General features: G+C 51.2%; 102 protein-coding genes, 2 pseudogenes and 1 riboswitch (1 of these 105 running past the window's edge). Of the genes and pseudogenes, 41 read left to right on the plus strand and 63 right to left on the minus strand.

Translation table 11 applies throughout. The annotated features are described in order from the left end of the window. The first annotated feature begins 175 nt into the window (after nt 1-175). The 4 genes from NYE70_RS23845 to NYE70_RS23860 all read left to right on the plus strand — a co-directional run bounded on the left by NYE70_RS23845 (nt 176) and on the right by NYE70_RS23860 (nt 6606). A complete protein-coding gene (locus tag NYE70_RS23845; RefSeq protein WP_445323891.1) occupies nt 176-2116 on the plus strand; it encodes an anaerobic ribonucleoside triphosphate reductase in 1941 nt (646 codons plus the stop codon). Continuing rightward, nucleotides 2113-2634 carry an anaerobic ribonucleoside-triphosphate reductase activating protein gene (gene nrdG, locus NYE70_RS23850; protein ID WP_341048602.1) on the plus strand — a complete coding sequence of 174 codons (522 nt, stop codon included), beginning with the start codon at nt 2113-2115 and terminating at the stop codon, nt 2632-2634. The genes NYE70_RS23845 and nrdG overlap by 4 nt, the downstream gene beginning before the upstream one ends. A gap of 269 nt (nt 2635-2903) precedes the next feature. Further along, nucleotides 2904-5237, plus strand: coding sequence for a ribonucleoside-diphosphate reductase subunit alpha (locus tag NYE70_RS23855; protein ID WP_341048603.1), 2334 nt, complete (start codon nt 2904-2906; stop codon nt 5235-5237). A gap of 337 nt (nt 5238-5574) precedes the next feature. After that, nucleotides 5575-6606 carry a ribonucleotide-diphosphate reductase subunit beta gene (locus tag NYE70_RS23860; protein WP_211023903.1) on the plus strand — a complete coding sequence of 344 codons (1032 nt, stop codon included), beginning with the start codon at nt 5575-5577 and terminating at the stop codon, nt 6604-6606. 297 nt (nt 6607-6903) lie between these two features. Here the strand turns inward: NYE70_RS23860 and NYE70_RS23865 are convergent, their stop codons facing one another. Both NYE70_RS23865 and NYE70_RS23870 read right to left on the minus strand, forming a co-directional pair. Further along, nucleotides 6904-7788: an AraC family transcriptional regulator gene (locus NYE70_RS23865; RefSeq protein WP_341048604.1), complete on the minus strand. Its 885-nt coding sequence runs from the start codon at nt 7786-7788 to the stop codon at nt 6904-6906. A gap of 153 nt (nt 7789-7941) precedes the next feature. After that, entirely contained in the window at nt 7942-8832 is an 891-nt protein-coding gene (locus NYE70_RS23870; RefSeq protein ID WP_341048605.1) for a LysR family transcriptional regulator, read from the minus strand. Between the two features lie 123 nt (nt 8833-8955). Between NYE70_RS23870 and NYE70_RS23875 the strand changes: the two genes are divergently transcribed. Further along, nucleotides 8956-9696, plus strand: a complete 741-nt coding sequence (locus NYE70_RS23875) for an SDR family NAD(P)-dependent oxidoreductase (protein ID WP_341048608.1) — start codon at nt 8956-8958, stop codon at nt 9694-9696. Between the two features lie 164 nt (nt 9697-9860). On the opposite strand, the gene NYE70_RS23880 is transcribed toward NYE70_RS23875, so the two are convergent. The 6 genes from NYE70_RS23880 to NYE70_RS23905 form a co-directional block, all read right to left on the minus strand. Further along, entirely contained in the window at nt 9861-11036 is a 1176-nt protein-coding gene (locus NYE70_RS23880) for a DUF4272 domain-containing protein (RefSeq protein WP_341048610.1), read from the minus strand. A 46-nt stretch (nt 11037-11082) separates the two neighbouring features. Next, entirely contained in the window at nt 11083-11838 is a 756-nt protein-coding gene (locus NYE70_RS23885) for a class I SAM-dependent methyltransferase (protein WP_341048612.1), read from the minus strand. Between the two features lie 163 nt (nt 11839-12001). Beyond that, nucleotides 12002-12445, minus strand: a complete 444-nt coding sequence (locus tag NYE70_RS23890; RefSeq protein ID WP_341048613.1) for a hypothetical protein — start codon at nt 12443-12445, stop codon at nt 12002-12004. A gap of 31 nt (nt 12446-12476) precedes the next feature. Further along, nucleotides 12477-13232: an AAA family ATPase gene (locus NYE70_RS23895; RefSeq protein WP_341048614.1), complete on the minus strand. Its 756-nt coding sequence runs from the start codon at nt 13230-13232 to the stop codon at nt 12477-12479. 5 nt (nt 13233-13237) lie between these two features. Next, the gene (locus NYE70_RS23900) at nt 13238-15109 is read right to left on the minus strand and encodes an ABC transporter ATP-binding protein (protein WP_341048615.1); all 1872 of its coding nucleotides are present in this window, start codon (nt 15107-15109) and stop codon (nt 13238-13240) included. Beyond that, the gene (locus tag NYE70_RS23905) at nt 15090-16841 is read right to left on the minus strand and encodes an ABC transporter ATP-binding protein (RefSeq protein WP_341048616.1); all 1752 of its coding nucleotides are present in this window, start codon (nt 16839-16841) and stop codon (nt 15090-15092) included. Before NYE70_RS23905 ends, NYE70_RS23900 begins: the two co-directional genes overlap by 20 nt. 274 nt (nt 16842-17115) lie before the next feature. Between NYE70_RS23905 and NYE70_RS23910 the strand changes: the two genes are divergently transcribed. From NYE70_RS23910 to NYE70_RS23920, 3 genes are all read left to right on the plus strand, one after another. Beyond that, nucleotides 17116-17337 (plus strand): heavy-metal-associated domain-containing protein, encoded by a 222-nt coding sequence (locus NYE70_RS23910; protein WP_341048617.1) that lies wholly within the window; start codon nt 17116-17118, stop codon nt 17335-17337. A gap of 14 nt (nt 17338-17351) precedes the next feature. Beyond that, nucleotides 17352-19241: a heavy metal translocating P-type ATPase gene (locus NYE70_RS23915; RefSeq protein WP_341048619.1), complete on the plus strand. Its 1890-nt coding sequence runs from the start codon at nt 17352-17354 to the stop codon at nt 19239-19241. Between the two features lie 170 nt (nt 19242-19411). After that, nucleotides 19412-20113 (plus strand): Crp/Fnr family transcriptional regulator, encoded by a 702-nt coding sequence (locus NYE70_RS23920; protein WP_341048621.1) that lies wholly within the window; start codon nt 19412-19414, stop codon nt 20111-20113. A gap of 169 nt (nt 20114-20282) precedes the next feature. On the opposite strand, the gene NYE70_RS23925 is transcribed toward NYE70_RS23920, so the two are convergent. Together NYE70_RS23925 and ssuE are read right to left on the minus strand one after the other, a co-directional pair. After that, complete coding sequence (locus NYE70_RS23925) at nt 20283-20873, minus strand: AAA family ATPase (protein WP_341048622.1); 591 nt, start codon at nt 20871-20873, stop codon at nt 20283-20285. A gap of 199 nt (nt 20874-21072) precedes the next feature. Beyond that, nucleotides 21073-21630: an NADPH-dependent FMN reductase gene (ssuE, locus tag NYE70_RS23930; RefSeq protein ID WP_211022210.1), complete on the minus strand. Its 558-nt coding sequence runs from the start codon at nt 21628-21630 to the stop codon at nt 21073-21075. Between the two features lie 212 nt (nt 21631-21842). Here ssuE and NYE70_RS23935 point away from each other — a divergent pair, with 212 nt between their 5' ends. From NYE70_RS23935 to NYE70_RS23945, 3 genes are all read left to right on the plus strand, one after another. After that, entirely contained in the window at nt 21843-22742 is a 900-nt protein-coding gene (locus NYE70_RS23935; RefSeq protein WP_341048971.1) for an SDR family oxidoreductase, read from the plus strand. A 337-nt stretch (nt 22743-23079) separates the two neighbouring features. Continuing rightward, nucleotides 23080-23418 (plus strand): helix-turn-helix domain-containing protein, encoded by a 339-nt coding sequence (locus tag NYE70_RS23940; RefSeq protein WP_213653792.1) that lies wholly within the window; start codon nt 23080-23082, stop codon nt 23416-23418. 11 nt (nt 23419-23429) lie between these two features. Next, entirely contained in the window at nt 23430-24320 is an 891-nt protein-coding gene (locus NYE70_RS23945) for an IS3 family transposase (RefSeq protein WP_341044902.1), read from the plus strand. Nucleotides 24321-24723: 403 nt separating this feature from the next. Here the strand turns inward: NYE70_RS23945 and NYE70_RS23950 are convergent. The 3 genes and pseudogenes from NYE70_RS23950 to NYE70_RS23960 form a co-directional block, all read right to left on the minus strand. Next, a pseudogene (locus tag NYE70_RS23950) lies at nt 24724-26354 on the minus strand (NAD(P)H-hydrate dehydratase). A 48-nt stretch (nt 26355-26402) separates the two neighbouring features. Next, nucleotides 26403-27041, minus strand: coding sequence for an NAD(P)-dependent oxidoreductase (locus NYE70_RS23955; RefSeq protein ID WP_290408615.1), 639 nt, complete (start codon nt 27039-27041; stop codon nt 26403-26405). A 144-nt stretch (nt 27042-27185) separates the two neighbouring features. Next, a complete protein-coding gene (locus tag NYE70_RS23960) occupies nt 27186-27890 on the minus strand; it encodes a DUF421 domain-containing protein (protein ID WP_211022214.1) in 705 nt (234 codons plus the stop codon). Between the two features lie 144 nt (nt 27891-28034). Here NYE70_RS23960 and NYE70_RS23965 point away from each other — a divergent pair, with 144 nt between their 5' ends. Continuing rightward, nucleotides 28035-28988, plus strand: a complete 954-nt coding sequence (locus NYE70_RS23965; protein ID WP_290408617.1) for a hypothetical protein — start codon at nt 28035-28037, stop codon at nt 28986-28988. Between the two features lie 64 nt (nt 28989-29052). On the opposite strand, the gene NYE70_RS23970 is transcribed toward NYE70_RS23965, so the two are convergent. The 4 genes from NYE70_RS23970 to NYE70_RS23985 form a co-directional block, all read right to left on the minus strand. Continuing rightward, entirely contained in the window at nt 29053-29277 is a 225-nt protein-coding gene (locus tag NYE70_RS23970; RefSeq protein ID WP_211022216.1) for a YezD family protein, read from the minus strand. Between the two features lie 284 nt (nt 29278-29561). Continuing rightward, nucleotides 29562-30428, minus strand: a complete 867-nt coding sequence (cysW, locus tag NYE70_RS23975; RefSeq protein WP_211022217.1) for a sulfate ABC transporter permease subunit CysW — start codon at nt 30426-30428, stop codon at nt 29562-29564. A 62-nt stretch (nt 30429-30490) separates the two neighbouring features. Then, a complete protein-coding gene (gene cysT / locus NYE70_RS23980) occupies nt 30491-31321 on the minus strand; it encodes a sulfate ABC transporter permease subunit CysT (protein WP_211022218.1) in 831 nt (276 codons plus the stop codon). A gap of 80 nt (nt 31322-31401) precedes the next feature. After that, entirely contained in the window at nt 31402-32457 is a 1056-nt protein-coding gene (locus NYE70_RS23985) for a sulfate ABC transporter substrate-binding protein (RefSeq protein WP_211022219.1), read from the minus strand. Nucleotides 32458-32913: 456 nt separating this feature from the next. On the opposite strand from NYE70_RS23985, the gene NYE70_RS23990 reads away from it, so the two are divergent. After that, nucleotides 32914-33234: a transposase gene (locus NYE70_RS23990; RefSeq protein WP_211020868.1), complete on the plus strand. Its 321-nt coding sequence runs from the start codon at nt 32914-32916 to the stop codon at nt 33232-33234. 11 nt (nt 33235-33245) lie between these two features. Next, nucleotides 33246-34163, plus strand: coding sequence for an IS3 family transposase (locus NYE70_RS23995; RefSeq protein ID WP_280520412.1), 918 nt, complete (start codon nt 33246-33248; stop codon nt 34161-34163). 262 nt (nt 34164-34425) lie between these two features. On the opposite strand, the gene NYE70_RS24000 is transcribed toward NYE70_RS23995, so the two are convergent. Together NYE70_RS24000 and NYE70_RS24005 are read right to left on the minus strand one after the other, a co-directional pair. Further along, on the minus strand, nt 34426-34566 hold the full coding sequence (locus tag NYE70_RS24000) for a hypothetical protein (RefSeq protein ID WP_341048624.1): 141 nt from the start codon (nt 34564-34566) through the stop codon (nt 34426-34428). Between the two features lie 732 nt (nt 34567-35298). Then, on the minus strand, nt 35299-36360 hold the full coding sequence (locus NYE70_RS24005; protein ID WP_213656801.1) for a lactonase family protein: 1062 nt from the start codon (nt 36358-36360) through the stop codon (nt 35299-35301). A 249-nt stretch (nt 36361-36609) separates the two neighbouring features. Here NYE70_RS24005 and NYE70_RS24010 point away from each other — a divergent pair, with 249 nt between their 5' ends. Continuing rightward, on the plus strand, nt 36610-37110 hold the full coding sequence (locus NYE70_RS24010) for a CcdC family protein (protein ID WP_211022221.1): 501 nt from the start codon (nt 36610-36612) through the stop codon (nt 37108-37110). Here the strand turns inward: NYE70_RS24010 and NYE70_RS24015 are convergent. The 4 genes from NYE70_RS24015 to NYE70_RS24030 form a co-directional block, all read right to left on the minus strand. Further along, nucleotides 37088-38566, minus strand: a complete 1479-nt coding sequence (locus tag NYE70_RS24015) for a sensor domain-containing diguanylate cyclase (RefSeq protein WP_341048627.1) — start codon at nt 38564-38566, stop codon at nt 37088-37090. The two genes, NYE70_RS24010 and NYE70_RS24015, sit on opposite strands and share 23 nt — an antisense overlap. Before the next feature lie 192 nt (nt 38567-38758). Continuing rightward, complete coding sequence (locus NYE70_RS24020) at nt 38759-39889, minus strand: ABC transporter permease (RefSeq protein ID WP_211022223.1); 1131 nt, start codon at nt 39887-39889, stop codon at nt 38759-38761. After that, nucleotides 39882-41060, minus strand: a complete 1179-nt coding sequence (locus tag NYE70_RS24025; protein ID WP_211022224.1) for an ABC transporter permease — start codon at nt 41058-41060, stop codon at nt 39882-39884. Before NYE70_RS24025 ends, NYE70_RS24020 begins: the two co-directional genes overlap by 8 nt. A 12-nt stretch (nt 41061-41072) precedes the next feature. Beyond that, entirely contained in the window at nt 41073-42008 is a 936-nt protein-coding gene (locus tag NYE70_RS24030; protein ID WP_341048972.1) for an ABC transporter ATP-binding protein, read from the minus strand. Between the two features lie 415 nt (nt 42009-42423). Here NYE70_RS24030 and NYE70_RS24035 point away from each other — a divergent pair, with 415 nt between their 5' ends. Together NYE70_RS24035 and NYE70_RS24040 are read left to right on the plus strand one after the other, a co-directional pair. Continuing rightward, nucleotides 42424-43575 (plus strand): sensor histidine kinase, encoded by a 1152-nt coding sequence (locus NYE70_RS24035; protein WP_211022226.1) that lies wholly within the window; start codon nt 42424-42426, stop codon nt 43573-43575. A gap of 32 nt (nt 43576-43607) precedes the next feature. Further along, complete coding sequence (locus tag NYE70_RS24040) at nt 43608-44270, plus strand: response regulator (RefSeq protein WP_290408619.1); 663 nt, start codon at nt 43608-43610, stop codon at nt 44268-44270. Nucleotides 44271-44376: 106 nt separating this feature from the next. Here NYE70_RS24040 and NYE70_RS24045 read toward each other — a convergent pair whose 3' ends face one another. After that, entirely contained in the window at nt 44377-44586 is a 210-nt protein-coding gene (locus NYE70_RS24045) for a cold-shock protein (RefSeq protein ID WP_211022228.1), read from the minus strand. A gap of 129 nt (nt 44587-44715) precedes the next feature. Next, nucleotides 44716-44916, minus strand: coding sequence for a cold-shock protein (locus NYE70_RS24050; RefSeq protein WP_009223993.1), 201 nt, complete (start codon nt 44914-44916; stop codon nt 44716-44718). A 230-nt stretch (nt 44917-45146) separates the two neighbouring features. Then, nucleotides 45147-45257: riboswitch (TPP riboswitch) on the plus strand. A 181-nt stretch (nt 45258-45438) separates the two neighbouring features. Between NYE70_RS24050 and NYE70_RS24055 the strand changes: the two genes are divergently transcribed. The 4 genes from NYE70_RS24055 to NYE70_RS24070 all read left to right on the plus strand — a co-directional run bounded on the left by NYE70_RS24055 (nt 45439) and on the right by NYE70_RS24070 (nt 48413). After that, the gene (locus tag NYE70_RS24055; RefSeq protein WP_211022523.1) at nt 45439-46449 is read left to right on the plus strand and encodes an ABC transporter substrate-binding protein; all 1011 of its coding nucleotides are present in this window, start codon (nt 45439-45441) and stop codon (nt 46447-46449) included. Between the two features lie 70 nt (nt 46450-46519). After that, complete coding sequence (locus tag NYE70_RS24060) at nt 46520-46813, plus strand: thiamine-binding protein (RefSeq protein ID WP_211022229.1); 294 nt, start codon at nt 46520-46522, stop codon at nt 46811-46813. Then, complete coding sequence (locus tag NYE70_RS24065) at nt 46810-47580, plus strand: ABC transporter permease (RefSeq protein ID WP_213656807.1); 771 nt, start codon at nt 46810-46812, stop codon at nt 47578-47580. The genes NYE70_RS24060 and NYE70_RS24065 overlap by 4 nt, the downstream gene beginning before the upstream one ends. Nucleotides 47581-47597: 17 nt before the next feature. Then, on the plus strand, nt 47598-48413 hold the full coding sequence (locus NYE70_RS24070) for an ABC transporter ATP-binding protein (protein WP_290408620.1): 816 nt from the start codon (nt 47598-47600) through the stop codon (nt 48411-48413). A 54-nt stretch (nt 48414-48467) separates the two neighbouring features. Here NYE70_RS24070 and NYE70_RS24075 read toward each other — a convergent pair whose 3' ends face one another. After that, nucleotides 48468-49082, minus strand: coding sequence for an HD-GYP domain-containing protein (locus tag NYE70_RS24075; protein ID WP_211022232.1), 615 nt, complete (start codon nt 49080-49082; stop codon nt 48468-48470). Between the two features lie 192 nt (nt 49083-49274). Between NYE70_RS24075 and NYE70_RS24080 the strand changes: the two genes are divergently transcribed. Both NYE70_RS24080 and NYE70_RS24085 read left to right on the plus strand, forming a co-directional pair. Next, nucleotides 49275-50108: a TatD family hydrolase gene (locus NYE70_RS24080; RefSeq protein WP_290408621.1), complete on the plus strand. Its 834-nt coding sequence runs from the start codon at nt 49275-49277 to the stop codon at nt 50106-50108. A 540-nt stretch (nt 50109-50648) separates the two neighbouring features. Next, on the plus strand, nt 50649-51242 hold the full coding sequence (locus tag NYE70_RS24085) for a DUF2087 domain-containing protein (protein ID WP_290408622.1): 594 nt from the start codon (nt 50649-50651) through the stop codon (nt 51240-51242). A 119-nt stretch (nt 51243-51361) separates the two neighbouring features. Here NYE70_RS24085 and NYE70_RS26060 read toward each other — a convergent pair whose 3' ends face one another. Then, nucleotides 51362-51532: a hypothetical protein gene (locus NYE70_RS26060; protein WP_354006034.1), complete on the minus strand. Its 171-nt coding sequence runs from the start codon at nt 51530-51532 to the stop codon at nt 51362-51364. Nucleotides 51533-51615: 83 nt separating this feature from the next. Beyond that, on the minus strand, nt 51616-51768 hold the full coding sequence (locus NYE70_RS24090) for a hypothetical protein (RefSeq protein ID WP_290408623.1): 153 nt from the start codon (nt 51766-51768) through the stop codon (nt 51616-51618). A 243-nt stretch (nt 51769-52011) separates the two neighbouring features. Here NYE70_RS24090 and NYE70_RS24095 point away from each other — a divergent pair, with 243 nt between their 5' ends. From NYE70_RS24095 to NYE70_RS24105, 3 genes are all read left to right on the plus strand, one after another. Then, on the plus strand, nt 52012-52359 hold the full coding sequence (locus tag NYE70_RS24095; protein WP_341048639.1) for a winged helix-turn-helix transcriptional regulator: 348 nt from the start codon (nt 52012-52014) through the stop codon (nt 52357-52359). A 188-nt stretch (nt 52360-52547) separates the two neighbouring features. Continuing rightward, the gene (locus tag NYE70_RS24100; protein WP_290408625.1) at nt 52548-53156 is read left to right on the plus strand and encodes an NADPH-dependent F420 reductase; all 609 of its coding nucleotides are present in this window, start codon (nt 52548-52550) and stop codon (nt 53154-53156) included. 53 nt (nt 53157-53209) lie between these two features. Next, on the plus strand, nt 53210-54091 hold the full coding sequence (locus NYE70_RS24105) for an SDR family oxidoreductase (RefSeq protein WP_290408626.1): 882 nt from the start codon (nt 53210-53212) through the stop codon (nt 54089-54091). Nucleotides 54092-54185: 94 nt separating this feature from the next. Here the strand turns inward: NYE70_RS24105 and NYE70_RS24110 are convergent. The 3 genes and pseudogenes from NYE70_RS24110 to NYE70_RS24125 all read right to left on the minus strand — a co-directional run. Beyond that, a pseudogene (locus NYE70_RS24110) lies at nt 54186-54375 on the minus strand (DUF6262 family protein); the annotation flags it as partial. 643 nt (nt 54376-55018) lie between these two features. Continuing rightward, a complete protein-coding gene (gene nfsA, locus NYE70_RS24120; protein ID WP_290408627.1) occupies nt 55019-55762 on the minus strand; it encodes an oxygen-insensitive NADPH nitroreductase in 744 nt (247 codons plus the stop codon). Between the two features lie 263 nt (nt 55763-56025). Continuing rightward, entirely contained in the window at nt 56026-56649 is a 624-nt protein-coding gene (locus NYE70_RS24125; protein ID WP_341048641.1) for a LysE/ArgO family amino acid transporter, read from the minus strand. Between the two features lie 179 nt (nt 56650-56828). Between NYE70_RS24125 and NYE70_RS24130 the strand changes: the two genes are divergently transcribed. Continuing rightward, complete coding sequence (locus NYE70_RS24130; protein ID WP_290408628.1) at nt 56829-58277, plus strand: aminotransferase-like domain-containing protein; 1449 nt, start codon at nt 56829-56831, stop codon at nt 58275-58277. 141 nt (nt 58278-58418) lie between these two features. Continuing rightward, the gene (locus NYE70_RS24135; RefSeq protein WP_290408629.1) at nt 58419-59021 is read left to right on the plus strand and encodes a hypothetical protein; all 603 of its coding nucleotides are present in this window, start codon (nt 58419-58421) and stop codon (nt 59019-59021) included. A gap of 94 nt (nt 59022-59115) precedes the next feature. On the opposite strand, the gene NYE70_RS24140 is transcribed toward NYE70_RS24135, so the two are convergent. Then, a complete protein-coding gene (locus NYE70_RS24140; protein WP_211026252.1) occupies nt 59116-60444 on the minus strand; it encodes an IS3 family transposase in 1329 nt (442 codons plus the stop codon). 230 nt (nt 60445-60674) lie between these two features. On the opposite strand from NYE70_RS24140, the gene NYE70_RS24145 reads away from it, so the two are divergent. The 3 genes from NYE70_RS24145 to NYE70_RS24155 are packed head-to-tail and all read left to right on the plus strand — an operon-like array spanning nt 60675 to nt 62354. After that, nucleotides 60675-61529 carry an SPFH domain-containing protein gene (locus NYE70_RS24145; protein WP_247681779.1) on the plus strand — a complete coding sequence of 285 codons (855 nt, stop codon included), beginning with the start codon at nt 60675-60677 and terminating at the stop codon, nt 61527-61529. A 14-nt stretch (nt 61530-61543) separates the two neighbouring features. Beyond that, nucleotides 61544-61741 carry a toxin-antitoxin system HicB family antitoxin gene (locus NYE70_RS24150; protein ID WP_211022239.1) on the plus strand — a complete coding sequence of 66 codons (198 nt, stop codon included), beginning with the start codon at nt 61544-61546 and terminating at the stop codon, nt 61739-61741. After that, complete coding sequence (locus NYE70_RS24155; protein WP_290408733.1) at nt 61728-62354, plus strand: hypothetical protein; 627 nt, start codon at nt 61728-61730, stop codon at nt 62352-62354. The genes NYE70_RS24150 and NYE70_RS24155 overlap by 14 nt, the downstream gene beginning before the upstream one ends. A gap of 60 nt (nt 62355-62414) precedes the next feature. Here NYE70_RS24155 and copZ read toward each other — a convergent pair whose 3' ends face one another. The 3 genes from copZ to NYE70_RS24170 all read right to left on the minus strand — a co-directional run bounded on the left by copZ (nt 62415) and on the right by NYE70_RS24170 (nt 66648). Continuing rightward, entirely contained in the window at nt 62415-62615 is a 201-nt protein-coding gene (gene copZ / locus NYE70_RS24160; RefSeq protein ID WP_290408732.1) for a copper chaperone CopZ, read from the minus strand. Between the two features lie 41 nt (nt 62616-62656). Beyond that, complete coding sequence (locus NYE70_RS24165; protein ID WP_244861460.1) at nt 62657-63007, minus strand: metal-sensitive transcriptional regulator; 351 nt, start codon at nt 63005-63007, stop codon at nt 62657-62659. A 341-nt stretch (nt 63008-63348) separates the two neighbouring features. Continuing rightward, entirely contained in the window at nt 63349-66648 is a 3300-nt protein-coding gene (locus NYE70_RS24170; RefSeq protein WP_341048643.1) for an RCC1 domain-containing protein, read from the minus strand. Nucleotides 66649-66829: 181 nt separating this feature from the next. On the opposite strand from NYE70_RS24170, the gene NYE70_RS24175 reads away from it, so the two are divergent. Continuing rightward, complete coding sequence (locus tag NYE70_RS24175; protein ID WP_341048644.1) at nt 66830-69499, plus strand: LuxR C-terminal-related transcriptional regulator; 2670 nt, start codon at nt 66830-66832, stop codon at nt 69497-69499. 125 nt (nt 69500-69624) lie between these two features. On the opposite strand, the gene qoxD is transcribed toward NYE70_RS24175, so the two are convergent. From qoxD to NYE70_RS24200, 5 genes are all read right to left on the minus strand, one after another. After that, a complete protein-coding gene (gene qoxD / locus NYE70_RS24180; RefSeq protein WP_341048645.1) occupies nt 69625-69909 on the minus strand; it encodes a cytochrome aa3 quinol oxidase subunit IV in 285 nt (94 codons plus the stop codon). 1 nt (nt 69910) lies between these two features. Beyond that, on the minus strand, nt 69911-70507 hold the full coding sequence (gene qoxC, locus NYE70_RS24185) for a cytochrome aa3 quinol oxidase subunit III (RefSeq protein ID WP_290407566.1): 597 nt from the start codon (nt 70505-70507) through the stop codon (nt 69911-69913). Next, nucleotides 70504-72447 carry a cytochrome aa3 quinol oxidase subunit I gene (gene qoxB, locus NYE70_RS24190; protein WP_341048646.1) on the minus strand — a complete coding sequence of 648 codons (1944 nt, stop codon included), beginning with the start codon at nt 72445-72447 and terminating at the stop codon, nt 70504-70506. Before qoxB ends, qoxC begins: the two co-directional genes overlap by 4 nt. Nucleotides 72448-72472: 25 nt before the next feature. Then, nucleotides 72473-73438 (minus strand): cytochrome aa3 quinol oxidase subunit II, encoded by a 966-nt coding sequence (qoxA, locus tag NYE70_RS24195; RefSeq protein ID WP_211022245.1) that lies wholly within the window; start codon nt 73436-73438, stop codon nt 72473-72475. Between the two features lie 429 nt (nt 73439-73867). Next, nucleotides 73868-74845 carry a diaminopimelate dehydrogenase gene (locus NYE70_RS24200; protein WP_290407567.1) on the minus strand — a complete coding sequence of 326 codons (978 nt, stop codon included), beginning with the start codon at nt 74843-74845 and terminating at the stop codon, nt 73868-73870. Nucleotides 74846-75106: 261 nt separating this feature from the next. Between NYE70_RS24200 and NYE70_RS24205 the strand changes: the two genes are divergently transcribed. Both NYE70_RS24205 and NYE70_RS24210 read left to right on the plus strand, forming a co-directional pair. After that, on the plus strand, nt 75107-76825 hold the full coding sequence (locus NYE70_RS24205; protein ID WP_290407568.1) for a copper resistance protein CopC: 1719 nt from the start codon (nt 75107-75109) through the stop codon (nt 76823-76825). Nucleotides 76826-76861: 36 nt separating this feature from the next. Next, nucleotides 76862-77674, plus strand: coding sequence for a YcnI family copper-binding membrane protein (locus tag NYE70_RS24210; RefSeq protein WP_290407569.1), 813 nt, complete (start codon nt 76862-76864; stop codon nt 77672-77674). 368 nt (nt 77675-78042) lie between these two features. On the opposite strand, the gene NYE70_RS24215 is transcribed toward NYE70_RS24210, so the two are convergent. From NYE70_RS24215 to NYE70_RS24240, 6 genes are all read right to left on the minus strand, one after another. Next, nucleotides 78043-79254, minus strand: a complete 1212-nt coding sequence (locus NYE70_RS24215; RefSeq protein WP_290407570.1) for an SLC45 family MFS transporter — start codon at nt 79252-79254, stop codon at nt 78043-78045. A 4-nt stretch (nt 79255-79258) separates the two neighbouring features. Beyond that, nucleotides 79259-79996, minus strand: coding sequence for a glycerophosphodiester phosphodiesterase (locus NYE70_RS24220; RefSeq protein WP_213654505.1), 738 nt, complete (start codon nt 79994-79996; stop codon nt 79259-79261). Between the two features lie 189 nt (nt 79997-80185). After that, on the minus strand, nt 80186-81046 hold the full coding sequence (locus NYE70_RS24225) for an ABC transporter permease (RefSeq protein WP_290407571.1): 861 nt from the start codon (nt 81044-81046) through the stop codon (nt 80186-80188). Nucleotides 81047-81076: 30 nt separating this feature from the next. After that, on the minus strand, nt 81077-82111 hold the full coding sequence (locus tag NYE70_RS24230; protein WP_213654504.1) for an aliphatic sulfonate ABC transporter substrate-binding protein: 1035 nt from the start codon (nt 82109-82111) through the stop codon (nt 81077-81079). Between the two features lie 32 nt (nt 82112-82143). Next, nucleotides 82144-83310 (minus strand): LLM class flavin-dependent oxidoreductase, encoded by a 1167-nt coding sequence (locus NYE70_RS24235; protein ID WP_290407573.1) that lies wholly within the window; start codon nt 83308-83310, stop codon nt 82144-82146. 133 nt (nt 83311-83443) lie between these two features. Further along, nucleotides 83444-84004, minus strand: coding sequence for a flavodoxin family protein (locus NYE70_RS24240; protein ID WP_341048650.1), 561 nt, complete (start codon nt 84002-84004; stop codon nt 83444-83446). Between the two features lie 245 nt (nt 84005-84249). On the opposite strand from NYE70_RS24240, the gene NYE70_RS24245 reads away from it, so the two are divergent. Next, nucleotides 84250-84474, plus strand: coding sequence for a PspC domain-containing protein (locus NYE70_RS24245; protein ID WP_211022255.1), 225 nt, complete (start codon nt 84250-84252; stop codon nt 84472-84474). A 69-nt stretch (nt 84475-84543) separates the two neighbouring features. Then, entirely contained in the window at nt 84544-85221 is a 678-nt protein-coding gene (locus NYE70_RS24250) for a PspA/IM30 family protein (protein ID WP_290407575.1), read from the plus strand. Between the two features lie 797 nt (nt 85222-86018). Here the strand turns inward: NYE70_RS24250 and NYE70_RS24255 are convergent. The 10 genes from NYE70_RS24255 to NYE70_RS24300 form a co-directional block, all read right to left on the minus strand. Next, a complete protein-coding gene (locus NYE70_RS24255) occupies nt 86019-86954 on the minus strand; it encodes an SPFH domain-containing protein (RefSeq protein ID WP_211022257.1) in 936 nt (311 codons plus the stop codon). Beyond that, nucleotides 86954-87388 carry an NfeD family protein gene (locus NYE70_RS24260; protein WP_290407576.1) on the minus strand — a complete coding sequence of 145 codons (435 nt, stop codon included), beginning with the start codon at nt 87386-87388 and terminating at the stop codon, nt 86954-86956. Before NYE70_RS24260 ends, NYE70_RS24255 begins: the two co-directional genes overlap by 1 nt. A gap of 165 nt (nt 87389-87553) precedes the next feature. Then, complete coding sequence (locus tag NYE70_RS24265) at nt 87554-88219, minus strand: hypothetical protein (RefSeq protein ID WP_341048656.1); 666 nt, start codon at nt 88217-88219, stop codon at nt 87554-87556. Then, the gene (locus NYE70_RS24270) at nt 88216-88761 is read right to left on the minus strand and encodes a hypothetical protein (RefSeq protein WP_290407578.1); all 546 of its coding nucleotides are present in this window, start codon (nt 88759-88761) and stop codon (nt 88216-88218) included. The genes NYE70_RS24265 and NYE70_RS24270 overlap by 4 nt, the downstream gene beginning before the upstream one ends. Further along, nucleotides 88758-89723, minus strand: a complete 966-nt coding sequence (gene pilM, locus NYE70_RS24275; RefSeq protein WP_290407579.1) for a type IV pilus biogenesis protein PilM — start codon at nt 89721-89723, stop codon at nt 88758-88760. The genes NYE70_RS24270 and pilM overlap by 4 nt, the downstream gene beginning before the upstream one ends. Next, nucleotides 89693-90388, minus strand: coding sequence for a prepilin peptidase (locus tag NYE70_RS24280; protein ID WP_341048659.1), 696 nt, complete (start codon nt 90386-90388; stop codon nt 89693-89695). Before NYE70_RS24280 ends, pilM begins: the two co-directional genes overlap by 31 nt. Further along, nucleotides 90388-90867 (minus strand): prepilin-type N-terminal cleavage/methylation domain-containing protein, encoded by a 480-nt coding sequence (locus NYE70_RS24285; protein ID WP_290407581.1) that lies wholly within the window; start codon nt 90865-90867, stop codon nt 90388-90390. Before NYE70_RS24285 ends, NYE70_RS24280 begins: the two co-directional genes overlap by 1 nt. A gap of 22 nt (nt 90868-90889) precedes the next feature. Continuing rightward, the gene (locus NYE70_RS24290) at nt 90890-92098 is read right to left on the minus strand and encodes a type II secretion system F family protein (RefSeq protein WP_341048661.1); all 1209 of its coding nucleotides are present in this window, start codon (nt 92096-92098) and stop codon (nt 90890-90892) included. A 1-nt stretch (nt 92099) separates the two neighbouring features. After that, nucleotides 92100-93149, minus strand: a complete 1050-nt coding sequence (locus tag NYE70_RS24295) for a type IV pilus twitching motility protein PilT (protein WP_341048663.1) — start codon at nt 93147-93149, stop codon at nt 92100-92102. Then, a complete protein-coding gene (locus tag NYE70_RS24300; RefSeq protein WP_213654493.1) occupies nt 93146-94834 on the minus strand; it encodes a GspE/PulE family protein in 1689 nt (562 codons plus the stop codon). Before NYE70_RS24300 ends, NYE70_RS24295 begins: the two co-directional genes overlap by 4 nt. Nucleotides 94835-95098: 264 nt before the next feature. On the opposite strand from NYE70_RS24300, the gene NYE70_RS24305 reads away from it, so the two are divergent. The 3 genes from NYE70_RS24305 to NYE70_RS24315 are packed head-to-tail and all read left to right on the plus strand — an operon-like array spanning nt 95099 to nt 97349. Next, nucleotides 95099-95578, plus strand: coding sequence for a type IV pilus modification PilV family protein (locus tag NYE70_RS24305; protein WP_290407584.1), 480 nt, complete (start codon nt 95099-95101; stop codon nt 95576-95578). A gap of 3 nt (nt 95579-95581) precedes the next feature. Beyond that, complete coding sequence (locus NYE70_RS24310) at nt 95582-96067, plus strand: hypothetical protein (RefSeq protein WP_341048664.1); 486 nt, start codon at nt 95582-95584, stop codon at nt 96065-96067. A gap of 10 nt (nt 96068-96077) precedes the next feature. Next, entirely contained in the window at nt 96078-97349 is a 1272-nt protein-coding gene (locus NYE70_RS24315) for a hypothetical protein (protein WP_290407586.1), read from the plus strand. A 98-nt stretch (nt 97350-97447) separates the two neighbouring features. Here NYE70_RS24315 and NYE70_RS24320 read toward each other — a convergent pair whose 3' ends face one another. After that, a complete protein-coding gene (locus NYE70_RS24320; RefSeq protein ID WP_211022270.1) occupies nt 97448-98839 on the minus strand; it encodes an L-cystine transporter in 1392 nt (463 codons plus the stop codon). A gap of 223 nt (nt 98840-99062) precedes the next feature. On the opposite strand from NYE70_RS24320, the gene NYE70_RS24325 reads away from it, so the two are divergent. Next, the gene (locus NYE70_RS24325; protein WP_247681780.1) at nt 99063-99764 is read left to right on the plus strand and encodes a 4'-phosphopantetheinyl transferase family protein; all 702 of its coding nucleotides are present in this window, start codon (nt 99063-99065) and stop codon (nt 99762-99764) included. A 103-nt stretch (nt 99765-99867) separates the two neighbouring features. On the opposite strand, the gene NYE70_RS24330 is transcribed toward NYE70_RS24325, so the two are convergent. The 4 genes from NYE70_RS24330 to NYE70_RS24345 all read right to left on the minus strand — a co-directional run bounded on the left by NYE70_RS24330 (nt 99868) and on the right by NYE70_RS24345 (nt 109481). Further along, entirely contained in the window at nt 99868-105408 is a 5541-nt protein-coding gene (locus NYE70_RS24330) for an amino acid adenylation domain-containing protein (RefSeq protein ID WP_341048666.1), read from the minus strand. 4 nt (nt 105409-105412) lie between these two features. Next, nucleotides 105413-106735 carry a glycosyltransferase family 4 protein gene (locus NYE70_RS24335; RefSeq protein WP_341048667.1) on the minus strand — a complete coding sequence of 441 codons (1323 nt, stop codon included), beginning with the start codon at nt 106733-106735 and terminating at the stop codon, nt 105413-105415. A 10-nt stretch (nt 106736-106745) separates the two neighbouring features. Further along, on the minus strand, nt 106746-108572 hold the full coding sequence (locus NYE70_RS24340; protein ID WP_341048669.1) for a non-ribosomal peptide synthetase: 1827 nt from the start codon (nt 108570-108572) through the stop codon (nt 106746-106748). A gap of 204 nt (nt 108573-108776) precedes the next feature. Continuing rightward, entirely contained in the window at nt 108777-109481 is a 705-nt protein-coding gene (locus NYE70_RS24345) for a response regulator transcription factor (protein ID WP_290407591.1), read from the minus strand. A gap of 396 nt (nt 109482-109877) precedes the next feature. Between NYE70_RS24345 and NYE70_RS24350 the strand changes: the two genes are divergently transcribed. Continuing rightward, nucleotides 109878-111599: an alpha-amylase family glycosyl hydrolase gene (locus NYE70_RS24350; RefSeq protein WP_290407592.1), complete on the plus strand. Its 1722-nt coding sequence runs from the start codon at nt 109878-109880 to the stop codon at nt 111597-111599. Nucleotides 111600-111677: 78 nt separating this feature from the next. Here the strand turns inward: NYE70_RS24350 and NYE70_RS24355 are convergent, their stop codons facing one another. After that, nucleotides 111678-113348: a glycoside hydrolase family 13 protein gene (locus NYE70_RS24355; RefSeq protein ID WP_341048672.1), complete on the minus strand. Its 1671-nt coding sequence runs from the start codon at nt 113346-113348 to the stop codon at nt 111678-111680. 47 nt (nt 113349-113395) lie between these two features. Further along, nucleotides 113396-115343, minus strand: the 3' portion of a protein-coding gene (locus NYE70_RS24360; protein WP_290407594.1) for a methyl-accepting chemotaxis protein. Its footprint extends 125 nt past the window's final position; only the last 1948 of its 2073 coding nucleotides appear in the window; the start codon falls outside the window, past its right edge — the gene reads right to left on this strand; the stop codon is at nt 113396-113398.

Raw genomic sequence — 115343 nt, forward strand, 5'->3', positions numbered from 1 at the left:
TGTTTTAACTTCTTTTGTTACGCCTTCCTATAGCTATCATTCTGGAGACATTCGGGCATTTTCAACCTTGCCGGGTTGGGAATGCTTTTTATATGCGAGTATTACCCAGTTATCAGGGAGGAGAACTAAGATGTCGTTGTTGAATGTAATCGATACGGAAGTAAACCGGGAGCAAATGATGGAGGAAGTTATCCGTCTTGGCGAAGAAATCGTCGAGAGTTCAAATTTGGAGATCCTGCGCGAAAACGCCAACTTAAACGGTGAAAGCTTCTCCGGCAAAATGAGCAAATTCGGCAGCGAGTACTCGAAATGGTATGCAAATCATTTTGTTATGCCGCCGCGGATCGTTCAAGCGATCAAGGACAATGTAGTCTATGTGCATGACCTCGATCAATACGCGATCGGCACGACCAACTGCATTTTCATTCCGTTTGCCAAGCTGCTGCGCGAAGGCTTCAACACCGGCAATGGCAGCGTCCGGCCGCCGAACTCGATCATGACCGCGATGGCGCTCGTAGCGATTATTTTTCAATCCCAGCAAAACTCCCAATACGGCGGCGTATCGGCCAACATGATTGACCACGACCTGGCTCCTTACGTAGCGAAATCCTTCGCCAAATACTTCCGCAAAGGACTGGAGTATTTTGAGGAAGGTGACAGCGAGGCCGACTTTGGCGGCGAAATCAATATGAGCCGGAGCGACCTTCAAGAGCAATATCCGAAATCTTTTAAATATGCGTTAAAAGAAACCGAAAGCGAAACGCTGCAAGGCGCGGAGAGTCTGATTCATAATCTGAATACGATGTCCAGCCGCGCGGGGGGACAAATCCCATTCACCAGCATCAACTACGGCACCTGCACGTCTCCGGAAGGCCAGCTCGTCATCAGCTCTCTGTTGACGGCAACGATGCGTGGACTCGGCAGCGGAGAAACACCGATTTTCCCGATTCAGATTTTCAAATGCAAACAAGGCGTCAACCAAAATCCGGGAGAGCCGAACTATCATCTCTTTCTGAAGTCGGCGGAATGCTCAGCCAAGCGGCTGTATCCGAACTTCGCCAACCTGGACGCCCCGTTGAATCTCATGCACTACGATCCGGCCGATCCGGATACCGAATTCGCTACGATGGGCTGCCGCACGCGGGTGTTGAGCGACCGATTCGGACGCAACCACCTGTCCGGTAAGGGCAACCTTTCCTTTAATACGTTGAATCTGGTCAAGCTCGGATTGGAGCATGGGATCGCGTTGGGACGAAGAAACGTTGCGGATGAGCGCGGCTTCTATCATGAGCTCGACCATTACCTCGACATCGCGCTGGAAGGCCTGCTTCACCGTTACCAAATCCAGGCCGCGCAAAAAGCGAAGGCTTCCGATTTCATGATGCGCGAGGGCGTTTGGGAAGGCGGCGACAAGCTGGACCCCGAGGATAACGTCGGCGAATTGATCAAACACGGCTCCCTGTCCATCGGATTCATCGGGCTGGCGGAATGCATGAAGGCGATGTACGGCAAGCATCATGGCGAAGACGAACAGGTCTACCAAAAGGCTTACGATCTGATCGCCTACATGCGCGACTACTGCGACAGACAAGGCGATCTCCACAATCTGAACATTACGTTGTTCGCCACGCCGGCGGAAGGGCTGTCCGGCAAATTCACCAAGCGTGACCAGGCCTTCTACGGCACCGTGCCGGGTGTCGTCGACCGGGAGTATTACACGAACTCTTTCCATATTCCCGTGTACTACAAAATTAGTGCCGCGAAAAAGATTCAGCTGGAGGCCGCGTTCCACGGACTGTGCAATGCAGGAGCCATCTCTTATATCGAATTGAACGGAAACGCCCGCAGCAATCCTGCGGCATTCCTGCAAATCGTTCGATATGCCTTGTCGCAGCAGGTTAGCTACTTCAGCATCAACCATCCGATCGACCGCTGCTCCGCGTGCGGGTTTGAGGGCATCATCGGGGCCACCTGCCCTTCCTGCAGCAGTCACGAAAAGGATGTTTACATCCGCCGGCTGCGCCGCGTGACCGGGTATCTGACCGGCGACTATCAGACGCGCTTCAATGCCGCGAAACAGGCCGAAGTCCGCGACCGGGTGAAACACGACGCATGAACATATGCGGCTACTACCCGGAATCCATCAATGAAGGCGAAGGACTTCGCGCCGCCATCTTCATCAGCGGCTGCCGGCATTACTGCAAAGGCTGCTTCAGCGCAGCCACCTGGAATTTCAATTACGGCGAGCTATTGACGCCGGAGCGCGAACTGGAAATCATCACCGACATCAAAAACAACCCCTTGCTCAGCGGGGTCACGATTTTGGGCGGGGATCCGTTCTTCTCCGCCGCCGAGGTCAGCGCCTTTGTCGATCGCTTGCGCCTCGAAGCCGGTCGGTCCTTACCGATCTGGATTTACAGCGGGTATACGTACGAAGAATTGACCGAGCACCGAGATTCGCCGGAATTTCAATTACTCAGACGCTGCCAAGTGCTGGTAGACGGGCGGTTCGTTGAAGAATTGCGGGATCCCTCCCTGCTCTACAGGGGTAGCTCCAACCAGCGTCTTATCGATATTGAGGCTAGCTTGGCGCAAGGTCAGCCTGCCCTCTGGGAGCCAACTTTCTCTTTCTAGCTGTCTGACTTTCTAGTATAATTGATAATCTGTGATGCTTTTTATAGACAACATCCTACAAAAAGCGTCACAGGTACTCAGCAGCTTGATTTATTTAGGCTGCGGGGGCCCCGGGAATATAATCATTTGCATATATAATCATCATTCGCGTCTTTCCGGACGCCCTTTTATCCTCAATTATTCTCAATTTGAGAATTAAAAGATTAATAGATTTAACCGGATTGCATCCGGTCCATTATCTCATGCCAGGAAAGCGAGGAATTTTATTCATGCCACTACTCGTCTCTAAACCCAACAACCGTCAACTCGCGTTCGATAACGAACGTCTCGGTGTTTATGCCGATCGCATTCTGGACGGATTACATACCCTGGACAAGGAGCGGCTGCTGCGCGGCGTCAACGCCAAGCTCAGACGCGACGAAGTAACCGGTGAGGAAATCAGCAGTGCGTTCACCATGTCCGCCTTGGAACTGGTCACCAAAGAAGAGCCCGACTGGAAATACGCGGCGGCCCGCTCGCTGCTTACCTCCCTTTACAAAAAAGCGGCCGTCAACCGCCGCTACAAAGCTTACCCGGAAGAGCCTTACGGGTCGTTCTACCATCTGATCACCGATTTGTGCAAAATCGGCATCTACCGCGAGGAATTGCTGGATTGCTACACCAAGGAGCAAATCGAGGAATTGGGCCACACGATCGACGCTTCCCGCGATCTGCTGTTTGACTACATCGGGCTGCTGACTCTGACCGAGCGCTACCTGGCTACCGATTTTGAAGGCCGGACGATGGAATTGCCGCAAGAGCGTTATATGGTCATCGCCATGTACCTCATGCACCGTGAGCCAGCCGAGACCCGTCTTGAGCTCGTTAAAGAAGCTTACTGGGCGATGAGCAACATTTATATGACGGCCGCGACGCCAACGATGTCCAATGCGGGCAAAAAAGTCGCCGGTCAGCTCTCCAGCTGCTTCATCGATACGGTTGACGATTCGCTGGAAGGCATCTTCGATTCCAACACCGACGTGGCCCGGCTCAGCAAAATGGGCGGCGGGATCGGCGTCTACCTCGGCAAAGTGCGCGCCCGCGGCTCCGACATCCGCGGTCACAAGAACACCAGCTCCGGCGTCATCCCTTGGATTCGCCAGCTGAACAACACGGCCGTCAGCGTCGACCAGCTCGGCACGCGTAAAGGCGCGATCGCCGTTTACCTGGACGTCTTCCATAAAGACATCCTCGCCTTCCTCGACCTCAAGCTGAACAACGGCGACGAGCGGATGCGCGCGCATGACGTGTTCCACGGCGTCTGCCTGCCGGACCTGTTCATGGAAGCTGTTGAAGCGCGCGGCGAATGGAACCTGTTCTGCCCGCACGAAGTGAAGAAGACGATGGGCTGGAAAGATGACAACGGCCGTCCGCTCGGCCTGGAGGATTTTTACGATAACGAATTCGGTAAAGGACAGTTCCGCGAGAAATACGAGGAAGCGGTCAATCACCCGACCTTGTCCCGAATCACGATGCCGGCGATCGATATCATGAAACGGATCATGAAATCGCAGTTGGAAACAGGAACGCCGTACATGTTCTACCGCGATACGGTCAACCGCGCCAACCCGAACCGGGCGCACGGCATGATCTACTCGTCCAACCTGTGCACGGAAATTATGCAGAACCAGTCGCCGACCGTAGTCGAACAAGAAGAACTCGTGACGAAGGACGGGCAAACCCGGATCGTTGTTTCGAAAATCCCTGGCGATTTCGTAGTCTGCAACCTGAACTCGATCCATCTGGCCCGTGCGGTTCCGGCCGGCGTACTCGACCGTCTTGTGCCGATCCAGACTCGGATGCTGGACAACGTCATCGACATTAACAATATCGAAGTGTTGCAAGCTCAGTATACGAACAGCCAGTACCGGGCCATCGGCCTCGGCACGTTCGGACTGCATCACCTGCTCGCGCTCGAAGGCATCCGCTGGGAATCCGACGAAGCCGTAGCTTATAACGATGCGCTTTACGAGAAAATCAACTACCTGCTGGTTAAATCCAGCATGGAGCTGGCCATCGAAAAAGGCCGCTATCCGAAATTCGCCGGTTCCGACTGGGAAAACGGACATTACTTCACCTATCGCGGATACACGGACGGCTCCCGCGAGGGCAAATTCGTAACGACGGAGCAATGGAAAGAGCTTGCCGAGCAAGTCAGCAAGAACGGCGTCCGCAACGCCTGGATGTTCGCGATCGCGCCGAACGGCTCGACTTCGATCATCGCCGGTTCTACCGCAAGTATCGATCCGCTCTATGAGCTGCTCTCTTATGAAGAGAAAACGACGTACAAGATCGCTAACCCGGCACCGGATCTGTCCGAGAAAACGATCTGGTACTACAAGACGGCGTTCCTGGTCGACCAGCACGCGTCCATCAACATGGCGTCCGCTCGCCAACGCCACGTAGACCAAGCGCAAAGCTTCAACTTCTACGTGCGCCCGGATATCAAGGCGAGCGAGTTCCTGGAACTCCATCTGCATGCCTGGAAGGCCGGTCTGAAATCGACCTACTATGTGCGCAGCCGGGCCTTGACCATTGAAGAGTGCGAGTCCTGCGCTTCATAAGCTGAGCGAGACAGGCTTGAGCCGGCTTAGGCCGGGCTCGAGCGGAGCTTGGGTCAGGTTTGAGCCGGGCTTGGTTGGAAAAAATACAACGAGATTGCCTGGATGACTCCATTCCAAGCCTTTGATTGGATAAAATCCAATGAGGCGGCCTCATAAACGCTGTTATAGCTGAAAAAATGAGAAATGATTGGATTATATCCAACCATGCTTGGGAATTAGCTCATTTTAACGATAATGATTGGAAATATTCCAATGAGAATAGCATTTCCATTCCATCCGTAAACTCAGAAATGAAAAGGGGCCGACATGGCCCCTTATAATCAAGGAGATGAAATCCATGCAACTGCAAACGATTTTTAATACGGAGGCACCGAACAAATCGACCCGGATCATCGGTGGCGAGTGCTCGGGGATTCTGAACTGGAACGACATCCGCATGCCGCACATGTATAAGCTGTACAAAGTGCTGCTTCTCAATCACTGGATTGCCGATGAAATTCCGATGAATAAAGATGCCCAGCAGTTCGCCCAGCTTGATGCCGAAGAACAGCGCACGTTTAAAATCAACATCTCGCTGCTCGCGGTGCTCGATTCGATGCAGACGATGTTCGTCGGCGACGTGAAGCGGTATTTTACCGACTCCTCGCTGGAGGCCATTTCGGCCATTATCGGGCAGCAGGAAGTCGTGCATAACCAATCCTATTCCTATGTTCTCTCCTCCATCGTTTCCGACCAGGAGCAAAAGGAGATTTTCGAATACTGGAAGCATGACCCGGTTCTGCTGGAACGCAACAAGTTCATTTCCGACATCTATCAAAACTTCCGTAACGAAGCTACTCCGCAAACCTTTTTCGAGGCGCTGGTGGCGGATCTTATCCTGGAAGGCATTTTCTTCTACAGTACCTTCGCCTTCTTCTACAACCTCGCCCGCGACCAAAAAATGATGGGTACGAGCCAAATGATCTCTTACATTCAGCGTGACGAGAACCAGCACTGCTACTTCTTCGCCGAAGTGTTCAAGCAATTGCTGATCGACTATCCGGAGCTGAACACTAAAGAGAACATCGACTATTTGTACAGAACGATCGACCGGGCTGTAGAATTGGAGACAAATTGGGCTTACTATACGCTTAAAGAAGTCCGCGGCATCGACCTGAACGAACTGTCCGACTACATCAAATACATCGCCAACAAACGCCTCACCCTGATGGGTATGGAAAAAGCCTATCAAGGCGTTGACGTCAACTGCATGCCTTGGATCAAGCCGTTCTCCGACGAAGCGCTCAATGCGACGAAGACTGACTTCTTCGAAGCCAAGTCCCGCAACTACGGCAAAGTCGGCGACGACAACGGATTCGACGATCTGTAAAAAAAGATTTGTAAAAAAGATCTATAATAAAGAGGCCTTGCCCATCGGCAAGGTCTCTTTTTCATCCATCCATGATGGCTAACGGACATAGGAGCCGTTATTCGGCCCATTTTCCGCCATTTCGGATTCTAACGGTCACAGCGGCGCTTATCCGGCATAGAAACCAGCCATTTATATCGTTTCCGGCTGGATAAGGTCCATGGTGTCCGTTACATTTGGAAATGGCGTATTTTCGCCTAGATAACGGCGCTGGTGTCCGTTACGACGTTACGACAGCTTTTCATGCTCCATGAAGAGTTATCCTTTTCTTCTGACCGGGATCCAGACCTCGCTCTTGGAATCCACTTGCCGTTTGTCCAGCCAATAATATTTTTCGATGCACGGTCCTTCTACCTGCTCAAAATTAGCTGACGGGAACCATTCGGCATAAATGCGACGCCATACTTCCTGAATTCCTATTCCGATTTCGATATCTTCGGTAATCGCCTCGTACCCCTCAAATACAGCATACGTTTGCTGCGGCGGAAGCTCCAATACAGTCAGATCGGAAGGAGCTTCGCGGTCACCGGGCAACTCACAGCCCATCATATAACGTTTGCTTCCGTCCTCGGCGAAATCATAATGGTAGCCAAAAAGCAGCGAACCCGCTTCCCTGCCGGCAGCCTCATTGATCGCGTCATGCGTGCCGTCCTTCCAGATTTGCTCCACAAACCTCGGTACCTCGTCATTAGGATCGCTTTGGACGATAACCTCCTTGCCGATGACGGTATAACCCTTTTCCTCCACAATGCGATAGTTCATTTCCGTTACCCCTCTAATTTGAATTTGAAAAGAGAGCGGCGGAAACGACTTCAGCTTCACGTCTTTCTTTCGGGCCGTGGACGGCGATACGCCATCTAACCGGATAAATGCCTTGGTAAACGCCTCCGGGCTGTCATAACCATACTTCAACGCGGTATCGATCACTTTACAGTAACCTCCGGCCAACTCCTCCGCAGCCAGCGTCAGCCGCCGGTTCCGGATGTACTCGGTTACGGTAAAGCCCGTCAGGGCATGAAACATGCGCTGAAAGTGAAATTTCGAAGACAACGCCGCCTTAGCCACATCGTCGATCACGATTTCCGTTTGCAAATGCGTCTCGATATAATCGATGGCGTCACGCAGCAACCTCAGCGTTTCCATTCGCCTCATCTCCTTTCAAACCCAGTGTACCGGGGAATAAACAATCCTACCTGTCCGTTAATGCGCCATGTTGTCCGAAACCAACGGCATCGCGATCCCGGCGCGCGGTGCTTGGTCACACGGTTCAAAATTGTGTACTGTGCTCTCTCCTATCTAGCGGTCCCCAGAACTGCCTAACTCCTGTTGCAAAAATGAATAGACTTTGGCGGCCGCCAGGGTCAAAGGTGCTTCCGGCCCCCTGCTTAATAGGCCGAGGCTCATATCGATCGGCATCTCCATTTGTCGGGCTACGGTTCCGGCAGGTATCGGATTTAGCCCGATTTCCGGGACGAGCGCGATGCCGAGACCGGCTTCAACATAATGTTGAAGCGCCGTCATACCGCCGATTTCCATCGTATCCAGCGGAGTAGCTCCCGCTTCCTTAAGCACCATCTCCAGCTTTCTGCGGTACGGGCAAGTGGCCGATGTGATAAGCAAGCGATGCCCCTGAAAATCGGCCGGAGCCAAGGTTGACCGGTTGGTCAGAACATGGTTCTCGGGCAGAAGGACAACGAACTTTTCGTGAAACAGCGGCTCGAAATATAGACCGTTTGTCAGATCCGGGGCCGAACAAAGGGCGAATTCCAATTCCCCTTTACGAATCTGCTCGCTCATATTCAGACTGCTGCCAATATCAACGGACAGCTTTATTTTCGGATAGATGGCTTGGAATCGGCCTAACAATCTGGGCAAACGGTAGCTGGCCGTCGGCTCTGTCACGCCGAGGCGGACATGCCCCGCTTCTCCCGACTGAATATCCGCCAGATTACTTTGCAATTGCTCCAGCCTGTTCATGATTTGCAGGCTCTGCTCGTAAAACAGTCGCCCCGCCTCCGTTAGCACGATGGTTTTGCCTCGTTCGAGCAGTTCCACGCCCAGTTCGGATTCAAGCCTCTGCATCTGCATCGTTACCGTAGATTGCGCATAATTCATTTCTTCGGCGGCCCGTATAAAGCTTCCGTATTTTACGATCAAGTGAAATGTCTTCAGATTTTTCATATCCATGGTTTGCTCACCGAATTTCCAATTCAATATTTTTGAACTTTCCAATCATTTAATTCAATGATACAAATAACTGAAGCGGAGATAAAATACGTTGTATCACATCAATCACGGGGAGGCTTAACCATGAACCTGAACAATAAAATAGCGCTCGTCACCGGGGGCGGAACGGGCATCGGCCGGGCGATTAGTTTGGCGTTAGCAGAACGCGGTGCGATCGTAGGGATCAATTATTCCCGCTCAAAGGACGAAGCGGAAGCCACGGTTCAGGAAATTACTAGCCTGGGAGGCCGCGCTGTCGCCATCCAGGCTAATGTTGCGAGCGAGGCGGAAGTCCGGCATATGACCGATCAATTGGCCGCGCAATTCGGATCGATTCATTTGCTGGTGAATAACGCCGGAATTACGAAGCATATCCCGCTGGACGATCTGGAGGCGGCCAATGAAGCCGTATGGGACGAACTGTACGCGGTGAATGTAAAGGGAATGTTTTTCTGTGCGCGGGCGGTGTCCCCCTGGATGAAGAAAAGCAAGGCCGGTGCCATCGTCAACCTTGGGAGCATAGCAGGCCATACGGGATCAGGCTCCTCGCTTCCCTATGCCGTTTCCAAAGCGGCAGTTCACGGCTTGACCAAATCGCTGGCCCGGGCATTGGCCCCGGATATCACGGTCAACTGCATCGTGCCCGGTGCGGTGGCCACCCGATGGTGGGAGGGCAAAGAGGAACAAATGCGTCAGCTTGCCCCGAATCTGCTTCTTCAGCGCATCGCTGAGCCCGAGGATATCGCCCGCATGGTATGCGCTGCCCTGGAGCAAGAGGCGATGACCGGCCAAATCATCACCGTGGACAGCGGACAAACGTTGTAAACGTTGGGCGGTGATGATCGCTGAGCTTGCCATTTTCCTGCACTTTTCCGAAATAAGCTTAAAAACCTCCAGCTATTCATACGATTTTAGGCACATAAGTCCTCTAATTCCTGAATTAACTGGAGGTTTTCCAAGCGTCACATCATATTTACAGTGTTCTTCTTCTACGTATTCATGCTGATGTCATTCCAGGCTTCATCCCGGTGGCCGATCATCCAGAATAAGGCCCGGCGGCGCTCAAGCACCACGCCTTCGATCAAGCCGGCCGGGGCTTCTTCGCCCTTAATCCGCGCGTTGACGCAGGCCCAGTGGAGACGGTAGATTTTATCCGCTTCATCCAACATGTCCTCCGGGCGCCGGATAGACGTTTTATTCAAAAACTCGTCGAAAGAATCGCAGCTGGACACCACGTTAATCGCATAATCGCAATCACAGGTTTCATCCGGGAAATCCAGCTCTTCCAGCAGGCCAAGCCCCCATAACAAGCCCCAGTAGGCTTCATATTGCCAGACCAGATTGATGGCATCCTGCCGATCCGGCTCCGATTGCTCCAGCAGATCCTGTTCAAATTCAGTCAGCTCTTCAGTAACTCCGAATTTGTCCAGCATATTCTTCACGAACGCCTTCGATTCACCCAAGTCCTCATCCTGATTCACATCGCAGGCATATTGTATGACGATCAGCAGGGCAACGGCTCTTCGGGCGATTTGCTCCCGCGACTTCACGGCAAGCTCCTCCAGAGGAGGAAGCTCCGGTAAAGTTTCCAGATACGGAACTCCGTGCTCCTTCAGGTACTCGACACTTCTCTGTTTTCTTTCCCCGCCCTCCGCAGAGGATTTGTCTTCTCCCCGGATCTTTCTCGTGCAGGCAAAGGGTCTGAAATCGGAAGGACCGGATTTGCCGTCGCCCGTTACGATCACCTTACCCTCCCCGTCCAACAGCATGCCATCCGGAAGAAAACCGATGCCATTCAATTTTCCGGCCAGATCAGCAAATAATTTCAGATAGTCCTGGCCGTATTCCTTCTCGGTCTCGATCGCCAGCATCGTATTAATGACGGAAATCTGCGTCAGAACCCGGTATTGCAGGTCTTCGTCCTCGAACGGAATGCGTTGATAGAATCCCATCATCCCCGGGATATTGTTCTCGAAATAATCCGGATCGCTATCCTCGGAGGCTACCCGAATCGTGATTTTGTTTTTGTTAAACCAGCCTTTCGGTTGAATGACCCATTCAGGCGACGATCCTCCCACCTTGAACCCGCCGCTAAAAGTCTCATGAATAAGAGCATCGATATCCCTGGTATCGTTTCGCGATGCAAAGATCGTGAAGTATGGCATGCATTTTCCTCCTAGATATAAAGTAGATATAATTTCATCTCATCAATCATTTACGCGCTAAAATAAAAAAGCGATGCTCCCGGCTTGCTACATATCCATCTTGATTCAAACTTTTCTGCAGCTGGCAGAGCTGTCCGTAACAACGGTCCACCGAAAATCCGGGGAACTCCCATTCGATGATTTTGGCAAAGTACACCAATGCACCGATATCCAAAAACCGAACCTCAGGAAAAGCCTCCCGTTGTTCCAACGCCGTAAAACCGGCTTGTTTCAACTCTCGAACACTATGATCCAAATCGAATTTCGCATCGGTGATCATCACATCCCCGTCCAGCAACAACCGGGACAGCTCGCGATTGTTCATTCCGCCTACTTGCTGGGTTATAAATATTCCACCCGGCTTCAAAATCCGATAGACTTCCTCTACGTTGAACGCCTCATGCCGATTAATTACGAGGTCAAACATACCGCTCTCAAACGGCAAATCCGCATCATCCTCCACCAGTCTAACCTCTATGCCATATGGGGGCAGATGGGCACGACACAGCTCATAGTTGGGAAGATAGGCCTCAGTCGCATAGGTCCTGCCAGCCGGAGGCGACAGGGATAACAGAAACTCACCGCCACCTGTGCCCATATCGAGCATGACGGCTTGTTCACTCATGTATTTAGATACAACTTCTTTATAGTCCCAAGACAAGGACTCCTCCGCCATACGGCCGCTTAAATGGGAAAAGTCCCAACCCTGGAAGCCCTTCGCCTCTTCTAATTTCCAATACGCTTTTAAGTTCTTTTCATTCATAGATCGGTACCCCTCTCCCTTTTTTATTCGCAAAAAGATAGAGCAGGTGCAGCCGCCTGATAACGCCAATCTTCAGCCCGGTACATTCGGTTATCAGCAAAATGGCAGCTGCACCGGGCAGTTACCGTATTGAATCACCTGTAACTTTAAAATCATCATGATCTCATCCCCCCATGCTTTCGAAAAGTTCTTTGATTTTCAGCTTTAACTCCTCATTGTGTATGTAATAATGACCGCTCGTGCTGCTCGGAGTAAATGACAACTTCGCTTCCTCATGCTCATATAAAGTGACCGCATACAAGTAACCTACTCGGTCCTCCTGATTAGGATCAGGGACAAACTCAAAGTGACGTACTTCGCTCACCCAATCTCTGATCATTGCCTGATCTTTGATTCTCACCAGCTCTCCGGTTGAACCGTCATGGATTTCGATATAGTCGACGTTGTCGATATCGCCAGGATATAATTCATGGAGCTCTTGGGTCGTCAGCTCCGGCTCCGGCTCGCGTTTGCCGCATCCGCTTAGAATGACCAACAACGAGAGGAGCAGAATCGCCACAACTACCAGCACCGGTATTCCCTTTTTCCGTGATGATTTTCGGTTCATTTTACCCGCCCTCCCGCTCTTCTTGCACTTCCTATTCCAACAGCTCTCGCAGCATTTTGTCGCGATGGTTCATAAATTCCTTCATGATCACGAAATGATCCGTCTCCTCCAAATTTACCGTGCGGACCCCCTCGGGCGACAGTTGGTAAATCACGCTGTCCGGGTAAGCCATCAAAATGGGGGAGTGCGTCGATATGATGAATTGGGAATGTTGACCCACCAGTTCATGAATGCGCGCCAGCATCGCCATTTGCCGCAACGGGGATAGCGCCGCCTCCGGTTCGTCCAGAATATACAATCCTTTTCCGCCGAATCGGTTCATGAAAGTGGCAAAAAAAGATTCCCCGTGCGACATCATATGCAAGGATTTCCCGCCGTAGGAGTTGATGATCGGTGGCCCGAAGCTGGGCTGCCGATCCAGTTCATCGATCTCCGTAGCCAGATTATAGTAGCTCTCCGCCCGAAAGAAGAAACCATCCCTTGGCTTCTGGAGCCCCCGGATCGGCCGGAGATAACGGTAAAGCTCCGAATGCGTAGCTGCGGTGGAAAAGGTGAAGTTCAGCGTACCTCCCTCCGGATTAAACCCGAGGGCCACGGCGACCGCTTCCAGTAGCGTCGATTTGCCCATCCCGTTTTCGCCGACAATATATGTTACCTTGGGATGGAAATCGAGCCGATCCATCGAAGCGACGGCAGGCAGCTCAAACGGATACCTTGCAAAAGAGAGAACCTCTTCCCGCTGCAAAACCATGCTTCGTAAATAAGCCTGTTTTTCGAACAAGTCCATTGCTCTTACCCTCCGTTCCCAGGTTCCGCTTCAGCTTCAGGGTCTTCGATTTGACCATTATGCAATTGGCTGTAAAAGCCTCCTTGCCGTAGCAGCGATTCATGGGTCCCTTGCTCGATCAGCCGGCCTTCCTTGAGCACCAGAATCTTATCGGCCTGGCGGACCGTACCCAGCCGATGGGCGATGACGAAGCTGGTCCGGCCTTGCATCAGGCGCTGCAGCCCGTCCTGGATTTTAATCTCCGTTACGGTATCGATGCTGCTCGTCGCTTCATCCAGAACAAGAATAGAAGGATCGGCCAAAATTGCCCGCGCTATCGCCAGCAGTTGCTTCTGGCCCTGGCTGATCCCTTCCCCGCCCACGCCAAGCATTTTATCGTAACCGCCCTCCAAGCGGACGATAAAGGAGTGGGCATTCGCCAGCTTGGCCGCCTCCTCCACTTCGGCATCACTCGCGGACAGTCTGCCGAAGCGGATATTTTCCCGGATCGTCCCTTGGAACAGGAATGAATCCTGCAGTACAAACGCCATATGGCTGCGCAGACTATCCCGGGTAATCCCGGTAATATCGCGGCCATCCAGCGTAATCGTCCCTTTGTCCGGATCATAGAACCTAGACAGAAGCTGGATGAGCGTTGTTTTCCCCGCACCGGTCGGCCCGACAAGGGCAATCATGTCCCCGGGCTCGGCCGTGAAGGTGATCCCCTCCAGCGTGTCCGCTTCCCCTTCATCTTCTTTTCCATATGAAAAGGTAACTCCCTTGAAGGATACGGCTCCCTTAACCTCTTTCAAAGTTACCGCCTCCCGCTCATCCCGGGATTCCTCCTCCTCGTCCAGCACTTCAAAGACGCGTTCCGCCCCGGCCATTGCCGAGAGCAGCGTGTTCAACTGGTTCGCGAGATCATTGAGCGGCCGCGTAAATTGTCTGGCGTACTCGACGAATACGATAATAACCCCGACCGTCACCGTTCCCCGGATGGCCAGAATGCCGCCAACCCCGGCGACGAGAGCAAAGCTGAGGTTGTTGAGCGCATTCATCAGCTTCGGGATGAAGCCCGAGATCGTTTGCGCCCAGAAACCGGACTGGCGGATCGCCTTGTTTCGCTCCCGGAACTCCCGGATCACTCGCTCCTCCTGAGAAAATGCCTTGATAATCCGCTGCCCGGACAGCGTCTCTTCGATATAGCCGTTCAAGTTGCCAAGATCGCGCTGCCGCTGTTTGTACAACGGCCCCGTCCGCCGGGTAATCCAGCGCATGCCGAGCGCCATCAAAGGCACGATAAGAAAAGTCAGCAGAGTTAGCAGCGGGCTAAGCAGCAGCATCACGGTTACCGTTCCCACCAGCGTCAGGACACTGGAAAAGATCTGGATCGCCGAGCTATTCAGCGTCGAGCTGACATTCTCGATGTCATTGGTAACCCGGCTCATGATTTCGCCCTGCTGCCTTTTGCCGTAATAAGGAATCGGCAGGCGATGAAGCTTGGCAAACAGTTCGCTTCGCATGCGGTACACCGTCTCTTGAGCGACTTCGATCATCCATATATTTTGCAGCCAGCCGATCAGTGAGGAGCCCGCATAAACAAGCCCAAGGCCGGTCAAAAATAACGCCCAAGGCCGTCCGCCGCTTCCCTCCAGATAATTGTCGACGGCTACGCCCAGCAGATAAGGCCCAAGCAACGAAAGTCCTGAGCTGAACACGACCATCAGCAGCACCAGCATGAGCTTGCCTTTTCGCCGCGCAAGATAATGCCAGAGCCGACCCAGCGTGCCGGACCAGTTCTTGGCTTTCGCCTTTGGCTTCCGTCCCGCGCCTCCGCCCTGTTTGATCAATGACTCGGGAAACTCATGCCGGAACGGCTCAACGAATGCCTTGAACATGTTTATCCCCCTCCTCTTGCTGCGACTCCACAATCCGCCGGTATAACGGGGAATCCGCCAGGAGTCTCTCATGCTTGCCGCTGCCGATAAGGCGCCCGTCGTCGAGCAGCAGAATCAGATCCGCGGAAGCGGCCCCCCGGATCTTCTGCGTAATCAAGAACGTCGTGCAGGACAGAGTGTCCAGCTCTTTAAGCAGCGCGGCCTCGGTCCGCGTATCCAGCGCGCTCGTGCTGTCGTCAAGGATCAGGATCGACGGCCTCCGGACAAGAGCCCGGGCGATCGAGAGCCGCTGCTTCTGGCCTCCCGACAGATTGACGCCGCGCTGACCCAGCATCGTTTCGTAGCCGTGCGGCAGCGACTCGATCGTATCGTGAATCTGCGCTTGCCGCGCCGCTTCCTGAATTTCCGCCAGCGTTGCATCCTCCCGTCCCCAGGCGATATTTTCCCGTACCGTACCGGAGAACAGAATCACTTCCTGCGGCACGTAGCCGATCGATTCCAACAGCAGGGTGCTGTCCATCTCTCGGATATTCCTGCCGTCCATATACACGGCTCCATCCGTCGGCTCCTGTAAACGGAGAATCAGCTGAACGAGTGAAGACTTCCCGGACCCGGTCGATCCCAAAATCGCCACCCGCTGCCCCGGCTGAACCGTAAAGTTAATGTCCTCCAGAACGGCCAGATCGCTGCCCGGATATCGGAAGCCGACTTTGCTAAATTCGACCTTGCCCGATATCGTTTCCTCATTACTTCCCTTAGCCGGTCCGCCTCGATGCGTATCCGTATTGCGATCCTCTGTGGACAGCACTTCACTAACCCGCTGACCCGAAGCCGCAGCCCGAGAGTAGGAAGTCATGATCCAGGACAACGCCGATAAGGCGTGGATGATCCGCAAAGAATAGTTGGCTACCGCCACCACCGCACCAACCGTTGCTCCTCCGGAGGCGATGTCGATCCGTCCGAACCACAAGATGGCCAAAATGCCCGCATTCATAATGAACAACGCAAACGGCATTGTCGTTTCCGCTAACCGAAGCGCCGACACCGTCCCGTCCATCAGTTCCTTGCTCTGCCGCTCGAATCGCGCATGCTCATGATCCCGGCGCACAAACACCCGGATCAGCCGCATGCCGACCAGATTCTCTTGAACGACTCCGTTCACGCTGTCCAGCCGTTGTTGAACCTTTCGGAACCAGACCGATGTCCGCTTGATCATCCAGAACACAAAAGCCAACAAGAGCGGAACCAACACCGTCAGCATCAGTCCCAGCTTCACGTTCACGATCATCGCCATAATCATGCTACCGAGCAGTACCAGCGGCACGCGCGTTGCAAACCGCAGACTCATAAACACCATATCCTGAAGCTGGGTTACATCCCCCGTCAATCGCGTAATCAACGAGGAGGACGCAAACCTGCTAAACACGGGATACGAGAATTTCTCCACTTTTTCATACAGCTTGTCCCGCAGGTCGTAGCCGAACCCCTGACTTGCATGGGAAGCAAAAAACGAACTGGAAATTCCGGCCGCAAATGCTACCGCCGCACTGACCAGCAGTACGCCTCCCCACAGCCACACTACCGAAAGCTGATGCTTGCTGATGCCGTCGTCGATGATTTTGGAAATGAGCAGCGGTTGAGTCAGTTCCACCGCGAGCTCGATCAGCATCATACAGAACGCTGACATGGCGGCAACCCGGTACTTTTTTAGAAATAAAAAAATAAAAGCCATGAGTATCCCTCCTGTTGCGCAAGCACGGTCCCCTTCGCCCCAAATCCGCGACCCGAGCCGCTTGTTCATCAATGGCAAAGCCATGACTGCCCTGTAAACGTTTGGTAAACCACATTATTTTATTATAGAACAGATAGACTGCGATTTGTATGCCTTTACATAAAGGAGATGACTTTCGAATTTAAACTTGAGCGGCGTCAAGGTAATAGGAAGAATCGCGCTCTATACTTTAACCAGAAACATCAACCATCCATCAAACAAGGAGGAACTAAAAATGAAGAAGCTCGTATTTGGCCTTGAACCGTTGTCCTGTCCTTCATGTATTAAGAAGATTGAGACCGCGTTGAATCATACATCCGGTGTGGAGGATGCCAAGGTCTTGTTCCATTCCGGCAAAGTGCGAATTCAATTTGATGAAGCCATCGTTCAGCCTGAAACTCTGAAACAAATCATTACCCGGCTTGGCTATCCTGTGATCTCGGAAAAATCATCCTGAAGCGAGGTGGCGACATGAATGCCAGACAGACATCTTTCCTTACCCTGATTTCCGGGTTATTGCTCTTGAGTGCCGCATTACTGCATGGGGCCGGCTGGCCTGAAGGGCAGCAAATCTCGCTGCTGATTGCCACGGCTGTCGCAGGAGCTCCTATTGCATTCAAGGCATACAGGGCGATTCTCGGAAAAGCGTTCAGCATTGAACTGCTCGTCACGATCGCTGTGATCGGAGCTCTGTATCTCGGAGAATATGTGGAGTCGGCAGCGGTCACCTTTCTATTTTTGTTTGGAGCCTTTCTGGAATCCCGAACACTGGAGAAGACCCGCTCTTCCCTAAAATCCTTGATCGACATGTCCCCGCTCGAAGCCATCATTCTTCGCAAAGGGGTGGAGACACGGGTGCCGGTTGAGGAATTGGCCGAAGGAGATCACGTGGTGATCCGCTCCGGGGAGCGTGTTGCAGTAGACGGAACCGTAATGAAGGGCCGTGCTGCCGTGAATGAATCTCCTCTAACCGGTGAAGCCGTCCCAGTCAATAAGACGATAGGCGATTCTCTTTTTAGCGGTACAATGATAGATAATGGATACGTTGAGGTTCTGGCGAAAAAAGTCGGAGAAGACACGGTCTTTGCCCGGATGATCGAATTGGTCGAGGAAGCCCAGGAGTCGAAATCGAAAACCCAGAAATTCCTGGACCGCTTTGCCCGGATTTACACCCCTTCCGCCGTGTTATTATCCATTCTCGTATTTCTGGTGACCGGAAAGCTGGACATGGCGATCACTTTTCTGGTCATTGCCTGTCCGGGCGCCCTGGTTATCGGAGCACCGGTATCCATCGTGTCGGGAATAGGAAACGGGGCAAGGCATGGAGTATTAATCAAGGGCGGGGAAGTTATGGAGAACCTTTCCCGTGTGGATACCGTCGTCTTTGACAAGACGGGGACGCTTACGCTCGGCCGGCCTGCCTTGAGGGAAATCTCTTCATTCAACATGGATAGCAATGAATTGTTACGCCTGGCCGCTGAGGCGGAGACGGTCTCGGAGCATCATCTGGGGCTTACCATCGTCAAAGAGGCGGCGCGAAGAAATCTGCCGCTTTCCGGCAAACCGGATCAGGCAGAAATCATAAAAGGCAGCGGAATCCGGGTGGCTACCGGCGGAATATCGGTTGCTGTCGGAAACCGCAGCCTGATGGAATCGGAAGGGATTGCCGTGAGCACCTCAGCGGAGGAGGATGCATCCCGCCTTGAAAAACTCGGAAACACCGTAGTGTTCGTGGCGGTTGATGGAAAACTGGAAGGTCTGCTCGCGATTGCCGATGAAATCCGGCCGGAAGCCGGGCAAGCGATACGAAAGCTGCGTGAAGCCGGTGTGAACAGGTTCATTATGCTTACTGGCGATAATCGCCATACGGCGGAGCTTGTCGGCCGCAAGCTGGGGATAGATGAAGTGCACGCCGGGATGCTGCCCGATGGAAAAGCCGACTTCATCGGCAAGCTAAAGGAACAAGGATACCGGGTTGCCATGGCCGGAGATGGAATCAATGATGCTCCCGCGATCGCGACGGCCGACATCGGTTTGGCTATGGGCGAAGGCGGGACCGACATTGCCATGGAAACCGCGGATGTCGTGCTGATGGCCGATCGCCTGGATCAATTTGCTCACGCCTACTCGCTTGCCAAAGCCACAGTACGGAATATGAAACAAAACACTTTTTTTGCGGTCGGAACCGTTGCTCTCCTATTATTCGGTGTGCTGACCGGGCAAGTATTCCTTGCTTCCGGTATGTTCATTCATGAATTAAGCGTCCTACTCGTCATCCTGAATGCCGTCCGGCTTGGACGATTTAATAGTAAATCATTAAATAAGATTGGACTGATGAAGAGGATACAGGCAAGGGAGTAAAATGATTCCGAAGAAGCGGAGCGGTCGCCTTTGGTTCCGGATTTCTCCCGATTAAGATTCAATAGTATTATGAAATCTGAAACCAACAGCGATCGTAGGAACATTTTACGTACTTGCCCCACATCCATATCAACAGTTCATCTCTTTTAAGAAAGGCGTTGATGAAGACCATGTCAGAGGAAAAAAGCAGCTGCAATCATAAAGAGCATGACAAGAACAGCTATTGCGTTTCGATCGTTCCTATCTTCAATCATTTGGAGGCTGCCGAATTGAAGGAAATCGTCTCGACCGCCCGATCGGTATCCCATCCCCGCGGCCAAATGATCTACCGCCCCGGGGAGCCTTCCGAAGGCATTTATATCGTGCATAAAGGAAGTATGAGGATCTTTCGCGAATCAAGCGGAGGAAAGGAACAGCTCGTTCGAATACTTGGACCCGGGGAATTCAGCGGGGAATTGGCGCTGTTCAACGAATCGGTGCATGACGCCTACGCCGAAGCCCTGGAGCCATTGGAAATATGCATGATAAGTCGGGAAAGCTTACAGGCCTTTTTGCTGAAATACCCGCAGATTGCACTAAAGATGCTGGCCGAATTCTCCTCGCGTCTGGCAACCAGCGAAGAACAGGCGGCACGAATCGCCATGGAAACCGTAGAAACCCGGATTGCCATGTATCTCGCCGGCCAGGTGGAAGCGTGGAAGAACGCCCGCATCAAGCTGCCGATGCGCCGCAAGGATCTCGCCTCCCACCTCGGTACCACACCGGAAACGATCAGCCGCAAGCTGGCCGACTTTGAAGCCGCCGGCTGGATTCGTCAGACCGGACAACGCGACATTGAAGTCATTGATTTGGAGGCACTCTTGCTTGTTTAATGACCCGGCGCGGGCCCTGAGGGTATTCGACGGGTTCTGCTTACCACTTATGCAAAAAACCGCCGGAGCTATGCTCCAGCGGTTGATATTCAATTCAAGCTCAATTCGCCGTCATTTCACCGAGATTATCCTCTGGCCAAGGATTGCTGGCTGATTGCCCGGTTCCTTCCTATTCCCCGGAAACGAACCGATACACGTTCTCCGCCTTTTCTTCCGTCAACTCACCGCTATTGTCGAACACGTACACAGAAGATTCGGGGATATCCCAGTTGATTTCCGGTACGAACTGGACGCGGTGCTTGAAGTCATCCCAATGCTCCAATTTCCAGGTGTCACGCTCGGTTTGTCTGTCGATGATGCGCTCTTTTTGCGTCTCCATATCCTTCAGGGCGACCACCACTACCTTGACGTCGACATCCTGTTTGGATTTTCCGGCCGCTGCCAGCACTTCTTCGATCCATGCCTTGTTTTTTAATTCCGCTGTAAAGGGCGAAATCATAAACACGTTTTGGCCGGCCGCCAGGTTCTCGATGCAAATATCCTTCGTGGTGTCGTATTCCAGATCCCGCAGATGCTTCTTATAAAAATCGGAGTCGCGGTCGTTGACATCCAGACCGTTCATTTCCAGAATCTTCTCCACAAAGCGTCCGCCGACCGTATCCCGGTCCAGAAAGGCAGCTTGCATGCGTTCCGCCAATTTACGGGCCACCGTGGTTTTTCCGGTCCCGGCCACTCCTACAAAGAACACTAATTTTTGCATATCTCTCGTGAGTCCCCCTTTAATTTAACTTTCAGCTTTCTTCATTGTACTACCCGCATCGCTTCATTCCAACCGTCTGTACAATAATCCGTGCCACAGCCAGGTCTTGTTGCCGTTTCAGGAAACGGCGTAATAAAAAGGCAGGCTATTCAGGACGCATAATCCCGAACAGCCCGCCTAGCCTAGCGTCATGGTCAGCTTATTTGGCCAAATCCGCGGAAGCGATCCGCCGGCGAGTTTCCTCGGCCAATTCCTTGATGTTCTCTTCCAGTCTCCCTTTCAACTCTTCCGCGATATCGAAACCGCCTTGCTCTGTCCGGGCTACCTGAGAATCGACCGTATATACCCCTCCTAGAATATGGCGCGCGCCAAGCGCTGCCAACACCGGCTTCAATGAATAGTCAATCGACAGTAGATGCGCAAGACTTCCTCCGATAAATAACGGCAGGATGATTTTTCCGGCCAATCCTTTTTGCGGGATCAGATCCAAAAAGGTTTTGAGCACGCCCGTGTAGGAAGCCTTGTATACCGGGCTGGCTACAATTACAGCGTCCGCTTCGGCAACCAGTGCATTGGCTTTGACGATGTCTTCACTCTCAAATTTCGTATGTATCAGATCCTCGGGAGGCAGCTCGCCTACATTCACATGCTGCACTTCAAAGCCTTCCTTGGCGAGCAGATCCTCCGCCAGGGAAACTATCGCGGTCAGCCGGGATCCCGGCGTCGGCGTTCCGTTGATGATCGTTACTTTTGCCATGCGGGTAACACTCCCTTATCTCAAATTGAATTCCGATTAAATCAGTATACTTTAAAATGATGCTATCAATATTTTTACAAAAAGTCAATCGAGGCATAGCGGGAAGCAGGCTGCTTCGCGACCGCTTCGGTCACCTTTCTCTGGGCGAACGCATAGAGTGATTCATCACGATAGCCAGTGGACATTGTCCAGGGAGGAGCTTGAAAAATCATATGATTCCCGTATACCCTTATGTCGGTAAGGAAACGGTATGCCGCGAGCAGCCCATCGCTTTTCCACCGCAGCATCAGCCGGTACAGCCCGGTCTTGAGAGCATGATGAACCCCAGACCGATTTCCGAAAATCCGGATTACCGCGGCAGCGGCAAACTGAAAGGCAAGGTGGCGATTATTACCGGAGGTGACAGCGGCATCGGCCGGGCGGCGGCGATTGCTTTTGCCAAGGAGGGCGCTGACCTCGTCATTCCGTATTTGTGGGAAACCACGGACGCGATGGACACCAAACGGCGGATCGAGGAACTGGGGCAACGCTGCCTGCCGATCAAAATAGATCTCCGCCACAAATGCAACTGCGAGTTTGTCGTTCAGGAAACCATCCGCTGCTTCGGGCAGCTTGATGTCCTCGTAAACAACCATGGCGTCCAGTATCCGCAAAAAAGCATCGCCGATATTTCCGAAGCCCAGTTATATCAAACTTTCCAAACGAACATCTTTCCTTTTTTCTATATGGTCCAGGCGTCGCTTCCCCATCTGAAGTGCGGCAGCTCGATCATTAACACCGCTTCCATCACCGCATACCAAGGCCACAAAACGCTGATCGACTACTCGTCGACCAAAGGAGCGATCGTCTCCTTCACGCGTTCGCTTGCGCTCTCGCTGATCGACTGCGGCATCCGCGTCAACGCTGTCGCTCCGGGCTCCATCTGGACTCCGCTGATCCCATCCAGCTTCTCTGCGGAGGAAGTGGCCGTTTTCGGCACGGACGCCCCGATCAAACGCGCAGGACAGCCGTTCGAACTCGCTCCCGCCTACGTCTATCTCGCAAGCAGCGACTCTTCCTTCGCCACCGGCGAAGTGGTGCATGTAAACGGCGGTGCTATGGTCACGACGTAGTCGGGGCAGGTAGGTTTGAGGGAGTGGGTTATGGATAGCCTAGATGCTGGCCCGAGGGGCAACGAACTCCCCTCATTGGACTAAATCCAACCATATAAGTACCTTGGGTTAAAAATGAGCTGCTTCATTGGATAATATCCAATCATTTCTCGCCATATGGACTCCTTTCGCTCAAGAACCGTCTCTTCATTGGATTTTATCCAACCACCTGGCTCTTAAAGTAACTATGATGGTCTTTTCGTTGGAAATTTTCCAATCAACCTATAAAGCCCCCTAATCACCTTGGACACTTTCAGGCTAAACGATATACAATAAAAATTAGCTGGAGGTAGTTCGAATGAGAGTTCAGCACAGTAAGTTCGATGAGCTGCGAATACAGGTCGTCGAGGAAGCACTGGACCGGGGGAATGTGGCACTAACCGCTCGAAAACATGGTATCTCCCCCTACTCTTTATACAAATGGGTAAAACAATACCGAGATGAGGTGGAGATAACGATGGGTAAGAAGAAAGACCTGAATAACCTTAATCCACAGACTGCCCAGGAATGGGAACAGAAATATGAGCAGGCAGCTAAACTTCTTGGTGAGAAAGAACTTGAGATAGCGATCCTGCGAGAACTTGTAAAAAAAAAGTATCCACACATCCAATTCAAGTGGCCCGAAAATGGATCCTGAAAGGCTACAAGGTGCGTCCCGTGCTTAGGATCTGTGGTGTGCCGCATTCTACTTACTACTATTCTCTCAAGCATACGAGCCCTAAACAAGCACCTAAAGGTGGCCGTCCTGTATCGGGATATTCCTATACTTTTGAAGGGAAGAAAGTGACAGATACACGAATCAAACGCCTGATTATAAAGCTGTTGGAAGGCGAGGAACACACCTACGGATACCGAAAGCTGACCATCGCCTTACGCCGGCAACATAACCTTAAGATTAACAAAAAGAAGGTGTACAGGCTCTGCAAAGAACTTGGTATCCTAGGCAAGCCTGTAAAACCCAAACACTCCTATCCGCGCAGACTAGCGAACAACATGGAAGTAACAGGTCCAAACCAATTGTGGCAAATGGACATTAAGTATGGTTTCATCGCTGGCCTGGAGCGGTATTTTTACACTGCAAGCATTATAGATGTATACGATCGTAGCGTAGTTGGACAGTACCGTGGCAAGGAATCCAAGACAGAAGACTTGCTTACTACTCTGCACAAGGCTCTTTTAAAAAGAAGTGTGTACACGCAAGGAACGCCACTCGTAGTGCGTACCGACAATGGTCCGCAATTCAAGAGCCACAAGTTCAGAGCGTTTTTTGAAAACAACGAAATGCTGATCCATGAAAGAACACCGAATCGAACGCCAAACAAAAATGCGTATATTGAATCGTTTCACAGCATCTTGGAACGAGAGTGTTTCAGATGCCATATCTTTATGAGTTTTGAAGAAGCATTCGATGTTCTTGACCAATTCATGGACTTCTATAATAACCGCCGAATTCACATGAGTTTATACGGCTACTCCCCTGCTCAATTTATAGAAAAGTTAGAGAAAAACGAAGTAACTGCATTTAAAATTGCCGTATAACTGCGTGTAACCAGGGTTTGATCCTAAAGTGTCCAATATTCGGGGGCCCGGCCGCAACGATAGACGGGTGTGAAAAAGCATCAGGGCTTCTGCCCGTTTCTTGCGGGATTCTGCTCGCTCTTACGGTATCTGCCCGCTCTCACGATAATTACACTCATTCTTACGTTAATTCTGCTCACTTCTACGACGCGCTTAGACATCACTGCCAGCTTCGGAACCCGGTGGCGCACAACATATTACTATTACCTTCCCTAACTGCAACTTATGCGATTTAATCCGCCTTAATGTTGGAAAGCTGCATCCTCAATGTGTATGAATTCAATGAAGAACCCGGACCTATAGTCCGGGCTCTTCATTTTGCTATGTAACTCTTAGTTCTACTTGATTCCTTTAACCCGGATATTTACAGCGCCTCGATGATGTCACCGGCCAGCAGAGAGGCGGGGGTGGCGCGGCGGGCGGCGGCCTGTTCCCCTGCCAGGCCGTGCAGATACACGCCGAGCGCGGCCGCCTGGACCGCGTCCAGGTCCTGGGCCAGCAGCCCGGCGATCAGGCCGGTCAGGACGTCGCCGGACCCGCCCGTCGCCATGCCGGGATGGCCGGTGACGTTCACGTAGACGCGGCCGTCCGGGGCCGCGATCACGGTGCGCGAGCCCTTCAGGACGAGCGTCACCTCGTGTTTGGCGGCGAACTCGCGGGCGACGCCGATCCGGTCCCGCTGGACCTCGGCCGTTTGCAGGCCGGTCAAGCGGGCCATTTCGCCGGGATGCGGCGTAAGCACTGTCGGCGCATCCCGGCGCGGCCACGCCGCAAGGCCTCCGGCCACGGCGAGAATGTTCAGGGCGTCCGCGTCCACGACCAAGGGACGCGTAGCGCCCCCCCACAAGGCGCGCATAAATGCCGCCTCGCCCGGGAACCGGCCCAGCCCCGGGCCGACGGCGAGCACATCGCGCGCCTCCAGCAGCCGCAGCACTTCGTCCGCTGCGGCTTCATTCCATGCGCCGGCCCCGCCGTCCTCGGCCGGCGCCAGCATCAGCTCGGGCACCGCTCCGAGCATCCGCGGCAGCAGCGCTGCCGGCAGCGCCCATGTGGCCAGCCCGCAGCCCGCGCGAAGCGCGGCTTTGGAGGCCAGCAGGCCGGCGCCGCTCATGGGCAAGCTGCCTGCGGCGAGCAGCACGTGCCCGTAAGTGCCCTTGTGCCCGTCCGCTTCACGCGGCCGGCCAGCGTCGACGCCGAGCTCCGCCAGCAGCATCTCCTCCGTCAACACCGCGCCCGCCGCCGCCATTCCTGGCGGCAAAGCGCGGGGAATGCCGATATAGCGCACGACCACTTCCCCTGCTGCTCCGGCTCCCGGATACTGCGTCAGCCCCGCCTTCAGGAAGGCGAGACTGACCGTAATCCGAGCCTGGATGCAGGGGTCGTGAACAGCGCCCGTATCGGCGTCCAGCCCACTCGGGATGTCTGCCGCAACAATCGGCAGACCGCTTGCGTTCGCTTCCCGGATGAGGGAAGCGTAAACCCCGCGCGGCGCCCCCTTCGTCCCGGTGCCGAGCAGCGCGTCAACGAGGCCGGTCGCCTGCCGGCCCCGTGCCTCATCGCTCCCCCGCAGTCCGGGGATCCCCCCGGTTTCGGGGTCGTACACCATTCCCGGCAGCCCGAGCGCCTTCGCGATCTCGTACTGGGCCGCCGCCTCGCCGCGCAACAGGTCCGGCGACTCCGCGTAAACCAGGCTCACCGCCATGCCCGCATCCGCCAAATGGCGGGCGCAGACCAGACCGTCGCCCCCGTTATTTCCCTTGCCGACGAGAATAATCCAATGTTCGGCGGACATTCCATCCGATTGCGGATTCGATACCAGTTCTAACAATCCCGGAGATCTGTTCCCTGTCTCAGAACTGCGGGAACGGCAAAACCGCAGCACTTCCTCGGCAATCGCTCGTCCCGCATTTTCCATAAGCGACATCGCGGGATGCCCAGCTCTTCTATCGTATATCGGTCCACTTCCCTCATTTGCTCCGATGTCACGAATTTCATTTTACATCCCCCCATGGCACCCTATCTGCAGCTTTCTTGAGTTTCCGCTTAATAGGCTACCGTAAACCGGGCCTGTACGAACTGTGGATCCTCTGCTTCATCCAGTAATGCTACAGCGTAGTCCTCTATCGAAATCCGGCTTTGATCCCGCTCATCGGTAACGAGCTGGTTCATCCCGATCCGGAACTGACCTGTCCGTTTTCCGGGCTCAATTATCGCGGCAGGACTCAGTACCGTCCAAACGATGTCCGAATCCTTGTAAATGTTGAACGCATCCTCGTGAGCTCGCGCCAACGGCCGTAATTCCTCAGGAAACTCCGGCGAGTCCAGCAACCGGACACCCGGTGCCACTTCAAGACCTCCTGCCCCGCCAACGGCAATCAATCGGCGTGCTCCACCGCTCCGAGCGCCCTCGATCAAGGATCGGGTTGCCTCGGACAGCTCGTTCTCCGCGCCAAACTGTGGACCGTATGCGCTGATTATCAGATCGGAGCCTTCCACTGCACCGGCTACCGAATCCGGCATCAAAATATCCCCGGTCACCACATGCAAGTTTTCTCTTCCCGCCTGGCCGCTTAACTTATTAATATCCCGGACTACGGCCGTAACTTCGTGCCCCCTCCGCAACGCTTCCTCCAAAATGGCCTTGCCGATCATTCCCGTACTACCGAAAATTGCGATTTTCATAGGTTTGTCCCCTTTCTTCCGATTCCAAGTCGAAATCTATCCAAGTAGTATGCACCAATGGTGCGCCAAATTTCCTCTTTCACTTTATTACCCTATTCCGCAAACACATTCCTCCGCAAGGAGCCGGATTGACTTCTTCTTCATCTAATAACGCGGCTCCCGAAAAGAGCTATTCTTATATTTCAAAATGTATAGCCCATCCCCTTGCTTCCATTCCGCATAGGCGACATCCTTCGGATCTTTGCAGCCCTGCTGCGTCAACTCCTCGCGAAGCCAGGTCTCTTTTTTGCCGATCAGATTTAAATGCTCTTGGTTTATCTCTCCATCCTCAATCAGACTGTAGGACAAATGCGCGGATTTGGTCTCAAGACCGAGATCCTGACGCGTTACCGTTTCTTCATCCGGTTTCTTCATGACACTGAGCGAACCGTTAGCTTCAAATATAGCATAAGCAACCTCCCGAATGAAAAATACGTCGTGCTGTCTAAGCAGCATTCGCAGCTGATCGAAATCAAGGCTGTTCTTCTTCAACTCATTCAGATCGACTTCCCCGTCCCGGATCAGAATAGAGGGTTTCCCGTCCAATACCCCTCGCGCCCGCTTCGCATACTGGGTCACTTTTTCAAACAAATAGGATAACACACCCCACAAGAGTAGCGAGAAAAGCAAATGGCTAAACTTAACGTCCTCCTGATACACCGTGTTCCCGACCAGTTCGCTTAACATGAGGGAAGACACAAAATCAAAGGGAGTCAGCTGGGAAATCTCCTTTTTGCCTAGAAAGCGGGTAAGCAGCCACAGCCCAACAAAACCGACGATCAGCTTGAACGCAATTTGTTCGAAATCCATAGCTATTCCTCCTGCCGTGTAATGCCATCTATATACCCACTTTTGCTAGGGCGTGAAAAAAGAACCGTTTTAGCGGGAAGCGCTTGAAATGCGCCATGAACGTGTGCAATAGTGGAGAGAGGAATATCGAAAGGGTGATGGTCGTTGTCACTGTCGGAATGGATAACCTGGCTTCAGCAGCACAATTCCGCCTCCTTGGTCGCCTTTTTAGCGCTTATACTTTTCCTGAGCCTATACGGAGCAACCGAGTGGAGAACTGCGCGTAAAATAAACTCCCGGCTTCGCCGGTTCGACTCCAGCTTGCAGCTTTATGCCGCTGCGGAGAGTCCGCTGATTCAAGCGGCCGGGCGCCCCGAGCTTTCAAGCGAGGAAGAGCTGCTGGTTGCTGAGCGGCTGCTGGCCTGCCGGGCGGCGCCTTACATCACCGCAGATGTGCTTGCACAAATTTCCGCCTATGCAGGCGATCGGGACACAGCCCGACTGCCGTTGCTTATTAAGACTCTGGAGCGGGAGAGCGAGCGTCTATGCGCGGAAAGGGACAAGCTTCTCCGCCAATCGGAAAGCCCTGGCTGGGGTTATGCACTATGGAAACAAATACGATCGGCTTTGCCTTTTCTGTTCGCAGCCGCATTGTTATATCTGATCGTTTGGCTAGTTCGAATGCTAAGCGGGGAAATCCCTATGGATGGACATCGTTTTGAGGAATATTTGAACCATTGGGCTTGGTTCGCTTCGGCGATATTCTCTCTTCTGCTTCTTTATCCGGCACTTATGGGAGGGAACCGTCCCAACGCAGGAGCCGTGCTACTGCGGATTTGGTCGGTGTTCATTGCGGGATTGTATTTGCTTCACCTGCTCGGTCCGACTTTTGCTCCATACATACTGACCGTCCAAATTATGTTGTTCATTGCCGGTTTTCGCTTCACCGGAAACAAGCCCCGGAAATCCCGTCCGTTTGTCGGACATTACAGCGACGAGGAGGAACTTGAACCGGTTGAGACCGCAGAGGGGGCTTCGGGAGCCCCGGAAGTCAGCTACGGACAGCCACAGTCACAGATACAGCCCCAGCAGCCGCAAAACAATCCGGATGAAAAATAAAGATCTCTGCAAATAAAGACGCCTCCATCTCCGCTTTTCAGCGGGTTGGAGGCGTCTTTTTCATCTAACGGGATTCGGTTTTTCGCAGAGGCTTGGCTGCATGGCGGGGAGCGCCAGCCGATTTCACCGGTGAAGCGGCGCCTAATTCATACCGTTTTCGTTCCGTCCGTTCCACTTGAACGATCTGTCCTTCATGAACAACAATGTTTAACGAGCCGAACTCCATTTCATTCAATAGCCCTGCGATTCGTTCCAACCAGACACCATCTACCTTTAACGGTTTTGCCATATGCAGCCCTCCTGTTCTTAATCCTTCTTCACTCATATCTCCAAGTTATCTCTTTAAGAGGTTGTTCAAAAAGTTATCTTTCCCATGACGAAGCAGATCACGAAGCGGATTCGACGTCGAATCTTGAATTCAGCCGGGCCTTCCGTTGCTCACGTACCTAATGTACTCTCCGCTACTCATGCCCTAGCTTCATCCGACCTAAAGCGTTTTGTAAAAAACGCACTTCGAAAGCATACGCTTTGGTCCTGAAAACCTAACTTTTTGAAATTGCGTTATAGGCCATCCTATTGTTGATGTTGGCTCTTTCTCGTAAACCAGCTCTTGAGCAGCAATGTAACCAGCGCAAGCAATAGAAGCAAGGATGCCACGGCAAACGAGGCGGAAAATTGATACTCGTTATACAAAATTTCAACGTGCAGCGGCAGCGTATTCGTTTCCCCCCGGATATGCCCGGATACGACGGATACCGCACCGAACTCTCCCATCGCTCTCGCATTACACAAAATAATTCCGTACAACAGACCCCATTTGATATTGGGCAGCGTTACTTTCCAGAAAATCCGGAATCCGCGGGCTCCCAGCGTTACCGCCGCTTCTTCCTCCTGCTGTCCCTGGTCCTCCATCAACGGGATCAACTCCCTCGCGACGAAAGGAAATGTAACGAACAAAGTAGCCAATACTATTCCCGGTAAAGCGAAAATCACTTTCAGGTCATGCTCCTGCAGCCAAGGGCCGAACCAACCGTGAGCCCCGTATACAAGCACATAGATAAGTCCCCCGATGACCGGCGATACGGCAAACGGTAAATCAATCAGCGTTACCAAAACCTGCTTGCCGCGGAACTTAAATTTGGTGATGGCCCAGGCCGCCGCTACACCGAATATGGTATTCAGCGGCACCGTGACGGCTGCCACGAGCAAAGTCAGCTTCAAGGCGGACATAGCGTCGGGATCGCGGATCGCGTCCACGTAGACGCCTAGCCCTTTCTTCAAAGATTCAATAATGACAACGGCCAGCGGCAAAACGATTAGCCAAAGCAGCACAAGCACTGCCGCGCCGATCAAAACCCATTTTGCGACTCCGGACGAACGCGTCGTCCGATTTCTGGCCGTTGGAGTTTTAGCGGATGCTAAAGGAACGGAACCTGCCATTTGCTCTACCCCTCTCTCCGGTATTCTTTCCGGTTCTGAATTCGCGCAAGATTATCCCTACACTAACGCGCTGTTTTACGAACCCTGCGCTGCAGCGAATTTATGAGCAGCATCAGAACGAACGATATCAGCAACAGCAGCAACGCGACCGCCGTCGCACCGGCGTAATCGAACTGCTCCAGTTTCGACATAATGAGAAGCGGAGCGATCTCTGTCTTCATCGGCATATTGCCGGAAATAAAGACGACCGATCCGTACTCTCCGATGCCGCGGGAAAAAGCAAGCGCAAAACCGGTCAACAGAGGCGGCAGCAATTCCGGAAGGACCACCTTGCGGAAGGTGCGGAATCGGCTCGCTCCCAGCGTAGCCGCCGCTTCCTCTACCTCCGCATCCAGATCCTGCAGCACCGGCTGCACCGTTCTGACTACAAAAGGAATACCGATAAACATTAGGGCAAGCGTAATGCCGATGGGTGAGAATGCCAGGCGGATGCCGAGCGGTTCAAACAGTGAGCCGATCCAGCCGTTTTGGGAGTAGATCGCCGTCAGCGACACCCCGGCTACCGCAGTAGGAAGCGCGAACGGAAGATCGATCATCGCATCGAACAATCTTTTTCCGGGAAAATCATATCTGACCAGAACCCAGGCCAGCAGCAGTCCCAGAACGGTATCGATGAGTCCGGCCGCCGCCGCGGTCAAAAAGCTGATTTTGTAAGAAGCCAATACCCGCGGATCGGTGGCTACATCCCAGAACTTCGCCCAGGTTAGTCCAGTCGAATTCAGCAGCAGCGCCGATAACGGAATCAACACTACAAGACTGAGATAAAGCACACTATAGCCCATGGTGAGCCCAAAGCCGGGCAGCACCCCGCGCTTGGAAGCGCTAGTTTGCATGAACCTTCATCCTTTCTTCCCGCGTCCCGCCACGGACAAACCTAACTGTAGCGGAACGCGCCTCCGTTGGTTACGGTCGGTCATTTAGGCGTGTAAATCTGGCTGAATATTCCTCCGTCATTAAAATGCTTCGGCTGAGCTTCATCCCAGCCTCCGAATACTTCATCGATTGTAAACAGCTTAATTTCCGGGAATTGATCGGCGAATTTCGTCTTCACGCTATCCAACGTAGGACGGTAATAGTTCTCCGCCGCGATCGTCTGCCCTTCCTCGGAGTACAGATATTCCAAGTAGGCCTCCGCCACTTCACGGGTACCGTGTTTGTCGACGTTTTTATCGACTACGGCTACCGGGGGCTCCGCCAAAATACTTTCGGACGGATAGACGATATCGAATTTATCCGGGCCAAGCTCTTTTACGGACAACCAGGCTTCGTTTTCCCAAGCAAGCAGTACGTCACCAAGTCCGCGTTCTACAAAAGTCGTTGTCGCTCCGCGGGCCCCGCTATCCAATACAGGAACATGCTGGAACAACTCTTTAACAAACTCTTGCGCCTTGGCTTCATCGTTGTTGTTTTGATGCAGGGCATAACCCCAAGCCGCCAGGTAATTCCACCGGGCACCGCCGGACGTTTGCGGATTCGGCGTAATCACTTCCACGCCGTCTTTGATCAGATCGTCCCAATCCTGGATCCCTTTCGGATTTCCTTTCCGCACCAGGAACACAATTGTCGAAGTGTATGGCGAACTGTTCAGCTCATATTTCTTCTGCCAGTCCTCTGCGATCAGTCCGCTATCTTTAATGGCATCGATGTCGTATCCCAGCGCCAGCGTGACTACATCGGCTTCCAGTCCGTCGATGACCGCCCGCCCTTGCTTGCCTGAGCCTCCATGGGATTGCTTTATCGTCACCTTTTGTCCTTTTTCCTGTTCCCAGTAAGCCGCAAACGCCTTATTATAATTCTCGTATAATTCCCGTGTCGGATCGTAGGATACGTTCAGCAGTTCTACACTTTTCTTGCCCCCGTCATTTTTAGCACCGTTCTTTGCATCGGTTTCCGATCCGCAGGCCGCGAGCACCGCCACCATGGTCAGAGCCAACCCGATTAGAACCCCTTTTTTCATTCTTTTGCTCATCCGTATCACTCCTATCTCTTCTTGTTTTTTTGTCATGCCGAGCAGGATTTTCTCTCCTTCGCCAAACCGTTAAAAAAACGGAGAAACGCTCCTGCCCGATCGGTCAGACCGAGCTGCTACCCGTGTCTGCCATGGCAAGTAGAGCGTTCCTCCGTCCGTACGGCTAGAACCATTTAAGATTATTCCTACCTGTTTAGTATGTTATGTAGTTATTCTAAATGCCCGGGTGTTGGTTGTCAAACCTTTTTTTGAAAAAATGTCCTTTTAACACTACACTTTGAGCTTCGTTCCATTCCACAAAGTCAATTCCCATCGTTTTCATTGGAAATATCCAGTTAAACAAGCGAAAAGATGCGACCTACGGGCCTTCCATTGGATATTCTCTTAGGCCCCCTAATAAAACTGGAGTCCTCCTACCCAAAAAATTTATACTAGAAGTAAGGGAGAGGATCCAGTATGGGGAAAAAGCGGAAAGAAGAAATCAAAATTCAAATCGTTAAAGAAGCATTGTCTGGAATTAAGGTGGGGGTGTTGGCCCGCATGTATGATTTGCATCCTGAAACCATTCGTTTGTGGGTTAAAGAGTATCGTGATTCAATTCCAACAGAAGAAATCCCTGCAACAGATGAGCATTTGCAAGAACTACGGCGACTGCAAGATGTTGAGCAACGCTATGAAAAGGCGGTTAAAGTGCTCGGGGAGAAGGAACTCGAAATAGAGATACTTCGTGAATTATTAAAAAAGCAGAACCCCGCTTATCCGAAAAATTCGAAATAGCAGAGCAATTTATTAAGCGGGGAGAAGCAGCAGCAGTCGTTCTGCGGATCATGGGACTCTCGGAATCCACCTATTACGATCGTAAAAAGCGGATGAGTGACCCGGAAAGACGTTCCAGAGCAAGACATAGTGGACGTCCAGCGCCCGGATACTCATATACTTTTAACGGAGAACAAGTAAGTGACGACCAAATTAACAGTTGGCTTCTTGAGCTTATTGAGGGTGAGGAGCATGTTTATGGCTACAAATTTCTTGGACATTGCATCCGTGACCGATATAACGTAAGGCTGAATAAAAAGAAATCCCATCGCTTATGCAAGGAACTAGGGATCCTACAAAAAGCACGCCAACGTAAGCCGGCCCATCCACGGAGATTACCGAAAAATCGGGTGGTCACAGGATCGAATCAATTGTGGCAAATGGATATTAAGTATGGTTATGTAATCGGACGCGAACGGTTCTTTTTTGTACTTAGCATTATTGATGTATTTGATCGTGTCGTGGTTGGTCAATATAGAGGTCCTGTGTGTGAGGCAAAACATGCCGTGCAGACGCTTTGTCATGCATTGCAGAAGCGCATACAGCCAGGAGAACCCATGCCTGTAATTCGCACAGATAACGGGCCGCAATTTGTAAGTAAATTATTTGGGGATATGTGCGAGAGTCTGGAACTCATTCATGAAAGAATACCGCCACGCACACCAAACATGAATGCTTACATTGAATCCTTCCACAGTGTACTTGAGCGACATTTATTCAGTCTAAGAGACTTCATGACTTTTGAGGAAGCTTACGAGGCTTTAGATGGTTACATGGACTTTTACAACAACAGAAAAATGCATGGCAGTTTAAAAAGAATGCCTCCTGCGGTATTTTCTGTTTGGGTTAAAACGCAGGAGGATACGTCTGAATTTCATAAAGCGATGTAATTGTTTGAAATAGTGAGCTATTATGCGAACGAGCCATTTTTGGTGGGTAAGACTCCGGATTTAAGGGGCCTAGCCGTATATCCAATGGGAAGACGGCAAACTTCCTCTTTTGAGGTTAAACCGGGTACATTCCATTGGAAATATCCAGTGACTTAATCGGAATTAAACTAATTTCGGGAAACTCATTGGATAAAACCAATGAAGGGATCGTTAATGCGCTCCTTCCCGCTTTCCCATCGGATTTTTATCGAACCGCGCTAATTTACCACTCGATATCCGGGCACTCCAACTCCCTTCCATGCTCCTTCATACTCTTTTTTTTCTCTTCCGCAACCCCTATGTCCTCCGTGCTCCCCAACGCCCTTCCTCCTCTACACTCTTCCTTCTTACCCTCCGATCCCATCCCCTTCGCGCTCCACCATGCTCTCTTGGACTTCTACATACTCTGCTTTTACTCTTCCCCAACCCCTATGCCCTCCGTGCTCCCCAACACCCTTCCTCCTCCACACTCTTCATTTTTACTCTCCGGCCCCTCCATCCCCTTCGTACTCCACCATGCACTCTTGGACTTCTACATACTCTGCTTTTACTCTTCCGTAACCCCCACGCTCCCCTCCTTCGTGCTCCTTTGTGCTCCTCCACACTCTTCCTCACCTGCTCTCTTATGCCTCTCATTGGATAAAATCCAACGAAACACTCATACTGAGGCTGTTTTTGGTATTTCATTGGATAAAATCCAATGAAACAAACGTGATTCGCCGAAGTCGGCTAATTACTTGGATTTTGATTGGATGTTATCCAATCAAAACCGAAGTCCGGCTTAAATAACTGTGTTTGGTTGGAAAATTTCCAACGAGCGATTATTCGATTATCCCAACCAGTAGCGATTACCCCTTCAACGAGTTAGTTAGTTCAAACAATTAGAACAAGCCACATACGCATAAGTGAAAATCAGCAGAAAAAAACCGCGGAGCCCCAGGCCCCGCGGTCATTCACATCCAATAGTTTACTTAAACTTATCTTTTCCTACTTCCAATTCACCAGCTTACTTTACACTTACCTTCATCTACTTCCAATCCACCAGTTTACTTCTCACCACTATCGCTTACTTCCCGTTCCCTCAGGCTTCCCCAGCTTACTTCGTACTCCGAACCGGCTCTACGCAGGACGGCTGCTTGATGGCCAGCTCCATACCGGTCTCCGTCAGGCTTCCGGTGGCCGGGTCCCTACGGAACAGGACCACATTGTCGGTGAACTGGTTCGCAACGATTGCGAAGTCTTCCAATACGGCGAAGTTGCGCGGCCATTTGCCTCCAGTTCCGGTCCATTCCGGTTGGCTGAGGGTTCCGGCGGCCGGATCGACGGCAAACCGGACGATGCTGTCATGACCCCGATTGGAGCCGTACAAGTACCGGCCATCGGCGCTAAGATGCACGTCGGCGGGATAGCTTTCACCAACGAAATCTTCCGGAATTGTTGCAATATGCTGCAAAATCTCCAAATGTCCCTGAACCGGATTATACGCATAGACGGTAATCGTGTTGTTCAATTCATTGATTCCATAGGCATGCTGCCCGTTGGGATGAATCACAAAATGACGCGGCCCGGCGCCCGGAGGAAGCTTCACTTCTCCCTGCGTCGTCAGCTTGCCGTCCTCCACCCGATAGTACACAATCTGATCGAGTCCGAGATCCGACACATACACAAATTTCCCGTCTTCCCCCGGCACTACGCTATGCGCATGAGCCGCTTCCTGCCGGTCCTGGCGGAATCCTTGCCCAATATGCTGCACAAGCGCGGTCGTTTCACTCAAAGCACCTTGCTCATCAAGCGCAAAGCGGCCCACATGTCCGCTGGAGTAGTTGGCTGCCAGGAGGCTGCCGTCCGATGACAAGGAGAGATGGCAAGGATCCGCTCCCTGGGTCGGCAATGAATTCAATTGCTTCAATTTCCCACTCTCTGGGTCCACTTCATAACTGACAACCGCTCCTTCCGACTGCTCGCTAGCGGCATACAGTCTGGAAGCATTCTGATTCAGCACCAGGAAGGAAGGATTTTTGATTCCTGACGTGCCGTGGATCAGACGCAGCGTTCCCGTCTTCGGATCCAATCCGCAAAGCCGGATTCCCTCGTCCTCCTCCGACGCATAAGTTCCTACATAAAACAACAGTTCCTCATTTCCGATCGATGCACTCATTTTATACCCCTCTCCCTTTCCGTACCCCGTCTTCCGTATCACATTTTTTCAGCAGACGGTGATCATCGGATAGCTTAATTTCATCAAAATAGGCAACAAGCCTGGGCTATTCATTTACTTTCCCCTTTAAGCGGCATTTTTGAAACAGCTCATGATACAGCAGGCTTAAGATTTTTTGCGCCGCAAGGATATGGTATAATGTTCTCGCTCGTCTATTAAAAGAATACAGCGTGAAAGGATCATCCGATTATGAATTTGATAGATACTTCTTATATGAAATGGATCGTTACGATCGGAGCCGCTCTGATGGCGATATCCGTGCTGATCGTCCGGCTGAAAGCCAGCCGTAGGCCCGTGACGGTCAAAAAGATCATCATTCCGCCGCTCGGCATGGCAACGGGATTCGCCATGTTCATCGCGCCTGAGATGCACATTCCGCTTCTCTGGGCACTGATTGCCTTTGTCGTAGGATGGCTGCTATTCTCTTACCCGCTGATCAAGACTACGCATTTCGAAATCGTCGGCGAAGAGGTGTTTGCCAAGCGCTCTCCCGGCTTCGCCTTCATCCTCATCGGACTTCTGGTGCTCCGGCTCGCGCTGCATGAAGTGGTTGAGCAATATATCTCTGTGTTGCAGACAGGCTCCGTATTTTTCCTGCTGGCCTTTGGGATGATCTTACGCTGGAGACTGTTCATGCTGAAAGAATATCGGGCCATCACCGGCCTCACTAATCCGCCAGCCGGGGCTTAACCCCGGCTGTTTCGGGCTCTTTGACCCATCCCGTAACGACGCAGCGATTACGCCCCCCGTTCTTCGCTTCATATAAGCAATGGTCCGCCAAAGAAATGAACTCGTCCTCATCGATTCTTTGAAATGGCGGCAAACAGTATCCTCCGACACTAACCGTCACTTCCCGGGAAGCAGTAGAACCGACATGTTCGATCCCAAGGCCGGCTATCGTCAGCCTGATCCCTTCCGCCACTTCGTATGTACCGCGGGCATCCAGCCCGGACAAAAGGATGGCAAACTCCTCTCCTCCATACCTGGCAGCAAAACCGAAAAACGGCTTTACCTCACGAGAAATGGTCTTTGCGATCGTCTTCAGTACATGATCACCGCCCAAATGCCCGTAATGGTCGTTATACGCCTTGAAACAATCCACATCCAGAATCAATAGTGAAAGCGGCGTGTGTCTCTCTTCGGGAGCTACGAGTTCCCAAGATATGATCTCATCCAATCGCCTTCGGTTTGAAATCTCCGTCAGCCCGTCGAGACTGGATAAACGGACAAGCTCCTCATTCGCCCTCTCCAATTGCTTCCCGGATTCCAACAGCTGTTTATGCTGGTCGGACAACCGGATAAATAGCCGGTTCACTTCGTTGACTACCGAGCACAGCACCACTGTTGCGGCGATGACCGAATTAATTCTGGCCAGATACCATCCCAGGCTGTAGCGCGTTCCCGCAAACAACGTCAGAAGAATGTCAAACAGAAGAGCCAGTAAGGCCACGGAAATCCAAAGATGCAGAACGCCGCGAGCTCGAAAACGAACCATAACCATGACAAGAGCCATTAAATTAACCACACCCACAGCAGGACCGACGCCGGTTTCAAGCACCCTCCAGTACCCTCTAGGTTCGATTAATGACGGGAACAAATGATTCCAACCCGTAGACAACTTGAACAATAAATAAACAACGGCAATAGTAAGAATAAGTCCTATCCCCGCATACATCGATATTTCGCTTTTCGAGGTCAGGGGTTTTGGATGTCGTTTCCCTACAAATAAATATAACAAAATCCCGGCCGGAAAGCCTCCGTGCCAATAAATCCACAGCCAGGCAGCCGTCTGACTGTCTGCGCCGAGCATGCCTTCCGCCGAAAAAATTCCCGGAAAGGTCAGAATGTGCAATGCAGTAATTAATCCCGTAAACAAATAAGTGCAAGACATAACGAGAAGGGACGGGACCCCGGAAGCCCTGTATTGGTTAAAAAGGATAAAGGCCGTAAGCAGATCGCCGAAAATAAACCAGGATATAAAGATCGGCAGAAAGGGCCCGAAGGCGGGAAGGTTTTTCATTCCGAATGGGAGCGCTGCCAGAGATATGACGATAATTAGCAGGGCAAGCAGCAGAGCGAATCTTCTCTGCCCCCGATTGGAAGGGATGTCGAGAATCTGGGATCCCACCTTGAAATTACTATGCACGGGGATAGCCCTCCTCTTGGTTGCAGTAGCATCGTTGTCCATATTAGTTCCAAGATATTAGATTTCACCCCTTGTTGCAATCCTTTTCTCCAAGTTAAATTCATACAATCTTTATTCGCAAATAAAAAAGGCTATCCGCCGACTCGTAAGCCTGCGAATAACCTTAAGTTCAATATGGATACGGGAAAAACATCAGCTTACCTGAGTTTCGGCAGGCCGGAGAATCGACGAACCGATCGCCAGTAGAATTAATGCCATTAATCCCAGAATGGCCAGCGGCAGCGTCACACTGCCCATCCCCCCGCCAGCCGAGAGCTTCTCTACGGCTTCAATCGTCCATTTTTGCGGAACGAAGTTCGCGGCCTTCTGCATAAATTCGGGCATAAACGAAACCGGCCAGAAACAGCCCCCAAGCATACAGGTCGGCGTAATGATGAGACTGTTAAGCATGCCTGCATTTTGCGGATTCCGGATCAGACCCGCGACCGCGCTTGCGAGGCCCATTGCCACGAGCATAAAGGCACCCAGCACGATAAAATGCTGCAGTAACGGCACATCGTAATCATAACGCAGGACATAACCGCTGAATAATAGAACCAGCAAAATTTGCGTAATTCCTACGGCGAAGCTCCCGAGGAAATTGCCCAGCGTAATCTCCCAGGCCCGAACCGGGGCGCTGAATACCCGGGCCATCGTTCTGCGCCGGCGGTCCTCCAGTATTTTGCTTACCGAGCTGTTGACGAGCCCCATCAAGAACATAAGCGTAAAACCGGTCACGATATTCAATCCCGGTTTGGGATAAATCTGCATATCGTGCTTGACCGAGCTTACGGCATGCTTTCTCGTCTGCTCCAGCATCGTACCGAAAACCGCTTTGTCCCCGGCCAGCCCTGCGGTTGAAGCCATCCCCTGGGACAACTGCTGGAGCGTCAACCGGAGCGTGATCGACGCTTCGCTCATTTTCAGCTCATACATACGTACAACCTTGGAGTTGCCGGACAAGATGCCATCCGTAAACCCGGACGGGATCACAAAACCGGCTTCGCCTTTGCTCCCGGTAATCTCCTTTTTCATAGCCTCTTCGGTTTCTATCTCTTTCAGCATGTAGTCCGGCTTCGCCCTCAATTCATCCAGCAAATGCGTGCTTGCTGTCCCGCCATCCTCATTCACGTATAGAATCCGTGCTTTACTGGACTCTTGCTGCCCCATCAAGGCAACCGCCAGGGTGATTACCACGCAAGGGAGCAGAATATGAAGGAGTGCCCCCTTTTTCGTGCCGGCGATCTGCCGGATCATATTCCAGGCAATCGTCAAACTATTCATATTGATATCCCGCCTTCCGGTACGAAATCATGCCAATCAGCAGTAGTACGCCACCGACGATGCTCAGCATCAGAATATGGTGTAAAATTTCTGACGGAGCCGCGTCCAGCATAATGCGCAATATCCCCTGCAGCGCCCAGTGATTTACGGTTCCTTCGCTCAGCTTCTGAATCAGATCTACCGGAATCGGCTGGAAGCCTCCGCTTAGGAAAGTCATCAGAATGATAATAAACTGCACGATCGCGTTCGCCGTGGTCTGAGACTTGCTTAAAAGAGAGACGGTAACGGCAAGCATCATAGAGCACAATACGACCAATACGCAAATCGCAAGCAGATACCCCGGATGGGCTCCCCATTTAACCCCGTACAACCAGGAGGTCCCAAAAATAATGACCGCGGCCTGCAGAAGCGTAACGATGCTGTTTCCGAATATTTTCCCTACAAAAATCTGCAGTGGACTAATCGGCATCGAACCCAACCGATATAACGTCTTTCCTTCGATTTCGCTGTTCAGGCTCTCGTTGACCATCAACCCGGAATAAAGCAGGAACATGATCAGCATGGAAGCCGCGTAATATTGAAAAGCCGAATACGAATCGCCCTTTTCGTTCAATGAAGCATTCTCGACATATGAAAAGGCTGCGTTGTTCTCCGCATCCGCCTGAGCCGGGATCGCCTTTTCCGGTCCTAATACGATAGCCGATGCCTGTATCCGGTTCACTTCGTCCAGGTAAGCGTCGAAAGTCATGGTGGCAACATGGTTTTTCAGATGGTCTTTCCCTAATATATATTCCCAGTGGGCAGGCTGCCCCATGTTGACATTGGCTTCGAAGCCTTCAGGGATTACTACGGCAAAGTCGATTTTTCCCGAGCGCAGGTCAGCTTCCGCTTGTTCCCGGCTAACCCCGCTGCGGGCTTCAATCGAAGATTTGATCTCCGGGCTATCTAGGAATTCCTGCAATCCGAAATCTCCAGCCGCTTCCCCCGCCGGCTTCACCAAGGTGACCACGGATTTATCCAGCTTGATATCCTCTCCGGAGTCAAACACGGCGGATAAGGCATTCCCCAAGATAAAGATTAGCAGGAGCGGGAGTAAAAACAGATTTAGCAACACTACCCTCGCCCGGATTAGCTTGCGGATTTCAAACCACAAAATCGTCCATAATTTCATCGTACCGTCCCCCTAATCCCGCAGCGTGCGCCCGGTCAGATTCAAGAAGAGCGTTTCCAGCGTAGGCTGCTCGCACACGACGGAATGGATGATGGCGTCATGCTTGGCGCAGATGTAGAGAATGTCCTGCAGATCGTTTTGGGACGAAGGCGTATACAGCTCCACATCGTTGCCCTCCTGCATAACCCGAGAGATCCGCGGATGCATCCGCAGTTCACCGATAACCTGATCGTTAATCCCAGTAGCCTTGATTTTGATTTTCTCCTCGTCGGCCACGCGTTCCCGCAGCTCTCCTTGGGTTCCGCACGCGATCACATGCCCCTGATCGACGATCGCCACCCGGTCGCAAATGGCGGACACTTCCTCCATATAATGACTTGTATAAATCACGGTGGACCCCAACCGGTTCAATTCCCGGACCGACTCCAGGATGTGATTACGGGACTGCGGGTCAATGCCAACAGTCGGTTCGTCCATAATGATCAGCTTGGGACGATGCATAATCGCGCAAGCGATATTCAGCCTTCGCTTCATGCCGCCGGAGAATGTCTTTGGCAATTCCTTTCCCCGATCCGCCAAGCCGACGAAGGCCAGCGATTCAGCGACGCGTTCCTTTAACTGCCGGCCTCGCAAGCCGTACAGCTTCCCGAAAAAGGCAACATTGTCGGCCACCGGCATTCCTTCGTATAACGCCAGATCCTGCGGCACAAGTCCGATTCTCCGCTTGACCTCGAGCACCTGCTCTTTAACGGAAATGCCGTCAACCCGAATTTCTCCCTGATCCATCCGCAGCAGCCCGACGATCATGTTGATCGCGGTGCTTTTGCCGGCCCCGTTCGGACCGAGCAGCCCGAAGATCTCCCCGTCTTCAATGGACAGATTCAAATGATCCACGGACAGTTTATCCCCATAACGTTTAATCACATCTTTCATCTCTACAAGAGCCATCGTTCTTCCCCGCCTTCCGTCTTCTTTTCCCAATTCCTGTATTCATTCTATCAAGATCCCTCCGCTTCCGAAGGTAGAGATGGTCATAACTTGCGGGTGACCATAGTCACCTCTTCTTGAAGAAAGGACTTTTACCGAAACGGTGTTGTGCTATAATGAATCCAGCTTTGCAGTACAATTTTGTGTTCAAAAAGTCAGGTTTACAGGACCAAGAAGGTTGGATGAAGCTAGGGACTGAGTAGCGGAGCTAAACGTTTTCGTAGAAAACGACTTCGTAAGCATTTGCTCATAGGGTACGTGAGCAACGGAGGGCCCGGCTGAATTCAAGATTCGACGTCGAATCCACTTCATGATCCCCTTCGTCATGGAAAGATGACTTTTTGAACAACCTCTATAAGAAAAAAGGTTGGGGAATATGCCTAAACGAACCCTGCTGTCGCTGGCTTACGGAATCGCCCTGATTACCTGCTTCCTTCAGATTTACGAGCTCTCGCAACCCGGATACGGGCTGTATTTAATTCGGGTCTTATGCCTGTTGGGCCTCCTTGTGGCGGGCCAGATTTTTGTATTCGAAGCTCCGCTTGCGGTCCTTTCGGTCGTACAAATCATGTATATGGCCTGGTTCTGCAAGACTTATGGCGAATTGACCGATTTCGCTGCCGTCACTCCGGTGTTTCTATATATGCGGCTGCCGCACCCCTATTCCCGCTGGGTCTTATTCGGCTTTCACGTTGCCGCGCTTAACTATGCCGTTTACGGTCAGCCTCTCCCGTGGATTGCGGCCAGCAATCTTTTCCTTTTGATCACAGGGCTCCTTCTCGCTCTTCTCCGGAACTTCGCCACAAATAAACAATCGGCCGATACCCGGTACGACGATCTCCGCAAAAAGCATTACGAGCTGGATGAAACGAGAAACCGGCTGCTGCTTTTCACCAAGCAAGTGGAAGGAGCAGCGCAGGCGGAGGAACGAAACCGTATCTCCCGCCAGCTCCACGATGATGTAGGTCACCGTCTGATCCGGGCTAAAATGATGATGGAAGCGGCGCTTCAGATTATCCCGAAGGATCAGGACAAGGGAATGACTATGCTGCTGCAAATTCGCGATCAATTGACTTCCGGGCTGGACGAGATGAGAGCGGCGGTTCGGCGCATGAAGCTTCCCGAGGAAGTTTCGGGAATTCACGCCCTGGGACGCATGCTGGAAGAGGTCGGTCGGGAGACCGGGCTGCGGACCAATTTGACGGTGGAGGGAAATCCTTATGCCCTGTATCCGAGCCAGGAACTGATCCTGTACAAAAACGCCCGGGAAGCTGTCACCAATGCGCTGAAGCACGGACATCCCGAGTCCGTGAACATCGTCATCTCCTACAAAGATCGTGAAGTCTGCATGGCGGTTAGCAATGACGGCGCCCTGCCGGAGACGATGCCATCTGAGACGAAAGGCCTCGGGCTGACAGGTATGAAAGAGCGTTGCGCTTTGGCGGGCGGTCAGTTGGATATCTCTCTGAGCCCGTTCTTTACGATAACAACAAGACTGCCGGTTGTGCGGCATGAAGAGATAATATAATTCTCAATGGGGAGATCGGAGTGAAACGCCTTATGACGACAACGAATCTGACGGTTTTTATTGTGGACGACGACCCTTTCATCCGGGAGAGCCTGACCTTGTTGATCGGTCTGGATCCTGAAATCGAGGTGGCCGGTTCGGCCTCCAACGGAGCTGAGGCTGCTGAGATCATCGGGCGCGGGCCTTATCCGGATGTGGTGCTGATGGATATCCGCATGCCCGTCTGCGACGGGGTTGAAGGAACGAAGAAGATCAAAGCGTTGTCTGACGGCATTTCGGTACTGATACTGACGACCTTTGACGATGATGAATTTATTATTGAAGCGTTGCGGAATGGGGCCAGCGGATATTTACTCAAAAACATCCCTCCCGACCGGATCATTCAAGGTATCAAAACGGTACATAGCGGAAGCATGCTCATTCACCCGGATGTGGCGCGGAAATTGACGGGACTGTTGCGCCCCGCTCCTCCAGCTCCATCCGATGACAAGCTGACCGAGGCGGGATTAACGACTGCGGAGCAAAATGTGGTTAGGCTGATTGCCGACGGCATGTCCAACAAGGAGATCGCCGGACAGTTGTTTTTAAGCGAGGGAACGGTCAAAAATTACGTCACCGATATTCTCGGCAAGCTCGGCGTCCGCGACCGGACGCAACTGGCCATCCTGTACTGGAAAACCAAGAGCGGGTCTTGATATTAGCGCTTAAAATTACATAAGAGTTCTATAAATTCAAAAAAGCTGCCCCCCTGTATTCCCCGGAGGCAGCTTTATTATGATTCATAGGCAAATCCGGACCGGTTTAACGGTCCACTTTCATGGAGTTGGTGTTGATAAGTTGCGGAAGCATCTTCGTTCCCTTCACCATTTCAGAGGAACACAGCGGACATACCGGAACATAGTCAAACGCAAAGTTATCCCTCATCCATCCGTTGCAATCCTCGCTCATGCAAGACCATACCGGCGTGTTCTCTTCAGGAATTTCTTCAATCGTTTTTTTACGGTAGTTCATGATTACCTCCTATAAAGTTCTTTTGCCCAAGCACCTCTATGAGTAACTAACCCCGGAAACCATCAACCGTATGCTTAAAAAAAACAAAAACTGCCCTTAACGCACGCGTTAAGAGCAGTTATGCCTGCATTACAGTTTTACGACGTTCTCGGCTTGCGGTCCGCGGTTGCCTTGAACAACGTTAAATTGTACACGTTGGCCTTCATCAAGCGTTTTGAAGCCTTCGCCTGTGATAGCGCTGAAATGAACGAATACGTCATTTCCGCCTTCAACTTCGATAAAGCCGAAGCCTTTCTCAGCGTTGAACCATTTTACTGTTCCTGTTTCCATGAAAGATTACCTCCTGTTTAAAGATTAACATGATCCTTTTTTACATAAAAAAATTCACATATTGAAAAAAGTTCATTTTAAAAATTGACACTCTTTTCAATATCTGAATATCACTTCTTAAAACTTCAATTGTTTTCATTATACTCTGCCGGAATGTAAAAAGCAAATCAAAACCAAGTTTGCTGGACAGAAAGTTGATGCCGGACTATAATGACTAGTGTAATCCGCAGTTTATAGTTCAGGGGAGCTGGAAATTGGCCGGCTGAGATTGTGTCCTCAAGACACTGACCCTTTAACCTGATCTGGGTAATGCCAGCGTAGGAAGAATGTTTAGCATGGAGCTTGTTTTTTCGTAGCCATGAACCTACGCGTCCCGATCCGGGGCGCTTTTTTTGTATCCGGATCCCAGAGGACGCTGCCGCCAACAGAGTGTTTTCAGGAATGCATTGAACGAGAAACTGCGGAAATTCCACATCCGAAAAGGAGAGAATTTCTGTGAAGCAAACAAAATGGACGCTGCTGATGCTGTGCGGACTTCTGATCGCGGCCTTGACGGCCTGCGGCCAAAGCGACGGCAAGGCAAACAAAGCGGCCGGAAACGAAGCAGCCTCATCCGGCAAGGAACCATCCAAATCCATGCAGGACGTTAAGATCGTCCTCGACTGGAGTCCCAACACGAACCACACCGGTCTTTATGTAGCCAAAGAACAGGGCTTTTATGAAGAAGAAGGACTGAACGTCGATATTCTCTTGCCAGGATCCGGCGGCGCAGACGCCATGGTAGCTTCCGGCGAAGTTCCCTTCGGCATCAGCTACCAGGAGGGCGTGACCCAGGGCCGCACTCAAGGCGTTCCGCTCGTTTCGATCGCCGCAGTCATTCAGCATAATACCTCGGGCTTTGCGGCTCCGGTAGACCGGGGCATCAAAACTCCTAAAGATTATGAAGGCAAAACCTATGGCGGCTGGGGCTCCCCTGTCGAGGAAGCGATCTTGAAATCGATTATGGACCAGACCGGGGCCGATGTCGGCAAAGTAAAATTCGTCAATATGGGCGAAGCCGATTATTTTACGGCGGTAAAACGGGATATCGATTTTGCCTGGATCTTTTATGCGTGGACGGGAATTGAAGCCGAATTGCGCGGCGAGCCGCTGGACATGCAATATGTTAAGGATTATACGGATAAACTGGATTATTATACCCCGGTTATCGTAACGAATGAAAAAACGGCCGCAAACGACCCTGAGCTGGTGAAGGCCTTTATGCGGGCTACTTCCAAGGGCTATGAGTACGCGATCGAGCATCCGGAGGAAGCCGCAGACATTCTGCTTAAGGCGGTTCCGGATTTGGACAAGGAACTGGTCCTGGCAAGCCAAAAATGGCTCAGCCCGAAATACCAGGATGACGCGGCCCGTTGGGGAGAACAGAAACGCGAAGTATGGCAGAACTACTCCGATTGGATGCATGAGCGGGGCTTGATCGAGAAAGAACTGGATACCGACAAGGCTTTTACCAACGAATTTCTGCCTGAGTAATATAAGAGGTTACTTTGAACTCGCACTATAAATGCCCTATTTTAAATAAAAGTCTGGAGGATGAACAATTATGCCAAACGCACTTCTCAGCATTCAAATCATTCCTAAAACACCGAACGGTGAAGACGTAATCCCTTATGTCGACCGCGCTATCGAGGTTATTCAAGCATCCGGCGTCAAGTATCAGGTCAATCCGCTGGAAACGACAATGGAAGGCGATCTGGAAGAACTTCTGGCCATCGTCAAGCAAATGAATGAAGCGGTAACGGAATTCGGCAGCAAGGGGATCATCTCGCAAATTAAAATCTCTTACAATCCGCAAGGCGTCAGCATGGACAAGCTGACCGAGAAATATCGTCCATGAAGCTCCGCCGACTCTGGAACAGCATATGGCCGCCCTTAGTGGCGGTCATCTTGCTTTTGGCCGTTTGGCAGGCGGCAACCTCCATTTTTCAAATTGAAAAATGGATCCTCCCCAGCCCCTCCGATATCGTCAGGGAGGCCACGGGCGGCGCGGCCGGCCTCTGGAAGCATACGATGGCTACGCTGCGGCTTATGCTGGTAGGCTTCGCCATCGGTACCGGAACCGGGCTTCTGGTAGCTTTTTCGCTTCATTATATTCCGTCCCTGAAATCGTCGCTTTATCCGTTGATCATCCTTAGTCAGAATATACCTACGATCGCGCTCGCTCCTCTGCTCATGATCTGGTTCGGATTCGGCATTCTTCCGAAGATTATCGTGATCACCCTGGTCTGCTTTTTTCCAGTGGCCGTCGCGGCCATGGACGGGCTGACCCGTACCGACCGCGTCATGCTGGATTATATGAGAATGGCGGGCGCGTCCAAAGGCCAGATATTCCGTAAACTTGAGGTGCCCCATGCTCTCCCTTCCATCCTATCCGGCGTCAAAATTGCAGCCACATACAGTGTCATGGGGGCGGTAATCGCCGAATGGATCGGAGCGGACAAAGGCATCGGATATTACATGATGCTGCAGAAGTCCTCTTTTCGCACGGACAAAATATTCGTGGCCATCACCATCATAGTAACCATCAGCCTTGCCATGTTTGCGCTGATCGCCCTGTTGGAAAAATGGCTGGTCCGTTATAAACCTCTCAAGGACGACAAATAAAAAGGGGGCTTTCGCCAATGATGAATACCGAAAAATCCGCCTCCGTCTCGGGTACCGATATCGCTGCGCTAGAGATTCAGGGAATCAGCCTTGCTTTTCGTAAACGGCGCCAGCAGTTGCCGGTGCTGAACGACATTTCTCTGACCGTACCCGCTGGAAAATTCGTTTCTATCATCGGTCCCTCCGGCTGCGGAAAGAGCACTCTATTCCATGTGATCGGGGGCCTGCTGGAGCCGGACCAAGGGGTCGTGCGCATGGGCGGGCGGGAAGTAACGGGTCAGCGCGGGCTTATCAGCTATGTACCGCAAAAACCGGCCCTGTTCCCTTGGCGGAATACGCTGGACAATGTACTGCTCGCCCGGGAAATTTCGGGTGACGCCAACGAAGCGGCCCGTGCGGAAGCCCGGGAGTGGCTGGTACGGGCTGGTCTCGGCGGCTTCGAGAAGTCCTACCCGCACATGCTGTCGGGCGGCATGCAGCAGCGGGCTTCCTTCCTGCGCGGACTGCTCGCTCCGCAGGAAGTGATATGCCTCGACGAGCCGTTCAGCTCCCTGGACGAGCTGACGCGCAGCGATATGCAGCGCTGGCTGCTCGATCTGTGGGAAACAAGCCGGCGGTCCGTCCTCCTAATTACGCATAGTGTCGAAGAGGCACTGCTGCTATCCGATACAATCTATTTATTCTCCGGCCGTCCGGCTTCCGTGCTCCACCGGGTGGACGTGCCTTTTGCCCGGCCCCGGAGGGAGAGCGTTGTAGAGGAACCCGGATTCCTGGAGCTTAAGCGTGAAATTAGTGCGCGAATGAAAGAAGAACAAAGCAAAAAGCCAATCTGAGAGACGGTCTTCCCCGCCTCTTCGGATTGGCTTGTTACTTAAGCGTTCTCATTTTTACAAGGAGTAAATCTCCAACGTTTCTTCGGATAAGCCCATCATCGCATGAACGACATCCGGATCAAACTGGGTGCCTGCATGCCGGATTAGTTCCAGCCTGGCTTCGCTCAGCTTAAGTCTCCGGCGGTAGAGCTGGTTCGACGTCATCGAATCGAACGCGTCAATGACAGCACAGATACGTGCTCCCAGCGGAATTTCCTCTCCGGCAAGCCCGTCAGGATACCCTCTTCCGTCCCAGCGTTCATGGTGGTGCTTTACGATTTGCACAATTTCCGGACCGAATCCCGGATTGCTCTCCGCCATCGCTGCACCGATCACAGGATGCTGCTTAAGCGCTTCCCATTGAGCATGAGTCAACGGCTCACGCTGGGTAATCACTTCCCTCGGAATGAAGGTCTTCCCGATGTCGTGCAGGAAGCAACCTCTGACCAACTGCCCGGTCTCCCGTTCCGGCAATTTCAGCGGTACCGCTATCTTCTCAGCCAACATGGCGACTCTTGTCGAGTGGTAATAAATTTCCGGATGTTTGTCCAGCAGCGCCTTTAGCCATTTTCCGGCGTCCGGGTCCTGGTCCAATTTCAGTTGTTCTATGTATATAGTTGAAGCAGCCACCGGTCCTACCCCCTAATGCCCAAGTCTGACTTGTTTAGCTCTGTAATTCCAAAAATGTGGTAGTTTTGTAATGGAACTCTTTAACATTATAGGCCAAAAGTTAGAATTATGCATAGGTAAAAGTGACGAATTTTGATGAAAAAAGTAAAATAACCGAACTATCATCTTCCAGCATAGGAGTGAAATTAATTAATGGATTCTTTATTTTACGCCGCATCGGGGCCCCGCTCCAATGATCGCTTCCCTTTTATCGACGCTCATATCCATCTTGACCTTTACGAGGAGGCTGTCCAACATCGGCTTATTAAAGAAGCAGCCGAACTGGGAGCTGCGGCTTTAATAGGCGTGTCCATGGATCTGGCCTCTTCCCGGAAAAACCTCGCGCTCTCCGAACAATATCCGGGGCTTGTGGTCCCCGCCTTCGGCTATCATCCGGAACAACCGGTCCCGTCGCCTACTGAAACGGAAGCTTTGTTGTCATGGATCGAGGAGAACGCCTCAAGCATGGCTGCCGTAGGTGAAATCGGCTTGCCGTATTACTCGCGATTGGAAGCGGAGGAACGGGGCGAAGCATTTGACCTTTCCCCGTATATCGAGTTACTCGAGCAGCTTCTACAGCTTGCGGGCAGACTTGGCAAACCCGTAGTGCTTCATGCCGTCTACGACGATGCGGACCTGGTGTGCGATCTACTGGATCGCCATGGGATTGAGAAGGCACACTTTCATTGGTTCAAGGGCCCGGAACATACAGTGCGCCGCATGGCTGAGCGCGGATATTTCGTCTCGTTCACGCCGGATTTGCTGTACGAGCCGGAGATCATGGATTTGGCGCGATATTACCCCGCCGAGCTCGTCATGGCGGAGACCGACGGTCCCTGGCCGTTCGAAGGTCCGTTTGCCGGGCAGCCTACGCACCCCGGCATGGTTCGTGAGGTGGCCGCGGCATGGGCACGACTGCATGGGATAACGGAGGAAGAGGGATCACGTATCCTGTTTAATAACACACGGCGATTCTACGGGATATAACACAGTTGCCTCGCTCCGCAGTTTGTGGCTAGTTTCAAAAAGAGTGGGGGGTGGTTGGCCGTTCATAGGAACCGGTCCTTCTTCGGGCCTTAGTTTGATTCTAACGGACACAGCGGACCTTAACGGCTCAAAATCGGGGATTTTGATCGGCTAACGGACAGGAGAGACGCTATTCTCCTTTTTTAGGCAGCACTGAGCCTGATTTTGCCCATTTAAGGTCTCTGGTGTCCGTTAGCCTTGAAAAAAGTGGATTTATGGCTAATTAAGGTCCCTCATGTCCGTTAGAGTTTGGCGCACTTAGCACACTTGGGGCACTTGGGGCACACAGCACACTTACCTCACTTGCCACGACTAGCCCACTTCACTTCAATCAAACTCTCGATTAAGCACCGCCATGCCGGAAATGGCAACCTTCCTATCAACAAATTAGCGTCCCCCTTCCCTCACAGCTTCTATTGACAACGAACTTCGCTCATGAAATAATTTGGTATCCATCTAATTAGCCTGTTATCAAATTTCATTATAAGGAGGTACCTCCCCATGCAGCTTGATAAAATCGTCCAGTTTCATAAAACAATCGGCGACGTCACCCGCATCCGGATCATCGCTTTGCTCAAGAACGGCCCGCTTCACGGGCAGGCGCTGGCCGGGAAACTGGGCGTCTCGCCTCCAACGATTACCCACCATATGGCGAAACTCCGCGAGACCGATCTGATTTACGAACGCCGGGACAAAAACACGATCTACTTTTATCTGAATGAAAAGAGTCTTGCCCTGCAAGCTCAAGCCATATTGAACATTGGAGCGAACAACGAATCGGAGACCGGTATTGATAATCATGCGGCGAATGAGAAGGCCATGGAGAAAATGACGGTCATCCGTAACTTCTTCACCAAGGACGGGATGCTGAAGCACTTGCCTGCACAGCTCAAGAAAAAGCGATTTGTCCTCGAGCATCTTGTGCAAGGTTTGGAGCCGCATAAGAAATACACCGAGAAGGAAATCAACGAGTACATTAAAAAATACCATGAGGATTTTGCCACGATCCGCCGCGAATTCATTATGCATCATTATATGTACCGGGAAAACGGGATCTATGAATTGAATCCGCCGGAACTGTGGGGCCGGTCCTGATCGCCCGTGAGTGCTGAGGCAACGGAAACAGGGTGTCCGTCATTATTTACGACGAAAAGGATCACAGAGCGGAGTAGCAAGCTCTTCGTGATCCTCCTCCTAATGTATTTTTTTATAACTTAGTGTACCTCGTAATTATGACCATAGTTATTATCCCAATACGTTTGCCCGCCAGTTGTATAGGAAATCGCATATTTAACATTCGAAGCTCCCGGAACGGCGAAACTATATTTACGATCTTTACTGTTTTCGTCGGATTCAGGTTCTTCACATAGATATTGCCGCTGAATGTACCGTTGTTCAGATTACTATCGGCGTTAAGCACATTTGGTTTCCCCAAAATGATAGATGTTAGAGGGTATGAATTATTCACTTATCCGACATATCCTGGTTTATAAATAACACTGATGTCCGAATCGATAAGCTTGACCTCATTACTTGCGGCAAATGCCGATTCTGCAAAAGTTATACCAAAAATCAGAGTAAACACCATCAATCCAGCAAATAGTTTTTTCATTGCTTTCACAGGTCTCTCTCCTCTTTTTTTAGATTTTTGCTCCGCGGTCAAACCGATAAAAAAACATACGTAGACTAGAGATTATCAAGACCTAAATTTAAGAAAGATAGATATATTAAAGGGTTTCACATATTAGTCATGACTAATATGTGAAACCCTTTATGTTCAACTATCGTTTCCCGTTAGATCAACAAGAATAGGGTTATCATGTATTATAATAACGGAAATTTAATGAAGGGTAGTGTTTTTTAATTGAAAACTTTTTATTGTGATCTGGAAATCACTTTAAATGTCATTGGCGGGAAGTGGAGGCCTCTTATTCTGTATTATTTAATAAAAGGTCCTAAACGGACCGGTGAATTGAAAAGGCTCATACCCACAATATCTCAGAAAATGTTAGTCCAGACGTTGCGGGAGTTGGAGAGTGCTAATTTGATTATAAGAAAAATGTACAATCAGGTACCACCAAAAGTGGAATATTCAATATCAGAAATGGGTATGTCACTTGAACCCACTTTGCGAGCTCTTTGTGATTGGGGCCAAAATTATGCAGAGAAGAACTGGAGCAAGGATGAATATCGGAGATTAAATGTCGAATAGAGTAATTTATTTGACCCATTTATTCTGCACTCCATCACAATTATCACTTTTTAGTTACTATATAACCTAAAAGTACGTACTATTTTAAAAGTTATAGATGGAACATAATAAGACTTGTGGCCATGAAGAAAATCAAAGAATTAATAAAAGGAGTCGTATGTAGGTCGATAAGTTTTTGGAGGTGCGTTATGAAATTTGGCTTTATTGGTGCTGGAACAGTTGCTCAAACGCTAGCGAAACATCTATTGCTTCACGGTCATGAAGTTATTCTCAGTAATAGCCGTGGTCCCGAAACGCTCTCAGATCTGATAAGCTCGCTCGGTGCTGGCGCAAAATCCGGAACACCGTCAGAAGCAGCTAAGCAGGACTTTGTAATATTATGCGTGCCGTGGGCGCAAATGCCTGCTGCTTTGTCAATGGTTCCTGACTGGACAGGCCGCGTTCTTATTGATGCTACCAACCGTTTTGAAAATACGGAACCTCTACTTGGTGAATGGTCAGGAAAGAATTCAAGTGAAATCGTAGCCCAATATGCTCCGGGTGCTCATGTAATTAAAGCTTTTAACAGTGTTCCGATGGAATGGATTAAGGATTACACGGAAGAGAAGCCGAAGACTGTCCTGTTCATGTCCGGTGACGACATCCAGGTAAAACAAGTCTTGAAAGAAATTTGGGAGAAGATTGGCTTTGCCTGTATTGATCTTGGATCCTTGAGCCAGGGCGGTCTGCTGCAGCAAATAGGAGGACCTCTCGCCGGATTGAATTTAAATCTGCTGGATCAATACACTGTACGATAACGTTATTCTATACTGCACTGGTTTATCAATAAAAGTTCAAAGGGGTTACTAATATGGGTAAAATACTTATTACTGGAGCAACGGGTAATCTTGGCAGCAGGACGCTAAACCTTCTTCTTAAAAAGGTTCCGGCAAATCAGGTCGCTGTATTGGTACGTGATCCGCAATCCGAAAAAATCGAAAGGTTTGTTAAAGAAGGTGTGGAGGCCCATCAGGGCGACTATTTTGATTATAGCTCCCTTCTGCGCGCTTTTAATGGTGTTGACAAAGTCATGCTTATCTCCGCGCAAGCATTTACCGATCGTAATACGCAACATTTCAATGTCATCGCAGCTGCAAAGCAGGCTGGTGTTAAACAAGTGATCTACACGTCGATCATTCGAAAAGAAAATTCAAATCTTATTTTGCCCGAAGTAACGATGTCAGACTTATTTGCTGAACAAACGCTTAGAGCATCCGGATTAGACTATACCATTCTGCGGAATCCACCGTACCTTGAAACCTTGCATATGTACTTCGGAGATGCGCTTAAAGCCGGCGTGCGAGTACCAGAGGGTTCCGGCAAAGTTGCCGCTGCATCTCTGGATGATTTGGCGGCAGCTAACGTATCCGTTCTCACCCAACACGGGCACGAAAATAAGACTTACACTCTAAGTGGCAGCGAGGGAAGCTCTTTTGCAGACATCGCTGAAGCCCTCTCGGAGATTAGTGAGATGAATATCCCTTATGAGGCAGTTAGCGAAAAAGAATATATAGACTCTATGGTAGCGAATGGCTTGCCTGTTTTCATGACTGATTTTTTATTAGGCTGGGTGCGAGGAGTCAACACTGGAGAATTTTCGGAGACATCCGGGGATCTTGAACGTCTGATTGGCCGAAAACCAATGACATACAAGGAATTCTTTAAATATCAGTTTTCTATAGTTGAAGATTGAAAGCTGGGTATGTTTTAGACTAAATTTGAAAAAGAAACAGCGACAGCCAAGGACGAGAAAATTGACTGTCGCTATTTTATTGAGCTAACGTCTTTCAAATCCTCTGATAAACCTCCGCATATGAAAACTCAAGTTGTTCTCGCAATTTTTTTTTTCAACTTCGAGCTTCTTCATCTTACGTTTTAGCGAAGCAATGATGGCGTCCTTATTGTTTTCATCCATTTCTCGCTGATTTGTTTTGGTGTCGGCACTTGAGCTTGCTGCTGACGAAGCGATTCAATGCGTTAGGTTCTTTTGATTTTTCTCCGCAATTTCGTCGCGGCCGTATTGTTTGGCAACATTTATCATTTTCGAGGTCGATTGAATATGAATTTCGTACTTAGGTACGTCCATGTCAGAGAGACCTACAGCTAAGTTTTTATAAGGGCTTCCGCCGTTACAAGTTAAACAGGGGGGGCCTCCGCGTATGGGAAATTTCCGTTTACACGGGCCCGCCAGGAGCCGTAGGGATTATCAATCGCTTTTAGTTTTTGATCACGCCAGAGCGTTTCCAGGATATCGTATGGGATTTTCTCATCCTTATGGATCTCATGGATTTTCCCATTCAATACGATTAATCTATCTGCTCCGCCGTTAAGCATCTTAATAGCATAGGTATGACGAAATTGATGAGTTTTAAAGTGCAGGTGAGGCGGATTCTTGCTGGGGGTCTAATCGCTTCCCCTGTTAGGTCTAGCCGGCAAATTGCCGCTAACCCTAATCGGAACGGGATGCGCTGCCATTTACTTTTAATCCCGCATCCGACTTCAAGACGCGGGTTGCAAGGAATCCCCAGCAACACCACAAAGGGAGGCTACCATATAGGCAGCCTCCCTTTGATTTGAACCTTGGTCTTGAACAATTCGCTCATGTGATAGAGCAACTAAATTATTTCAATCCGAACCCGCGCCGCTGCAAAAACTCCCGCATATGAAGCCGGGCCGGCTGGGCTAGCTTCTCCGCCATCAGCACGGACCAAGGCGTATCCTTCGCCCCTCCGGTCCGCTCCCGCAAGTATTTCACCATGGTGTCATCGTACTGCTCCACGCCGATTTCCGAGCGCTCGCGGTCATACTCGTTCCAATGCAGCACCGCTTCCTGCGGCAGCCGCGGCCGTAGGCCCGGCTCCTGATCGGGATAACCGACACACATCCCGAACACCGGATACGCCAGTTCCGGGAGGGCGAGCAGTTCGGCGACTTCCTCACTCCGGTTGCGGATCCCGCCGATGTATACGATGCCCAGCCCGAGCGACTCTGCGGCAACTGCCGCGTTCTGGGCGGCCAAAGCTGCATCGACTGTAGCGACGATGAAATTCTCCGTCGTATCCTCATAGGTCTCCCGCTCCGGCAAATGCCGTCCGGATGCGGATTTTAGCCGGGATAAATCCCCGCACCAGACCAGGAACACGGGACATTCCGCGATGTAGCTCTGATGGCCGCACAGCTCCTCCAACTTGTCCTTCCGTGCCTGATCGGTTACCGCGATCACACTGTACGCCTGAACGTTACTTGAGCTGGATGCCGCTTGGGCGGCCCCGACGATGGCTTCTATCTGCTCCCGGGTGACCGGCTGTGCGCTGTATTTTCGGATGGAGCGGTGATTCTTAAGCTGATTAATGACCTCATTCATTCCGACTTCACTCCCAAACCCCATAATTTGCTTGCATCGCTTGTTTAACATAGGTTTCCGAAAAGCCTTTCCGGATATCCCTATATCCCTGTCTTCCCTACGTTATTCAACGAATCCCTTAATATAAGCAACCTATTATTAGTATGAAACCTTCAACACCGGTACGCAAGGTCATATGATTACTTCAAGGCTAAGGGGTTTAGGCGGTTAGTAAATTCTTATTAGATGGCACTTATATCATACATTCGGCCGGCAACACTTAATTACGAACTCCAAACGGTTCCTTTCAGCAACATAAATATCGCCATTACCCATACGACAACTGCTGAAACCTGATTCATCCGCCTCAAAAGTACTCCGCTGCGGCTCACTCGGCCAACGATTCTACCTGCTAGCGAGAGTGCGACGAACCAAATCCACGATGTGAGGATGACCGCCAGCGTAAATCCCGTCTTGGCATTCCCTTCATAGCTCAATGAGCTTGCCCCAATCACTCCAATGGTGTCCATAATGGCGTGCGGGTTCAACAAAGAGACCGACATGGCGAACATAACCTGTTTTTTGGCCGTAAGGCCCGCCGTTTCCTCCATGCCCTTCACCGGAGTGCTTTTCCAGATCGACCATCCTATGTAAATCATAAAACCCGCTCCAGCGGTGAAAAGAATCAACTTGAGCCATTCCAACGTGAATACAATGACCGATACACCCAGTACCGCCAGCAGAATAAGAACGGTATCGCATAGAGCCGCCGTAATGACGGCTGGCCAGGCACGGGTCCATTTCCCTCCGGCCGCCCCTTGATTAAAAATAAATATATTTTGTACGCCGAGCGGCAATATTAATCCGAAGGCCAATACCAAGCCGTGAATAAAAGCAATTCCCATCATCTCTTTTTCTCCTCTTTCTCTCATCAATAAAAGTTTTATAGCCTGATCAGAATTCCATTTTAACGTCAAGTTGCAAACTTGGCTCCATCCATTTGGCTGGATATAAAACCAACCAAGCTAACCATTTGATATATAATGCTAAGAGACATGTCTTAACACTTCCCAAGGAGAACTTTACCGTGGAAAAACCATTGTGGCGGCCCGACCGCAACTCATCGATACCTTTGCATCTGCAAATCACCGAATACCTCCGGGACAAAATCGCCGGCGGCGAATGGACGGTCGGCACGCGCCTTCCTTCACAACGCAGTCTGGCTGAGAGCTTCGGCGTAAACCGAAGCACCGTTGTCGCTGCCCTTGGAGAACTCACCGCGGCCGGCATGATCGAAGGCGGGCGAGGCGGCGGCACCAAAGTCGTGAATCACACCTGGGGCGTATTGGCCTCCACCCCTCCGCCCGACTGGAACGCTTATGTCAGTGCCGGGATACATTATCCCAATTTGCCGGCCGTCCAGGAAATTAACCGATCCGAGTTCCACCCAGGCTTGCTGCGCCTGGGAACTGGAGAACTTTCTCCTGAGCTGCTTCCCCGGGAGGAAATGAGCCGGCTCCTGCGTCGCATGGCCGACCATGTCCCCGATTTGGGCTACGGGGAACCGAATGGCGACCTCTTCCTGCGCGAATTACTTGCTTCCCGGATGAATAGCCAAGGTATTAAGGCCTCACCGGAAGGTATTCTGATCGTGTCCGGCGCGCTGCAGGCATTGCAACTGATCTCGGTCGGACTGCTGCAGCGGGGATCGACCGTACTCTTGGAACGGCCGTCCTATCTATATTCGGTACCTGTATTTCAATCGGCCGGAATGAAGCTCCAAGGGGTACCAATGGACGAAGAGGGGCTGCGTCCCGAGCTCGTAGCTCCTTATGCCAAGCAATATGGAGGCGCGTTACTTTACACGATTCCCACCTTTCACAACCCGACCGGTATCGTCATGAGCCAACAACGCCGGAATCGGCTCCTTGAAGTGTGTCAAAAGGCAGGATTACCTATCCTTGAAGATGACGTTTACCGGGACCTATGGCTTGACGCCCCCCCACCCGCTCCATTGAAAGCGGGAGACTCCAGCGGTGTTGTGCTGTACATGAGCAGCCTCTCCAAAACGTTAAGCCCGGGGCTTCGTATCGGCTGGATTACCGGACCGCAGCCCGTCATCGAGCGGCTGGCCGACATCAAGATGCAAAGCGATTACGGTTCCAGCGCTTTCTCGCAGCGGTTGGCAGCGGAGTGTCTGTCAAGCGGCATGTACGATGCCCATATGGAAAGCCTGCGGACAAAGCTGCGACTACGGAGACAAGCTGCGTTGGACTCTCTGCGAAGACATTTCGGCGAAGGTTTGGCCGAATGGAGCACTCCCAATGGAGGGTTCTATATCTGGCTAAAGCTGAATCGGACCGTTGCACCAAGAAAGCTGTTCGATGCCGCACTGAAACAGGGAATCCTGATCAATCCGGGCCATCTATATGACCCGGAAGCAGGCAACCGGATAAGAATTTCTTATGCCTATGCTTCCTTGGATGAATTGGAATCCGGCCTCGCCCGTCTGGCGGAGATTGTCGCTTCATTGTAGGCTTTGGCGTTAATGCCTGCCATCGGCCGGATTTTTCCGGGAATAAAGTCTTATTTTGGGCTCCTTTCGCCCTGGTTTGGCGGCTGCGGGGAAACTTATGCTTTTTCCGTAACGTCTATATGCTTGAAAGGGGGTTATCTCATGAGGGTCAAACCAATCGCGGTAGTTCTGCTAGCTTCATCCATTCTGCTGATGAGCGCTTGCGGCAGCGATAAAGACGGCGGATCCGCCACGTATGCCGAACCCGGCAACACCGCGCAAACAAACGGCCAGGAGATAATCAACAAAGAGAATTTCACAGATGTGTCCGTCAATCCGGACGAGTCTCAAGAGCAGCCGGAAGGGACGGCCGGACAACTGTACAGCCTTGCTTTTCAGGCTATGTTTTCCTTGGATGAAGGTTTGAACGGAAATATGGAATACATTGCTTTGGACTTAAGCGAGCTGACTCAACTCACGGATCAGGACAAGACGTATATCCTCGATTCCTTTGCGGACTATGAAGTGACGGTGCGGGATGCGACTTTCGAGGAGCTGGCGCAGGAAGAGGAGAACTTCGAGGATAGCATGTCGCTGTCCGGCGTACTCCTTCAGGTCAAAAAGGTAGATGTCGGCGAAGATTCCGCCGTGATCGAAGGCTCAAAGTACCGGTCCGGTACTGGAGCAGTGGGAACTAAAATTACATTGAAACTGGAAGACGGAACATGGAACGTGACCGATTCAAGTATGACGTGGATCAGTTAAAGCCGATTCATTAAAAGCATAAAAAAGGAAGCAAGCGGACTTAAGATCACTGTAAACTGGTACCCTTGTCAAGGACACTTAAAAAAGAGAAGGCTTAGGCAACAGACAATAGATGATTCCTGTACTGAACAGGGGTCATCTTTTTTAATCCCCATTGATACCTGTGATGGTTGTAATATTGAATATAGCGGTCAATTTCGTCTTGCAACTCTTCAAAAGTGATGCAACCTCGACTATCTACATGGTCTTTCATGTGGCCAAAAAATGACTCCTGCGGGGCGTTGTCCCAACAGTTTCCTCGTCTGGACATGGACTGACCTAAACCTTTCTGCTTCAATAGCTTTTGGTACGTGGGGCTTGTATAATGGCTTCCCTGATCTGAGTGGATGAAAGCCTCTTTATGTAATTTAACACGTCTTTGTTTCATGAGTTTATCTATAGTTTGAGTGGCAATGGATAAATCAATTCGCTTTGAAAGATGATGTGCCAGTAGTTCCCCCGTAGAAGCATCCAATATAGTCGACAAATAGCCTACCTCCGTACGGTTGTAGGGAAGATACGTAATGTCGGTAAGCAAGACGAACCCCGGAATACCCTTCTTGAAATTCCTCTGTAACTGGTTAGGAAGGGTTCGATGCTCCAGGGTAGCTTTGGCCATACGTTTGTAGGGGTTCGGCTTTCTATGCGGACACACCAGGTTTAGTTTTTTCATTAACCGGCGGATTCTCTTTAGGTTGTAGGTGATACCAAATTCATTCTGAAGAACCATCTTTATGGAGCGAGACCCCTTTTTGAACCCTCTCCAATAGAATGCTTTCTTAATCCAGCCACCTGCCACGACGTCGAGTCTTGCACGTTCTAAGCGGGCGTCTGCAGCCTTTACATAGCTGTAATACCCCGAACGAGATACGTTAAGGAGTTTACAAAGATAGCGAGTCATACGCCCAAGGCCTTGGTCTACGGCCTCTGCAATTAACTCAAATAATTTAGTTTTGCTCAGATTCATTCCTTTTGCTACCAACAACCTTTCGTTCGAGTCTAGCTTTTTTAGTAGTTCAAGTTGGGACTCCAGGAGTTTGATCCGAGCATCTTGCTTGGCAATGACCTCCTCTTGCGTCAGTTCTCGCTGCAAGGGACGCCCCGAGCTGCCTTTACGAGAATCCGTTAAGCCAACGATTCCATCGCGTTTATACGCTCTCCGCCAACGATCAGCACACTGTTTTATACGACTCATCCCTATGACATTTACATCAAATCCATTGGCCTCAAAAATCTCCCTAGGCGTTTTTTGTAACATATTTTGATCGATGAAAAGCTGCTTAAATTCATCTGAATAAGTTATGGCCTTCGCACTTACATTCACCACGTACTTGTTTTGTGATAGGACCTCACGGTCCTCTTCGGTAAATCTCTTCTTGCTCATGCAATCCCCCCCCCCCGATGCTTATTCCAGTATACAAAAAGGTACCCACAGCCTGAACACCTTTTTTCAAAGTGTCCAAACTATGGGTACCAGTTTACTGGTCTGCCTGCTTCTTTTTTTATTTCATTGTGTTTCGCTGCCGCAATTCATTCAAGTTAGTTTACAATATATTGAAAAAGTGATATCATATAAATATCAAATTAATATTCCTTACGAAGGAGTGCTTAGGCATGATCAAAGAAAAAGAACTTACGTATATGAACGGCTTTGTGGCCCTGCTATTCATTCTGGCGATTACGGGGGCCGGCGTGTATCTCATTACGCTCGAGGACGTCCTCCCGCTTATCGCAGGCATAGCGGCTTGTATTGTAGCCTTCGTGCTGCTCACCGGATTAACGATCGTGCAGCCGAATCAGTCTAATGTCGTTACTTTCTTCGGGCGTTATGTCGGCGTCATTCGCAAGAGCGGGTTCTACCTCGCGGTCCCTTTTTCCACCCGCAGAAGAGTGTCCCTGCGCGTTCGCAACTTCAACAGCGCCAAGCTGAAGGTAAATGATGTCGGCGGGAATCCGATCGAGATTGCTGCTGTCGTTGTTTTCTCGGTGGTCGATTCGGCTAAAGCACTGTTCGAAGTGGATGAGTACGAAACATTCGTTGAGATTCAAAGCGAGACCGCTCTGCGCCATGTAGCAAGCAAATATCCATACGATCAACCGGACACCACCGGCTTCTCGCTTCGCGCCAATACGGAAGAGATCGCATTGGAACTGACTGAAGAATTGCAGAAGCGCCTTGAGATTGCAGGCGTCAAAGTTATAGAATCCCGCCTGACCCATTTGGCTTACTCGACCGAAATCGCAAGCGCCATGCTGCAGCGCCAGCAGGCCGAAGCCATCATTGCCGCCCGGGAGAAAATCGTCGACGGCGCGGTTACCATGGTTCAAATGGCGATTGCCCGTCTGCAAAACGACAATGTGCTTGAACTGGATGACGAACGGAAAGCTGCCATGATTAACAACCTGCTCGTTGCCGTCGTATCCGACCGTTCCGCCCAGCCGGTCATTAATACGAGCAGCTTGTATTAAGGGGCCCCATTTATATGGCCGGAAAAAAGAGCTTTCCGCTGCGCCTGGACCCGACCCTTTACGCCGCTTTGGAGCGCTGGGCAGCTGACGAGTTCCGAAGCGTAAACGGTCATATTGAATTTCTGCTCCGGGAAGCTTTACGTAAAGAGGGCCGTCTCCCTTCTCCAAGCAAGATGGCCGTCAAGGAGGATAAGAACGATGCAGACCACTAAGAAGATCCGCAAGCCATGGTGGGTATCGAAATCGACCGCCCTTCTGCAGGAGTTCGCGCATACTTCAAAAGGAGCCTACGTTCCATCGTCATTCAAAGGCTGGAAATACACGGGTCAGCATGTAACAATTCCATTGGCTCAAGGATTGGGAACGATTGTAGTTACCGTGACGGATTCCAACTCTAATTCGGCGGGCCAGTTAGCTGTCAGTATGAAATACAGCTATTCTCCCCGGCGTAAATTGGAATTCCATTTGCGCAAGGTGAATCGGCCTCTCTTTATGCCTTTTCATCCGCAACTTCGTCCCGTCACCTTGCCCAATTCGGCCATGAATAAGGCGTTCCATGCCAAAGCCTCCCATCCGAGCCTGCTTCGTTCCCTTCTAAAACAAGATGGATTGTATGAGGTGCTCGAAAGTCAGCCTGGCTCCTATATAAGGCTTCAGCTTAAGGATCAAAAAGCGGTTCTACGATTATCCGAAGACAGCAAAAACCTGGACACCCACTCCCTGGAGAGAGGCGTTAAGCTAATGAAGCATTTTATCGCCGGACTTCACGAACAAGGCTTTATCCGTGAGAAAATATATAATAAAAAACAGGGGCCGGTTTCATAACCGGTCCCTGTTTCTCTATACATACTAGGGGTATATTTGGAACGACAGAATGCATCTGTCTTAGACTACATCATACCCTTGATCTTCGATCGCTTCTTTGATGGCTTCCACAGTCAGTTTACTTTCGTCGTAGGACACCTCAACACTTTTTGCCGAAAGATCCACTTTGGCCGATGCGCCAAGCTCCTTCATAGCTCCCTCGATCGAATTAACGCAATGATTGCACGACATACCTTCCACTTGCAAAGTCACATTAGACATTCTATATTCCTCCTAATAAATTTATTTATTGGGTAATTTATTTATTTCATTAATTTATTCACCGTGATCAGCAGTTCGTCTACGACTTCCATTTCGCCCGCCTGAATGCGTTCAATAACGCAGCTCTTCATATGTCCTTCCAGAAGCAGCTTGCCTACGCTGTTCAATGCGGATTGGACCGCCGCGATCTGATTCAGGACATCATCACAGTAAGTATCCTTCTCGATCATGCCTTTAATCCCGCGAATTTGCCCTTCGATCCGGTTAAGCCGACTTGTCAGATTGCCCTTGACCGCTGCCGAGTGATGACTGTGTCGCCCGTGAGCGTCACTCTCGCAACAGTTGTCCGCAGCATCGTGATTCGTATTCTTAGGCTCAAGTTCAGCAGCCATTCTTCTCCTCCTCTCACCCGCCTGCAATCCACAGACCGGCGTCCATTGGTTTACCTTACAAGTTCATTATATTATACCCCTTAGGGGTATGTAAAGTACTTTAATAACATTTCCCCCTATATAAGTTGAACTATTAAAATGGATGTAGGCAAGCACGTAAAATATTTCTGCCATCTCGTTGCCTGCCTGCATCCCCTTCTTCAATTCATCTTATTTAGCATTAGCTCTTGCTTCAGTTAATTATTCACCCTATAGACATTCACTTGATTAGCTAATGCAAACTGCAATGAGCCCCGCCTGTCCGACGACAAGCGGGGCTCGATATTTATTTATTTGATGATTTAATCGATCATCCCGTTCTTATCCAGCATGCGCTGGATAAGCGCGGCAGCTTCGCCTCTTGTCAAGGCTTGCTTCGGCATCAGCATACCATCCGGTGACCCTTCCAGAACGCCGATATTGACGAGCTTTTCGGCTGCAGCGCGTGCCCAGTCCGGCAAGCTGTCCAGATCCTTGAACAACAAGCCCGGAGCCGTTGACGAGCTTGATTGGGCCGTACCCGGGAATTCCTCTGCTTCTATAGCCCGAGCGATGACAGCAATGGCCTCCTGACGGCTGATTGCTTGGCGGGGATGGAAATTCCCGGCAGCATCTCCCTGGATCAATCCGTGTTCCGCCGCCAGTGCAAGCGGAGCATGGAACCAGTCCGTGTCGCTGACATCCCCGAAGACCGTGACCGGAACAGAAGGATCATAAAGTCCTAGCGCTCTTGTCATCAGAACGGCAAACGCTGCGCGCTCCATAGGTGCTTCCGGGGAATACTGCCCTTCCGCTGTTCCCGTGGTAATCAGCCTGGATGCCAAATCATGAACAGCTTCATTGGACCAATGGGAGGACGCATCCGCAAATAATACCCGCTTGGATATCAGAGCAAACGAACCATTATACATGCTCTTCAACACCGCATGGCGACTGCCGTCTTCAAGAGTCTCGATCCGGGTCGGCACCGGGATTACGGTATCATCCTTCCCAATAAAGACGCCGGTCGTTGCATCATTAGCCTGCTCCGGAGGAACAGGTAAGCTTCTCTGCACATATCGGCCCCACTTCTCTATCGAATGAATGTGTTCCCCGATTTGAATGACCCCTTTAAATTCAACTGGAGAAAGAAGCGCCATAAAATGCTGTTCTGCCTCCGCACGAGCAAGCTGCTTCTGCACTTCGCCCGTGCCTCCGCCCAATGTGAAGGTAACTATAGCCTGATCGTCAGCTTCTTTAACTGTCTCAGCCCCATAGCGCTCAAAAGATTCGGCTAGCTCCGCCGCTGCGAATCGGAAACCGCCGAGCGGGGAACGCAGCTCCATGGAGCCTTTCCGTTCGGCGAACAATTCAGCAGCTTGGGCGTCCATACTCAGCTCAACAAGATCAGCTTGCTGCTCAAGTATGAGGATCAGGCTCGAATCACTCCCGGTCATTTCCAACGTGGCCTTTAATTTAGCGGAATCCAGCCTAAGCGATACAACTTGCTGATTTCCATCGTTGCGAAGCCCGGCATGGACGAGGCCTTCCTGAGGCTGAAGGTTTAAAAGCACCTGGAGATCAAACTGCCTCGCAGGCGGCTGTGACACACTTCCACCCGAAGGCTGTCCAGACCTCTCAGGCCCACTTCCTCCGCCCGTACCAGGACGATCCGGTCCTTCTCCGGGGTAACCCGGCCCTTCGCCCGGATCATCCGGTCCCTCTCCCGGGTTGCCCGGCCCTTCGCCTGGATCATCCGGTCCTTCTCCCGGGTTGCCCCCAGGCACGCTGTCCCGGATCAAGGCGATCAGATACTCCTGTTCCTGGCCATCCGGCGTCGACACGGAAACCAAAAGATAGGCTGCCTCTTCTACTAGAGTTATCTCTTCACTAGGCTCTCCAAAAACCAGTAGAATCGGTCCCTGCAGGAGCTGTCCGGTCATATCGTAGACACTGGCCGTCACACTGGCATCCGTGTCGTAGACGTCCGCCGTGACTGAAAGCCGATCCGTAGCTTCATCAAGCCTAAGGTCGTAAGTATATTCGTAGCAGTTGAAACCGGGATTCAATGCCAATCCGCTCTCTTGCGTCGACTGCACGGATAATTGCCGCAGGGTCGGATCGTGCAGCGGAGCAGGCGGTCTCGTCTTCACGCTTAGCATCGGATAAACGCTCTTGTTCCCTGTGCTATCCTTGACAATGACATTGAAATAGTAGGTTTGGTCCGGGACAAGCAGCTGCAACGCAGCACTCGTCTGATTTTTTTCATAGGTTCCCAGAGCCATCCCGTTTTGCTCAACCTCCTCAACCGTGCTTAAGTTATCCCTGCCCGACACATACAACCTGTACTCCAGTTCGTCCGAATCATCAAGATTATCGGATGCAGCTGCCCATTGCAGCTCTATGGAATCAGTTGTAACTTCAATTGCCTTGATCAGGCCTCCCGGAACCGGAGCTGTAGTATCCAGAAAAGCCTTGCTTAACACGGGAACAGTGCTCGTACTCCAAGTTCCGTCACCAAGCTGACCATAACCGTTGTATCCCCAGCCCCAGACGCGCATGTCCTTCGTCATAGCCAAGCTGTGAAAGCCGCCGGCTGAGATATCGATTACGGAGGTCAAATCTGAAATCCGGGCAGGAACTCTATCGCTGGCTGTGCCCGTACGCCCAAGCTGACCGTAATTTCCCAACCCCCAACTCCAGACGTTACCATCCGCATCCAGGGCAAGGCTGTGATAGCCTCCCCCGGCGATGTCTACTATATTTTCCAGATTTAAAACCTTCACCGGTTTACTCCGATTAGTTATCGTTCCATCCCCTAATTCGCCCTGACGGTTAGAGCCCCAAGCCCATACCGTACCGTCCTGCTTGACTGCCAGCGAGTGCGATCCGCCCACGGCAATCAGGCTGACATCGCTAAGGCCCGAAACCTGCACCGGCAGGAGCTTGTCCGCGAACGTCCCGTCACCAAGTTCTCCATTCTGGTTCGTTCCCCATGCCCAGACGGTCCCGTCCTCTTTCAGGGCCAAGCTGTAATAGCCTCCGGCAGCAATCGCAGCAACTTGATCCAATCCCTGAACCTGGACCGGAACATTACGCAACGTCTTAGTCCCGTCTCCCAGCTCGCCGCTGTCATTCTCCCCCCATGTCCACACTGTGCCGTCCTCGGCAAGCGCCATGCTATGGTAGCCCAGCCTGCCCGATATAGCCGTAATTCGGGTACCTTCCAAGGCCGTGACCTTTGTCGGAACAGCCGTGTTGACGAAGGTTCCGATCCCGAGCTGGCCGTTCTCGTTCATCCCCCACGTCCAGACAGTTCCGTCGGCCCGAAGCGCCATGGAACTGCGTACACCCGAATCAATCTCCATAATCTGGTCCAGATCTGTGACGATGCCAGGAGTGTTTCGATTATTACTCATTCCATTGCCCAACTGTCCCCTGTCGTTCCCTCCCCAGCTGTACACTTGACCTTCACTAGCCAGAGCTACCGTATGATAGTAACCGGCAACCAGCTTTGGAGGCATTGCCGAGGCCGAAAACACCTTAGGCGAATTGCCCATCAACTGCAAATGTACGATAAGCAAGCTTATGCACAGTACGATTTTTCCGATACGCTGTCTCATATTCCCCTCCTGAAATTGATCTATCAGGAAGAGGCTATCAAAATAAATGGATTGAAAGAATTGACATTCGTTAACTTTCCTTAAAATTCTTCGTATAATCATTCTATAATCTACTTTATTCGACACTGTCAGCTATATATTCAGGTTACCGGATAGAAATTAAGATGAGCGAGGTAAGTCTATGCGCCGAACGGCAAGTCCTTTGTTAAAAACCAAATTGTTCGTTCCCGAATCGAAGAGCCGCCTGGTTCAGCGGGAGCACCTGGTTAATTCGATCTCCGAGGGCTTCCGGCAAGGAAAACGCCTTGTCGCTGTTGTAGCCCCAGCCGGCTACGGCAAGTCCACCCTGCTCGCCCAATGGGCCCATCATGCCGGAATGCCCAGCGCCTGGCTATCCGTCGATGCACGGGATAATGACCCTGCCCGCTTCTGGAGATACTTTGCCGCCTCGATAGCCTCAGCACTGCCCGAGCAACACCGTCGACAGCTTGAAACCAATTGCCAGTGGGAGGCCGGGGTCTCCATCTATACTTTTCTGGATGCCCTGATTAGTGGACTTCCCGAAGAAACGGATCAAAAACATGCATTCGCGCTTCTTCTGGATGATCTGCACGAAATCACCGAACGCTCCATTCTTGACGGATTGTCTTATCTGTTCGATTATATACCGGATTCGATGCATGTGATTCTGTCCTCTCGCTCGGAACTTATGATACCCGGAATAAAAAGGCTGGCAAATGGAGAAGCCATGGTGGTTGGATTGAGCCAGCTCCAATTCACAGCGAGCGAAACCGAAAGTCTATTTCACTTGGTTAACGGGGAGCTTCAGCTAGAATGGACTTCCTCCCAACTGGACGAGCTTCAGCAGAAGACGGAGGGATGGATTACCGGACTGCAGCTTCATCTCCTCTCCTTATCGCGCCGCACCAGCAACGAGAACCTCATGAGCCCGCTCTCCGGCGGAGAGACGTTTATTTCCGATTATTTGTTCCAAGAGGTTTTGCACTCGCTTCCTGACGGTTTGCATGACTTCCTCCTTCGGACCTCCGTACTGTCCAGAATAGATGCTTCGGCCTGCAATGCGCTGACCGGACGACGCGACGGCAGGCAGCAACTGAATGAGCTTCAGCGATTGAATTTGTTCCTGATCCCGCTTGATGGAACGCGGACCTGGTTCCGTTATCACCACCTGTTCGCGCAATTTCTACAAGGCCAGCTTCGACGCAGGAATGAGGAAGAGTATGCCGCAATGCACCGGGCAGCCGGGTTATATTTTTCAAAAAACGGCCTCATGGAGGATGCCATTGACCACCTGTTTGAAGCCAATGAAAATGCGCTCGCCATCCAAGCTCTGGAGCAGCACCTTCCCTTAGCGCTCAGGCAAGGGGATTTATCAACACTTATGAATTGGTATCGCAAAATTCCTGATACCTACTCCATGACGCTTGAGCTTTCCTTGCTCCACTCCTTCCTGCTTGTGTTGGCCGGTGATCTGGAGCGCTCCGAACGGGTATTGGAGCGACTGGAGGAGGAAATTGACGGGCTAAGTCCTTCCAACCACCAGGACCAGCTTCGAAGCAGCTTATTGTTCGTTCGCTCCAATTTGGTCTTTTTGAATGGGGACTTTTCCGGGTGGCTCGCCTTCAGTGAAAAGATACGGAATCATCTCGCTCCGGACAACCCGGTCTTTTACCAATTTGACTATAACCGCCAAGAGCCTTATGTCCGCCGTACCTCGTTGGGTATGAAAGGGATGCTGTCCGAAGAAACCGAAAAAGTCGGAAAATTGTTCATCGGAGTATTGGAAGGCCACGGCTGGAAGAGCTCCCTCCTCAACCTGTACGTGAAGCAATGTCTAGCTGAAGGCTACTATGAGTGGAATCGCCTGGCGGACTCCCGAGAACTGCTGATGCAGCTGCGAAACTCGGACAGACTGCAAGGGACGCCAGGCCTGCTTATTCCGGTTCTTCTCACCGAGGCGCGGCTGCATGCAGCCGAAGGCAAATCCGCTTTGGCGTACCATACACTGGACGAAGCGGCTGAAGCTGCCGCAGCTTGCATACATGACGGAAGACGCTGGGATCACTATGTACGAGCCGTACGGAGCAATTTATATTTACGGGACGGTCGGCTGGGTGAGGCAAAAAAAGAACTGGCCCCCTTGCATAGCGGTTCCGGGAGCAAACCGGTATACCGCCGGGAGACCGAGTTTCTTGCGTTGGCTCGGCTGCTTTGGAGGCAGCGCAAGGAAGCTGAAGCTCTGCCGATGCTCGAACTGCTCAAGCTGCAAGCGGAGCGAGAGCAGCAGATCGCCAGCCTTGTGGAGATCATCTGCCTTCAGGCATTGCTTGAAGCTCAGCGGGGACAGCGTCTGCTTTCCCTGAGGCTTATAGAGGAAGCGCTCGTTCTCGGCAAAAACAACGGCTACCGCAGAACCTTTATGGATGAAGGAACGGACATGCGGCGGCTGCTAAAGACTTACCTTGCCGATCGGTACAATATGCGCGCTTCGTCTGACTCCGACCAAGGAATATCGCAGCAGGAGGCTCTCCTTGAATATGTGGAGAAGCTGATTCATGACTTTTCTGACACGCCGGACATTCCTGCGCTTCAGAACCTCTCGGTGCCGGACCTTCTCGAGCCCTTGAGCGGCAAAGAGCTTCTCCTGCTGGAACAGCTCCGCCTCGGAGCGACCAACAAGCAGATGGCGGCAGCGCTCGGATTATCCGAAGGCACCATTCGCGTGTACTTGTCCCGCCTGTACGAGAAACTGGGCGTATCTACCCGCACCCAAGCACTGGTTAAAACCCAGAGCCTGCCATTGCCCGGGGGAAGTATATTGAGCGATTAGTTGCTCTTTGGTGGTTATATAAAGAGTCGAGGCCCCTGCTGGGCGTACTGCAAAAAAAGCCGTAGTCTCCTTATAAGGAGACTACGGCTTTAATCATATTACTGCTTCCCTTAACGAGCCTTTTCTTACTGGTAACCCCAGATCATCGTGAACAGCGTACCGAACACGGTCACCAGGCCGACGAACAAAGCGTAAGCGATATTCGTATACAACGCCTTTTTGGAGCCATCCTCACCGATGTGCATAAACAGGATAAGCTGTACTCCCATTTGGATGACCGCACTTACGAGGAGAATACTCATTCCGGCAGCTACCGACAAATCGAAGAAAACAACGGATAAGGCAAAAATGGACAGGATCAATGAGAACAAATATCCCATGACGTGTTTAACAGGGAATAGTTTTTTCATATCACATCAGTCCTTTCAGATAGACGAAGCTGAAGATGAAGATCCAGACTACGTCCAGGAAGTGCCAATACAGCGAGAAAATAAACGACTTGTTCGCCGTGTCGAGCGTGAAGCCTTCACGCCCGATCTGAATCATCAGTCCGATGCCCCACAGCAGACCCAACGTTACGTGGGAGCCGTGTGTTCCGAGCAGGACGAACAAGCTGGACAGGAACGCGCTCGTTTGCAGCGTCGCCCCCTCATTTACATAAGTTACAAACTCCATGATTTCGACACCGAGGAACACGGCGCCTAGCAGCAATGTGATGAAAAAGAACACCATCGCCGGCTTTTTCAAGCCCTGCCGCATACTGTTGATAAACAGGCCGATCGTAAAGCTGCTTGTAAGTAGCACGAACGTTTCGATCATAACCGGCCCGATTTCGAAAATCTCATGCCCCGACGGACCGCTGCCCGTACGATTCCAAAGCGTAAGGTAGACGGCAAACAGGGTCGAGAACAGAACAATCTCGGCTCCGAGGAACAGCCAGAATCCGAAAATACGGTTGCTGTTCTCTTCGGAACGATACTCCAGCGGTAACGTATGATCTAATTTCATGCCTGTTCACCCCCCAATCTTGCTTCCGTCTCCAGAATTTCTTTTACCGGGATATGCCGACCATGGTCACGTTCGAACGAGCGCACCGCCAGCATAACCACTACGCCGATGCCTGCGATAATCGTAGGAACCCACCAGCTGAATACCATGAAGAATCCAAAGAAGAAGAATATAATTCCCAAAATGAACGGCTGTCCGCTGTTATTCGGCATATGAATTTCTTCAATCTTGCCTTCGTAAAGCTGATGTCCGCCTTTTTTGGATTCCCAGAACGGATCCAAGCCTTTAACCGTAGGCTCGATCGCAAAGTTGTATTCCGGAACCGGACTGTGCGTGCTCCACTCGAGCGTCCGTGCATTCCATGGGTCGCCCGTCGTATCTCTCGGAGCGTAACGGAAGCTCCAGTAAATATTGTAGACCAACAGAATGAAGCCGATCGCAAGACCGACAGAGCCGATCGAAGCAAGTAAATTCAGCGGGCCAAAGCCCGTACTTTCCGAATAAGTGTACATCCGGCGCGTCATCCCTTTAAGTCCAAGGAAGAACAGCGGGAAGAACGTCACATTAAAGCTGATAATGATCCACCAGAAGGCGCGTTTGCCCTGGCGTTCATCAAGCCGGAACCCGAACAATTTCGGGAACCAGTAGTAGAAGCCGGCAATAACGGCGAACACGGTACCCGGAATAAGCACGTAGTGGAAGTGGGCTACCAGGAACATCGTGTTGTGGTACTGGTAGTCGGCACTCGCCATCGCGAGCATAACGCCGGTTACGCCGCCGATCGTGAAGATCGGAATAAAGGCGAGCGAGTACAGCATCGGTGTAGTGAACTCGATTCGGCCTTTCTGCATCGTAAAGAGCCAGTTGAATATTTTGACCCCGGTCGGTATGGCAATCGCCATCGTCGTGACCGAGAACACGCCGTTGACCATCACGCCGTGACCCATTGTATAGAAGTGGTGAGCCCATACAAGGAAGGACAGCAACGAAATGACGACCATACTCCAAACCATGGATTTATAGCCGTACAAGTTTTTCCGCGAGAACGTGGAAATAATTTCACTGTAAATCCCGAACGCAGGCAAGATAACGATATATACCTCAGGATGGCCCCAAACCCAGAACAAGTTGGCCCAGAGCATGTCCATCCCGCCATTGGCCATCGTAAAGAACTGTGACCCGAATAAGCGGTCGAACATCATCAGCGCCAGTGCCACGGTCAATACCGGGAAGGCGAACAGGATAATAACGCAAGTAATGAGTACCGACCAGGTAAACATCGGCATCTTCATCAGGGTCATGCCTTTAGCACGCATTTTCAGAATCGTCGCGATAAAGTTGACGCCGGTCATCAGCGTACCGATACCTGCGATCTGAATCGCGATCGAATAATAGTTATTCCCTACCGTAGGGCTGAATTCCAGACTTGCCAGCGGGAAGTATGCCGTCCAGCCAGCATCCGGCGATCCGCCGATGACGAAGGAAATGTTGAACAGCATCGCTCCGGCGAAGAACAGCCAGAAGCTGACCGCATTAAGCCGAGGAAACGCTACGTCGCGAGCCCCGATTTGCAGCGGAACTACGACGTTCATCAAGCCGATAATAAACGGCATGGCCATGAACAAAATCATGATGACCCCGTGGGTCGTAAAAATTTCGTTATAGTGCTGCCCGTCAAGCAGCCCGTTTTCCGGCATTGCCAGCTGGGCACGCATCAAGAGGGCGTCAACGCCGCCGCGGAACAACATCAGCAGCGCGGAGATGATATACATAATCCCGATCCGCTTATGGTCGACGGTAGTCAACCATTCACGCCACAAGTAGCCCCATTTTTTAAAATAGGTCAGGCCGATAAGAATGGCTAGCGATGCGACGACGATGCTGACCATCGCGCCATAGATCATCGGTTCGCCAGTGACGAAAAATTCGTCCCATTTCATGTCTAGCTAACTCCCTTCCGTTCTATTAGTTGCCGTGCGAGCTATGATCCGCCGCTCCGGCGTCGTCTGTGCCTGTCGAATCCATATTCATTTCGGAATGGTCCATTTCTCCGGACTCTGAATTCATATCCATCTCTTCCGAACCACCATGGTTGTGGCCGGCATTTTCACCTTCTGGAGCAGGTCTGAATTCAAGGTGTGTTGAAGAATAAGATTTTCTGCCGACATGGCTCTCTTTAAGCAATGAGTCGAATTCCTGCTCCGTCAGTTTCGGAGCCGTTGTTTTGACTTCATCAAGCCATTCTTCATAATCCTTCGACGTCATGGCCAGCGCCTCAAACTCCATGTGCGCGAAGCCTTCACCGGAGAAGTTGGAGTTTTTCCCCATGTAAGATCCGGCGTGCTCAGCTACAAGGTTAAGCTTGTTGACCATGTCGCTCATCGCATACTTCTGTCCGCCAAGCTGCGGGATCCAGAAGCTTGAGATTGGCCCATAGGCATACAATCTGAACTCTACCGGACGATTCGTCGGGAAGTTGACGTAGTTGACCGTCTCAATCCCTTCCTCCGGATAGCTGAAATGCCATTTCCAGTTGGAAGACGCCGCATAAATCACGAGCGGTTTTTGGTCTTCGTAACCTTCCGGCACCTTCTCTACTGCGGCAGTACTCCGAATTGTAACGACCGACAAAATGGTAACAATAATGACCGGAATCGTAATCCAGGTGATCTCCAACCATTTGTTCCCCTCCATATGAGGCGGCTCATAGTCAGGAGCGGCTTTAGAAGCGCGGTATTTGGTAAGCATGTAAACGTAAAGAATATAAACAACCAGCAGAACTAGCGCCATTACCAGGATCGAGAAGATAATGACATTAGATTGTGTCTTGGCCACCGGACCTTTCGGGTTTAGTACAGCTAAATTGTTGCATCCGGTCAGAAGGACAAGAAACGCTGAAAAGACAGCGAGCAGCAATCCCTTCCTTTTCATAGGATTCCGATACCCCTTTCTAAATTGTGAACCTCATCACGATGAGCGAGATGAATTCTTGATTATCAGTTATGTTTTATGTTAGGGAAGCCTTGAACTAATGACAATTCATAGAGAAAGGAATAAATGCAATAAATTTACATTTATATCATTAAGGGTCCTATGGTTTGATCTACCCAATTCCGATTACAGACGATTAGAGCTCAAATTCAGCCGTATTCGACGATTTTGATAATTGTTCACATTGCATTCTAAGGAGTGCCGAGTTCGCAAAATTGTCATAATGATACCCCCGTTAGTGATATTAATCACTTACTTATTCTGGACACTCCAGCAATTGATGCATGAATAACTTAGGAACAATCCAAAAAAGAGTTGCCCGGCCATCCGGCCAAGCAACCCTTATTTATCCTAATTATTCCGTTTTTGTTACAGCAGTTCTTTACGAAGCTGCTCCGGCGATTTTGGCGACAACAAACCAAACGGGATGTCGAAGACCGTTTTCGCGCCGGATTGTCCGGACTGGGACAGCTTGTACACTGCGCGGGCATATGCGACCAACACGCTGGCCGTAAATTCCGGATTGCTGTCCAGCTTCAGGCTGAATTCAATGATTTGCGTATTGTTCTCCCCTGTCCGTCCGCTGCGAAGCACGTTGCCTCCATGCGGCATGGCGGAATGGTTTTGCTTCAATTCTTCTTCGCTGATAAAGTTGACGGTCGTCAAATAATCGGAGAAGTAATTCGGCATTTCTTTGATTTCGCGTTCAATCTTCGCCAAATCGGCGCCTTCCTCAGCGACAACATAACACTCGCGAAGGTGCTTTTCTTTCGTCGACAATTCCGGGTTTTCTCCGTTACGCACACGTTCCACGGCGGATTCGATCGGAATGGTGTATTGTACACCGTTTTTCACGCCCGGTACGCGACGGATCGCATCGGAATGCCCCTGGCTTACGCCTTTGCCCCAAAAGGTATACTCTTTCCCTTCCGGCAAAACGGCCTGCGCCAACAAGCGGTTCAAGGAAAACAACCCTGGATCCCAGCCCGTGGAAATTACGCTGACGTTCCCGCCTTTTTGCGCCGCAGCGTTGACTTGCTCAAAATAATCGGGAATTTTCGCATGCGTGTCAAAGCTGTCAACCGTATTAAACAAAGCCGCAAGCTCCGGTCCTTGTTCAGGAAGGTCTGTGGCCGATCCGCCGCAAAGGATAAGAACATCGATCTTGCCTTTATAGTTCTCTACCTCAGAAATATGCACGACGCCGTTTGCCGCCGCAACCTCATTCGGATGTCTTCTTGAAAAAATAGCGCTGAGCTCAATGTCGGGGTTTTGCTTGATCGCTTTTTCGACGCCGCGACCCAAATTACCGTATCCTACGATACCCACCTTGATGATCGATGCCACTGAGGTTTCCTCCTTTAATAAAAATATGCATACTTATTATTTTAACGCACGCCAGCAAATTTTGAAATCGCCAACATACAAAGAGTGCAAATAAACTGCTTATTCGTACAAACAATAAAAAGTCCAACATTCACACTTTAGACATACCACCGGGCATAATTGGAAAGCTATGGAAGTTTCAGCTATACTCATCCGGTAATAATAGTTGTAAAATAAGATAAATGTGTAACATATGTCATTGCAATTGTAAGGTGGTGCGTTTTGCGTCTGAAAAAATACAAATCGTACGTGATAGTTCTTATTCTAGCTTTAGCATGTTGGGCCGCTGTTATTCCGGAACACGCCTCCGCACACGCTTATGTCGTATCTTCCTCGCCCTCTTCAGGGGAAGTGCTGGAGAAATCACCTGAATCCATATTCATTCAATTTGATGAAGAGATCGAACCCGCCTTTTATTCGCTGCAGGTGCTAAGTCCCTCCGGGGAACGCCTTGACAAGAAGGATGCCGCTATCGATCCGAGCCGTCCCGACAGACTTGTCGCCGGGCTAACTCCCGGATTAGTGGACGGAATTTATACGATTAAATGGAAAGTTGTCTCCAGTGACGGTCACCCGGTTTCGGGAACCCTAGCATTTCAAATCGGCAACCCGGGAGCTGGAAGCGTTCCGATCGTAACATCAGATAATCAGGTTCCTTCCCCGGAATGGAGTCTGCTGTTGATCCGCTGGCTTTGGTATGCGGGGATGACTTTGACCACCGGCACGCTGCTATTCCAACTGTTCTTGCTGCCTCGCAGCGCACGGATTAACGGGATACCGTTCAAAACGAAGCGCAGCAAGCTCCTGCTCAATTTAGGCATTGTGCTGGCCGCCACGGGCATTATCGCAAGCCTGCCGCAGCAATCCGCCAGTAATGCAGGCGTGTCATGGACAAGCGCTTTGAGCGCCGACCTGATAAGTGAAACCTTGCAATACACCGGCTTCGGCACGATATGGAAAATCCAGCTGGCGCTACTGGCGTTGCTGGCCTTTGCCTCCCTGCTCTGGATGAGGATCGGAAACATCCGGCATCCGCGCGAAACAGACATCCGACTTTCTGTGTATGCAGCTTGGGCTGCTATGGCCTTCAGCCAAGGACTTATGCTCTCCAAGGCTTTTATCGGCCATGCGGCCGCCGCGGAGGGCAAGGCGCTTGCTGTTACGGCGGATTATCTGCATTTATCCGCCGCATCGCTTTGGCTAGGCGGCCTGCTGGCCATCGTCTTTCTGTTGCCGGAGGCCGCTGCGAAGGCGAGCTCCCCTGAAGAGGTCGCTTCTGGACAACGTCCGCTTGCTTATTGGCAGGCCGTAAGCCGTTTCTCAGCGCTCGCCTCCGCAAGCGTGGCCGTTCTGTTGATATCCGGGATCTACGGTACTGTCATCCATATTCCATCACTGAGTGCACTATTTCAAACCGGTTATGGCCTGGCGCTTCTAGCGAAAATTGCCGTATTCCTGTTCATGCTTGGCCTCGCCTTTACAGGATTCCTGCGCGGACGGCGGCGCTCCCGGCCTCTTGGACGGGGCGTGTGGGTCGAACTGGCCCTTGGATTTATCGTGCTTGCGCTCGCCGCCGTCTTGGCTAACCAGCCGCCACCATCAACCGCCGCAGGGCTGCCGGACCGGCTGGAGGCGACCGTTCAGGGACACAAAATCACCCTGGAAGTTACGCCCCGAACGATCGGCAAGAATCATTTTGCAATCAAGCTGCAGGATCCGGACGGCAAGCCTATGGAACAGGTGGAGCAAGTTACCCTGTCCCTGACATCCTTGGAGATGGACATGGGCTTGATTGAAGTCGTTATGCCCGGCGGTTCTTCAGAGCTCGAGGCTGATGGGATTATTACCATGGGCGGGGACTGGAACGTGCAGGTCCATATTTTGCTCAAATCGCTGGAATCATTGGATCATGACTTTACTCTCCATGTGGACAGCAACTAGTAATATTAATCTTTTGCAAAAAAGAAAGGGGAAACTATGATTAAGAAATTTATTTTCCGTATAACAACCTTATGCACTTCGGCAGCGGCAGGACTCCTGTTGTTTTCCGGCCTGGCAAGCGCACACGTTACTGTACAACCGGGATTATCTTCTCCTGGCGCCTGGGAAACCTACAGCCTGAAAGTTCCAGTGGAAAAAGACATTCCGACGGTTAAAGTATCGCTTAAAATACCGGACGAGCTCGATTTCAAACAGTATCGCCCCGTACCCGACTGGACGGTGGAGCTCACCAAGAACGAATCCGGCAAGGTGACGGTCGTTACTTGGGCCTCCGAAGCTGACGGAATCGGACCGGGCGAATTCCAGCAATTCGAATTCGTCGGAAAGAACCCCGCCGATGACACTTCCCTGGCTTGGGACGCCTTCCAGTATTACAGCGACGGATCGATCGTCGAGTGGAGCGGCGAGGAAGGCTCGGATAAGCCGCATTCGATCACCAAAGTGACCGCGGATGCGGCAGTTGGAGCGGCTGACGGTCACGCCGCTGATCAAGGCCACGACACCGGCGTTGAAGCCGGCGGTACAGCGGACGGGAATGCCGCCGGGACCGAAGGCGGGGACGCGAACGCAGCAGCGGATAAAGCTGCTGGCGACGGCACCAACAGCCCTGCTGGTGATACCGGGACTGACAACGCAGCAGCCGACGCGGCTGCGAGCGTCGCAGGGCAAAGCGAGGACGGCGGTGCCTCTGGAGTAGAGATAGCAACGTTGGTGCTGTCTTCCGCCGCCCTGCTTGTCTCCCTCGCGGCTCTTTGGGCAGCTATACGCTCCCGGACGAAAACGTCCTAAGGAAGCGTCTGAGTTCGAGGCTACGCTGGCTGAATCTGTTGCCGGATCTATTTACCGGATCTGTTTACCGAATCTGTTACCGGATCTGCGACCGCACTAAATATAGCTGGAAAACCTACAGTTATTTTTATCTCAAACTACCGTTTACAGAATTTAGCGGGAAATCCTACAGTTAATTTGCCCTTATGAACAAAAATCAGGCCATATCGGCGAAATTAGATGCAGATTTTCCAGTTAATGCGTCTAAAAGCTGAAATATCATGAAAATAACTTTAGAAAATACAGCTATTTCTGCGATTACGCATCCAACAAAAATACCTCCGGGAGCAAGCCGTCTAATGGCCATTCCCGGAGGTTTTGCATGTAACCTAATCCACCATGATCGGCGTGTTGTCCAATGGTCCTTTCCCTGCGGGTCTCTCTTCCGAGGAAGCTCCTAGCAGACAGCCTAGCGCCAGGAGCAGTCCAACAGAGGCGCTGATGAACAACGCCGGGTAGCCAAACACGTCGATGACCCAGCCGAGGAGCGGCGGAGACACGATCGCGGCAAGCGAGGATACGAAGTAATAGATCCCTGTCCGCGTGCCGATGCTCTCTTCCCGTCCGGTCGAAATGACCCATGGATAGGAGTTGATGTTGATGCAGGCCCAGAAAATACCGCCGACGATCAGCACCAATCTGAGCAGAAGAACGGAATCTACGAACACAACGGAACCGAATACGAGGAACAGGCCCGCTACGCCGATCATGATGATTTTTTTCTTGCCGAATTTGGCTCCCAGCCAACCGCTCGGCAGGGCGAACAAGAGAAACGCCAACGAGAAGAACGTAAGGGAGAACGAAGCCTCCCCGTCGCTCATTCCGACATGCTTCGTGCCGTATAACGTGAACAGCGCCTCGACGCCTTGATAAGCTACGAACCAGAAGAAAATCGCGCCTAAAATGAACAATGTCGTCTTGTCGAGCTGATCCTTGATCCGCACCGGCGGCCCGCTCGGCTTGGCGTCGGGGTGGCTTTCCAGAAGGATCGGTTCTTTAATTACTTTTTTTAGAATAAACATGGAACCCAGCATCACTATGCCGGCAAACAAAAACGGCACGAATGAGCCGATTCCGTATAAAACCGATCCGATGCCAAAGGCCAACACAGAGCCGATCCCGCCCATAAAGTTAATGATGCCGTTGGCTCGTGTCCGGTCCTTTTCCGGAGTGATATCCGGCATTAAAGCCACCGTCGGCGCCCGGAACAAGCTCATGGACAAATTCATTAACATCATGAACAATACCAAGGTGATTAGACCCGTATGTAAAGGAATCATCGTGGCAAACACAGCCCCCAGCGGCATCCCGATGAGTAAGTAAGGCATCCGTCTGCCATACTTTGTAGTCGTTTTATCGCTCCGATGACCGATCCATGGCTGCAGAAACATCGCGAAATAGTTGTCGATCGTCATCATGAACCCGATCAATGCCGCACTTTTCAGGTAATCGTCCAAAAATAGCGGTACGAAGGCGTTATACAACGCCCAGGTCAAGCTGATGCTGAAAAAACCGAGTCCCAGCAGCCATGTTTTTTTCATCCGGTCACGCTCCTTGATCGGACAGCAGCTCGGCCAACCGGTCAGGGTAATCGGTAATGATGCCGGCTACCCCCGCCTTAATCAACCCTGCCATCTCGTGTTTTTCATTTACAGTAAAGGGATTATAAACTACTCCCTGCTCGGCTGCAGCGGCAACAAACTCCGGCCGTACGGCGTAATGGAAGGCGTGCAACGCTTCGGCGCCGATGTTCTTCGCATATTCCCATGGCTCATACAAGCCTTCCCCATACAAAATGCCGGTCCGGATTTCCGGTGCAATCTTTTTGCAATCCACCAAAGAATAATGATTGAAGCTCGAAATAATCGTGCGCTCCGCCAATCCATACGCTCTTACCATATCGATGACCTTGCGCTCCAGTTCAGGATACTGCACAAACCCGTTTTTCAGTTCCAGATTAACGATGGTGTCCGTGCCCTTTACGAGCTCCAACAACTCTTCCAGCGTCGGGATCTTTTCCCCTCTATAATCCTCATGGTACCAGGATCCGGCTTCATGGGAGCGAACTTCCTCCAGCGTCAAATCCTTAACCCAGTCCGGCGTTCCCGCCGTCCGTTTCAAAGTTTCGTCATGAATCAGCACCAGGTGCCCGTCTTTAGTCATCTGTACATCGGTTTCAATCCCGGTTGCGCCAAGCTCCAGAGCATAGGCGAATGAGGCAATCGTATTCTCCGGACGGTGTCCGGCCGCTCCGCGGTGCGCAAAGTTAATGAGTTTAGCCAATGGATGGTCCTCCTTGGATGTTAAGTCATTTTTATTCTTCAATTTTAAATATTATCCATCTCCCTATTATAATCCTGCAATATTAATGCAATATAAAAAGATAATAACGAGAACATCCGACATCGGCATCGGCACGAAAAAACCCGAGGCATTCGCCCCGGGTATGTTATCTCAATATCTCACCGCTCATCATCCCGTGAAATTCTCCCGCCATTTCAGCAGCCGTTTCTCCAGCCACCGGACCAGTGAATCCGATAATTTGCCGACCGCGGCAAAAATGGCAATCCCTACGAACACGATCGTGATGACCGAAAATTGTCTCGCATCCTGAATCAGATAGCCGACCCCGGAGCTCGAGCCCATCATCTCCGCAACGACCAGCCCCAGCCAGGATACGCCCATAGACAGCCGGACTCCGAGCAGTACATTTGGCAGCGCCCCCGGCAAGATCACCAGGCGGATTTGCTGCCAGCGGCTGAACTCAAGCACCCGGGCCACTTCAACCAGCTTCCGGTCTACACCCCGAATCCCTAGAAAAGTGTTGACATAGAGCGGAAAAAAAGCGCCCAGCGCGATCAGCAAAATTTTCGAAGTCTCGCCGATCCCGAACCAGAGAATGAACAGAGGCGTGATCGCAAGATGCGGAATGGTCCGCAGCATTTGCAGCATCGGATCAAGCGCCTGCTCGGCCGGCCGAAGAAACCCTACCGCCAGGCCGGACGCAAGGCCGATGGAGCCGCCGACCAGGAATCCCGACGCCGCGCGGGCGACGCTGATCCCCAAATGGTGGAGCAGTTCTCCGGTAACTAGCAGCTCATATCCCTGTACCGCAATGGCATAAGGCGATGGGAGCAATGTCCCGGGAATCCAGCCTGCCGAGCTCGCATATTGCCATATCGCAAGGATTAAAAGTGGAAGAATACTTCCCCTAATCCAGCTGTAACGCCATATTTTTAGCACAAAGCTTCTTATTGGCCGCCGAATTGCCTTAGTACGTTGAACGGAGGATGGGACTTTGACGGTTGCGGTTGATTCTTCGATTAATGACATGAATATCACCTCGTTATGCGGATCACATAATCACTTGCCTTGGAACGCTTCTTCAACAAACCGGTTCTCGACGACCTTACTGACATCAATCTGCTTGCGGATTCCGCCCGTTTCAAATAAAAGGTCCGCCGTCTCCTGCTGCGCCTTTATATAATCCTCGCTAACCGGCTCCACGGAATAACTCGATTTGCTCAGAAGGAGCTGAATCAGATCGGCATCGACCTTTTTCTTTTCGGTAAAAAACTTCGCGGTTTCCTCAGGATGCTCGCTGCTCCAAGTAATGATCTTATCCAGCTCCTTCAGAAATATGGTGACGAGTTCCGGATGCTCCTCGGCGAATTTCCCCCTTGCGATCGCAAAGCTCGGGCTAGCCAGATTCAGCTTCTCCCCATCCGCGATCCCCACGGCTCCCTGGTTGGTAGCCAAAGTAACATAAGGCTCCCAGACGGCCCAAGCGTCGACGGCCTTGGATTGAAAAGCGGGCTGGGCTTCATCCGGCTGGAGTTGAATCAACTCGATGTCGGAAGGTTTTAAGCCCTGTTGTACCGCTGCTCTGTAGACGAAGGCATAAGCGGAGCTTCCTTTGGCTACGGCAACCTTTTTCCCCTTCAAATCGGCTACGTCCTTAATTCCCGAGCCCTCATGAACAAGAATGGTATCCCCCCGCTTGCCGTCGGAGATGACCGCAATTTCCTTGAAATCGATATCCCCGGCTTGACCGGCGATCACCGGACCGTTCCCGACAAGACCGAAATCGAGATGTCCCGCCGCGATGGCCTCAAAGTGAGGCGGACCGCTTGGAAAATCGGTAAACTTGATTTCGGCGCCGGCCGCGGCAAACGCCTCATCGATCCAGCCCTTTTCATGCGAGAGCGACAGCAGGCTGATTCCCTGGGTTCCTATATTGACGACTACGGTTCCTTTGTCCTTGGCCTTCACGTCGGCCGCTGCGGCAGCCTCGTCTCCGGACTGACCCGAATTGTTGCTTGCCTTGGAGGAGCAGCCCGCCAGCACTAAAGCGAGACCGAGCACGGCAACGGCGTTTTTCAACAACAGCTTTCTCATGGTTTCTCCATCTCCCTCTCTTGTCTGTCTATCTATACCGTTTGACCGATACGGGCCTCCCATTTGGCCTTGAATAACGGAAGCAATTTGTCTCCGGCAATTTGAGCTTCTTCAACATGCGGATATCCGGATAGTACAAACGTGCTGATTCCCGCATCAACAAATTCAAGCAGACGGTCCGATACCTGATCAGGCGTTCCCACAAATGCTACCGCACCGCCCCCGCGAATGCGCGACAAGCCTGCCCAAAGATTGGGGCCAATCACGTAATCGTTATCCTGCGATTTCTTCCACAGTTCGGTCTGACGCTGTTGATTTATAGCATCGGACTTCGCCTGAACCTGATCAACCACATTCAACAATTCCGGCGGGGCGAGGCTTGTAATTTCACGAGCAGCCGCCCAGGCCTCCTCCTCCGTATCTCTCACAACCAACTGGGCTCGTAGGCCGTATCGCAGCGTGCGGTCAATACCTTTAGTGTTGCGCTGCTCGCTCAAATAGGACTCGACCTCTTCAATCTGCTCCCTGATCTGCTGTATCGTCTCCGCCCAGAGCAGATACACGTCCGCCGTTTCCGCGGCAACCCGCTTTCCGGCAGGTGAGCTTCCGCCGAAATAGAGCGGCGGGTGTGGCTTTTGCACGGGAGCCGGTTGCGATACCCCGCCTTCAATCTGATAGTACTCCCCTTCAAAATGTACTCCGGCGCGTCCCCCGCTGCGCAAAAATCCCTCAACGGAAAAATCATGCGATTCGGTCCAAACCTGCTTGACGATGTTCAGAAACTCCCGTGTCCGGTCGTATCTGGCGTCATGATCGTGATACAGCGGATCCCCAGTAACCCGCAAATCATCCGGGTAACCACCGCTAACCACATTAATCAGGGCTCTCCCGCCGGAGATCCGGTCCAGAGAAGCTCCCATTCTCGCTGCCAGTACCGGAGCGATCAATCCGGGACGCATGGCTACCAGCGGCTTCAGCGTCCTCGTTTGCGCTGCAAGCGCTGAGCCGACGATCCAGGCATCGATGCAGCTGTTGCCCGTAGGGATCAGCGCAAATTCAAATCCCGCTTGTTCCGCGGTTTGCGCCACCTGGATCATATACTCCAGCGTAGATTCCCGCTCGGGCTTCACCCCGATATGCTTGCCATCCCCCGTTGTCGGAATAAACCATCCAAATTCCACTCGATCAACTGCTGCCATGTTCTCCTACCTCCCTGATTAAAATAAAAACCGGAGACCCCCGCAGCCTGAACAGGCCGCAACAAGTCTCCGGTTTGACCGGTAGAATATTATTCTATTCCAATCGGTTAAATGTGATTTAAATCATATACGGTTATCCAATTACTGTCAACCCCGATTTTTGCAATTCTGCATTAAGCCATTTAGCCTCCTGGATCGCCCGTTTGTCATTCCAAATGTCTCCCGGCTTGCTTGCTTTGGCAATAATATGCCCCTTCAGCGGCATTCCTACGTAATCGAAAGTATATTTTAGTTGCTGTATAAGCGGCATGGCTTTAATCCGGGGATTGTCCCCGCCAACAACTAGGACGTACGCCTTTTTCTGCGCCATCTCCGCTTTGAAATCAAAGCGTGAATCCCGAAGACTTTGGGACCAGCGATCAATAAAATTCTTCATTTTTCCAGATACGGTGTACCAGTAGACCGGAGTGGCGAACACGAGCGTATCATGCTGCAGCACTTCTCGAATGACGTCGTCGTAATCATCATCGACCGGATCGAACCCGCCCTCCGTATGCCGCTGATCATGAATCGGCAGAATTTGTTTGTCCCGCAATAAAATTTCCTTATGCTGAACTCCCTCCAACACCAGCCTGCTCAACTGCTCGGTATTTCCTTCGTCTCTTGTGCTTCCCTGCAAAACCAGGATACTCATTCAGGCACTCCCTTTCCATCGTAATCGACTTTTTCCGCAAATTGCGGCTCTTTACTGTTATACTGCGTTCCCGCAGATTTATGCCGTTTCCGCCTCCTGGCGAGGATTCAGCCCGACCAAGGTCCAGTTCAGAAACCGTCTCAAGCCTGTTATGCCGCATTAGGAATCGCGGTAGAATTAAGACATCAACAACGGACTTAAATAATAATCCAATCTGACATAAAAAAGAAAGCGAGTGTTCAATCATGAAAAAATTGTATCGTTCGGCAACCGACAAACAGATCAGCGGCCTTTGCGGCGGTATCGCCCGTTGGTTCGGAATCGACACTACCGTGGTCCGGCTGATCGCCGTGGTAGCGGCGCTGTGCAGTTTCGGCACCGTAGTCGCCCTGTATCTCATCGCCAGCGTGATCGTTCCGAAAGAGCCGATCGGCAACTTCGGATTCGACGACCATTACACACACTATTAATGAAACACGGTAATCCTGTTCGTTTAGCTAAAGTATAAACTACTATCCAACCAAAGGAGAGAATTACAAATGAGTCTATTTAATCGAATTGCTAACATTACTAAAGCTAGCCTGCATGAAGTTTTAAACAAACTGGAAAATCCGGTAGTTATGACGGGGCAGTATTTGCGCAACCTGGAGGACGATATTCGTATTGCCGAAAATATGCTGAAAGAACAGCAGATGAACGCGAACATCCGCCTGCGGAAGAGCGAAGACGCCGCCAAAGCAGCGAAGGAAAGCGAGCTTCGCGCGCTGGCCGCACTTGAAGCTGGAGATGAAGCCGGTGCTAAAGTAGCCGCTACGGCCAAAATCCATTACGAAGAGCAGGCGCAGCAATACGCGGCGGAAGCGAAAGAAGCCCTGGATCGCGTGGCTGAGCTGGAATACCGCTTGAAGGAAGGCAAAGAAGAACATGCCCGCCTGAAAGAAAAGCGCAACGAATTGGCCGCACGGGCCCGCAAAGTGGAAGAGCACGAGCAAATGGAGCGGCCGAACTTCAGCCGCGGCATGGATTACGGCGCAGCCGCACGCGGCTTCGAACGCATGGAAGAAAAAATCCTCGAATGGGAAGCCGGAACCCAGCTTTCCGGTCAATCCTATGCAGGAAGCGGCGCAACTGGTTCGCAAGTGAATGCAACCGAGAATGCTGCCGTTGCCGAAGAACTTCAGCGCATGAAGGATCAATTGGCATCCCGCAAAAATTAATTAGTCAAAAGGTTGGACTTGGAACTATCCTTGTCCAACCTTTTTTTTGTTGGGCCTTCGGTAGTTTTTGTTGTACCTTCGGTAGTCCTGCTCGAAGAAGCCCCCTCATCCTTCTCACCATTTCCGAGTAAATTAACTGTAATTTCTCCAGTTAATTGTTACAGATTGGTGCTTCCACGTAAATTAACTGCAATTTATACAGTTAATTTGGCCAATCCGGTCATCTCAGTGCCGAATCCGTCAAATTAGCTGCAGGTTTTCCAGTTAAATATTGATTTCGGGGGAATTCGGACAAATTAACTGTAGGTTTTCCAACTAATTTAATTTCCTCGAACTTGGGAGTACATTGAAACTCCGGCTCATCGAACCCCGCGATGTCATGGCTTATAATCCCCTTGCCTTACTCTATCCTCACTTTATCCTTACTTATTCTCACTTTATCATTACTTATTTTCACTTTATCCTAACTATCTCTTCACTATATCCTTACCCCATTATCGACGCGCATCTTCACCACTACCTTCATCCGAATCTAAATTCACTATCTACTCTCAAATCAGATATTCATATCAAGTTACGGCGCAATCCTAACACAACGTTTTCCGAGTGCCGTATAAGGGTACCAACTAACAACTAAACCATAGTACTTTTATGGCAATAATACTTTTCGGCGTATCAAACCTTCTGCGAACTTCCTATCGCATACCGCCATGAGGCCAACATTCTTCCTCGCAGCAAAAAAAGTCCCCGGTAACCAACAAGTGCATTGGTTCCGGAGACTTTCTTTAAACTTAACTTTATTTGCCTTCTTTGCCGGCTTTGAAGATTTCGCCCATAGCGCCGAGACTGCCCAGCGTTTCGATGGCATTCGAAGGGATAAATATTTTGTTGGCTGGTCCCTTCGCCACTTCCTTGAGAGCTTCGAAAGATTGGTAAGCCAATACTTGTTCGTTGAGTGCGGCGTTACGCAGCATTTCGATCCGTGCTTGCTCGGCCTGAGCAACCGCCTCGATCGCTTTCGCTTCCCCGATAGCTTCCAGCTCCTGCGCCTGGCGCAAGCCTTCTGCTTCGCGGATACGAGCTTCCTTGTCACCCTCCGCCTTGAGGATCTTACTTTGCTTATCCCCTTCAGCGCGCAGGATCATATCCTGCTTGGCCGCTTCGGCTTCCAGAACGATCGCCCGTTTGTTCCGCTCGGCTTTCATTTGCTTATCCATCGCTTCTTGAATATCAAGCGGCGGTTTAATGTCAATAACTTCGACGCGCTCAATCCGTACGCCCCATTTTTCGGTTGCTTCGTCAAGCGCTATCCGGATATCCGTCGAAATCTTTTCCCGTCCGGACAAGGTTTCGTCGAGCTCCATCTTACCGATGATTTGACGCATCGTCGCGGTCGAAATATTCCGAACCCCGTATACATAATCGGAGATACCATACGTAGCCTGCTCAGGACCGACAACTTGATAGAAAATGATCGTATCGATTTGAACCTGAACGTTATCCTTTGTAATAACGGTTTGCGGAGGCACATTAGCCTGTTGGATCCGCAGGTCATGATAAGTACGAACCTGATCGATCACCGGAATCAGAATATTCAGCCCCGGGTTCATCAACCGGTTGAATCTACCGAGCCGCTCCACAACGCCGACCCGCTGTTGAGGTACGATTTTGACCGTGAGTGAGATAAAAACAACGACTACTACGACAATGACGGCAATAATTGCCCATTCCATTAAATAAATTCCTCCCATCTTTCTACTTCAATAATCGTACTGCTTCGTTTCAGCACCCGTACAAGCTCATCTTTTGCCAGAGATTGAGCCGACGTGGCGCTCCAGGTGTCTCCTCCGACTTTTACGATGCCATATTGCCCCTCTTCAATCGGTTCGACAACGACTCCCTGTCTCCCTACCAGTTCGGTACCGGTATCTTCAAATCCTTTGGCAGCGCGAAATTTTCTGGAGAGCGGTTTCGTGAAAACCGTCAAAATTAACGCTACCACGCATCCTGCAACGACTTGAAACAGATACGCATCCGGCGCAAACCATGCCACCAGCGCCGCTACCAAGGTTCCAATACATAACCATAGCATGTAAAATGTCAGCGTAAACATTTCAAGAACCAGAATAATTCCTGCGGCTATAAGCCATAGCACCCATGCATCCATCCTGACAGATGCACCACCTTTCCGCATTATAGTTATATATACGGGACTCCGGGCAAAAAGTATCAAGAAAAGTAAGTTTTCGCAAAAATACTGAATAGTTCCCATGTGGCGAGAGACTGCCCCCGCCTATGGGTAACAGTCTCCCGCTATTTTTTCAATATTAAACTAAGGATTGTTCGGAGCCCGATAGAAGGTGGAAATAGAGATCGAGACCGCCTTTTCCAAGCCCTCGTTCCCTTCTCCGAAACTGAAGGACTGGACAACGTAAAGCCGTTCCGCTTGCTGCAAACTTGCAGCAAACTGCTTCGCTTGAGGAAGCGACGCACTGAGCCGGACTTCCGCCCGTACCGGGGACAGCCCGACAGCTAACAAGTTGGCCCGGTCCATCATACCGCTGAGCGCAAGGCTCAAAGCCATCTCAGCCGGTTTACCAGACGCGGCCAAATCCTCGGCAGCACTGGTTCCGGTAGCCGATTCTCCCCCTGCCGCATCCGTACCGAACGAGATCTCCTTGATCATGGCTCCAGACGCTTGACGCGCCGTCTCCAAATCGCGCAGGATCCCTTCCTGATCGAGCGATTCCGGCACTACCTTCTTGTTGGCCGTCGTCTCATTGCCGGCCGAATTCTTAACTTCATCGCGCTTATTCTTAACGATCGATTCCGTCGCTTGCAGAAATTTCAGCTTTTCATTGTTCTCTGCAAGCAATGTTTTTGATTCCGATAAAGCAGGACGATACCAAAACAGATAGAACAATCCGGTCAACAAGATGATTAGGAACGCGATAGCCAGGACACTTACGAACCTTTTATCGGCAAAACCTTGCTTCATTCGGCATCCCCCGCTTTCACAGGAGTCTGCCCGGGCGTCAGTTGAAACGATCCGATAAATTGAGTCCCTTGCTCTCTAAGAGATTGGATAAAGACGGCTCCCGCCCCTGATCTTTTTTGGATCGCAACGGAGTAGGCACCCGCCTCGGTCAGACCAGGAAACGAACAGGTCCAGGCTAAACTGCCATCCTCATTCAGCTTCACTGTTTCTAACGTGCTGCCGGACGACAGGGGCGATTCCAGTTCGGTCAGTAAAGCATCCAGGTCGGGGCGAAGCTTCCTGAGCGCTTCAATCATATCCCCGGCATTTCCATGCAGGCCTTCGCTTTGCCCCAAGGTTTGAAGCTCACTCTGCAGTTCGCTTTGCTTCTGTTCTGTCGCTGCCAGCTGTTGTCGGGACGACTCCGCCGAGTCGAGCGAATCTACATACCCTACAATAAGAAAAGCGGCTAGCCCGAGCCCCACTACGATCAGAGCCAGCGGAACAATTAATAACGAAAGGGTCGAGCGTTCTTTTGGGGGAAGCAGGTTGATTTCGATCATGATTTCCCCACCCCTTTCAGGGCCAAGCCCAGAGCGACAGCATAACTGTCCCGGTTGTCCAATTCCGCATTGTCGAAGTATGGAGACAGATCGACTTCGGATACCCGAATTTGTTCAAAGGATTCGACTAACCGGTTTAATATGACCGGCTTATCCGGCGCATTTCCGGTAATGACAATATCCTGAACCCGCTCGTTGCCTTCATGCAGCGTATTTTCATAAAAGTTGATGATTCTGGCGACCGAAGAGACAATTTCGCTATAACGCCATGTATTCAAACTGTCCTCGGACACCGTCTCCAAGGGAAAAGTGCGGACGAAGTCCGGAACTCCCCGGTTGTACAAATAAACTTCCGCTTCCTTCGGTTTGAAATTAATCGCCATGATGTTGTCTTTTTTCAGCATATCCGAGCGGCTCATCACCCGCATTAACGATAAGGTCTCCAGGTCAACGGAGATCACTCGAAGGCCTGCCTGCTCAAGTACGGCAACCATATCCGCGATCATCGGACGCGGCACCGCGGCGACAAAAGCCTGCATAGTTCCTTCGGGCTCCTCACCGTCATCCGTCCAATGATAATCAATGATCGGATCGTCGAACGGAAGTCGAATGCTGCTCTCCACTTCCAATTCGGTTACTCGACGAAGCTGCTTGCGCTTCACTTTCGGCACCCGGATTAACCGGATGAATGATTGGGACGTTGGAGCCGCAAGATGAACCTTGCTACCGGACAGGCCGTTTTGTTCTATCCATGGCTTAATCATTTCCGAATAGCGGCTCAATTCCGGAACTCCGTCTTCATCGATTACATAATCCAGGGGAAGCATCCCCGCCTCTTCAGCCAAACCCAGCTTCGGGTTATAGCGAACGAATCTGATACCGTCTTCATCGACCGTTATCCCGACAGCTGTCTTGGATGTGCGTCTTTTCATTAATGCTGTATTAGATTTGTCAGATACCAATCGATGATCTCCTTTCCGTACATGTATACGATCAGGGAACCGAAGGCCAGATAGGGCCCGAACGGAATAGTCTTCCTTTTCTTGTTCCCTCCAGAGGCTTGTTGAAGCAGCCCTGCCAGCAAACCGATGATACTTCCGAAAAACAAGGCCAGCAACACACCGGGAAAGCCCAGTACCCACCCTAAAACGGCCAGCAGCTTTACATCCCCCATTCCCATGCCGCGCCCTGAACTTAGGATCGCCAGCAAAAGGAGAATACCGCTGCCGCAGACTGCGCCGAGGAGGTGCAGCCACAACGGCTCAGAGCTAGCAAAGGGCACCGCTGCCAGCAGTAAGACGCCGAAAACGAGCAATGCGCCGTTTGGGATAATTCTGGCAGCCAGGTCGGTGATCGTGATGAGGACGCACAGCGCCGTCAGTAATGCACCGACCGCCCACGCGCCCGAGAAGCCGAAGCGCAGGTGCATAAAGGCGAACAGCGCCGCCGTCAATAAAGCGGCGGCGCTGTCAGCAGCTAGACGCCGGCGGGTCGGCCCGGCGTACCAAGCCGGCGCTGCGGCTTGCGGCGGTGCCAGCAAGCCGCGCCGGGCGAGCAGCACCCGAGCCAGGTAGGCAAGCGCGTAGCCGACGGCTAGACCTAGAACTAAATAAATAATTAAACGCATTATTTTGTTTCTGGAGGTGTTGTGGAACCTGAGGTTCCTTTAGTACTATCCTTTAAATCACTTGCTGTGAATGCCAATGTATTACCATCAGCAAATACCAATGTTACTACATTCCCTGAACCAGCATTATAGTTATCTAGGTTTACAAGGGTATTCGTTTTATCTAATGCTGTACCCTCCTTAGGGTCGGTTAACCCTTTTTGAATATAACTGTCATCCTCTAATTGTTGTAATGTAATAGCTCCTGTAGATGGATTTTTTAACTCACCATTATTATTGGCAATTGAATACAGTTTTGCCGCCTCAAAAAGCTGGTTAGCAGTTGCTGTTCTAGCATTGTCTTTCGTATCGCTAATCAACCCACCGATCAACGGAATAGCAATTGCAGCAATAACCCCAATAATAACGATAACGGCGAGCAATTCGATCAATGTTAGGCCTTTTTCTTCTTTTCTTAATCTTTGAATAAGTGCAGTCATTTAGATAACCTCCCAATTGTATTTAGCTTATATTTCCATAAAGGGTGAGCATCGGGATCATAATGGAAGCCATGATGAAGCCCACGACGCCTGCCAAAAGGACGATCATAATCGGTTCGATCAACTGCTTGAGCTTGTCCACGCTGTTTTCTACATCGCGTTCGTAGAAGTCGGCGATTTTGCCAAGCATGGTGTCGATGGAACCGGTCTCTTCGCCGACCACGATCATTTGCGTGACCAGCGGAGGAAAAATCCACGATTTGCGAAAAGGCTCGGATAACGGGCGCCCCTGACGCAACGAGTTCTGAGACTCGTGAATGGTCGCCCCTATTACACGATTACCCACGATCTTCTCCACAATCGCAAGCGATTGGAGAACCGGAACGGCGCTGGCATACAGAGAAGACAAAGTGCGCGTCATTTGTGCGATGGCGCTCTTGCGATTCAGCAAGCCGAACACCGGAACCTTTAGCTTGAAATAGTCCCAGGCATAAGCTCCTTTCTCCCAGCGGAGAAGAAGATAGACACCCGCCGCGATCGCCAGTGCGACCAGAATCCACATATACCAATGCGTTTCCAGGCTTCGGCTCATGGCCAACGTCATTTTTGTAATGGCCGGAAGCTCGCCGCCTAACTGCGTGAACATCGACTGGAACCGCGGAATGATGAACTTGAGCAAAAATATGACCACCGCCACGGCCATCACGGCCACGATGAGCGGATACGTCATCGCCGACTTTACTTTTTCCCGGGTATAGTGGGCTTTTTCAAAATAAACAGCCAGCCGCTCCAGTGTATCCTCCATGCTCCCCGACTCTTCTCCCGCTCGGATCATATGGACAAAGATGGATGGGAAGATACGGGGATAGGCCGAGATCGCTCCGGAAAAGGTGCTTCCCTTCCGAAGCTCGGATGTTACTTCGCCGAGTGTCTTCTTCAAGGCCTTACTCTCGGACTGCTCGGCCAAGACGGCTGTAGCGTCAACGATCGAGATTCCCGCCCGGATCATCGTTGCAAACTGTCGGCAGAAGACGACAAAATGTTCATTTTTGACCGGACTGCCGATATAAAAGTCTTTATTCCAAACGTTCTCCTGCTTTTCCTGAAGCTTGGTTACGATAAATTGCTGACGCTTCAGTTCCGCAAGGGCGGTTCCACGGTCTGCAGCCTGAATGACGCCTTTGCGGGTTCTCCCCGCAGGATCTCTGCCCTGATACATAAATTGTGCCATATCACATCTGTCCTTCCGACAAATACTCCCTCGCCGCAGATTCATCTACCGTGCCTTGACGAAGCATTTCCCTGATGTCCATTTCCAAGGTGTGCATGCCGAGTTGAACATTTGTCTGCATGACGCTCTTAATTTGATGCACCTTCTCCGTGCGGATCAGATTGCTAACCGCCGGTGTATTCAGAAGCACCTCGGTGGCGACAAGTCTTCCTTTACCCGTCCGGGCCGGAAGCAACCGCTGAGACAATACGATAATCAGCACCGACGCGAGCTGTATCCGGATTTGGCCCTGCTGCTCCGGCGGGAATGCGTCGATGATCCTATCAATCGTCTGCGGGGCATCAGCGGTATGAAGCGTCGCAAAAACCAGATGGCCTGTCTCCGCAGCTGTTATAGCGGTCCGAATCGTTTCCGGGTCCCGCATCTCCCCCACCATAATGATATCGGGGTCCTGACGCAGCGCTGCCCGAAGGCCATTGCCGAAGGAGTGGGTATCAAGACCGACCTCACGCTGATTGACAATGGACCGCCCGTGGCGGTGCAAATATTCTATCGGATCTTCAAGCGTAACAATGTGCTTGCTCTGCGTCTTGTTGACATAGTCAATCAAAGAAGCAAGCGTTGTTGATTTACCGCTCCCTGTCGGGCCCGTTACAAGGAAAAGGCCCTGCGGCTTCTGCGCAAGTTTAAGCAACACCGGCGGCAGTTTCAGCGTCTCAAAGGGAGGCACCGTGGGAGATATGACTCGGGCAGCGATACACATCGAGCCTCTTTGCCGGTACACATTAATACGGAATCTGGATATGCCGGGAACCCCATAAGAGAAGTCCACCTCGCCGTTATCCAAAAACTTATTGTACTGGGACTCATTCATAATCGCCCGCGCATACTCCTCCAGCATGGCCGGGGATGCTGCATCCCTGTTCATACGATGCAGCACCCCGTCAATCCGCAATACCGGAGGCGAGTTGACGGTCATATGCAAATCCGATGCCCCTGATTCCTGCGCCTCCGTAAGCAATGAGGCAAAATATTGTTCAGCGTCGCTCATTGCCTCACCTCCTCTTCATCACCGGCTTCACGAAGAATTTCCTGCAGGGTGGTGTGCCCTGCGATCATTTTTTCGATGCCGTCTTCGAACAAGGTTCGCATACCCAGCTTCGCTGCATGTTTGCGAAGTTCTGTAATCGGGGTTCCATTCACGATCGAATCGCGCAATTCATCGTCGATCCAAAGAACCTCGTGAATGGCCATCCGCCCCCGGTACCCGCTTTTGCCGCATGTGCCGCAGCCCTTGCCATGGTGCAGCTTGTCCACCGTGATCCCCAAGCGTTCCAGATAGATCCGCTCCTTGACATCCGGAACGTATGCTGCGGCGCAATCCGGACAAATTCGGCGAACGAGGCGCTGGGCAACCACGCCGATCAGCGAAGAAGAAATAAGATAAGGCTCAACCCCCATGTCCCTTAGACGGACAATGGTGCTGACCGCGTCATTCGTATGAAGCGTCGAAAAGACCAAATGCCCCGTAAGGGAGGCCCGGATCGAGATTTCCGCGGTTTCATAGTCACGGATTTCGCCCACCATGATGATGTTCGGATCCTGTCTGAGAATGGAGCGGAGCCCTTTGGCAAAGGTCAGGCCGGCTGCGGGATGAACCTGCATCTGGTTCACGCCCTCCAGCATATACTCCACCGGGTCCTCTATCGTAATGATATTGTTCTGTTCCCGGTTCAAGTGCTGCAGCGCGGAGTACAGCGTGGTCGTTTTACCGCTGCCGGTTGGCCCCGTAAGCAGCACGATCCCATGCTGTTTTTCGATCATTCGCCGAAACAATCCCTGGTTGTGCTCGGTCATTCCGAGCTTGTCCAAGGCCTTAACTCCCGTAGCAAGATCGAGCAGCCGCATGACGACCTTCTCTCCGTGTACCGTCGGCAACGAAGAAATCCGGATATCGATCTGCTTGCCGTCGATCATCATCTTGATTCGCCCGTCCTGGGGAAGCCGGCGCTCGGCGATATTCAGATTCCCCAAAATTTTCAGCCGGGCCGTGATAACGCCTTGCATCGTTTTGGGAATCGACCGTTCGCTCCGCAGCATCCCGTCGATCCGGTACCGGATCGCCACTTGGGTATCCATCGGATCAACGTGAATATCACTCGCTCCCAGCCGAACGGCCTGCTCGATCATCTGATGGACAAGCCTTACGACCGGGGACTCCTCGTCCGTAATGACGGACTGCTCCACTTCAATCGGTCCATCTCCGGATCCCAGATCCTTGATCATTTCATTCATAGAGTCCTGCAGACCATACAGACGCGCAATACCACGCTGCAGCTCGCCGCGGGCGATGATCGCCGGCTCAATCGTAAACCCGGTGCTCATCCGTAAATCATCAATGACGAACAAATCCAAAGGGTCTGCCATAGCAACCATCAACTTCCGGCCATCTACGCGGATCGGCATCACCTGATATCGTTTGGCCATCGTTTCAGGAATAATTTGGCTTAGTTTAGGGTCGATTTGAAACCTTGACAATGTAACATGCGGAATGCCAAGCTGGAATTCCAGCACTTCGATCAATTGATGCTCTGTAAGAACTCCCTGTGACAGCAAAACGTCACCGAGCTTTTTTTTGGTGCTTCGTTGCTCTTCGAGTGCGGTTTGTAATTGCGCTTCCGTAATTATCCCGGATTCAAGAAGAAGTTCACCCAGACGTTTTTTGATCGTGTACATGTTTCACACCCTCTTATTTGAGTAGAAATATCTAGTAATTACAGGCGGAGACTGAATCGTAGTCAGAAATGATTAACAAGATTACGTAGGGTACTATAATTGAGGAAAATAATAGTAAACAGCATTTGTAATGATTATATACCTTTTGACTTATTGATGCTATTATAAAATAGTACATTTTACCTATTTTTCTAACATTTCTCCTTCTGATGAATCAAGTATCGACACTGCATCTATGAACACCGATGAGAGCGAGGAATTGTAATGAATAAGTTCCATCTGCGCACAAAAAAACCCCTAGGATCCACGATCGCTAAGGAGGATGGCTTGACGCTGATTGAAGTAGCGATAGCGTTAGTAATAATCTCGATCGTCAGTTTATATTTTCTATCCTATTTTACGAACAGCGAGGCTCAGAGCAAACTGACCAACCAAAAGCTGTCGGCCTCCCATCTCGCCAATGCCGAGCTGCACAAAGTCCAGGCAATGTCCTTTAACGATCTCGAGGGACGACTAACCGCTTCCAACTGTACGCAGCTTCCCGAGCAAACCAGTAATGAAATTTATGTCATTGACACGCAAATTTGCCGAAACCATCCTAAATATACCTCAAACCCTGATGTTTTGTACATTACTATTACAACTTCTTGGGCTCCAAATAAAGACCAGCCCGGACAATACAAGCACAAAGTCTCGATCGTCGGCGCAGCCAAAAAGAACTATGCGATTGACGGGGGGAAATAAACTATGAACAGCCGGACCTTTAACTTCCGCAAAGAAGACGGACTCACCCTGGTTGAATTGCTCGCCGCTCTATCCTTAGCGGGGCTGCTGTTGATACTTATCTCTACCATTCTATCAACCTCGCTTCTCGCTTATGGAAGAGTCAATCACGAAACCGAGCTCAGAAACAAGGCTATCACTCTTAGCGCCGCACTACAGGCCAAGCTAAAGAATACTGTCACCGTCTCATCACCGGATGTGTCATCTATTAATGCTGAGGTCATAACAGATGTGATGAGTGATAGTAGTTCACCAGTGTCCTTAACCTTAAAAGACGGTGGCTTGTATGACAAAAACGGAAAGCTTTTTAGCGATAGTGAGCTTGATTTGACGGGCTCTTATTTTATCAAAGCTAATAAAGAATTACAGATTCATCTATGGTGCCGCCTCGCCGGCGAGAGCAAGATGGAACCCCTTTATTTGTTCGTCTCGATCAAATTAATTTCGTGAGGTGATAGAAATGAAGCTGAAGAGCGGCAAAAACGAACAAGGCTACGCCCTCATATCCGCCCTATTTCTTATCGTCATACTGGTCGTCATCGGCACGCTTGTCATGCGCAACGTAACGAACTCCCAAGGGATGGTCAACGTTTCCTCCGACCTGATGGCTGCACAAGCCGATGCAGAGACCAAGCTTCTTGTGAAACTTGCTGAAGTCCGGGGCGCTGTAATGACCTTGAAAGAAGAAGAGAAAATAACTCTTAAAATGGTTGGAAATAAAGTTCAAGAGGCAGCCTCACCCTATCTGGATGAGCGGACTATTAATTTGGATGAAGAGAAATTGAAATACTCCGCTGTCATCACTATGGAAGGAAGATCGGGAAAAATCACCCAAACTGCAAGTAAAAAGATTGAAATTACGTTGTCTTACGTGCCGAAGGATCCTCCTACAGGCGGTGGAAACGGCGGATATGCCGTAGTGAGCCAAGGGGCGGTGATGCTGAACGGCGGCATTATCGAAGGTAATGTTTATGTGGCTGGAGGGTTTCATAATAATAATTCCACGATCAAAGGGCAGGTCCTTACGTCGACTTCTTCCGTGCAAGGAATTACTCTACCGGAGAGAGTCGAGGTCACTAGCCTTATTGCCAAAGTGGACCAAGAGGCTAGTAAAATTAAAGGTTCTTTACCGGCCCAACCTTCCGAGCCTGATAATGAAGTTAAACAGAGTATGAATTACTCTACTTCAAATTCATTAAAATCTTTTAAATTGATGCAAAAGACTTCAATAACTGTTGACGGGGATCTGCTTATCACCGGTGAGCTTACGATGGAATCCGGCTCCACGATCACGGCAACCGGCAATATAATTATCGAAGGAAACCTCCTCGTGAACGGAGGAGAAGTTCATCTCAATGCCGGCTCCGGTAAATTTATCAGGGTAAAAGGAACGACCAATTTCAACAGCGATCCGAAGGTGATTATCTCGGGAACTCTGTATACGAATCACATCAATCTGCACGGAACCCTGCTGGCCGGGAATGTTTATGTCGGAGGCTCCACTACAGGTACGTTATCCGGTTATAATCAGTTCGCTTTATATGACGCCGGCGCGCTCGTTATGGGTGGTAAAAACAAAGCCGAGTTAACAGGCCTTCTGTACTCCAACGGTTCGATTACCCTCAACGGAAATAGTGATCTTACTATCCACGGCGGAGGTTCCAGCTCCACTCCGGAACCAAGCGAACCTCAAGAAATATATTTTGACGAAAAAAACATGGTTATTGAATAGGTATCCCAACCAGTATTTCCAACCACATCATCAGGCTTCTCCATCGCAAATAAATAAACAGCCCGGAGCACTCTGCTCCGGGCTGTTTATTATATTTATTAAGCCTGCACGACATCCAGATCCACGTTCCGCTTGAACACGTCCTGATCGTTCTCGCCGAGTACCTTGCCGGTGATGACGCCGGCCGTAATCGAGTCGTTGACGTTGAGCGCCGTACGGCCCATGTCGATCAATGGTTCAACGGAGATCAGCAAGCCTGCAAGAGCTACCGGCAGGTTCATCGTGGACAACACGATCAGCGAGGCGAAGGTTGCGCCGCCGCCCACGCCGGCTACTCCGAAGGAGCTGACTGTGACGACCAGGATCAGCGTCAGGATGAAATCCCAGCTGAGCGGGTCAATGCCGACGGTCGGTGCGATCATGACGGCCAGCATGGCCGGGTAGATACCGGCGCAGCCGTTCTGGCCGATCGTTGCCCCGAACGAGGCTGACAGGTTGGCGATGCCTTCCGGCACGCCCAGACGCTTAGTCTGCGTTTCCACATTCAGTGGAATAGTCGCGGCGCTGGAACGCGATGTAAAGGCAAATACGAGCGTTGGCAGTACTTTTCTCACGTATTGTACCGGATTGTATCCGAACAGTGCCAACAGAATCAAATGAATGATGAACATTACGATCAAGGCGACGTACGAAGCGCCCACGAACTTGATCAGCTTCAGAATTTCTTCCGGATTCGTCGTAGCGACCGTGTTGGTGATCAGCGCCAGAATCCCGTAAGGCGTCAGCCTGAGCACCAACGTTACGATTCGCATAACGACCGCGTAAACCGCGTCTACTATTTTACGGAAGGTGTCCGCTTGTTCCGGTTTCTTTTTATCCAAGCCCAGAACGGCTACTCCAATAAATGCTGAGAAAATAACGACCGCAAGCGTCGAAGTGCTGCGCGCTCCCGTCATATCCGCGAAAGGATTGGTTGGGATGAAATCCAGTATTTGCTGAGGAATCGTTTTATCGGCTACATCTCCCACGCGTTCCTCAAGCTTCGCTCCACGAGCTTGTTCCTTCTCGCCGGCTTCGATTTCGATCGCTTTCAGATCAAAGCTCAAGCTGGTTACGATACTAACTGTTGCGGCAATTGCCGTCGTTATCAAAAGCACCGCGATGATGAGACCGGTCATTTTACCGAGGTTTTGCTTTCCCTTCAGCTTCATGATCGCCGAGATAATCGATACCATAATCAGAGGTACAACGATCATTTGCAGCAGTCCGACATATCCGCGTCCCACCAGGTTGAACCAGTCCGTAGACTTGGCCAGCACTTCCGAATCCGCCTGGTAGATCAACTGAAGGATAACTCCGAAGACCAAGCCGAGGCCCAGACCGGTAAACACCCGCTTTGTAAAAGATATATGCTTCTTCTGCATCCACAGAAGAACGCCTAGCAGCACGAGCATAACGGCCACGTTAATGATAATTCTCAATGTTTCCATCTTCCGATTCCCCCTATAGAACCTATGAATGTTGATGACTGCAGTATGACTGATCAGTTTCACAGACGTATCATAACACATATACAAGTAATTTTATAGGATTAATTTATTTAGAAAATTTCCCGCTAATTATTACCCATAAATTAGGTGATAAATACATAGCGGTAATCGTTTGGTATACTATCTATATTGGAAAATTCCGATCCGAAATAGGAGAAAAAGTATGAGTATGATCCAAGTTTACGGCGTTAAACTGACTCAGGAGCCTGATCCGCTGCTGGAGCACAAACTCCTTGAGGCGTTGCCAATTGAGAAACAGGAGAAAATCCGCAGGTTCTTTCACCGGGCTGACGCTTTGCGCTGTATGACGGCCGACATTCTGTCCCGGTATATGATATGCCGGACTCTCGCTATTAAAAACAGCGAAATCCAACTACATGTGAACCCTTTCGGTAAACCGCTGTTATCCGGGAACACCGGATGTCATTTCAATCAATCCCATTCGGGGCAATGGATTGTCGGCGCCCTTTCGGCCTCTTCTTGCGGCATCGATGTGGAAGAAATCCGCGAACCGGATATGGACGTGGCGGAGCATTGCTTTGCGGAACAGGAATTTCGCGATTTACAAAAGGTACCCGCCGACCGCAGAGCAGAGTATTTTTTCGACTTGTGGACGCTTAAAGAGAGCTACGTTAAAGCTTCCGGGTTCGGCTTGTCGGTCCCCCTCAATTCCTTTGCCATCCGAAAACAACCTACCGGCATCTCGCTGAATACGGAGCAAGAATTTCGGAATTGCCGCTTCAAGCAATATTCTATAGATCCTGCCTATAAATTATCTGTTTGTGCGGAAGGCGGTAATTTCCCCGAGCATGTAGAACTTATCGGTCAAGAGCAGCTTTATATTGATTTTATGAATTATTTATAGCAAAAATTATTAATAGCATTATTAAAAACAGACTACCCCGGGCATTGACATGCCGAGGTAGTCTGTTTGAGTTAATTGGAACAGTACAATCTAATCTTTCGCATCATACTTCCAACGAATGTCCGGAGGCCACGGAGGAAGGATTATTTCTCACCTGGCTATCCAGCCGGGCTTGCAAAGTATCCCGGTCCTCAATGATCGCATCGGGCACGGCATCCTCCATGTCGTCTTCCATGTTGCGTAGCGGCTTAAAGTTAAAGCCGGCAATCGCCCAGCCCATGACAAGGACGCCGACGCAAATGATTAACAGCCCAATCCCCCGGCCCTGACCTGCGCCAATAATCGGCCCCAACACGCCGGCGAGCGCACCTCCGGGGTTCATCGCCGTGTTGAACACAGAGTCGGCCAACGTACCGGCAAGCAGGTAACCTATCGGCATGCTGGACATCGCGATCATCTGGTTCGTCGCCAGCACCCGGCCCTGAAGCTCCAGTCCCACTTTGGTCTGAATCAGTGACTGCCAGTGCGTGTTTACGAGCGTCACGGAGAACCAGATTCCGAACACTCCTACGGCGGTGAGGATGACATTGGGACGAAGTCCGGCAAGGATCATGAAGAGCCCCTCCAGAATAACGAAGCCGACCATCCCCGTCGCCATTCGTTTGGTTCCGCCCCAAATACTCATTAATAACCCGCCGGTCATCGCACCGATGGCACCCAGCGTAGTCACCGCTGCAAGATCCGGCGCCGAGCCGAAGGACAATACCAGCGGCTGGATCAGCACGGTAGCCAGGCCGAACAAAATGTTACCTATTAAGAAAAAGGCGATCATGTACATCATGCCCGGCCGTTTGACAATAAACTTCCATCCCATCAGCACTTCTTTCACGAACGTCTCTTCTCTTTTACGGAACAGGGTGTTCGGAAATCTTACGATAGCAAGCGTTGCAATTGCCACCACGAAACTCAGAAAATCTAGAATAAAAATGTTGGCCATTCCGATGGTAGAGTACAATGCGACACCGACCAGCGGGGCTATCATTTCGCTGCTTGAGCTGGCCAGCTGCACGATACCGTTCGCATGTCCCAGATACTGCTTCGGAATAATCTGCGCGATCGAAGCAACAAAGGCGGGACGGTGGAATGACCGGGCCACGGAACCGACTGCGGAGGTCACGTAGATATGCCAGATTTCAAGCGATCCGGTAGCCATTAGCACCGCCATTACTGCGATAGGGACCGCCATCATAATATCGCTAAACAGCATTACCAGCCGCCGGTCGTAACGGTCAACGATCGCGCCCGCAATCGGCAGAACCAGAATGCCAGGAATGAGCGAAGCGGAGGAAATGGCGGCAAAATCCCCCACGGCTCCGGTCTGGGCGAATACCCATACACCTAGCGCAATACCTGTGAGTCCGGATCCAAGAACCGAAAACAACTGCCCGAAAATAACCAGGAAAAACATATTCAGATTCGGGACTGCCGGTTTCTTTTTGGCAACCGTGCGCTCCGCACCTTCCGCTCTCTGGGGCGAATTTGTCCCTGGAGCCGGTTCGTCCTTCTCAAGGACGATATCATGAATCCAGCGGGTCACTTGATCCGCCTGATACTTAATAAAATAATGTCCGGATTTCGGAATCACGATCAGATCCACCCGGTCGCTGAAATACTCCCATTCTTTGTACCGTTCCTCATACAACTCGGTGGCCCGGTCCTTTTCACCGATGACGCAGGTGACGGGACAACTGAGCTTCGGCCACCCTTTCTCCGCATATGCTCCCGTATAATAGTCTTCGCTCTCCCGGGCGTCATGCCGCAGACAGCGGATCATGAAATCCCGCTCCTCAAGGTCCTCCACCTCCGTAAACCCGCCGAGCGCCTTGAGAAAGGCGTGATACGACTTATTGGACATGCTGCGGTCGGACGGGAACAACTTGGAATACCAGTCAAAGAACCGGCCGGGAATGCGGGCAATCGGGAAGGTTCCGCCCAGAAATACCCGCAGCAGCGGGTACTGCTCCTCATCAAGCTGTCTTGCGATTTCCATCGTCAGGGCGCCGCCCACACAGTGCCCGTACAGCACAACAGGACCTTTCACCGCATGTTTAATCTCCTCGATGCACTGGCGTGCCACTTCCCGGATAGACAGCAGCGGCTCATCCTTGCGGCTGTAATCGTGACCGGGCAAATCCAGCGCATACAGTTCAATGTTCTCCGGCATTTGCACGGCCAGCGGCTGATACGTAATGGCGCTGCCTCCCGCATAAGGAACGCACACCAGCGAGAAATCGGTCCGGTTCCCCGGGCGATGCTGCGTCAGCTTGTGCAGCAAGTGACGGTCCGAAGGCTTTCCGGCGTCGATATATTCGGCCAAGGTCCGGACGGTCGGATGCTTGAAGAAATCCATGATACCGATCCAGTCGCCCAGCCGTCTTACCGCCTTCAGAGCCTTGAACGATTCGCCGCCCAGTTCGAAAAAGCCGTCGTCTATGCCGAACGTCTCCAGGCCGAGAATGTCCTTCCATACTTCATACACGGCTTTTTCCGTGGCCGTCCGCGGGGCTTCGCCCCCGTTCCCTGCGCCCGCCAAGTTTGGAAGCTCCATGGCGTCCAGTTGAGAAACGTCTACTTTACCGTTCGGGTTCAAAGGAAGGGTGTCCAGTTCCACGATCAGAGCAGGAATCATATACTCCGGCAACTTATCCTTGAGCAGCCGTTTGAGCTCGGCAAGCGGCTGCTCAACCTCCGAGTCTCGCCTGTAAACCAGATAGGCGACGATCTTTTTCTCTCCGGCGACGGTCTCCTTAAGCCGGACGGCGGCATCGGTGACAAAAGCAAATGAAGTCAGTACCGCTTCGATTTCCCCCAGCTCGATCCGGTAACCGCGAATTTTAATCTGGCGGTCCATCCGGCCTACGATTTCCACGGCGCCATCACGCAAATAGCGCACCCGGTCGCCTGTCCGGTACAAAGTACCTCCCCCATCATCCGCAACGAACGGATTCGGCAGGAAACGTTCCTTCGTCAGCTCCGGCCTGCCGTAATATCCCCGAGCAACACCGGGGCCGCCGATATACAGCTCCCCGGGCACTCCAACCGGCACCGGCCGGAGCCTGCCATCGAGGATATAGCGGCGCACATTGCCGAATGGATAGCCGATCGGCACATGGGCAGACCGGTGTTCCGGTACCTCGTCCGGAATCCGGTAGGCGAAGGCCGACACAGTCGTTTCTGTCGGACCATAGTGATTTTCCAATCTTACATCCGGACGTAACGCTTTGATGGTTCTCACGGTTTCCCAGCTTAAAGCTTCACCCGCTAAAATCAGGATTTTCCGCGGAATGACCTTTTCGGGATTCATGGCCTCAAGCAGCACCTCGAAATGACTCGGTACCACTTTCATCACATCGATCGCATGGTTCACGAAGTAGCCCGCCACCCCGTCGGGGTCGCAGGACAGCTCGTAAGACAGCACATGCAGTGTGCCGCCGGTACATAAAGCGCCGAACACATTACTCATTCCGAGATCCGCCGCGAAGGTCGAAGCCATGGCGAAGCTAAGCGGCTCCGTTAAATCCAGACGGTCGATGAACCCCTGGATGTAGTTGTGGAACTGCGCCAGCTCTACTGCGACCCCTTTCGGAGCCCCGGTCGTTCCGGAGGTGAACACCATATACATCAGATTGGATGCATGCGTTGCCAACACCGGATTATCGTCACCGAAAGATTGCAACATGCTGTTCGAGCCCGGATCGTCCCTTACATAGACAGTGATATCGGGTCCCGGCAGTTCCAGGTCCGTGGCTACTTTGCTCTGTGTCAGAAGCATCCCCATGCCGGACTGAACCACCATGGAAGCCAGCCGGTCCTTTGGATACGAAGGATCCAATGGCACAAAGGCGCCTCCCGCTTTCAGCACGGCGAGCATAGCGATGACGAAATCTGCGGAGCGCTCCATGTAAATACCTACCGTCACTTCAGGCCCGATCCCCTGATTGCGGAGGTAATGGGCCAGGCGGTTGGCGCGCGAATTCATTTCCCCGTACGTACAGGAAATCCCCTCAAACACCAGGGCCGGATGACTCTCCCTGGCGGCTGCCTGCGCCTCGATTTGCGAAACGACATGAAAGCCATCTACATAGTCAGCCGTATCTCCAGCCCATTCTTCAAGCAATTGAAGACGCTCGCCACCGGTAAGCAGCTGCATATCTGCAAGTACCTGATCCGGAGATGCGCAGACACTGTCAAGCAAATGAACATAGTGGTCAAGCATTCTTTGCACGGTCGATTCCAGGAACAGGTCCACACTGTATTCCACCTGCAAATTATGTGCATTAGCCGAAAAAGTGAGGTCGAACTTCGAACTGTTCGTAGGCACCGAACTGCTGAACCGGAGCGGAAACTCCTCCGCCTCCTCCCAACCCACATGCATGTTCTGCAGGACAAACATCACCTGGAACAAGGGGCTGCGGCTTAAATCCCTATCGATCGTCAACAATTCGATCAGCTTGTCCAACGGGAAATCCTGATGCTCCTGCGCCTCAAGCGCGAGCTGCTTAACCTGCCGTACCGTTTCGCGGAAGGTGGAAGACTCGTCAAGCCGAATTCGAATCGGCAGCGTGTTTACGAAAAAGCCGATGTTCGGCTCGATTTGCTCCATACTGCGATTCGCCGTCGGGGAACCGATGATCAGATCTGTTTGCCCGGTATAACCGTACAGAAGCACAGCGTATGCGGCGAGCAACATCATGTAAGGCGTGACATCTTCGTCCCTGCACCATGCCTGCAGCCGGGAATGGAACCCCTCCGGGAGCGGTTTGATGATATGAGCGCCACGGGAAGACTTCACCGGCGGGCGCGGCAGATCGGTCGGAAGCTCCAGCACCGGAAGTTCTCCCTGGAATTGGCGGAGCCAGTATTCCTTATGGTAATCCAGCTCCGGACCCTCCATGAATTTCCGTTGCCAGACTGCATAATCGGCGTACTGTATAGCCAAAGGCGGTTTCTCCATAGCCGGAGCCAGACTCCGGCCTAACGCCATGTAAGCCTCTTGGATTTCGCTCATGATAATGCCGAGCGACCAGCCGTCGCATGCGATATGATGAATATTCAGCAATAAGTAATGATCCTGCTCGCCCAACTTGAATATATAAGCCCGGATGGGCAGCTCACTCTCCAGTTGAAACGGGATAGCGGACTTCTGTCTAACCATCGCTTCCAACTCAGCACTTCGTTCTTCCCCATCGAGATGATAAACCGGCAAGTCCAACGGTGTGAAGGGCTGAACCACCTGAACCGTCTCTTCTCCCGAGGCCTTATAAGTCGTACGCAAAATTTCATGACGCTCAATAAGCTGGTTTACGGCTTGCTTCAGCCGGTGAATATCGAGTTCCACCGGGATATTGAACAAGCAAGGAATGTTGTATGCCGGGCTGTCCGGCTCCCACTGATACATGAACCAGAGTCGTTCTTGGGAATAAGAAAGCGGAAATTCATGAAAAAACCGGGGTCCAACCCGGGGCAACGGTTCGATAACCGGTCTGGTTCTCACCTGTCCCGTTCCCTTGGCTTTGATCTTATCCAGCAATTGCTTCCGCTTGTCCGGCGGCAGCATGCCGATCCGTTCCATCAATTCGCTCAAAGGCTCACCTTCTTTCCTGTAGCATCGCGATCAGACGTTCACGTTTCTCGGACGTGAGAGTTTGAACCCGCTCCAGCACATCGTGCTTACGGCGGTCTTGTCCCTGATTCACGGCCGAGAACGATGTGGTTCCGCCTAAGCCTTGCTCTTCCGCCTTATTGATGATTTTTTGGAAGTAAGCTTCGAACGGCTCAATACCTAAAGCGGCATGAAACCGGGTGGCATGTTCATAAGAAGCGGCGGATAGCGCCTCATAGTGATCTCGGTCCGTAGTCAAACGGTCCAGAGCTTCCGACCAAGGACCGAGTTCCTGCTCCGGAATGACGGGAATCGGTACGCTGTCCGCAAGCACCTCTTCCTTGACATACTGCCGTATCGGTCTGACCGGCAAAATGTAATCCAATTGCTGCTTCGCTTCCGGCAATCCGCCGACATGACTGGCGAGGACGGGGATACCGCGCAGCATCGCCTCGACGACGACCTGCCCGAACGACTCCCCCCACAGCGAAGGCATCAGAAACACCTTGGTCTGTTTGTAAATATCGTTAATATTATCAGCCGGCTTCAAAATCGTAATGTTAGGAAGGGATCTCATTTCCTCCAGCTCGTCTTCCTTCGTCGCCCAGGTCGGAACCGCCGCAAATTGGAGATGAGGCATCAGCCGCGCCAATCCGATAAAGATCGAAAACCCTTTAATCGCCGAGGGATTGATAACGGTTATATACTTGCTGTCGAAACTCGCCAAGAAAGGGAATGGTCCCGGACCGTACGAAGGAAAATAAATGACCTCGGAATCGACGCCGGCGTAGTCCGCAAAATATTCCTTTAAATAACGGCTAACTGAAATTACGCCGTCCAATCTCTTGTACAGGCCGATTTTCGGCAGGTCCTCCTGAAAGCACTCCGGCCCGAATGGCAGCGTGGCTTGGCTATGCGATAGATAAATCGTGCGCGTACCGGTTTCCAGTACCGTTTCCAGCAGCAGATGGGTATTGTCCTCCGATACGACCGTGACGTCCGGAGAAAATTGTTCGATCATACTCCGGATGAACGGGAACACCTTGAATTTTTCTTTTATCGTGTAAGAGATGACGCCATTTTTAAAAATGACCAGCTTCTCACCGGGATGATTCTCAAGTACTTCAATTGCGCCGGAACGCAGCTGTGCTGCCAAAAGCTCTTCGAATCCGTTGATGGACACCGCGGGAGAAATCACGCGGCATTCATGCCCCTTCGCTGCAAGTCCTTCCATCAGGATACGGTTGGCTTTATGCGCCCCGCCGTACGGATAAAGGTACTCCATCGACTGAACCAGAAGTATTTTCATGATCTCCCTCCTAGGCCTGATTTTCCAGCTCGGCAAGCAACAGCTCTAACTCGGCAGGATCAAGCTGTTCCAACTGATATTGCTCCAGCGTTGCAGCCATTTGCTCAATAGTCGGCTGGGTCCCGAAAATAATATGCAGCGGAACATCTCCTCCGATAAGCGAGCGGATGCGAGATACGATTTGCGTAGCCATTAACGACTGTCCGCCAAGTTCGAAAAAGTTGTCGTGTACGCCAACCTTATCGAGCTTCAACACTTCGCTCCAGATCGCGGCAAGCTCTTTCTCCAGGTAACTGTTTGGAGCGACGTAAGGAACACCGAGATCCGGCCGGGCATCTTCCATGGACGGAAGATGATGTCGATCGATTTTGCCGCTGGTCAACAGAGGGAATTGCTCCAAAAACAAATAGCGGGTAGGAATCATGTAACTCGGGAACTTCGACAGCAGGTAACTACGAAGCTCGCTGATATTCGGCTTGACGCCGTTTGCCGCTTTCAAATAAGCGCCCACGTAATTTTTGTCGGCGTTATAAACTACCACCGCCTCTTCGATCCCGCCATATTCCCTCAAACTATGCTCCAATTCCCCAAGCTCGACTCGAATCCCCGACACCTTCACCTGATGATCGGCTCGTCCTACCCATTCCAATGCTCCATCCGGCCTTCTCACGCACAGATCGCCCGTACGATACAACCGGTCGCTGTAACCGTCTACAAAAGGGTTATCCAGAAACGCCTTGTCCGTCAGCTCCTGTGCATTCAAATATCCGCGAGCCAGACCGAGGCTGGAAATGTACAATTCCCCGGTTTCGCCGGATTCCACCGGCTCCATACGGGCGTTCAGCAGATAGACCGCACTGCCGGCCAGCGCCTCCCCGAGGGAAACCGAAATATCGTCGGTCTTGCAATGATGAATCGTGGCGCAAACCGTCGTCTCTGTAGGCCCGTAGGCATTAAGAAAACGGACTCTCGGCGCCCAGTACTGAATCAGCTTCCTCGTGCAGGCCTCGCCTGCGGTAATCAAAGTTTTAAGATGGGGTAGTTCTTCCTGCGGCAGACCGTTCAACAGAGACGGCACCAAGGTAACCACGGAAATCCGCTGCTCATTCAAGATCCGGTGCAGGTCATCCCCTGCATAAGTCCCTTCCTCCGGCAGAAGCACGAGCGTGGCTCCGGCGATCAGCGTCGTAAAGATCTCGGAGACGGAAGCGTCAAAAGAAAGAGAGGCATATTGCAGCACTCTGTCCTGGTTGTCCAGATGAAACTGCTCGATTTGCGCAAGCACAAGGTTAGGGATGCCGCGATGCTCAATCTGGACCCCTTTCGGTCGTCCGGTCGAACCGGAGGTATAAATGACGTAAGCCAAATCGGAAGGAGCGCTATTTACTCCAAGATTTTCTCCGGACAGCTTGCAAAATTCATCGTATTCTTGATCCAACAGCACCACGTCAGGCGTAATGCTTGCCACAGTTTGCCGAACCGCATTTATTTTTGATTCCAAGCTAGTAGTTGAAAGGATAGTCTCGATGTCCGCTTCGGCTACCATATGAGCAATCCGTTCTTCCGGAAGGGCCGTGTTGATCGGTACATAGGCGGCCCCGGACTTCATTACGGCAAGGATTGAAACAATCAGATCGGGCGAACGCTCCAAAAAAATTCCGATCAAATGCTCCGGTCCTGCGCCCTTCTCTTTCAAATAGCGGGCAAGCCGGTTCGCTCTTTCGTTGACTTCCCTGTAACTTAACCGAGTTTCGCCGAGTTCCAGACAGCAATGATCTGGATACCGGCTTACAACGTCTTCAAACATCTTGTAAATCGCGGAAAAATGTTGGTCCATGCTTGTCCCCCTTTGGATTTTCTGTCGATCTTTCCGGCTCTTATTCTTTCAGGCTTTCCTACGCAGACTTACCGGTATAAGCACTTGTGCAAACGTTAGCACCAATGACAATATCTTAACAATTCAAGTTAAAGTTCAGTTAAAGTCCAGCCAAGAAAATACATAAAATTTAATTCGGTTTCAAAGGATGAAGAGATGATTACCTCATTGTGCGGCTTTCCCGTTAAATTTGTATCCGGCTCCCCTGACGGTGTGAATATAGAACGGGTCACTGGGATTTAATTCGATCTTTTGCCGCAGATTGTAGATATGCACCATGACCGTTCGGAGATCGCCAAGCTTGTTGTCGCTCCAAATCAAGTCATACAAGGATTCGATGTGAAAAATACGATTGGGGTGTTTGGCGAGGAGCACGAGAAGTTGAAATTCTTTGGCGGATAACAGGGTTTCCTGGCCGTGAGAAGTGACCGACTGAGCCGACAGGTCGATTTCTAAGCCCGGAAAATGCAGCAAATGCCGCTGATTGACCGGAAAAGTGCCCTTATATCTACGAATCAGCGCCTGGACCTGTGCAAGCAGCAGTTCAAGGTTCAGCGGTGTTCGAATGTAATCGTCTCCGCCTGCGCTTAACCCGGAGATGGTCAATGCCTCATCGGAACCAGTGCAAAGCAGAAGAATCGGGCTGTCGCTGAACCGCCGGATTTCAGTGCATAAATCAATGCCCACCTTAGCGGAGATCGTCATATCGACCATGATCAAGGTTGGCGCGTGGGCACGAACCAGAGTGACGACGGCCGACTGGTCCGCCGGGCTGCAGAAGACATCGAACCCGTGCTCAGACAGAAATCGAAACAGGAAGTGGCATAAACTATTATTGTCACAGACAACAATCATTTTTTCACGACTCAATCTCCGTATCCCTCCTAATGACTTTGTGCAAGCGTTATCACCTATTTATATCATTTACAAAACCATGCTCCTCGTCAACGATGAATTGGGACTTTATGTAATAATGGTTCTAAAGTTCTACTTTTTCTTAAAAATAATTTAAGTAAACCCATTTAATTCCTGTATTGTGAACGGTATTCACTTATCAGCGTACAATCCATACCGTGTAAACAGTGATAAAAGCATAGTAATTCATTGTAAACTAGAGAAAGTGTGTATTATCTCCAACCTAATCGCCCACAATCATCCCGTATGGCTTTTTTAGGCAGATTTTTCGAGTGCAAACGTTTTAACAAAATGTTAATCTCAGGTATGATGAAGACATTATCAAGTATGTGATAGGGGGAATAAAAATCCATGACTAAGCAACATCCCAAGCTTTTACGTCAATCCGTAAAATGGATTGGAAGCGCTGCCTTAACGGCTGTTCTCCTAGCGGGCTGCGCCTCAGGATCCGGCAATAATGCTTCTGACGCCGCTAAGAACAACGGGGCGAACGCGAACACTTCAAATGCTGCGAATCAGCAGAATGCCGGAAATACCGGTAAAACTTCTCTCAAACCAGTCGCTATAGACACACAGCCATCGACGGTTTATTACGAGGTGTTTGTCCGTTCTTTTTATGATTCCGACGGAGACGGAATCGGTGATTTCAAGGGATTGACGGAAAAGCTCGATTACCTGAACGACGGGAATCCCGACACGGACGAGGATCTGGGAATCGGCGGAATCTGGCTGATGCCGATTAACCCTTCGCCGAGTTATCACGGATATGACGTATCCGATTACCGGGATATTAACCCGGATTATGGCACCCTGGAGGATTTCAAAACCTTTTTGGACGAAGCCCACAAGCGGGGAATTAAGGTCATTATGGATCTTGTCGTCAATCATTCCAGCATAGAGCATCCCTGGTTCCTCGATGCGGCCAAGAATAAGGACAGTAAATACCGCGATTGGTACATTTGGGCTGAGGACCAAAACTTAAAGACTGGCGGAACGAGCGCGGCCGGTAGCGGAAATCCTTGGCATTCGGCGGGCGGCAGCCATTACAAGGGCATCTTCTGGGAAGGTATGCCTGATCTCAACTTCGACAATCCGGAGGTCCGCCAAGAAATGAAAGATACCGGTCTTTTCTGGCTGGAACAAGGCGTCGACGGCTTCCGACTGGATGCGGCAAAGCATATTTACGAGGATCTCCTGACCGACAAAGGGCAGGAAACGACCGATAAAAACGTGAAATGGTGGCAGGAATTCCGCGAGAGTCTTGTGGAAAAATATCCGGATACTTATCTCGTCGGAGAAATCTGGGATCCGTCTCCTGCTTTGATTGCAAATTATCTGGATAATGCGCTTGAATCCGGTTTTAACTTTGGTCTGTCTGAAACGATCATCAATGCAGCCAAAAAAGAAAAGAACAACAATATCGGATTCACCCTGGAAAGAACCTACAGCATGTACAGTGAAAAATCAGGCGGACAGTTCGTGGATGCCACATTCCTGACTAATCACGATATTAATCGGGTCATGACGCAACTCGAGGGAAATACCGACCATGCCAAAATGGCAGCCGGATTGCTGCTGACTCTGCCAGGCAACCCGTTCCTTTATTATGGCGAAGAAATCGGCATGCTCGGCGCCAAACCGGACGAAAGCATCCGCGAGCCGATGCAGTGGTATGCAGGGGGTAAAGGAGAAGGGCAAACCACCTGGGAGCCTGTAAACTTCAATACCGGCGAGAAAGGCTCCAGCGTTGAAGAGCAGCTCTCTGATCCGGACTCCCTCCAGTCCCATTACCGTAAACTGATCGCCATCAGAAACAGCGTGCCTGCGTTGCAAGACGGTACGATCAGAGATATGGATTCCGGTAATGACTCTGTCACCGCTTTTCTCCGTCTAAACGAGCAGCAGACCGTGCTGGTAGCGCATAATCTTACGGGGACCGAGCAAAGTATCGATCTGTCTAAAGCCGGAGATGACTACAGCTTTAAGTCCATTCTGAAGGCAACCCGTGAAGGGGCAACCTTGAACGGCAGCAAGTTGACGATTCCGGGGTACACGACCTTGGTTATCGAATAATAAAAAATGCGGCCTGCAGTTGCCATATCCCATTTCGGGTTCTAGCAACTGCAGGCCGCTTTTGTTTCTCTCGATAAACTATTCGCTTAATAAGTAAACTCGTGCTTCATAGGGTTTTAGTGTAAGCTCCGAAATAGTTTTCTTCCGGTCCACTTCAACATTACTGAGAAGCAATTCCGAAGAAGCGTAGTTGACGCCCTGAGGAAGCTCAATCTCAGCCTCTTCCGCAAAAAGATTGCATATTACCAGCAGCTTCTCCCGTCCGAGCGTCCGGGTATACGCATATACGCGAGCATGCTCAGGCAGGATCAAGTCATACGTTCCATATACTGCAACCGGATGTGCTTTCCGCAAAGCGATCAGTTTTTTGTAATACTGATAGATTGAGCCCGGGTCTTCCATCGCCTTTTGCGCGTTAATCTCCCTGTAATTCGGGTTCACACCGAACCATGGCTTCCCTGTGGTGAAGCCCGCGTTATCCGAATCATCCCACTGCATCGGCGTCCGGGAATTGTCGCGTCCGTTCTTCCAGATCACCGGCATGATTTCCTCATGACTCTTTCCATTCGCCTTCTCGATGTTATACCAGTTCCTCATCGATACATCGTTATAATCTTCAATCGTAGGAAATTGTACGTTGGTCATTCCGATTTCCTGGCCCTGATAAATAAACGGCGTTCCTTGCATCAGAAAATACATCGTCGCCAACGCTTTGGCCGACGTATCCCAATACTCCCCGTCATTCCCCCAAGTGGACACCGAGCGGGGCTGGTCGTGGTTCTCCAGGAACAGCGCGTTCCAGCCTTTGCCTTCCAGACCTTTCTGCCATCCCGACAGGATTTCTTTCAGCTTCAGCAGATCGAGCCCGTTGTCCAGGCTCTTCTGCCACAAGCCTAAATGCTCGAACTGAAAGATCATATCGAATTTTCCGTCTTGTTCGCCTACCCATAGATCCGCCTCGGATACACTGACCCCGCTGGCTTCGCCAACGGTCATAATGTCATACTTGTCGAACGTTTCCCGTTTGAGTTCTGACAAAAGCTCATGGATGCCTTCGCGATTCATATGTCCAGCTTCTGACGGCAAATACCTCAGGTTGTTCGGATTCGGCATATCCGGGAATCCCGCCGTCTTCTTAATGTGAGAGATGGCATCCACCCGGAAGCCGTCGATCCCCTTGTCAAGCCACCAGTTGACCATGTCGTAAATCTCGCTTCGCATCTGCGGATTCTCCCAGTTCAGATCCGGCTGTCTCCGCGAAAAAACGTGCATAAAATATTGCCCGGTCTCCTCGTCGTACTCCCAAATCGAGCCGCCAAACAAGCTGGCCCAGTTGTTCGGCTCCATCCCGTCCTTGGGATCGGCCCAGATATAATAATCCCGTTTCGGATTGTCCAACGAGGATCTGGACTCGACGAACCAAGGGTGCTCATCCGAGGTGTGGTTAATCACCAGGTCCATGATCAGCTTCATACCCCGCTCATGCACTTTCCGCAGAAGTTCGTCAAAATCCTCCATCGTCCCGAACTCGGCCATAATATCCCGGTAATCCGAAACATCGTATCCGTTGTCATCGTTCGGCGATTTGTAAATCGGACATATCCAGATAACGTCAATCCCCAATTCCTCCAGATAATCCAACTTGGATATCACACCCTGTAAATCACCGATGCCGTCCCCGTTGCTGTCCATAAAGCTTCGCGGATAAATCTGATAGGCCACAGCCTCTTTCCACCATACGTTGTTCATTTTGAAACTCCATTTCTATAATTATGTCGAATCCAGATGCAAATCTGCTATTGCTTCCCATCCGCCGATTCTATCTGAAACACGCTCAATGATTGTTTCAGAGATTCCGAAAGTTCCTCCAGACGGTTGGATAAGCGTACGAGCTCTTCACTTACCTTATACTGCTCGGATGACATGGAGGCCACTTCCTCGGTGGAAGCGTTCGTCTGCTGAACGACCGAGCTGACGCTCGTAATAAAATCACGCAACGCGTTTTGGGAAACCATCAATTCCTTTACGGAAGCCGAAGAAGCCTGAATTTCCCCGGTAAAGCTCTCCATCTCCCGGCTAACATTTTGGAATATCTCGGAGGCTTCCCTTACTGAGGCAAGCTGCTCATCGAACATCGGCGTTACGCTCAGCAGGACGTTGACCGTATCTTCGATCGCAGCCTGGATTTCCTCGGTCATGGCCGATACATTCTGGATCGAGTCATTCGATTGGGCCGACAATTTGCGGATTTCCTCCGCAATTACCATAAAGCCCTTACCCGCATTTCCGGCACGTGAAGCCTCAATCGAAGCATTCAACGACAGAATGTTCGTCTGCTTCGTCATTTCAATCATCGGTGCCAAAATACTCCGGATCGAATAAGTGCTTCTGCTCAGTTTGCCGGAGTTTTCTTCAATCATAGCGGTCATTCGGGATACCGCTTCCGTCTTGTCTACCAATTGCTCCATATAATCCCGGCCCTGGCGACTCACCTCGATGACACGCCCTGCCGACTCATCCATGGCGTCATTCAAATCGGCCACCCGGTTCATTCTAACGCCTATTTCTTCCGCCAAATCCGTGCCCTTGTCCGCCTCTTCGGCCAAGCTCGACGCACCCTGTGCGATTTCGCCCGTAGCAGCGGCAATCTCGCCTGCCGTTTGGGATGTATCCCGCGAGGCCTTGGTTAAGTTTTCAGCGGTAACCAGCAATTCTTGAGTGGACCCGTTGGTCCGGTCGACCAGCAACGAGATTTGCCCCAGCATGTTATTGAAGCTCTGTCCAAGGCGCCCGATCTCATCCCTGCTCTTAAAATTCGTACGAACTTTCAGATTCCCGCGCTCGCCTTCCTCCATCAATCGGGACAACTTCTGCAACGGCTTGCCTACCATTCTGTACAAATAGTAGCCGATGGCCGAGGCAACTAGAATCGCGAAGAGCAGAACAAACAAAGTAACATAAATCAACCTATCAGCCGCACTCAAAAAGTCGCTTTCGGGCGCATAACCTATCAGCCGCCAATTCACGGTTTGCAGCTGTCTGTATACAACAAGCTGCTTAACTCCTTTTTCATCGGCAGTGGTAAAGGAAGCATCACCGCTTTTCAGCTGATCTTCAGTCAAGCCAATGAACGATTTGGATTCAATTAACTCTTTATCCGCCGAATGGACAATAACATTGTCCGGCGTAATAACGCGAACCTCTCCGGATTTACCGATTTTCAAATTCGATAACGTATTTAATATTGCCTTGTCTTTTATTTCGATCAACAGGATGAACTCGGCCTCCGGGCGCTTCAAATTTTGCAGTACCCGCCCCATCGTGATCGTAGGTTCATTAAAACTTTCAAAGAAGCCTTTCTTTAAACCGGGAATCCATACGGGCTTTCCGGCGGCATCGACCATTGTTTGAATTCTGGACGCGACACCCTCATTCTCCTTCTGAATCCCGCTGGCTCCAGAAGATGCATAGACGGTGGAAAGGTCCTTGCTCATGAGCCGGACTCCAAGCAGTCGTTCATCCGAGCCTTTCATCGCATCCAATTTATTCTTTATTCTTGTTTCCGCATCCGTCTTTTTGATAATTCCGACATCCGGCGTAGTTACCGTCTCCAAATCAGCCTTTACGATCTGATCTACAGCCAATTGCCGGGACATTGCCTCATACTCCGAGAACAGAAAATCCAGCTTATCCGCCGCTTGTTCGATAGCCTGCGAAGAAGTGGAACCCACTTGCCCGCGTATA

The sequence above is a fragment of the Paenibacillus sp. FSL R5-0407 genome (assembly GCF_038009185.1).
Classification (GTDB): Bacteria; Bacillota; Bacilli; order Paenibacillales; family Paenibacillaceae; genus Fontibacillus; species Fontibacillus vini.

Bases quoted from the DNA above. Each gene is read 5' to 3' on its own strand.
- NYE70_RS24155 (WP_290408733.1), top strand. From the start codon at position 61,728: ATGCAGACCACTAAGAAGATCCGCAAGCCATGGTGGGTATCGAAATCG.
- NYE70_RS23915 (WP_341048619.1), top strand. From the start codon at position 17,352: ATGAATGCCAGACAGACATCTTTCCTTACCCTGATTTCCGGGTTATTG.
- NYE70_RS23885 (WP_341048612.1), bottom strand. From the start codon at position 11,838: ATGAATGAAAAGAACTTAAAAGCGTATTGGAAATTAGAAGAGGCGAAG.
- NYE70_RS23920 (WP_341048621.1), top strand. From the start codon at position 19,412: ATGTCAGAGGAAAAAAGCAGCTGCAATCATAAAGAGCATGACAAGAAC.
- NYE70_RS24040 (WP_290408619.1), top strand. From the start codon at position 43,608: ATGACGACAACGAATCTGACGGTTTTTATTGTGGACGACGACCCTTTC.
- NYE70_RS23845 (WP_445323891.1), top strand. From the start codon at position 176: ATGATGGAGGAAGTTATCCGTCTTGGCGAAGAAATCGTCGAGAGTTCA.
- NYE70_RS24070 (WP_290408620.1), top strand. From the start codon at position 47,598: ATGATGAATACCGAAAAATCCGCCTCCGTCTCGGGTACCGATATCGCT.
- NYE70_RS23855 (WP_341048603.1), top strand. From the start codon at position 2,904: ATGCCACTACTCGTCTCTAAACCCAACAACCGTCAACTCGCGTTCGAT.
- NYE70_RS24320 (WP_211022270.1), bottom strand. From the start codon at position 98,839: ATGGAAACATTGAGAATTATCATTAACGTGGCCGTTATGCTCGTGCTG.
- NYE70_RS24105 (WP_290408626.1), top strand. From the start codon at position 53,210: ATGGGTAAAATACTTATTACTGGAGCAACGGGTAATCTTGGCAGCAGG.
- cysW (WP_211022217.1), bottom strand. From the start codon at position 30,428: ATGGCAGGTTCCGTTCCTTTAGCATCCGCTAAAACTCCAACGGCCAGA.
- NYE70_RS24215 (WP_290407570.1), bottom strand. From the start codon at position 79,254: ATGAAAAAAACATGGCTGCTGGGACTCGGTTTTTTCAGCATCAGCTTG.
- NYE70_RS24035 (WP_211022226.1), top strand. From the start codon at position 42,424: ATGCCTAAACGAACCCTGCTGTCGCTGGCTTACGGAATCGCCCTGATT.
- NYE70_RS23860 (WP_211023903.1), top strand. From the start codon at position 5,575: ATGCAACTGCAAACGATTTTTAATACGGAGGCACCGAACAAATCGACC.
- NYE70_RS23910 (WP_341048617.1), top strand. From the start codon at position 17,116: ATGAAGAAGCTCGTATTTGGCCTTGAACCGTTGTCCTGTCCTTCATGT.
- NYE70_RS23935 (WP_341048971.1), top strand. From the start codon at position 21,843: ATGATTCCCGTATACCCTTATGTCGGTAAGGAAACGGTATGCCGCGAG.
- NYE70_RS23880 (WP_341048610.1), bottom strand. From the start codon at position 11,036: ATGCCATACTTCACGATCTTTGCATCGCGAAACGATACCAGGGATATC.
- NYE70_RS24225 (WP_290407571.1), bottom strand. From the start codon at position 81,046: ATGTCATTAATCGAAGAATCAACCGCAACCGTCAAAGTCCCATCCTCC.
- NYE70_RS24235 (WP_290407573.1), bottom strand. From the start codon at position 83,310: ATGGCAGCAGTTGATCGAGTGGAATTTGGATGGTTTATTCCGACAACG.
- NYE70_RS23900 (WP_341048615.1), bottom strand. From the start codon at position 15,109: ATGTTCAAGGCATTCGTTGAGCCGTTCCGGCATGAGTTTCCCGAGTCA.
- NYE70_RS24265 (WP_341048656.1), bottom strand. From the start codon at position 88,219: ATGAAGCAAGGTTTTGCCGATAAAAGGTTCGTAAGTGTCCTGGCTATC.
- NYE70_RS24280 (WP_341048659.1), bottom strand. From the start codon at position 90,388: ATGCGTTTAATTATTTATTTAGTTCTAGGTCTAGCCGTCGGCTACGCG.
- NYE70_RS24285 (WP_290407581.1), bottom strand. From the start codon at position 90,867: ATGACTGCACTTATTCAAAGATTAAGAAAAGAAGAAAAAGGCCTAACA.
- NYE70_RS24055 (WP_211022523.1), top strand. From the start codon at position 45,439: ATGCTGTGCGGACTTCTGATCGCGGCCTTGACGGCCTGCGGCCAAAGC.
- NYE70_RS23865 (WP_341048604.1), bottom strand. From the start codon at position 7,788: ATGGAAACGCTGAGGTTGCTGCGTGACGCCATCGATTATATCGAGACG.
- NYE70_RS23890 (WP_341048613.1), bottom strand. From the start codon at position 12,445: ATGAACCGAAAATCATCACGGAAAAAGGGAATACCGGTGCTGGTAGTT.
- qoxB (WP_341048646.1), bottom strand. From the start codon at position 72,447: ATGAAATGGGACGAATTTTTCGTCACTGGCGAACCGATGATCTATGGC.
- nrdG (WP_341048602.1), top strand. From the start codon at position 2,113: ATGAACATATGCGGCTACTACCCGGAATCCATCAATGAAGGCGAAGGA.
- NYE70_RS24315 (WP_290407586.1), top strand. From the start codon at position 96,078: ATGAAGCTGAAGAGCGGCAAAAACGAACAAGGCTACGCCCTCATATCC.
- NYE70_RS24165 (WP_244861460.1), bottom strand. From the start codon at position 63,007: ATGGCTGCTGAACTTGAGCCTAAGAATACGAATCACGATGCTGCGGAC.
- NYE70_RS24100 (WP_290408625.1), top strand. From the start codon at position 52,548: ATGAAATTTGGCTTTATTGGTGCTGGAACAGTTGCTCAAACGCTAGCG.
- NYE70_RS24000 (WP_341048624.1), bottom strand. From the start codon at position 34,566: ATGGGATCGGAGGGTAAGAAGGAAGAGTGTAGAGGAGGAAGGGCGTTG.
- NYE70_RS23905 (WP_341048616.1), bottom strand. From the start codon at position 16,841: ATGGCTTTTATTTTTTTATTTCTAAAAAAGTACCGGGTTGCCGCCATG.
- NYE70_RS23960 (WP_211022214.1), bottom strand. From the start codon at position 27,890: ATGGATTTCGAACAAATTGCGTTCAAGCTGATCGTCGGTTTTGTTGGG.
- NYE70_RS24260 (WP_290407576.1), bottom strand. From the start codon at position 87,388: ATGGATGCATGGGTGCTATGGCTTATAGCCGCAGGAATTATTCTGGTT.
- NYE70_RS24135 (WP_290408629.1), top strand. From the start codon at position 58,419: ATGAGGGTCAAACCAATCGCGGTAGTTCTGCTAGCTTCATCCATTCTG.
- NYE70_RS24150 (WP_211022239.1), top strand. From the start codon at position 61,544: ATGGCCGGAAAAAAGAGCTTTCCGCTGCGCCTGGACCCGACCCTTTAC.
- NYE70_RS24335 (WP_341048667.1), bottom strand. From the start codon at position 106,735: ATGAAAATACTTCTGGTTCAGTCGATGGAGTACCTTTATCCGTACGGC.
- nfsA (WP_290408627.1), bottom strand. From the start codon at position 55,762: ATGAATGAGGTCATTAATCAGCTTAAGAATCACCGCTCCATCCGAAAA.
- NYE70_RS23940 (WP_213653792.1), top strand. From the start codon at position 23,080: ATGAGAGTTCAGCACAGTAAGTTCGATGAGCTGCGAATACAGGTCGTC.
- NYE70_RS24255 (WP_211022257.1), bottom strand. From the start codon at position 86,954: ATGGAATGGGCAATTATTGCCGTCATTGTCGTAGTAGTCGTTGTTTTT.
- NYE70_RS24250 (WP_290407575.1), top strand. From the start codon at position 84,544: ATGAGTCTATTTAATCGAATTGCTAACATTACTAAAGCTAGCCTGCAT.
- NYE70_RS24340 (WP_341048669.1), bottom strand. From the start codon at position 108,572: ATGGACCAACATTTTTCCGCGATTTACAAGATGTTTGAAGACGTTGTA.
- qoxD (WP_341048645.1), bottom strand. From the start codon at position 69,909: ATGAAAAAACTATTCCCTGTTAAACACGTCATGGGATATTTGTTCTCA.
- ssuE (WP_211022210.1), bottom strand. From the start codon at position 21,630: ATGGCAAAAGTAACGATCATCAACGGAACGCCGACGCCGGGATCCCGG.
- NYE70_RS24170 (WP_341048643.1), bottom strand. From the start codon at position 66,648: ATGAGACAGCGTATCGGAAAAATCGTACTGTGCATAAGCTTGCTTATC.
- NYE70_RS24245 (WP_211022255.1), top strand. From the start codon at position 84,250: ATGAAAAAATTGTATCGTTCGGCAACCGACAAACAGATCAGCGGCCTT.
- NYE70_RS24045 (WP_211022228.1), bottom strand. From the start codon at position 44,586: ATGAACTACCGTAAAAAAACGATTGAAGAAATTCCTGAAGAGAACACG.
- NYE70_RS23870 (WP_341048605.1), bottom strand. From the start codon at position 8,832: ATGGATATGAAAAATCTGAAGACATTTCACTTGATCGTAAAATACGGA.
- NYE70_RS24270 (WP_290407578.1), bottom strand. From the start codon at position 88,761: ATGATCGAAATCAACCTGCTTCCCCCAAAAGAACGCTCGACCCTTTCG.
- NYE70_RS24310 (WP_341048664.1), top strand. From the start codon at position 95,582: ATGAACAGCCGGACCTTTAACTTCCGCAAAGAAGACGGACTCACCCTG.
- NYE70_RS24145 (WP_247681779.1), top strand. From the start codon at position 60,675: ATGATCAAAGAAAAAGAACTTACGTATATGAACGGCTTTGTGGCCCTG.
- NYE70_RS23875 (WP_341048608.1), top strand. From the start codon at position 8,956: ATGAACCTGAACAATAAAATAGCGCTCGTCACCGGGGGCGGAACGGGC.
- NYE70_RS24305 (WP_290407584.1), top strand. From the start codon at position 95,099: ATGAATAAGTTCCATCTGCGCACAAAAAAACCCCTAGGATCCACGATC.
- NYE70_RS24230 (WP_213654504.1), bottom strand. From the start codon at position 82,111: ATGAGAAAGCTGTTGTTGAAAAACGCCGTTGCCGTGCTCGGTCTCGCT.
- NYE70_RS24020 (WP_211022223.1), bottom strand. From the start codon at position 39,889: ATGAATAGTTTGACGATTGCCTGGAATATGATCCGGCAGATCGCCGGC.
- NYE70_RS24210 (WP_290407569.1), top strand. From the start codon at position 76,862: ATGATTAAGAAATTTATTTTCCGTATAACAACCTTATGCACTTCGGCA.
- NYE70_RS24295 (WP_341048663.1), bottom strand. From the start codon at position 93,149: ATGAGCGACGCTGAACAATATTTTGCCTCATTGCTTACGGAGGCGCAG.
- NYE70_RS24005 (WP_213656801.1), bottom strand. From the start codon at position 36,360: ATGAGTGCATCGATCGGAAATGAGGAACTGTTGTTTTATGTAGGAACT.
- NYE70_RS24065 (WP_213656807.1), top strand. From the start codon at position 46,810: ATGAAGCTCCGCCGACTCTGGAACAGCATATGGCCGCCCTTAGTGGCG.
- NYE70_RS24175 (WP_341048644.1), top strand. From the start codon at position 66,830: ATGCGCCGAACGGCAAGTCCTTTGTTAAAAACCAAATTGTTCGTTCCC.
- NYE70_RS23895 (WP_341048614.1), bottom strand. From the start codon at position 13,232: ATGGACTTGTTCGAAAAACAGGCTTATTTACGAAGCATGGTTTTGCAG.
- NYE70_RS24025 (WP_211022224.1), bottom strand. From the start codon at position 41,060: ATGAAATTATGGACGATTTTGTGGTTTGAAATCCGCAAGCTAATCCGG.
- NYE70_RS24010 (WP_211022221.1), top strand. From the start codon at position 36,610: ATGAATTTGATAGATACTTCTTATATGAAATGGATCGTTACGATCGGA.
- NYE70_RS24240 (WP_341048650.1), bottom strand. From the start codon at position 84,004: ATGAGTATCCTGGTTTTGCAGGGAAGCACAAGAGACGAAGGAAATACC.
- qoxA (WP_211022245.1), bottom strand. From the start codon at position 73,438: ATGAAAAGGAAGGGATTGCTGCTCGCTGTCTTTTCAGCGTTTCTTGTC.
- NYE70_RS24350 (WP_290407592.1), top strand. From the start codon at position 109,878: ATGACTAAGCAACATCCCAAGCTTTTACGTCAATCCGTAAAATGGATT.
- NYE70_RS24140 (WP_211026252.1), bottom strand. From the start codon at position 60,444: ATGAGCAAGAAGAGATTTACCGAAGAGGACCGTGAGGTCCTATCACAA.
- NYE70_RS24060 (WP_211022229.1), top strand. From the start codon at position 46,520: ATGCCAAACGCACTTCTCAGCATTCAAATCATTCCTAAAACACCGAAC.
- NYE70_RS24125 (WP_341048641.1), bottom strand. From the start codon at position 56,649: ATGATGGGAATTGCTTTTATTCACGGCTTGGTATTGGCCTTCGGATTA.
- NYE70_RS23925 (WP_341048622.1), bottom strand. From the start codon at position 20,873: ATGCAAAAATTAGTGTTCTTTGTAGGAGTGGCCGGGACCGGAAAAACC.
- NYE70_RS23970 (WP_211022216.1), bottom strand. From the start codon at position 29,277: ATGGCAAAACCGTTAAAGGTAGATGGTGTCTGGTTGGAACGAATCGCA.
- NYE70_RS23985 (WP_211022219.1), bottom strand. From the start codon at position 32,457: ATGAGCAAAAGAATGAAAAAAGGGGTTCTAATCGGGTTGGCTCTGACC.
- NYE70_RS23990 (WP_211020868.1), top strand. From the start codon at position 32,914: ATGGGGAAAAAGCGGAAAGAAGAAATCAAAATTCAAATCGTTAAAGAA.
- NYE70_RS24355 (WP_341048672.1), bottom strand. From the start codon at position 113,348: ATGAACAACGTATGGTGGAAAGAGGCTGTGGCCTATCAGATTTATCCG.
- NYE70_RS24030 (WP_341048972.1), bottom strand. From the start codon at position 42,008: ATGGCTCTTGTAGAGATGAAAGATGTGATTAAACGTTATGGGGATAAA.
- NYE70_RS23955 (WP_290408615.1), bottom strand. From the start codon at position 27,041: ATGAAAATCGCAATTTTCGGTAGTACGGGAATGATCGGCAAGGCCATT.
- cysT (WP_211022218.1), bottom strand. From the start codon at position 31,321: ATGCAAACTAGCGCTTCCAAGCGCGGGGTGCTGCCCGGCTTTGGGCTC.
- copZ (WP_290408732.1), bottom strand. From the start codon at position 62,615: ATGTCTAATGTGACTTTGCAAGTGGAAGGTATGTCGTGCAATCATTGC.
- qoxC (WP_290407566.1), bottom strand. From the start codon at position 70,507: ATGAAATTAGATCATACGTTACCGCTGGAGTATCGTTCCGAAGAGAAC.
- NYE70_RS24290 (WP_341048661.1), bottom strand. From the start codon at position 92,098: ATGGCACAATTTATGTATCAGGGCAGAGATCCTGCGGGGAGAACCCGC.
- NYE70_RS24080 (WP_290408621.1), top strand. From the start codon at position 49,275: ATGGATTCTTTATTTTACGCCGCATCGGGGCCCCGCTCCAATGATCGC.
- NYE70_RS24300 (WP_213654493.1), bottom strand. From the start codon at position 94,834: ATGTACACGATCAAAAAACGTCTGGGTGAACTTCTTCTTGAATCCGGG.
- NYE70_RS24050 (WP_009223993.1), bottom strand. From the start codon at position 44,916: ATGGAAACAGGAACAGTAAAATGGTTCAACGCTGAGAAAGGCTTCGGC.
- NYE70_RS24325 (WP_247681780.1), top strand. From the start codon at position 99,063: ATGAGTATGATCCAAGTTTACGGCGTTAAACTGACTCAGGAGCCTGAT.
- NYE70_RS24085 (WP_290408622.1), top strand. From the start codon at position 50,649: ATGCAGCTTGATAAAATCGTCCAGTTTCATAAAACAATCGGCGACGTC.